84 protein-coding genes and 1 riboswitch (1 of these 85 running past the window's edge) are annotated in these 87,965 nt (G+C 72.1%); of the genes, 61 read left to right on the top strand and 23 right to left on the bottom strand.

The window, feature by feature from the left end; genetic code table 11:
• The 5 genes from BLV39_RS23645 to BLV39_RS23665 form a co-directional block, all read right to left on the bottom strand.
• Positions 1-189, bottom strand: the 5' end (the start) of a protein-coding gene (locus BLV39_RS23645; protein ID WP_176985025.1) for a YbaB/EbfC family nucleoid-associated protein. 594 nt of this gene lie to the left of the window's left edge; the window shows 189 of its 783 coding nt (coding positions 1-189); the start codon lies at positions 187-189; its stop codon lies beyond the left edge, outside the window.
• A gap of 66 nt (positions 190-255) precedes the next feature.
• The gene (locus BLV39_RS23650) at positions 256-1,446 is read right to left on the bottom strand and encodes a VWA domain-containing protein (protein ID WP_090796967.1); all 1,191 of its coding nucleotides are present in this window, start codon (positions 1,444-1,446) and stop codon (positions 256-258) included.
• Positions 1,443-3,842 (bottom strand): DUF5682 family protein, encoded by a 2,400-nt coding sequence (locus BLV39_RS23655; protein WP_090796971.1) that lies wholly within the window; start codon positions 3,840-3,842, stop codon positions 1,443-1,445. The genes BLV39_RS23650 and BLV39_RS23655 overlap by 4 nt, the downstream gene beginning before the upstream one ends.
• A complete protein-coding gene (locus BLV39_RS23660) occupies positions 3,835-4,896 on the bottom strand; it encodes an ATP-binding protein (RefSeq protein ID WP_090796976.1) in 1,062 nt (353 codons plus the stop codon). The genes BLV39_RS23655 and BLV39_RS23660 overlap by 8 nt, the downstream gene beginning before the upstream one ends.
• Positions 4,893-7,895, bottom strand: coding sequence for a DUF5691 domain-containing protein (locus BLV39_RS23665; RefSeq protein WP_090796980.1), 3,003 nt, complete (start codon positions 7,893-7,895; stop codon positions 4,893-4,895). The genes BLV39_RS23660 and BLV39_RS23665 overlap by 4 nt, the downstream gene beginning before the upstream one ends.
• A gap of 164 nt (positions 7,896-8,059) precedes the next feature.
• Between BLV39_RS23665 and aspS the strand changes: the two genes are divergently transcribed.
• Together aspS and BLV39_RS23675 are read left to right on the top strand one after the other, a co-directional pair.
• Positions 8,060-9,865: an aspartate--tRNA ligase gene (aspS, locus tag BLV39_RS23670; RefSeq protein WP_090796984.1), complete on the top strand. Its 1,806-nt coding sequence runs from the start codon at positions 8,060-8,062 to the stop codon at positions 9,863-9,865.
• Positions 9,866-9,887: 22 nt separating this feature from the next.
• Positions 9,888-10,724, top strand: coding sequence for a sugar nucleotide-binding protein (locus tag BLV39_RS23675; RefSeq protein ID WP_090796988.1), 837 nt, complete (start codon positions 9,888-9,890; stop codon positions 10,722-10,724).
• 38 nt (positions 10,725-10,762) lie between these two features.
• On the opposite strand, the gene BLV39_RS23680 is transcribed toward BLV39_RS23675, so the two are convergent.
• On the bottom strand, positions 10,763-11,461 hold the full coding sequence (locus BLV39_RS23680; RefSeq protein WP_090796992.1) for a GNAT family N-acetyltransferase: 699 nt from the start codon (positions 11,459-11,461) through the stop codon (positions 10,763-10,765).
• A 112-nt stretch (positions 11,462-11,573) separates the two neighbouring features.
• Here BLV39_RS23680 and BLV39_RS23685 point away from each other — a divergent pair, with 112 nt between their 5' ends.
• Together BLV39_RS23685 and BLV39_RS23690 are read left to right on the top strand one after the other, a co-directional pair.
• A complete protein-coding gene (locus tag BLV39_RS23685; protein ID WP_090796996.1) occupies positions 11,574-11,795 on the top strand; it encodes a hypothetical protein in 222 nt (73 codons plus the stop codon).
• Between the two features lie 100 nt (positions 11,796-11,895).
• Positions 11,896-13,473, top strand: coding sequence for a replication-associated recombination protein A (locus tag BLV39_RS23690; protein ID WP_090797003.1), 1,578 nt, complete (start codon positions 11,896-11,898; stop codon positions 13,471-13,473).
• A 1,891-nt stretch (positions 13,474-15,364) separates the two neighbouring features.
• Here the strand turns inward: BLV39_RS23690 and BLV39_RS23700 are convergent.
• Positions 15,365-16,615 carry a hypothetical protein gene (locus tag BLV39_RS23700; protein ID WP_090797011.1) on the bottom strand — a complete coding sequence of 417 codons (1,251 nt, stop codon included), beginning with the start codon at positions 16,613-16,615 and terminating at the stop codon, positions 15,365-15,367.
• Positions 16,616-17,896: 1,281 nt separating this feature from the next.
• Here BLV39_RS23700 and BLV39_RS23710 point away from each other — a divergent pair.
• The 9 genes from BLV39_RS23710 to BLV39_RS23750 all read left to right on the top strand — a co-directional run bounded on the left by BLV39_RS23710 (position 17,897) and on the right by BLV39_RS23750 (position 26,814).
• The gene (locus BLV39_RS23710) at positions 17,897-18,718 is read left to right on the top strand and encodes a hypothetical protein (RefSeq protein WP_090797020.1); all 822 of its coding nucleotides are present in this window, start codon (positions 17,897-17,899) and stop codon (positions 18,716-18,718) included.
• A gap of 69 nt (positions 18,719-18,787) precedes the next feature.
• Positions 18,788-19,252, top strand: coding sequence for a DUF948 domain-containing protein (locus tag BLV39_RS23715; RefSeq protein ID WP_090797023.1), 465 nt, complete (start codon positions 18,788-18,790; stop codon positions 19,250-19,252).
• Between the two features lie 28 nt (positions 19,253-19,280).
• The gene (locus tag BLV39_RS23720; RefSeq protein ID WP_090797026.1) at positions 19,281-19,592 is read left to right on the top strand and encodes a hypothetical protein; all 312 of its coding nucleotides are present in this window, start codon (positions 19,281-19,283) and stop codon (positions 19,590-19,592) included.
• A 43-nt stretch (positions 19,593-19,635) separates the two neighbouring features.
• Entirely contained in the window at positions 19,636-22,317 is a 2,682-nt protein-coding gene (alaS, locus tag BLV39_RS23725; RefSeq protein ID WP_090797028.1) for an alanine--tRNA ligase, read from the top strand.
• Positions 22,318-22,321: 4 nt separating this feature from the next.
• On the top strand, positions 22,322-22,780 hold the full coding sequence (gene ruvX, locus BLV39_RS23730) for a Holliday junction resolvase RuvX (protein ID WP_090797756.1): 459 nt from the start codon (positions 22,322-22,324) through the stop codon (positions 22,778-22,780).
• Positions 22,777-23,988: an endolytic transglycosylase MltG gene (mltG, locus tag BLV39_RS23735; protein ID WP_239084123.1), complete on the top strand. Its 1,212-nt coding sequence runs from the start codon at positions 22,777-22,779 to the stop codon at positions 23,986-23,988. The genes ruvX and mltG overlap by 4 nt, the downstream gene beginning before the upstream one ends.
• The gene (locus tag BLV39_RS23740) at positions 23,985-24,794 is read left to right on the top strand and encodes a shikimate dehydrogenase (RefSeq protein ID WP_090797031.1); all 810 of its coding nucleotides are present in this window, start codon (positions 23,985-23,987) and stop codon (positions 24,792-24,794) included. Before mltG ends, BLV39_RS23740 begins: the two co-directional genes overlap by 4 nt.
• Positions 24,795-25,129: 335 nt before the next feature.
• On the top strand, positions 25,130-26,308 hold the full coding sequence (aroC, locus tag BLV39_RS23745; protein WP_090797034.1) for a chorismate synthase: 1,179 nt from the start codon (positions 25,130-25,132) through the stop codon (positions 26,306-26,308).
• A complete protein-coding gene (locus BLV39_RS23750; protein ID WP_090797037.1) occupies positions 26,305-26,814 on the top strand; it encodes a shikimate kinase in 510 nt (169 codons plus the stop codon). Before aroC ends, BLV39_RS23750 begins: the two co-directional genes overlap by 4 nt.
• On the opposite strand, the gene BLV39_RS23755 is transcribed toward BLV39_RS23750, so the two are convergent.
• Complete coding sequence (locus BLV39_RS23755; RefSeq protein ID WP_090797041.1) at positions 26,811-27,494, bottom strand: alpha/beta fold hydrolase; 684 nt, start codon at positions 27,492-27,494, stop codon at positions 26,811-26,813. The two genes, BLV39_RS23750 and BLV39_RS23755, sit on opposite strands and share 4 nt — an antisense overlap.
• 57 nt (positions 27,495-27,551) lie before the next feature.
• Between BLV39_RS23755 and BLV39_RS23760 the strand changes: the two genes are divergently transcribed.
• The 6 genes from BLV39_RS23760 (at position 27,552) to aroB (ending at position 32,369) form a co-directional block, all read left to right on the top strand.
• The gene (locus BLV39_RS23760) at positions 27,552-28,508 is read left to right on the top strand and encodes a helix-turn-helix transcriptional regulator (RefSeq protein WP_090797044.1); all 957 of its coding nucleotides are present in this window, start codon (positions 27,552-27,554) and stop codon (positions 28,506-28,508) included.
• Positions 28,509-28,659: 151 nt separating this feature from the next.
• Entirely contained in the window at positions 28,660-29,601 is a 942-nt protein-coding gene (locus tag BLV39_RS23765) for an AAA family ATPase (RefSeq protein WP_090797047.1), read from the top strand.
• Between the two features lie 32 nt (positions 29,602-29,633).
• Positions 29,634-30,119: a DinB family protein gene (locus tag BLV39_RS23770; RefSeq protein ID WP_090797050.1), complete on the top strand. Its 486-nt coding sequence runs from the start codon at positions 29,634-29,636 to the stop codon at positions 30,117-30,119.
• A 19-nt stretch (positions 30,120-30,138) separates the two neighbouring features.
• Positions 30,139-30,417: a hypothetical protein gene (locus BLV39_RS23775; protein ID WP_143049849.1), complete on the top strand. Its 279-nt coding sequence runs from the start codon at positions 30,139-30,141 to the stop codon at positions 30,415-30,417.
• 61 nt (positions 30,418-30,478) lie between these two features.
• Positions 30,479-31,300 (top strand): hypothetical protein, encoded by an 822-nt coding sequence (locus BLV39_RS23780; RefSeq protein WP_143049850.1) that lies wholly within the window; start codon positions 30,479-30,481, stop codon positions 31,298-31,300.
• Positions 31,293-32,369, top strand: coding sequence for a 3-dehydroquinate synthase (aroB, locus tag BLV39_RS23785; RefSeq protein ID WP_090797060.1), 1,077 nt, complete (start codon positions 31,293-31,295; stop codon positions 32,367-32,369). Before BLV39_RS23780 ends, aroB begins: the two co-directional genes overlap by 8 nt.
• Positions 32,370-32,631: 262 nt before the next feature.
• On the opposite strand, the gene BLV39_RS23790 is transcribed toward aroB, so the two are convergent.
• Both BLV39_RS23790 and mptB read right to left on the bottom strand, forming a co-directional pair.
• Positions 32,632-33,807: a glycosyltransferase 87 family protein gene (locus BLV39_RS23790; protein WP_090797063.1), complete on the bottom strand. Its 1,176-nt coding sequence runs from the start codon at positions 33,805-33,807 to the stop codon at positions 32,632-32,634.
• Positions 33,804-35,249, bottom strand: coding sequence for a polyprenol phosphomannose-dependent alpha 1,6 mannosyltransferase MptB (mptB, locus tag BLV39_RS23795; protein ID WP_176985026.1), 1,446 nt, complete (start codon positions 35,247-35,249; stop codon positions 33,804-33,806). Before mptB ends, BLV39_RS23790 begins: the two co-directional genes overlap by 4 nt.
• A gap of 74 nt (positions 35,250-35,323) precedes the next feature.
• On the opposite strand from mptB, the gene efp reads away from it, so the two are divergent.
• Together efp and nusB are read left to right on the top strand one after the other, a co-directional pair.
• The gene (gene efp / locus BLV39_RS23800) at positions 35,324-35,881 is read left to right on the top strand and encodes an elongation factor P (RefSeq protein WP_090797067.1); all 558 of its coding nucleotides are present in this window, start codon (positions 35,324-35,326) and stop codon (positions 35,879-35,881) included.
• Between the two features lie 23 nt (positions 35,882-35,904).
• Entirely contained in the window at positions 35,905-36,315 is a 411-nt protein-coding gene (gene nusB, locus BLV39_RS23805; protein WP_176985056.1) for a transcription antitermination factor NusB, read from the top strand.
• Between the two features lie 74 nt (positions 36,316-36,389).
• Here nusB and bldD read toward each other — a convergent pair whose 3' ends face one another.
• Positions 36,390-36,878 (bottom strand): transcriptional regulator BldD, encoded by a 489-nt coding sequence (bldD, locus tag BLV39_RS23810; protein ID WP_089255599.1) that lies wholly within the window; start codon positions 36,876-36,878, stop codon positions 36,390-36,392.
• A gap of 282 nt (positions 36,879-37,160) precedes the next feature.
• On the opposite strand from bldD, the gene pyrR reads away from it, so the two are divergent.
• The 17 genes from pyrR to BLV39_RS23895 all read left to right on the top strand — a co-directional run bounded on the left by pyrR (position 37,161) and on the right by BLV39_RS23895 (position 55,634).
• Positions 37,161-37,751, top strand: coding sequence for a bifunctional pyr operon transcriptional regulator/uracil phosphoribosyltransferase PyrR (gene pyrR, locus BLV39_RS23815; protein ID WP_090797073.1), 591 nt, complete (start codon positions 37,161-37,163; stop codon positions 37,749-37,751).
• Positions 37,748-38,668: an aspartate carbamoyltransferase catalytic subunit gene (locus tag BLV39_RS23820; protein WP_090797075.1), complete on the top strand. Its 921-nt coding sequence runs from the start codon at positions 37,748-37,750 to the stop codon at positions 38,666-38,668. The genes pyrR and BLV39_RS23820 overlap by 4 nt, the downstream gene beginning before the upstream one ends.
• Positions 38,665-39,942, top strand: a complete 1,278-nt coding sequence (locus BLV39_RS23825; protein WP_090797078.1) for a dihydroorotase — start codon at positions 38,665-38,667, stop codon at positions 39,940-39,942. Before BLV39_RS23820 ends, BLV39_RS23825 begins: the two co-directional genes overlap by 4 nt.
• On the top strand, positions 39,939-41,057 hold the full coding sequence (gene carA, locus BLV39_RS23830) for a glutamine-hydrolyzing carbamoyl-phosphate synthase small subunit (protein ID WP_090797080.1): 1,119 nt from the start codon (positions 39,939-39,941) through the stop codon (positions 41,055-41,057). The genes BLV39_RS23825 and carA overlap by 4 nt, the downstream gene beginning before the upstream one ends.
• Complete coding sequence (carB, locus tag BLV39_RS23835) at positions 41,050-44,385, top strand: carbamoyl-phosphate synthase large subunit (protein WP_090797083.1); 3,336 nt, start codon at positions 41,050-41,052, stop codon at positions 44,383-44,385. Before carA ends, carB begins: the two co-directional genes overlap by 8 nt.
• Positions 44,375-45,385, top strand: coding sequence for a quinone-dependent dihydroorotate dehydrogenase (locus BLV39_RS23840; protein WP_090797764.1), 1,011 nt, complete (start codon positions 44,375-44,377; stop codon positions 45,383-45,385). The genes carB and BLV39_RS23840 overlap by 11 nt, the downstream gene beginning before the upstream one ends.
• Positions 45,382-46,227, top strand: a complete 846-nt coding sequence (pyrF, locus tag BLV39_RS23845; protein WP_090797086.1) for an orotidine-5'-phosphate decarboxylase — start codon at positions 45,382-45,384, stop codon at positions 46,225-46,227. Before BLV39_RS23840 ends, pyrF begins: the two co-directional genes overlap by 4 nt.
• A gap of 168 nt (positions 46,228-46,395) precedes the next feature.
• Complete coding sequence (gene mihF, locus BLV39_RS23850) at positions 46,396-46,713, top strand: integration host factor, actinobacterial type (protein ID WP_090797089.1); 318 nt, start codon at positions 46,396-46,398, stop codon at positions 46,711-46,713.
• A 25-nt stretch (positions 46,714-46,738) separates the two neighbouring features.
• Positions 46,739-47,266, top strand: coding sequence for a guanylate kinase (locus BLV39_RS23855; protein ID WP_090797091.1), 528 nt, complete (start codon positions 46,739-46,741; stop codon positions 47,264-47,266).
• Between the two features lie 20 nt (positions 47,267-47,286).
• Positions 47,287-47,553 carry a DNA-directed RNA polymerase subunit omega gene (rpoZ, locus tag BLV39_RS23860; RefSeq protein WP_089255590.1) on the top strand — a complete coding sequence of 89 codons (267 nt, stop codon included), beginning with the start codon at positions 47,287-47,289 and terminating at the stop codon, positions 47,551-47,553.
• A 4-nt stretch (positions 47,554-47,557) separates the two neighbouring features.
• Positions 47,558-48,775 carry a bifunctional phosphopantothenoylcysteine decarboxylase/phosphopantothenate--cysteine ligase CoaBC gene (gene coaBC, locus BLV39_RS23865; protein WP_090797094.1) on the top strand — a complete coding sequence of 406 codons (1,218 nt, stop codon included), beginning with the start codon at positions 47,558-47,560 and terminating at the stop codon, positions 48,773-48,775.
• Between the two features lie 72 nt (positions 48,776-48,847).
• On the top strand, positions 48,848-50,044 hold the full coding sequence (metK, locus tag BLV39_RS23870; RefSeq protein WP_090797097.1) for a methionine adenosyltransferase: 1,197 nt from the start codon (positions 48,848-48,850) through the stop codon (positions 50,042-50,044).
• An 86-nt stretch (positions 50,045-50,130) separates the two neighbouring features.
• Positions 50,131-50,367: a hypothetical protein gene (locus BLV39_RS23875; protein ID WP_090797099.1), complete on the top strand. Its 237-nt coding sequence runs from the start codon at positions 50,131-50,133 to the stop codon at positions 50,365-50,367.
• Between the two features lie 63 nt (positions 50,368-50,430).
• Positions 50,431-52,578, top strand: coding sequence for a primosomal protein N' (locus tag BLV39_RS23880; protein WP_239084126.1), 2,148 nt, complete (start codon positions 50,431-50,433; stop codon positions 52,576-52,578).
• Positions 52,579-52,681: 103 nt separating this feature from the next.
• Positions 52,682-53,239: a peptide deformylase gene (gene def, locus BLV39_RS23885; RefSeq protein WP_090797102.1), complete on the top strand. Its 558-nt coding sequence runs from the start codon at positions 52,682-52,684 to the stop codon at positions 53,237-53,239.
• Positions 53,239-54,165, top strand: coding sequence for a methionyl-tRNA formyltransferase (fmt, locus tag BLV39_RS23890; RefSeq protein WP_090797106.1), 927 nt, complete (start codon positions 53,239-53,241; stop codon positions 54,163-54,165). Before def ends, fmt begins: the two co-directional genes overlap by 1 nt.
• The gene (locus tag BLV39_RS23895) at positions 54,120-55,634 is read left to right on the top strand and encodes an RsmB/NOP family class I SAM-dependent RNA methyltransferase (protein WP_090797110.1); all 1,515 of its coding nucleotides are present in this window, start codon (positions 54,120-54,122) and stop codon (positions 55,632-55,634) included. The genes fmt and BLV39_RS23895 overlap by 46 nt, the downstream gene beginning before the upstream one ends.
• Here the strand turns inward: BLV39_RS23895 and BLV39_RS23900 are convergent.
• Entirely contained in the window at positions 55,627-56,511 is an 885-nt protein-coding gene (locus BLV39_RS23900) for a septum formation family protein (RefSeq protein ID WP_090797113.1), read from the bottom strand. The two genes, BLV39_RS23895 and BLV39_RS23900, sit on opposite strands and share 8 nt — an antisense overlap.
• Positions 56,512-56,580: 69 nt before the next feature.
• Here BLV39_RS23900 and rpe point away from each other — a divergent pair, with 69 nt between their 5' ends.
• The 6 genes from rpe (at position 56,581) to ribH (ending at position 62,009) form a co-directional block, all read left to right on the top strand.
• Positions 56,581-57,261 (top strand): ribulose-phosphate 3-epimerase, encoded by a 681-nt coding sequence (gene rpe, locus BLV39_RS23905; protein WP_090797116.1) that lies wholly within the window; start codon positions 56,581-56,583, stop codon positions 57,259-57,261.
• Complete coding sequence (locus tag BLV39_RS23910) at positions 57,258-58,235, top strand: GGDEF domain-containing response regulator (RefSeq protein WP_090797121.1); 978 nt, start codon at positions 57,258-57,260, stop codon at positions 58,233-58,235. Before rpe ends, BLV39_RS23910 begins: the two co-directional genes overlap by 4 nt.
• Before the next feature lie 101 nt (positions 58,236-58,336).
• Positions 58,337-58,512, top strand: a riboswitch (FMN riboswitch).
• A 131-nt stretch (positions 58,513-58,643) separates the two neighbouring features.
• Entirely contained in the window at positions 58,644-59,711 is a 1,068-nt protein-coding gene (ribD, locus tag BLV39_RS23915) for a bifunctional diaminohydroxyphosphoribosylaminopyrimidine deaminase/5-amino-6-(5-phosphoribosylamino)uracil reductase RibD (protein ID WP_090797126.1), read from the top strand.
• A 5-nt stretch (positions 59,712-59,716) separates the two neighbouring features.
• A complete protein-coding gene (locus BLV39_RS23920) occupies positions 59,717-60,313 on the top strand; it encodes a riboflavin synthase (protein WP_090797130.1) in 597 nt (198 codons plus the stop codon).
• Complete coding sequence (locus BLV39_RS23925; protein ID WP_090797133.1) at positions 60,310-61,542, top strand: bifunctional 3,4-dihydroxy-2-butanone-4-phosphate synthase/GTP cyclohydrolase II; 1,233 nt, start codon at positions 60,310-60,312, stop codon at positions 61,540-61,542. The genes BLV39_RS23920 and BLV39_RS23925 overlap by 4 nt, the downstream gene beginning before the upstream one ends.
• Positions 61,542-62,009, top strand: coding sequence for a 6,7-dimethyl-8-ribityllumazine synthase (ribH, locus tag BLV39_RS23930; protein WP_090797136.1), 468 nt, complete (start codon positions 61,542-61,544; stop codon positions 62,007-62,009). Before BLV39_RS23925 ends, ribH begins: the two co-directional genes overlap by 1 nt.
• On the opposite strand, the gene BLV39_RS23935 is transcribed toward ribH, so the two are convergent.
• Both BLV39_RS23935 and BLV39_RS23940 read right to left on the bottom strand, forming a co-directional pair.
• Positions 62,006-63,694 carry an MOSC and FAD-binding oxidoreductase domain-containing protein gene (locus BLV39_RS23935; protein ID WP_090797144.1) on the bottom strand — a complete coding sequence of 563 codons (1,689 nt, stop codon included), beginning with the start codon at positions 63,692-63,694 and terminating at the stop codon, positions 62,006-62,008. The genes ribH and BLV39_RS23935 overlap by 4 nt on opposite strands.
• A gap of 92 nt (positions 63,695-63,786) precedes the next feature.
• Positions 63,787-64,497, bottom strand: coding sequence for an SDR family oxidoreductase (locus BLV39_RS23940; protein WP_090797147.1), 711 nt, complete (start codon positions 64,495-64,497; stop codon positions 63,787-63,789).
• Positions 64,498-64,599: 102 nt separating this feature from the next.
• Here BLV39_RS23940 and BLV39_RS23945 point away from each other — a divergent pair, with 102 nt between their 5' ends.
• Positions 64,600-65,193 carry a CGNR zinc finger domain-containing protein gene (locus BLV39_RS23945; protein WP_204083048.1) on the top strand — a complete coding sequence of 198 codons (594 nt, stop codon included), beginning with the start codon at positions 64,600-64,602 and terminating at the stop codon, positions 65,191-65,193.
• Here BLV39_RS23945 and BLV39_RS23950 read toward each other — a convergent pair.
• On the bottom strand, positions 65,190-67,448 hold the full coding sequence (locus BLV39_RS23950; RefSeq protein ID WP_090797150.1) for a HelD family protein: 2,259 nt from the start codon (positions 67,446-67,448) through the stop codon (positions 65,190-65,192). The genes BLV39_RS23945 and BLV39_RS23950 overlap by 4 nt on opposite strands.
• A gap of 178 nt (positions 67,449-67,626) precedes the next feature.
• On the opposite strand from BLV39_RS23950, the gene BLV39_RS23955 reads away from it, so the two are divergent.
• Both BLV39_RS23955 and BLV39_RS23960 read left to right on the top strand, forming a co-directional pair.
• Complete coding sequence (locus BLV39_RS23955) at positions 67,627-68,115, top strand: pyridoxamine 5'-phosphate oxidase family protein (RefSeq protein WP_090797154.1); 489 nt, start codon at positions 67,627-67,629, stop codon at positions 68,113-68,115.
• Positions 68,116-68,120: 5 nt separating this feature from the next.
• Positions 68,121-68,582, top strand: a complete 462-nt coding sequence (locus BLV39_RS23960; RefSeq protein WP_090797157.1) for a PH domain-containing protein — start codon at positions 68,121-68,123, stop codon at positions 68,580-68,582.
• On the opposite strand, the gene BLV39_RS23965 is transcribed toward BLV39_RS23960, so the two are convergent.
• The 4 genes from BLV39_RS23965 to BLV39_RS23980 form a co-directional block, all read right to left on the bottom strand.
• Positions 68,564-69,103 carry a hypothetical protein gene (locus BLV39_RS23965; RefSeq protein ID WP_143049853.1) on the bottom strand — a complete coding sequence of 180 codons (540 nt, stop codon included), beginning with the start codon at positions 69,101-69,103 and terminating at the stop codon, positions 68,564-68,566. The two genes, BLV39_RS23960 and BLV39_RS23965, sit on opposite strands and share 19 nt — an antisense overlap.
• A 166-nt stretch (positions 69,104-69,269) precedes the next feature.
• Positions 69,270-70,007 (bottom strand): amino acid ABC transporter ATP-binding protein, encoded by a 738-nt coding sequence (locus BLV39_RS23970; RefSeq protein WP_090797164.1) that lies wholly within the window; start codon positions 70,005-70,007, stop codon positions 69,270-69,272.
• The gene (locus BLV39_RS23975) at positions 70,004-70,858 is read right to left on the bottom strand and encodes an amino acid ABC transporter permease (RefSeq protein ID WP_239084121.1); all 855 of its coding nucleotides are present in this window, start codon (positions 70,856-70,858) and stop codon (positions 70,004-70,006) included. The genes BLV39_RS23970 and BLV39_RS23975 overlap by 4 nt, the downstream gene beginning before the upstream one ends.
• Positions 70,855-71,718, bottom strand: a complete 864-nt coding sequence (locus tag BLV39_RS23980; protein WP_090797171.1) for an ABC transporter substrate-binding protein — start codon at positions 71,716-71,718, stop codon at positions 70,855-70,857. Before BLV39_RS23980 ends, BLV39_RS23975 begins: the two co-directional genes overlap by 4 nt.
• A gap of 173 nt (positions 71,719-71,891) precedes the next feature.
• Between BLV39_RS23980 and BLV39_RS23985 the strand changes: the two genes are divergently transcribed.
• From BLV39_RS23985 to BLV39_RS24005, 5 genes are all read left to right on the top strand, one after another.
• A complete protein-coding gene (locus BLV39_RS23985) occupies positions 71,892-72,410 on the top strand; it encodes a SigE family RNA polymerase sigma factor (protein WP_090797175.1) in 519 nt (172 codons plus the stop codon).
• Positions 72,410-73,279 (top strand): GerMN domain-containing protein, encoded by an 870-nt coding sequence (locus tag BLV39_RS23990; RefSeq protein WP_090797179.1) that lies wholly within the window; start codon positions 72,410-72,412, stop codon positions 73,277-73,279. Before BLV39_RS23985 ends, BLV39_RS23990 begins: the two co-directional genes overlap by 1 nt.
• Positions 73,280-73,348: 69 nt before the next feature.
• Entirely contained in the window at positions 73,349-73,612 is a 264-nt protein-coding gene (locus BLV39_RS23995; RefSeq protein WP_090797181.1) for a phosphoribosyl-ATP diphosphatase, read from the top strand.
• 50 nt (positions 73,613-73,662) lie between these two features.
• A complete protein-coding gene (gene hisG / locus BLV39_RS24000; protein ID WP_090797184.1) occupies positions 73,663-74,532 on the top strand; it encodes an ATP phosphoribosyltransferase in 870 nt (289 codons plus the stop codon).
• Positions 74,533-74,543: 11 nt separating this feature from the next.
• Complete coding sequence (locus BLV39_RS24005; protein ID WP_090797187.1) at positions 74,544-75,014, top strand: PH domain-containing protein; 471 nt, start codon at positions 74,544-74,546, stop codon at positions 75,012-75,014.
• On the opposite strand, the gene BLV39_RS24010 is transcribed toward BLV39_RS24005, so the two are convergent.
• Positions 75,011-75,619: a PadR family transcriptional regulator gene (locus BLV39_RS24010; RefSeq protein ID WP_090797192.1), complete on the bottom strand. Its 609-nt coding sequence runs from the start codon at positions 75,617-75,619 to the stop codon at positions 75,011-75,013. The two genes, BLV39_RS24005 and BLV39_RS24010, sit on opposite strands and share 4 nt — an antisense overlap.
• A 76-nt stretch (positions 75,620-75,695) precedes the next feature.
• Between BLV39_RS24010 and BLV39_RS24015 the strand changes: the two genes are divergently transcribed.
• On the top strand, positions 75,696-76,595 hold the full coding sequence (locus BLV39_RS24015) for an alpha/beta fold hydrolase (protein ID WP_090797196.1): 900 nt from the start codon (positions 75,696-75,698) through the stop codon (positions 76,593-76,595).
• Positions 76,596-76,641: 46 nt separating this feature from the next.
• Entirely contained in the window at positions 76,642-78,507 is a 1,866-nt protein-coding gene (locus tag BLV39_RS24020) for a sensor domain-containing diguanylate cyclase (RefSeq protein ID WP_143049854.1), read from the top strand.
• A gap of 3 nt (positions 78,508-78,510) precedes the next feature.
• On the opposite strand, the gene BLV39_RS24025 is transcribed toward BLV39_RS24020, so the two are convergent.
• On the bottom strand, positions 78,511-79,239 hold the full coding sequence (locus BLV39_RS24025; protein ID WP_090797205.1) for a permease-like cell division protein FtsX: 729 nt from the start codon (positions 79,237-79,239) through the stop codon (positions 78,511-78,513).
• 30 nt (positions 79,240-79,269) lie between these two features.
• On the bottom strand, positions 79,270-80,412 hold the full coding sequence (locus BLV39_RS24030; RefSeq protein WP_204083047.1) for an NAD(P)/FAD-dependent oxidoreductase: 1,143 nt from the start codon (positions 80,410-80,412) through the stop codon (positions 79,270-79,272).
• Between the two features lie 339 nt (positions 80,413-80,751).
• Between BLV39_RS24030 and infC the strand changes: the two genes are divergently transcribed.
• From infC to pheT, 6 genes are all read left to right on the top strand, one after another.
• On the top strand, positions 80,752-81,456 hold the full coding sequence (gene infC, locus BLV39_RS24035) for a translation initiation factor IF-3 (protein WP_239084120.1): 705 nt from the start codon (positions 80,752-80,754) through the stop codon (positions 81,454-81,456).
• 21 nt (positions 81,457-81,477) lie between these two features.
• Complete coding sequence (gene rpmI / locus BLV39_RS24040; protein WP_089255971.1) at positions 81,478-81,672, top strand: 50S ribosomal protein L35; 195 nt, start codon at positions 81,478-81,480, stop codon at positions 81,670-81,672.
• Positions 81,673-81,702: 30 nt separating this feature from the next.
• Positions 81,703-82,089: a 50S ribosomal protein L20 gene (rplT, locus tag BLV39_RS24045; RefSeq protein ID WP_089255969.1), complete on the top strand. Its 387-nt coding sequence runs from the start codon at positions 81,703-81,705 to the stop codon at positions 82,087-82,089.
• Positions 82,090-82,151: 62 nt separating this feature from the next.
• Positions 82,152-82,976 carry a TrmH family RNA methyltransferase gene (locus BLV39_RS24050; protein ID WP_090797214.1) on the top strand — a complete coding sequence of 275 codons (825 nt, stop codon included), beginning with the start codon at positions 82,152-82,154 and terminating at the stop codon, positions 82,974-82,976.
• 31 nt (positions 82,977-83,007) lie between these two features.
• Positions 83,008-84,075, top strand: coding sequence for a phenylalanine--tRNA ligase subunit alpha (pheS, locus tag BLV39_RS24055; protein WP_090797219.1), 1,068 nt, complete (start codon positions 83,008-83,010; stop codon positions 84,073-84,075).
• Entirely contained in the window at positions 84,076-86,571 is a 2,496-nt protein-coding gene (gene pheT, locus BLV39_RS24060; RefSeq protein ID WP_090797223.1) for a phenylalanine--tRNA ligase subunit beta, read from the top strand.
• Between the two features lie 15 nt (positions 86,572-86,586).
• Here the strand turns inward: pheT and BLV39_RS24065 are convergent, their stop codons facing one another.
• Entirely contained in the window at positions 86,587-87,276 is a 690-nt protein-coding gene (locus BLV39_RS24065) for a class I SAM-dependent methyltransferase (RefSeq protein WP_090797228.1), read from the bottom strand.
• A 156-nt stretch (positions 87,277-87,432) separates the two neighbouring features.
• Here BLV39_RS24065 and BLV39_RS24070 point away from each other — a divergent pair.
• Positions 87,433-87,965, top strand: a 533-nt coding sequence (locus BLV39_RS24070) for a nucleotide sugar dehydrogenase (RefSeq protein ID WP_483294849.1), incomplete at its 3' end; no start/stop codon positions are given.

Consider the following 87,965-nt stretch of genomic DNA (forward strand, 5'->3'; position numbering starts at 1 on the left):
GTAGCGGTAGGCCGCCCGCCCGAAACCCAGCCCGACGATGGAGTTGCCTGGCCCGGCGGTGACCTCGACGGCACCGTCCGGTGTGGAGACTGTCGCGGTCGCCGCGGTCACTGCCTGCCGGAGCGCGTCGACCGCGTCCTTGAGCTCCGCCGCTGGCATTGGCTTTGGTATCGCGTCGAAGGCGCTCATCAGACCCCCATTTTCCGAGCGCGCCGGTCGGGCGGCCAAAACCCTAGCACCGATGGCGATCATTGTTCAGCTTCCGTGCGCCCGTTGCGCGCCCTCCCGTTCCGCGAAGGCCCGCAGGTCGTGCCGCTGGATCGCGGCGGCCATCAACTCCGGGAACATGTCCGGTGTGCACGCGAAGGCCGGCACACCGAGCGAGCCGAGCGCCGCCGCGTTGTCGTGGTCGTAGCTGGGCGCGCCGTCGTCGGACAATGCCAGCAACGCCACGACCTGCACCCCGGCACCGACCAACTCGGCGACGCGGCGCAGCATCTCGTCGCGTGCGCCACCTTCGTAAAGGTCGCTGACCAGCACGAAGATGGTCTCCCGGGGCCGCGTGACGAGCCGCTGGCTGTAGGCGATGGCGCGGTTGATGTCGGTGCCGCCGCCTAGCTGCGTGCCGAACAGCACGTCGACCGGGTCGCTGAGGTGCTCGGTCAGGTCGACCACCGAGGTGTCGAAGACGACCAGCGAGGTCCGCAGCGTACGCAGGGAGGCGAGGACGGACGCGAACACTCCGGAGTAGACGACCGACGAGGCCATCGACCCGGACTGGTCGACACAGAGGATCACGTCCCGCTGTACGGCGTTGCCGCGCCGCCCGTACCCGATGAGCCGTTCGGGCACGACGGTGCGGTAGGCCGGCTGGTAATGGCGAAGGTTCGCGCGGATGGTGCGGTTCCAGTCGATGTCGCCGTGCCGGGGCCGCTCGATCCGGCTGGCCCGGTTGAGTGCGCCCGTGACCGCCGCCCGCGCCTTCTGGGCGATCCGTTTCTCCAGGTCGTCGACCACCTGGCGGACCACCTGCCGGGCCAGGTCGCGGGTCTTGTCGGGCATCACCGCGTTGAGCGAGAGCAGCGTGCCGACCAGGTGGACGTCGGGCTCGACGGCGGAGAGCATCTCCGGCTCGAGCAGCAGGCGGGTGAGGTTGAGCCGCTCGATCGCGTCGGTCTGCATGACCCGGACGACGCTCTGCGGAAAGTACTCGCGGATGTCGCCGAGCCAGCGCGCCACCCGTGGTGCGGAGGCGCCCAGGCCGGCGCTGCGACGTGTGCCGTCCTTGGGCGCGCCGTTGCCCTCACCGTCCGGACCCCGGTCGTAGAGGGCTGCCATCGCGGCGTCCATGGCGGCGTCGCGCCCGTTCGGCTGGCCCAGCGACTCGTCGGCCGGCTCACCGAGCGCCAGCCGCCATCTCCGGCGCCGTTCTTCGTCAGCGGTCATTCGATCCTCCTTCCCAGGAGGGCACTCAAGGTCGGCAGGGACAGCGCCGCCGTCTCGTGGTCGAGAACCGCGGTGCTGGTGCGGGACTTGCCTTTGCCGCCGGCGACGCGTTCGCCGATGCCGCGGCGCTCGCCGGTCGCGAAGGTGCCGAAGGTGCGCCGGAGCAGGGGGAGCACCTCGGTGAAGGCGTCGGCCGGGATGGCCGCGAGCCAGTCGTCGACCAGGGCCAGCAGGGCGTCGTCGTGCATCAGCAGCAGGCCGCCACCGGCGAGGAACCCTTCCACCCAGGCCGCGCCGGTCGCCGCGGACACGCCCGCGGTCAGGGCGCGACCGAGCCGCAGTCCCGCGTCGCCGGTGGACAGTCGGCCGGCGTCGTGCAGCAGGCGGGTGAGTCGCCCGGCGAGCAGCCCGTGCAGGTCGTCGCGGGTGGTCAGGGCGGTGAGGGTGTCGAGCCATCGGGCGCGCTCGGCATCGTCGCCGAGCAGGGCGACCGCGGTGTGCACGGCGTCGATGTGGTCACGCAGGCCGGCGGCGGCCTCGTCGGACAGGCCCGAGGCGGCCGGCGGCAACGCGGCGTAGACGCGGGCCAGCAGGCCACGAACCACAGCGGCGACGGCGGCGACATCGGAGCGGCGGACGTCGCCGTAGCGGACCGTGCGGGCCAAGGCGGGGATCGCGGCCATCAGGTGGGTCACGTCGGCGTCTTCCGCCGCCCGGGCGTCGAGGGCGCGCAGCACCGCCGGGCGCGCACCCGGCAGGTCGGCGAGCAGGCAGGTCTCGAGCAGTGCGGTCACCTCGGCCAGCGTCGCGGCCTTGGCCGCCGCGGCCTCGACCTGGGTCGTGGCCGCCGCGACCACCGTGGTGCCGTAGCCGCTGGCCTCCACCAGCCGGATCGAGAACTCCGGCTGCCAGCGCAGCGCCCACTCCTCGCGGAAGGTGCCGGTGCTGCCCCGCCGTTCGTCCGGCTCGCCCCAGGGCACGTCGAGGCAGCGGAGCTGGTGCAGCAGGTGGCTCCGCGCGAGGTCGGTGTCCTTGCGCAGGTCGAGGTCGAGCGCCCGGTCGAGCGCCGAGGGCTTCAGGCGCGCGGCCCGCTGGCGGGCCTCCAGGTCGCGGGCGAGCGGAACGGTCGGCACGCCCTCGGGTACCTCGCCGAGCCGCTCACCGACGACCAGCCGGCGCCCGATGAGCTGTAGGCGCAGGTCGTCGCCCTCGCAGAGAACGGCACCGGCGGCGTCGGTGACCTCGGCCAGGCCGGCGAGCGGGCGCCCGCGCATGGTGGCCAGCGCCTCGGCCAACCGGGTCGCCTCGATGACGTGCGCCGGGGAGGTGTCGACACCTTCGTCGCGAAGCACCCCGGCGGCGCCGACGAGCCAGCGCGGCACGACCTCGTCGGTGGTGGTGAACAAGTGGTGGTACCAGCCCGGCGAGTCGACACCGGCGCCGTAGCCCTGCCACGAGGCCAACCGCCCGTAGGTCCACGGCACCCAGGTGAACCGTACTTTCCCGCGTCGCCTGCCACCCTTGAGCAGCGCGGCGTCGTGGGTGGCGGTGAACTTCGCGCTCAGTGCGGGCACGTGCCACGCGCCGCAGACGACGGCGATCTCGTTGTGGGTGCGGCGCACCTGGCGCAGGACGGTGCGCATGTGCGCCTCGCGTACGAGGTCGTAGGGGTCCTCGAGCGCGCCCGCCCGGACTTCCGTCATGGCCTCCTCGATCGCCTCGAAGGCCGGTGCCTGGCGGTGCTCGACCACGTCTTCCCACCAGCGCTCGGGGTCGTCATAGCCCGCGGCGGCGGCCAGCTCACCGATCGGGTCGACCGGGCGCAGCTCCGGCGCGGGCGGACCCGGCATCGGCCCGTCGTCGTCCAGCTCATCAGCGTTGGCGGTGGCCCCGTCGGCGCCGCCTGGATCGACGTTGCCCGCGTCCGGGCGGTCCGCATTGGCGTCCGGGTCGGCCAAGCCCGGCCCCTCGGAGCCTGGTCCGTCTGGGCTCGAGGTTCCTGCGGCGTGCTCGTCCCCGGGCGACCGGTCCATTGTGGGCGGATCGGTGGGCTTATCGGCGTTGGGGGCGGCTTTGCGCGCGGTGAGGCGGTGGGCGAACGGCAGGTCGAAGAAGCGGACCGGGACACCGTTGGCGACTGCCCATTTGATGGCCTGCCACTCGGGGGAGAAGACGGCGAACGGCCAGAAGGCAGCCCGGCGGGGGTTGTCGGCGGCGTAGCCGAGCAGGGCCACCGGCGGCTGCAGGCGGTCGTCGGCCGCCCACGCGATCAGTTCGTCGGCCTCCGGCGGCCCTTCGACCAGCAGGATGTCGGGTCGCTGCTCTTCGAGGGCGCGGAGGACCGCACGGGCGGAGCCGGGCCCGTGGTGGCGGATGCCGTAGTAACGCTCAGGCATCGCGGGCGGCGCGGTAGAAGTCGGCCCAGCCGGGGCGTTCGCGGACCACCGTCTCCAGGTATTCGCGCCACACGACACGGTCGGAGACCGGGTCCTTGATGACGGAGCCGACGATGCCGGACGCCACGTCGCCGGCGCGGAGAACGCCGTCGCCGAAGTGTGCGGCCAGCGCCATGCCGTTGGTGACGACCGAGATCGCCTCGGCGGTCGACATCGTGCCGGTCGGTGACTTGAGCTTGGTGCGGGCATCGTCGGTCTGGCCGCTGCGTAGCTCGCGGAACACCGTGACCACGCGGCGGATCTCGTCGAGCGCGGTCGTGGTCTCGGGCAGGTCGAGGGAGCGGCCGAGCTGTGCGACCCGGCGGGTGACGATGTCGAGCTCTTCGTCGAACGTGGCCGGCACCGGCAGGACGACGGTGTTGAACCGGCGCCGCAGGGCGCTGGACAGCTCGTTGACGCCGCGGTCACGGTCGTTGGCGGTCGCGATCACGTTGAAGCCGCGCTGGGCCTGGACTTCGGTGTTGAGCTCGGGCACCGGCAGCGTCTTCTCGGACAGGATGGTGATCAGCGCGTCCTGGACGTCGGAGGGGACCCGGGTGAGCTCCTCGACGCGGGCGATCGCGCCGGTCTCCATCGCCCGCAGCACGGGGCTCGGCACCAGCGCCGCCGGCGACGGGCCCTCGGCGAGCAGCCGGGCGTAGTTCCAGCCGTAGCGGATCGCCTCCTCGGGAGTGCCGGCGGTGCCCTGGACGAGGAGCGTCGAGTCGCCGGAGATCGCGGCGGCGAGGTGCTCGGACACCCAGGTCTTCGCCGTGCCCGGCACACCGAGCAGGAGCAGCGCGCGGTCGGTGGCCAGGGTGGCGACCGCGACCTCCATCAGCCGGCGGGACCCGACGTACTTCGGCGTGATCTTGCCGCCGTCGCCCAGCAGGTAGGTGACCACCGCCTGCGGCGACAACCGCCAGCCCGGCGGGCGGGAGCGGTCGTCGTCGGCGGCCAACGCGGCCAGCTCTTCCGCGTAGAACTCTTCCGCGTGCGGACGCAGGGCGGTCATTCGAACTCCTCGATCATGTCTTGGCGGAAGCTGAGCACGGCGGCGAGCTGGGCGAGGTAGCGGGCGGAGCGACGACCCTCCGGCAACCCGTCGAGGGACCGGACCAACGTCTCGACCCGGCCGACGAACGAGGTGGGCATGGCCGGCATCGCCAGCCGGCACAGTTCGGAGAGCTGCCAGGCGTTGTCGGGCGCGAGCACGGCCATCGCCCGCAACGCCGCCGAGGCCAGCTCGTCCGACCAGTCGCCGGCGCAGAAGTGCAGCAACCGGATGCCGGCCGCGGTATCCCGCCGCAGGGCGGCGGCCACCCGGCGGCCCCGCTCGCCACCGGGCAACACCTCGAGTAGTGGCCAGGTCAGTCGGTCGCCGAGCCCGTCGCCGGCCGGCTCGGTCGGCGACGCGTCGGCGAGGTCGAGCAGGGCGGCGGCCCACGCCGGGTCGTGCTGGGCAGCGGTGGCCCGGGCCAGCCCCCGGAGCAGGACCGGCTGCCAGCCGTCGGCGACCGGTGACGCGAGCACGCCGCCCGGGTCGCGGCCGGTCAGTGTGGTCCAGAACTCCAACGGCGTCGCCGAGACGATCTCTTCCAGCAGCCAGGCACCGAGGCCCACGCCGCGTGGCGGTGAGGGGTCGACGTCGTCGCGGAGCATCGCCCCGTCGATAGTGGACGGTGCGCTGACCACCAGGGCGCCGTCGGCGAAGCGGACGCTGGCGGCCGTGCGGGTCGCCATCCGCGCGCCCAGCGCGGAGCCCGGCAGCTTGCGTAGCAACTCGGCCGCGATCTGGCGGATCTCGCGCCGGCGGTCGTCGAGCGCGTGCTCGATCAGCGCCTCGTCGCGCAGGTCGAGACCGGTATCGAGCGCCCCGAGCAGCAGCACCCGGTCGTGTGGCGGCTCAGCGTCGAACGTCTCGGTGAGCAGTTCGAGACCCTTGGCCGGGTCGCCGGCGCGCAGAGCGACGAGATAGGCGAGCCGTTCACCGGGCGTGCCGGTCAACCAGTCCTGCGAGTCGGCCGCGGCCGCTTCACCGCCCACGTCGCGGAAGTAGCGCCAGTCGGCCTGCCGCTGCGCCAGCCAGTGGCCGCGCCGCCCGGCGACCGCACCCAGCGCCGGCCGCAGCCCCGTGTCACGCCGGCCGAGGTCGAGCAGCACCGGCAGGGTCTCCGGCGGCGCGAGGAGCTGGCGCTTGCCCGCCTCGACGAGCCACTGGCCGAGAACGGCCCGCTGCGCGGGCCCACCCCAGCCGGTCGTCCCCTCGGTGAGCAGCATGTCGAGCCGCTGGGCGGCGGCCGGCGGCACGACCGGGCGGATCTCGTCGGGCGCCGGAGCGATCGTCGGCCGACCGGCCAGCGGCGTCTCCGCCGCCCGCCGGTAGGTCAGGGTGACCGCGGCCGCTTCGAGCAATGCCCGCGCCGACTCACCCGAGCCGCCCCACGAACCCCCACCGAGGCCGCCCCCGGCGCCGCCGCCGGAGACCTGGCCAGCCGGATCGGCCGTGTCGGCCGCCTCGGCGTGGAGGTTCGCCGGGATCGACAGGGACAGGCGGTGACCGCCGCCGACGTCGAGGCGTTCGGCCGACCAGGGTCGGCGGGCCGTGCCCACCAGCGCGGCCGACAGCAGGTCGGCGGGTAGCTCGGGACCGCCGCCGGCGGCGACGGCACGGGGCTCGCCCGGTGTCGCGGGGACGTGGCGCCCATCGGGCCAGGCGGCGAGCGGGCGGAAGCCGGTGTGGCCGTATTCGCCCGCCACCACGACCGGGCGGGCGCCCGCGGCCGAGATGAGCCACCACGGCTGGTCGTCGTCGGGGTGCAGGGCGACCGCGTCGCCGGCCGGGTCGACCAGTTGGCCGTCGTCGGTGGGGGTGACGTCGGCCAGCAGCATCGGGGTCGACTCGCGCCATGGCTCGGCGGCGACCGCGCGGGCGTGCTCGGCCACCGCGGCGCGGATCGGGACCGCGCCGGACGGGGTGGTGTAGGCGGGGACCGGCTCCCCGTAGCGGGCCTTGACCAGTGCGCGGCGGGGGACGGCGGCGGGATAGAAGCAGAGGCCGGCGTCGACCACAGTGCCGGGCTCGAGGTCGGTCGGCAGGGTCTGGCCGGCGGCCGCGAACGCCAGGACGAGCGCGAACCGCCCGCTCCGCTCGCCGCGTAGCCAGGTGCGTCGGCTCGTCAGCCGGTCGTCGGCGGTGTCGAGGCGGCCCAGCACCTCCCACCGGTCGCGGAGCTCCGGCTCGGCCAGCACGTCGTCGGTGGCCACGGGGTAGCCGACCCGGGTGCGCACGGTGGCCGCGAGGCCCGGTGGCAGCGCCGGGAGCCGGCCGTGGGCGACGATCAGCAGGCGGAGCAGGGCGAGCTCGCCAAGCAGCCGGTCGGCCCAGTTGGTGCCGACGCCGACCACCCAGCCGAGGCGACGGACCGCGCCGGCGACGCCGGGGGCCTGTGCGTCGACCAGCCGGGCGGCCATGGTCTGGAAGGGCCGGTAACCCGCCTGCTCGGCCGCCGCGAGACCCTGCTCGACCTGGTCAGTCAGCCAGCGGTCGAGCTCGACCAGGCCCGCCTCGACCCGGTCGGAGCGCTGTTGGACCCGCCGCGCGGCGGCCGCCGGATCGGCGAGGCCTTCGCCGGCAGCGCGTGGCGCCTTGGCCGCCCTGTCGCCGGCCCGCTGGGCGCGGGCCGCCCGCTCGGCCTGCCACTCGGTCGCCCACTCGGGTGGCGAAACGTCGTCGGGCACCCCGCCGTTGGCCCAGCGCAGCAGCAACCCGAGAGTGTGTTTGCACGGGATCTTGCGGCTCGGGCAGGTGCAGCGGTAGGCCGGACCGGTCACATCGACACAGACCTGGTAGGGCCGTGTCCCTGAACCCCGACACAGACCCCACAACATGTCGTCGAAGCGGCCCTGACCAGCCCAGTGGGCAGCGGTGATCAGACCACGGCCGCTCTTGGCCGCGCCCTGGTCGGGCGCGAGCGAGAGCACCTTGTCGGGAGACCAGCGTTCGACGGACACAGGCAAACCTTAGAACGCATGTACGACGAAATTGGGCGGCCTGTGGATAACCGCAAGACACCAAACCTTATCCACAGGCTGGGGGTGCGGACTTCCGTCACCAACCAGCCCTGCGAGAATCGACCCCGCAACGCCGTACCCCAATGTCGAGGAGAGCGACCGTCGTGATCCGTACCCATGATGCCGGAAGCCTGCGTGCCACGGACGCCGGCAGCGCGGTGACCTTGGCCGGGTGGGTGGCCCGCCGTCGTGATCATGGTGGGGTCATCTTCGTCGACCTCCGTGACGCGTCGGGCGTGGTCCAGGTGGTCTTCCGCGAGGAAGACGCACACCACCTCCGCAACGAATACTGCGTCCGGGTCGAGGGCGCTGTCGCCGCGCGCCCCGCCGGCAACGAGAACCCCGACCTGCCGACCGGCGAGATCGAGGTCAACGCGGCCGTCCTCGAGGTGCTCTCGGAGGCCGCGCCGCTGCCGCTGCCGGTCGACGACAACATCGACGCGGGCGACGACATCCGGCTCCGCCACCGCTATCTCGACCTGCGCCGCAGCGGGCCGTCCAACGCGCTCAAGCTGCGCAGCAAGGCCAACCAGATCGCCCGCCGGGTGCTGCACGACCGCGACTTCAACGAGATCGAGACGCCGACCCTGACGCGGTCGACGCCCGAGGGCGCCCGCGACTTCCTGGTCCCGGTGCGGTTGCAACCCGGCAGTTGGTACGCGCTGCCGCAGTCGCCGCAGTTGTTCAAGCAGCTGCTCATGGTGGCCGGCATGGAGCGCTACTACCAGATCGCACGCTGCTACCGCGACGAGGACTTCCGCGCCGACCGCCAGCCCGAGTTCACCCAGCTCGACATCGAGATGTCGTTCATCACCCAGGACGACGTGATCGACCTCGGCGAGGCCATCGTCGGCGCGCTGTGGGAAGAGCTGGCCGGCCACCGCATCGACCGGCCGATCCCGCGGATCACCTGGCACGACGCGATGGCGCGCTACGGCTCCGACAAGCCCGACCTGCGCTACGGGGTCGAGCTGACCGAGCTGACCGACTACCTGCGCGGCACCGAGTTCCGGGTGTTCGCCGGGGCGATCGACGCGGGCGGCTACGTCGGCGCGGTCGTCATGCCCGGCGGCGCCGCGCAGAGCCGCAAGGAGCTCGACGGCTGGCAGGACTGGGCCAAGGCGCGCGGTGCGCGGGGCCTGGCCTATGTCGTGCTCGACGCCGAGACCGGCGAGGCGCGTGGCCCGGTCGCCAAGAACCTGAGCGCGGGTCACCTCGACGGGCTGGCCGACGCGGTCGGTGCGAAGCCCGGCGACGCCGTCTTCTTCGCGGCGGCCGGCGAGGCGCGCGAGGCGCAGGAGTTGCTCGGCGCCGCCCGCATCGAGATCGCCAAGCGGGCCGGCCTGGCCGACCCCGACGCGTGGGCGTTCTGCTGGGTGACCGACGCGCCGATGTTCGAGAAGGACGACGAGGGCGGCTGGACGGCCGTCCACCACCCGTTCACGTCGCCCAACGCGGAGTGGATGGACCGGTTCGAGGAGGCGCCGGACCGGGCGCTCGCCTACGCCTACGACATCGTCTGCAACGGCAACGAGATCGGCGGCGGTTCCGTCCGTATCCACCGGGGCGACGTGCAGCGGCGGGTGTTCACCCTGCTGGGCATCAGCGACGACGACGCTGCCGACAAGTTCGGCTTCCTGCTCGAAGCCTTCAAGTACGGCCCGCCTCCGCACGGCGGCATCGCGTTCGGCTGGGACCGGGTCTGCATGCTGCTCGCCGGCGCCGACTCGATCCGCGAGGTCATCGCGTTCCCGAAGACGCGTGGTGGCTACGACCCGTTGACCGGTGCGCCGACGCCGATCACCGGACAGCAGCGGCTGGAGGCCGGCGTCGACGCGAAGCCGAAGCCTTCTCCCGCCGCGCACGTCGGCACCGCCGGGGTCGCGGTGCCGGTCGAGCACACGCCATGACGGGGCCGGGGCCGGCGGCGCGATGACGCTGCTGGTCTTCGGCGGGAGCGGCTACCTCGGCGGCGAGGTGTGCCGGCAGGCGCTCGCGGCGGGTTTCGACGTCGCGGCGACCTACCATCGCGGGCCCGGTGCGGTGCCGGGCACGCGATGGCACCGGGTCGACGTGCGCGACCGCACCGCAGTCGACCGGCTCGTCGACGAGGTGCGGCCGCGGGTGGTGGTGACGACCGCCTACGCGTACGCCGAGTGGGCCGTCACCGCGACCGGTGCCGCGCACGCGGCAGCCGCGGCCACCCGGGTCGGCGCACGGCTGGTGCACGTGTCCAGCGACTCCGTCCATGGTGGACGCCCGGAGCCTTACGGCGACGACGTCGACCCGACTCCGGTCTACGCCTACGGCGCGGCCAAGGCGGCGGCCGAGACCGCCGTCCGGCTCGTCGCACCGGAGGCGGCGATCGTCCGCTGCTCGCTGATCATCGGGTCGGACGCCCGGTCGAAACAGGTGTCGCTCTGCCTGGACGCGCTGGCACCGGAGTCCGGCATGCGCCTGTTCAGCGACGAGATCCGCGTCCCGGTCGGAGTCGGCGACTTGGCCGCGGCACTGCTGGAGCTGGCGGAAGGCGACTACGCGGGCGTGCTCAACGTGGCCGGGCCCGAGGCGCTGAGCCGGCTCGAGCTGGGCGAGATCGTCGCCAAGGCACACGGCCTCGACCCGGCGGCCCTGCGCGGCTCGACGATCGCCGAGTCCGGGCTCACCCGCCCCGCGACGGTCGTCCTCGACACGACCCGCGCCAACGAGCTCCTGAAAACCCGGTTCCGCCCGGCCGCGGAGATCCTGGCCGCCGCCGCGAAGCGTTAGGCCGTCCGCCGCCTCGCCATGGTGCGGCCGGCCGGTATCTAGGCCAGGCCGACGGTCGTGCGCGGGATCGAAGACGTGTAGCCGAGTGCCGCGTACATCGTGTTCGCCAGGACGTTGTCGGTCATCACGCCGAGGGCGGCGACGCCGAACTCCGCCACCAGCCGTCGGGTCAGGGCCGCCGTCACCGCCGCGCCCAGTCCCCGCCCACGGGCGTCGGGATGGACCGCGATGGCGGACAGGAAACCGATCCCGCCGCGGCTGCGGTCGGCCGCGCACGCGACGACCTCGGAGCCTTCGCGGATCGCCCACCATGACCGGACCAGCGGATCGCCCGGCCGCGTCATCGTGCTCGGGAACGCGACGTCGAGCAGCGCGGAGATCGCGGCGTCGTCAGCCACGGGCGCCGCACGCTCCTCGCCCACGCGGACGGGTGGCGGCGCCGAGGTCCAACGGAAGTCCCAGTCGTCGCGGAACTCGACCTCGACCGGCAGGGCGCCGCCGACCTGCGGGAGGTGCCACCGTCGTGTGCTGTCGTCGCCGATCAGCGGAATGGCCGCCACCGCCTCCGCGGCGTTTCCGAGGGCGCAGGCCGCGGTGCCGGCGGGCGTGAGCCAGACCACAGTGGATCCGACCCGTACGCCGGTGATGTCGTTGGTGTCGCCCATGAGGAGGCGGGCGTACGGATGGCCGTCCACCGCGGCGAGCACAGCGTCGCGGCCGACGAGGGGTTCAGCCATGCCGGCAACGTAGCCGATCGATCATCGGGATTGCGTTGTGACCCGAGTGGGTATTGACCGGGCCACTACCCGCTCGAACCCCTCGGGCGGAGCCCCTTTCAGGAGGATAGAGATGCTCGCCATCGCCGCGGCCATCGTCTTCGGTTTCGCCTTGCTGCTCGACCTTTTCGACACCGATCTCAATGCGCCTGACCTGTTCAACTGGAACACCCTCGTGCTGATCGGTCTGACGCTGCTCGCCCTGTACTTCGCCGGGGTCGGCAGCGGTCCCCGATCCGGCGCCGGCTCCGGCTCCGGCCGTCGCTTCTACGGTCGCCGCCCCGGTCGAGGCTGACCGCACATCCGGGAGATCATGCGAGGAACCCTCCGCCGCACCAGGGCGCAGGGTTCTTCGCATTTCCGGCACCCAACACCCGGCCGGTACTGTCTTCCTGATGGAGCCCGACGCCCTTTTCACGGTCACTGACGGCGGTGGGGTGCGCACCGCGCCCGCGCACACCGCCGGCGCTGACGGCTTCGCGACGCCGGGTGCCGACGCCCCGCTGCCGGTGCGCATGCGGCCCCAGACGGTCGACGAACTGGTCGGGCAGGGCCATCTGCTCGCGCCCGGTGCGCCGCTGCGCCAACTCGTCACCGGGGCGACACCGCTTTCGGTGATCCTGTGGGGTCCGCCCGGCACCGGAAAGACCACGATCGCGCATCTCGTCGCCCAGGCGAGTGACCGCCGTTTTGTGGCGATGTCGGCGCTCAACGCGGGCGTCAAGGACGTGCGGGCGGTGATCGAGACCGCGCGGCGGCAACGGCGGACCGGTGGGCCGCCGACCGTGTTGTTCATCGACGAGGTGCACCGCTTCTCCAAGACCCAGCAGGACTCGCTGCTCGCGGCCGTCGAGGACCGGACCGTGACGCTGCTGGCGGCTACCACCGAAAATCCGTACTTCTCGGTGATTTCACCGCTTCTGTCCCGGTGTGTGCTGTTGACCCTGCAGCCGCTCGACGAGGCGGCGGTGCGTGGGCTCGTGCGCCGCGCGGTCGCCGACGAGCGCGGCCTCGGCGGCGCGGTCGCCCTCACCGAGCAAGCAGAAGATCACCTGGTACGCCTCGCGTCAGGTGATGTCCGAAAGGCGCTGACCGCGCTCGAGGCGGCCGCCGGGTCGGCGTTGGCCCGCGGCGTCGCGGAGATCGACCTGGAGACCGCCGAGCAGGCCGTCGACGTCGCCGCCGTGCGCTACGACCGGGACGGCGACGAGCACTACGACGTGATCAGCGCGTTCATCAAGAGCATGCGCGGGTCCGATGTGGACGCGTCGCTGCACTACCTGGCGCGGATGTTGGTGGCCGGTGAGGACGCCCGGTTCATCGCCCGGCGGATCGTCATCTTCGCCAGCGAGGACATCGGCATGGCCGACCCGACCGCCCTGTCGGTGGCGACCGCGACCGCGCACGCGGTGGAATACGTCGGGCTGCCCGAGGTGCAGCTCAACCTGGCGCAAGCGGTGATCCACATGGCCACGGCGCCGAAGTCCAACAGTGCGACCACGGCGATCTCCGCCGCGCTGACGGACGTGCGGGCCGGCAAGGGCGGCCGGGTGCCGCAACAACTGCGGGACGCGCACTACCAGGGCGCGCGGGGGCTCGGGCACGGCAAGGGCTACCGGTACCCGCACGACGACCCGCGCGGCGTGCTCACCCAGCAGTACCCGCCGGACGCGTTGGTCGGCGTCAACTACTACGAGCCCGGCGACCACGGCGACGAGCGCGCCGTAGGGATGCGGCTGCCGACGATCCGGCGGATCGTGCGCGGCGAGCGCGGGCGACGGGCGGCTTCTTCAGACCAGAACGGAAGTGCCCCCGCGGGTACGGATGGTGCGGAATCGGTCGCCACCACCGAGGCGCGATTTGGCGGCACCGGGGTCGCGGACGAGCGCCCGATGGGTGACGCTGTGGCGGCGGAAGGCGACGTCCGTCCGGCGGGCGGCGCGGGCGACAACGACGAGGGCGAGGTTGGGTGAACCGGGTTCGCGGGTTTGGTCGCGATCTCGATCCAGCAACACCGCCGGTGTCCCATTGGCGAGGTATGTGGCGACGAATGGCGCCGTCATCGGGCGCCCTGACCAGTGAGGTGGGCGCGTGAGCGACGATCGGCGCGATCAGCCGGCGAAGGGCCGGCGATGGGGCCGAGGCCGCGAAAGCGCCGCCGCGGAGGTCGAGGAGACCCCCGGCGAAGACCTCGGCTGGCTCGACGACCTGCGCACCGCCAAGGAAGAGCGGGCGGACATCGGTCCGGGCGGCGCGGACGCGCCGCCACCGCCGCCTGCTCCGGACGGTGCTGGCTTCCCCGGCCCTGGTGCGCCACAGGCGCCCGGCCCGGGCGTGGTGCCGGGTGGCCGTGGAGCCGGCCCGGGTGGTCCCGGCGCACCGGCGGGCCGGCCCGCCGAGACGGCGCCCGGACCGTTCGGCGCCGAAGGTCCGGGGCGTGGCGCTCCGGGGCGGCCTGGGGAGCCCCCGGCGGGACAGTTCGGTGCCGATGGACCCGGGCGTGGCGCTCCTGGGCGGCCTGGAGAGCCCCCGACGGGACAGTTCGGTTCGGAAGGACCTGGGCGTGGCGCCGCGGGCCGGCCTGGGGAGCCCCCGACCGGAAAGTTCGGAGCTGAAGGTCCTGGGCGTGGCGCTCCGGGGCGGCCTCCGGAGCTTCCGACCGGACAGTTCGGCGCTGAAGGTCCGGGGCGTGGTGCTCGCGGTGGGCGGCCCGTAGAGGCTCCGCCCGGACAGTTCGGCGCCGATGGACCTGGGCGTGGCGCTCCGGGGCGACCCGGTGAGCCCGCACCCGGGCAGTTCGGTGCTGAGGCACCGGGGCGTGGTGCGACTGGGCGGCCTGCGGAGCCTTCGACGGGACAGTTCGGTGCTGAGGGTCCGGGGCGGGGTGCTCGCGGTGGGCGGCCTTCCGAGCCCCCGACCGGACCTTTCGGTGCCGAAGGACCTGGGCGTGGCGTTCCCGGCGGGGGACCGCCGGAGGCCGCGTCAGGGCGTTTCGGTCGTGGTCGGGCTGGCGCTGAGGATGGGCGCGGGCCGGGTGGCGGCCCGGTGCCGGCCGAGGAACAGACGCGTTTTGGCGGCGGACCCGCAGGCGGGCCGCCGGCTCCGCCCGGAGCTCCTGGGATGCCGGGCAACGGGCCTCGCGGCGCCGGTCTGCCGGTGCCTCCAGGCGCCGCGGGCGGGCGTGGCGGAGCTCCGGTGCAGCCCGGTGCCGTGCCCGGTGGACCACCACGAGGCGATGGCGTGCCACCCGGTGGGCCTCCGCGTGGCGACGCTGCGCCGGGTAGGGCACCTCATGCTGACGGCGGGCCGGGTGTCGTGCTGCCCGGCAGGCCGCAGCGGGCCGGAGGCGCGCCAGTGCCGCCCGGCGCCGCGCCTGGCATGCCGCGTGGTGGTGGCGCGCCTGACGGTGCGGGTCAGTTCGGTCCGGCCGGGCGTCCCGGGATGCCACCCGGTCAGGACACCGGGCAGTGGGCCGTTCGCGACCAGCGCGCGGAGGGGACCGGCGGGCTGCCCGCGGCTCCCGTGTCCGCGCCGCGTGGTCGTGGTGGTTCCGCGCGGAGCCGGTTCTCGGCGCCGCCGGATCAGTCGCCGAGCGTGCCGCAGTCCGGCAACGCGCCGCCCATGCCGCCCCCGGCCGGCGGTGAGCCCGGTTGGCGCGGTGGACGCGGTGACACGGGTGCCTACGGGCCGGCGGGCGAGGCGCCCGGTCGGCGTGACACGGAGCCCGGCACCGGATCGGTGCGACCGGGCGCAGATGGCGGCGGTCGGCGGCGTGCGCCCGACTCAGAGGGCGTGGACCCGGCCGCGACCGGCGGACAGACTTCTCAATGGGCGCAGCGAACCCAGCCGGGTCGCCCACCCGAGTCAGGCGCACCCAGCGGCGGGCCGGCCCGCAGCCGCTTCGGCGGCGAGGCGCCGGCGAGCGAGCGCGGGCGGGACGACTCCGGTGGCTGGAACGTGCCCGGTGCCGTGCCGCCTGGGCGGGGCGCTGTGCCGCCGGGCGGACCGACGGCCACGGGCGGCCTGCCGCCGGTGATCACACCCCCGGTCGTGCCGGGCCGTGAGCCCGGGCCGGGGCGTCGTGCGGCGCCCGAGCCCCCGGCCGGTGCGCCGGAGACATTCGGTGGCCGTGGCGGGCGCGGTCGTGGTGTCGCGGGGCCGGACGGTCCCGACGCCGCCGACGGGTCCTTCGCCGGTCGTGGTCGGCCCGGTGGTCCGGGCGCGCCGACCGGCCGCGGCGGTGCCGCAGGCCCGGACGTGCCAGGCGGCATCCAAGGGCAGCGGCCGGACGCCGCAGGCGGTCGCGGGAGACCGGGTGGCCCGCCGGGTCGCGGCGGTGTCCCAGGCGACGTGCCGGCGGGCGACGGCGCTGTCGGGTCCGGCCCGGCAGCCGGCGGACGCGGGCGCGGCGGTGGCCCCGCGGGCCGCGGCGGCGTCCCAGGCCCGGACGAGGGCGGCGCCGGAACTGGGCGGCCCGAGGCCTTTGGCGCTCGTGGCCGGCCCGGTGGTCCAGGCGGGAACGTGCCTGGCCGCGCGGAGACGTTTGGTGGCCGGCCCGGTGGACCGGGTGTGCCGCCGGGTGACGGTGTTGGTGGGCCTGGCCCGGCCGAGTCGTTCGGTGGTCGTGGTCGCCCCGGTGGACCGGGTGTGCCGCCAGGTGACGGCGCTGGTCAGCCCGGCTCGGCCGAGGCGCTCGGTCGTCGTGGCCGGACTGCCGGCCCTGGTGACGGTCCCGGTGCCGCGGGGCCAGGCCGCGCGGAGCCGTTCGGCGGTCGTGGGCGGCCCGGTGGTCCAGGCGCGCCGGGCGGCACTGGTGACGTGCTCGCCGGTGACAGTCTCGCCGGGCCCTCGTTCGATGGTTTCGCACGGCCGAGCGGCCCGGAGACGCCCAGTGGCGACAACGCCCCGGCCGCGCGGCCGGTCAGTGGCGCGCGCAGCCGGTTCCGCGGTGGTGCGGCCGGCGCGGAGCCGCCCGCTGGGCGGCGGGCAGCGCCTGAGGAGGCGTCGGACCCGGCCGCCGGTCCACGCGGCCGGCACGGCACCGCGGCCGACCTCGCCGGGGCGGCGTCGGGTGGTGTCCCGGGCCAGGACGGCGCCGGGCGGGCCAGCCGGCACGGTGCGGCGAACGACGAAGCGCTCAACACCACCGGCGACGTGACCGGCCCGGCTGGTGGGCGGCGCCGGCGGGCCGGCGACACCGACACCGGCTCGCCCGCCGGTGCGCGAGGCAGATTCAACGACGACGGAGACCAGACGCCGGGCGGTGCGCGCGGCCGGTTCGGCGACGGCGCGCGAACGCCCGACGCGACCGGCGGACGGCGGGCCGCCCCGGACAGCTCCCCAGGGGCTCCGGCCGACGGACCGGGTGGCGTCTCCCGCCTGCGGGTGCCGGGCGGGCTAGACAGCACCGGTCGGCCGGGTCCCGCTGACGGGCCTGGCGGCAATCGCCCACCGGACGGCACGGGCGCGGTGCGCCCGCCTCAAGGCCCTGAACAGGGCAACCGGGGCCGCCGAGGGGCACCCGACGGCACCGGCGCGGTGCGTCCACCGCTCGGCCCGGACCAGCCCGGCCCGCGCAGACCTGGTGGACCGGACGGCACGGGCGAGGTGCGTCCGCCGCTGGGACCCGAAGCAGGCGGCCGAGGCCGGCGCGGCCGACCGGACGGCCCCACAGGCCCGGAGGGCCTCCGACCTGACCAGGCCGGCATGCCCGGCAACCGGGGCACGCGCCGCGACGGCCCGGGAGCGCTCGCTCCTGACCAGACCGGCAACCGGGGTGCCCGCCCCGACGGCCCGGACGGCACGGGAGCCGTGCGTCCCCCACTTGGACCAGACCAGGCCGGCATGCCGAACGGCCCCGGCAATCGGGGTGGCCGCCGCGGTGCACCTGACGCCGGTGACGGAACCGGCGCCCTGCGGCCCGGCCCGGATCAGCCCGGCCCTCCCCGCGGTCCGGGCAACGCCCGCCGCGGTGGCCCGGACGCGCCCGGCGCCGCCCGCCCGCCGGTCGGACCGGCCGGACCAGCCGGACCGGTCGGCCCGCCCGGAGCCAACCCCGGCATCCCCGCAGGCCCAGGCGCGCCGAGCGGCCCAGCCGCACGCGGCGCGGTCCGCCCCGGCGCGCGCCCCCCGCACGCCGGCGGCCCCGGCACGCCCGACGCCCCTGGCCCCAACCGCCCACCCGCCGCTCCCCACCAGCCCGGCCCGGACGGCCCAACCTCAGGCCCAGGCGCACCCGGCGCACCCGGCGGACCGGGCGGACCCAACGGACCGGGCGGACCCAACGGACCAGGAGGCCGTCCTGGCCGCGCGGGCGCACCCGGACCCGCCGCCGCCCCGGACGCCCCAGGAATGCGCCCGCCGGCCCCACCAGTCCGGGCCTCCGCCGCAGCGGCCGTGGTCGCCCCACCCGGCGCCCGCCCACCGGCCGCCGCAGGCACGGCCCGCCCACCGGCCCAGGGCGTACCCCCGGGAGACCCGACCGGAGGGATCCGTCGCTCGGCGTCGGTCCCGGTCACCCCGGAGACCAGCCAGCCGATCGAGCCCGAAGGCCAGCCGGAAGGCCCGCGCAAGAGCACCCGCGTGACGCCGGCCCAGCTCAAGGCCCAGTTCCGGGAGCCACGCAACATCCGGCTCGGCGTACTCGCGTTGGGAATCCTGCTCGTCCTGGTAGCTCTGCCGCTCTATTCCTGGTCCAAGGCCGAGTCACGGGACCCCGTCTTCGTCTCGCTGGACAGTCTGGCGGTGCCCGACTGGGCCAACACCAAGCCGATCGACCAGATCGACGGCAACCGTTGGTGTCTGGAGGAGTGCCGGTTCCGGGAGCGGACCACCCACTCGGACAACGCGCCCGAGGAGACCGCCAAGGCGTACCGGGAGGCTCTGGTCGCGAGCGGTTGGCAGACCTGGAAGCCGGCCAAGTGTCCGGAGACGAAGGTCGACGGCAGCTACACCTGCTGGACCAGGGACGAGCTGACCCTTGACCTGTGGGTACGCGCGCCCGCGTGCGGCAACGTGCCGATCGGTGTGGAGCCCGAGCCGGGTGCCAGCCAGGGTGCTCCGGTCGGGCTGAGTCCCGAGGACTGCAAGGGTTCCGACGTGTCCATCAAGGTCCGCAACGCCATCGCGGACGAGCGCACCGGGCCGCAGCCCGACGTCAACCCAGGAGATGTGGGAGAGACGCCTTACGGGCTCCTTCCGACGGCCGCACCGTCGTGAGGTGGTGCGGCGTTACGGACGGTAGGGTCTGCACGTTGGCGCACGGGGTACGTCGTGGAGGAGGTTCGGGTGGACGGTGGAGAAGTCGCGTGGCTCGTTGTGGCCGGCGCGTTCCTGATGCTGGTGCTGGTGCTCGCCGTGCCCATCCTGCGGCTCCGTAAGACGATCGACGCCGCGACCAACGCGATCAACGATCTCAACGATCGCACCGCCCCGATCCTGGCCAACGCCAACACGACGATCGAGGGGGTCAACGTGGCGCTGAGCCAGGTGCACACCTCGCTCGACGGGGTCAACATCCAGCTCGCCAAGATCGACACGATGACCGGGCACGCCCAGAACGTCACCGCGAACGTCGCCAACCTCGCCACTGTGGTCTCGGCCGCCGCGGCAAACCCGCTGGTCAAGGTCGCCGCCTTCGGTTACGGCGTGCGCCGGGCCGCCTCCGCCCGCCGCAACGCGGAAGACGAGCGCGAGGTGCGCACCACGCTCAAGCAGCAGCGCCGCGCGGCCAAGAGGGCCACCACGCGCTGATCATCGCGCCGCGAGGAAGGATGGAACCATGAAGCGGTTGCTCTGGCTGGGCGTCGGCCTCGCGGTGGGCGCCCTGGTCGTGCGCAAGCTGACCCAGAAGGCCAACGAGTTCACCCCGAGCGGCATCGCCGGCTCGGTGAGTCAAAGCGCCGGCGGCCTGGTGGAGTCCGTGCGGGCCTTCGTCGAGGACGTACGCGTCAACATGGCGGAGCGCGAGGAGCAGATCCACGAGGCCTTCGCCAACGGCGTGGCCTTCGACGACCAGTTCGAGGACCTCCGGGGCGACGACCTCGAGGTCCAACTGGAAGAGCCGACCCATCCACGACAGCGTCACAACTGAAACGCCATAACTGAGTAAGCGCCACAACTGAGGAAGGCACCTGATGAAGACGGCGGAGATCAAGCGGCGGTTCCTCGCGCATTTCGAGGCCAACGGTCATGCCGTGGTCCCGAGCGCCCCGCTGCCCGCCATCGACGATCCGAACCTGCTGTTCATCAACGCCGGCATGGTTCAGTTCGTGCCCTATTTCCTGGGTCAGCGCACCCCGCAGTGGGACCGCGCGACGAGCGTGCAGAAGTGCATCCGTACGCCGGACATCGACGAGGTCGGCAAGACCAGTCGGCACGGCACGTTCTTCCAGATGAACGGCAACTTCTCGTTCGGTGACTACTTCAAGGCCGGCGCGATTCCGCTGGCGTGGGACCTGGTCACCAAGCCGGCCAGTGAGGGCGGGTTCGGGCTCGACCCGGAGCGCATCTGGGCGACGGTCTACCTCGACGACGACGAGGCGATCGAGATCTGGAAGCAGACGGGCATCCCGTCGGAGCGCCTGGTTCGCCGGGGCAAGAAGGACAACTACTGGTCGATGGGCATCCCGGGCCCGGCCGGACCGTGTTCGGAGCTCTACTACGACCGCGGCCCCGCCTACGGCCCCGAGGGCGGCCCCGAGGTCGACGAGGACCGGTTCCTCGAGTTCTGGAACCTCGTGTTCATGCAGTACGAGATCACCAACGTGAAGAGCAAGGAAATCTTCGACGTCGTCGGTGAGCTGCCGGCCAAGAACATCGACACCGGCATGGGCCTGGAGCGGATGGCCTCGCTGCTGCAGGGCGTCGACAACCTGTACGAGATCGACGAGGTCAAGCCGATCCTGGACCGGGCGGCCGAGCTGACGGGCAAGCGCTACGGCGTCGGCAGCGGCCACGTCGCCGCCGAGTCCCACCCGGACGACGTGCGGCTGCGGGTGATCGCCGACCACGTGCGCACCGCGCTGATGCTGATCGGCGACGGGGTCACCCCTTCCAACGAGGGCCGGGGGTACGTGCTGCGCCGGATCATGCGCCGCGCGATCCGGTCCATGCGGCTGCTGGGTTGGCAGGAGCGCTCGTTGCCCGAGCTGCTGCCGGTCGCGCGGGACTGCATGGCACCGTCGTACCCGGAGCTCGCCGAGGACTTCGGCCGGATCGCCGACTACGCGTACGCGGAGGAAGAGGCCTTCCTGTCGACGCTGCGTGCCGGCACGACGATCCTTGACACCGCGGTCACCGAGACCAAGCAGGCCGGTGGCACCACGCTCTCCGGCGACCAGGCGTTCCAGCTCCACGACACGTACGGCTTCCCGATCGACCTGACCCTGGAGATCGCGGCCGAGCAGGGCCTGCAGGTCGACGCCGACGGCTTCCGCCGGCTGATGGCCGAGCAGCGCTCCCGGGCCAAGGCCGACGCCCAGGCCCGCAAGACCGGCCACGTCGACCTGTCCGCCTACCGCACGGTGCTCGACGCGGGCGGCCCGGTCGAGTTCACCGGGTACGCCGAGGTCAGCCGCGAGTCGCGGGTCCGAGCGGTGCTCGACGGCGGCGGCCGTGCCGTGGAGGTGGCCGGCGAGGGCGACACCATCGAGCTCGTGCTCGACGTGACGCCGTTCTACGCCGAAGGCGGTGGCCAGCAGCCCGACATGGGCCTGGTCACGGTCGGCAGCGGGCAGGTCGAGGTGTTCGACGTGCAGTCGCCGGTCCCGGGGCTGGTCATCCACCGCGCCAAGGTGGTGCGCGGCGAGGTGCGGGTCGGCGAGGCCGGCTTCGCTGAGATCGACATCACGCGGCGCAAGGCCATCTCGCGGTCGCACACGGCGACGCACCTGGTGCACCAGACGATGCGCAACTTCCTCGGCGAGTCGGCGACCCAGGCGGGCTCGCTCAACGCGCCGGGCCGGCTGCGGTTCGACTTCAACACCCCGGCCGCGGTCCCGCCGAGCGTGCTCAACGACGTCGAGCAGCAGATCAACGAGGTGCTGCTCGGCGACCTGGAGGTGCACGCCTTCATCACCTCGCAAGCCGAGGCGCGGCGGCTGGGCGCCATGGCACTGTTCGGCGAGAAGTACGGCGACGAGGTCCGGGTCGTCGAGGTCGGCGACTACGCCCGCGAGTTGTGCGGTGGCACCCACGTGTCGCGCTCCGGCCAGCTCGGCCTCGTCAAGATCCTTTCAGAAGCGTCGATCGGCTCAGGTGTACGCCGCGTCGAGGCGCTGGTCGGCATCGACGCGTTCCAGCACCTCGCCCGTGAGCACCTGCTGGTGGCCCGCCTGGCCGAGCTTTACCGGGTGCCGGGCGACCAGGTCGCCGAGCGGGTCGCGCAGACGATCAGCCAGCTCCGCGACGCGGAGAAGGAGCTCGAGAAGCTCCGTGGCCAACTCGTGCTCGGCGGCGCGGCGGCGCTGGCGGCCGGGGCGGTCGACATCCGCGGCGTCGCGTTCGTCGGCACCGAGGCGCCCGAGGGTGCCGCTGGCAACGACGTGCGTACGCTCGCGCAGGAGATCCGTGGCAAGATCGATCCGGCGCGGGCCGCGGTCGTCGCGGTGGCAGCCAGGTCCGGAGGCAAGGCCTCGCTCGTCGTGGCGGCTAACGCCGCGGCCAAGGCGCGTGGCCTGTCGGCCGGCGATCTGGTCAAGGGTGCGCTGTCCGGGCGGGGTGGCGGCAACGCCGACCTTGCCCAGGGTGGCGGCGTGCCGGCGTCCGAAGCGGCCAACCTCCTGGCCGCCGTGGAAAAGGCGATTGACGGAGCGTGACGGTCTGAGTGCCTTTCACCGGGGTGTACGACTCGGTGTCGATGTAGGTAACGTGCGTGTCGGGGTCGCGAGGTGCGACCCCGACGGCATTCTCGCTACGCCGCTGGTCACCCTGCGTCGTGACATGGATGCCGGAGACGAAGCTATTCCTGCAGATATCGCCGAACTTGCTCGGCTTGTCGGGGAGCACGCGATCATCGAAGTGGTGGTCGGTCTGCCCGTCACGTTGAGTGGCAAGGACGGACCTGCGGCGGTCGGTGCGAGGGCCTATGCTCACCGGTTGGCGACGGTCATCGATCCGGTGCCCGTTCGGCTGGCGGACGAACGGCTGTCCACAGTCGTCGCGACCCGTAGGCTCGCCGAGCGCGGCGTACGGGGGCGGCGCCAACGTGCGGTAGTCGACCAGGCGGCCGCGGTGGAGATCCTGCAGGGCTGGCTGGACGCACAGCGGAGGCGAACGTGACGATCGACGATCTTGACCTCGCGTTCGAGGACAGGGCCGACAAGGGTCGCCATCGACGCGGCTACAGAGAGCGAGCCGCCGGCAACGGCCAGAAGAAGAAGCGCAAGGGCAGCGGCGGCAAGACCGCGATCGCCTTCTTCATGGCCCTGGTGCTGTTGGGCGGGCTCGGCGCTGGTGCCTGGTACGGCTTCGACCGGGTGCAGAGCTACTTCACCACCCCCGACTACGACGGCAGCGGCACGGCCGAGAAGGTCAACGTCGAGGTGAAGCAGGCGCAGACCGCGACCGACATCGCCAACACGCTGGTCAAGGCCGACGTCGTGAAGAGCGCCAAGGCGTTCGTCGAGGCGGCCGACGCCGACAGCCGCAGCAAGAACATCCAGCCGGGCGTCTACGGGCTCAACAAGCAGATGAGCGCCAAGGCGGCCCTGGCGGTGCTGGTCGACCCGAAGAAGAAGATCGTCAACGGCGTCACCGTGCCCGAGGGCCTGACCATGCTGTCGACCTTCAAGCGGCTGTCCGAGCAGACCAAGATCCCGGTCAAGGACTTCCAGGCCGCCGCCAAGAATGTCGACTCGTTCGACATCCCCGACTTCTGGTTCAAGCGCCAGGACAAGAAGCCCGTCGTCAAGTCGCTCGAGGGCTTCCTCTTCCCTGATACGTACGAGATCCCGCCGAAGCCGAACGCCAAACAGGTCCTCGACATCATGGTCAACCGGTTTCTGACCGTGGTCGGTGACATGAAGTTCACCGAGAAGGTGGAGCAGGACCGGGGGATCTCGCCGTACGAGGCGCTGATCGTCGCGTCGTTGGCGCAGGCGGAAGCCGGAAACAAGGACGACCTCGGGAAGATCGCCCGGGTCGCCTACAACCGCGTGTACGTCAAGGACATGCCGCTCCAGTTCGACGTGACGCTCAACTACGGTCTCGAGATCGCCGGCAAGAAGACCAAGGCGTCCAAGGAAATGACCGACGAGGACTACGCCAACGCGGGCAACAAGTACAACAGCCACTACTACAAGGGCTTGACTCCGACGCCGATCGACAACCCCGGCAAGCAGGCGCTGGAAGGCGCGATGAACCCGCCGGCCGGCGGTTGGCTGTTCTTCGTGGCGATCGACAAGGAAGGTCACTCGGCGTTCGCCGAGACCGACGCCCAGCACGAGGCGAACAAGGACCGGGCGCGCGCGGCCGGGATCATCAATTGACGCGTGCGGCAGTCCTGGGCAGGCCCATCGCCCACTCGCTCTCTCCGGTGATCCATAACGCCGGGTACGCGGCACTGGGCCTGACCGACTGGTCGTACACCGCGATCGAATGTGACGAGGCCGGGCTGCCCGGCCTCGTCGCCGGTCTCGGCCCGGAATGGGCGGGCCTGTCGCTGACCATGCCGCTGAAGGAAGCCGCCCTGAAGGTGGCGACGTCGGTGGCCCCACTGGCCGCCACCGTCGGCGCGGCCAACACCCTGGTCCGCCGGCCCGACGGCTGGTACGCCACGAACACCGACGTAGACGGCATGGCCTCGTTGCTGACTGAGGCGGGCGTCGACGGCGGCGCGCGCTTCACGGTGCTCGGAGCCGGCGGCACGGCCCGCGCGGCACTGGCCGCCGCATCCCGACTGGCGGCTTCGTCGGTCACGGTGGTCGCCCGCCGCCAGTTCGCGATCGAAGAACTCGCGGCCGCCGCGGCCGAGCTGGGCCTGCCCCTGGTGCCGGCCTTGTGGCCAGACGCCCACGCGGCCCTGGAAGCCGACGTGGTCATCTCCACGGTTCCCAAGGGGGTCGCGGACCCGCTCGCGATCAACGCGAACTGGCGCCGAGGGACGATCCTGTTCGACGCTCTCTACGACCCGTGGCCGACGCCGCTGGCCGACTCGGCCGCTCGGGCCGGCTGCCGCATCCTGTCCGGGCTCGACCTGTTGCTGGCCCAGGCGCTGGGCCAGTTCCGCCTCTTCACGGGCGCGGAACCCCCGGTCGAAGCTATGCGCCAGGCGTTGGCCCAGGCCAGGAGCTAGTCCCTGGGGCATTCGGCCGCGCTTCCACACTGGGGCGATGCTTGATCGCGTCAGGCCTCGGCGCCGGGACTCATTCTCGGCCGATAGGCAACGTATTCGCGTCGGGTCGGGCGCTGGCCGTGGTCTGTTTTGGCTGGTTTCTCGCTCACGGTTGGGTCGGGTGGCAGTGTTCGGCCGGTGGCGGTCGCGGTGGCGGTGGCGGTGGCGGTGGCCGGTGGCCGGTGGCCGGATCTGGCTCCTTGATCTGGGTGCGCGGAGCTCGGATTGATTGCCCGGGTTTTGGGACTCGGTGGCCGGATGGTGGGCGGGAATCGGGGTCGTGTCAGACTTGGGCCGTGTTGCGCTGGTTGACCGCAGGTGAATCGCACGGGCCCGCGTTGGTCGCTGTGCTCGAAGGGGTACCGGCCGGGGTCGAGGTGACCACCGCGGAGATCGGCCGGCAGCTCGCCCGCCGGCGGCTCGGCTATGGCCGGGGCGCGCGGATGTCGTTCGAGCAGGACCTTGTCGAGATTCTGGGCGGGGTGCGGCATGGCCTGACGCTTGGCAGCCCGGTGGCCGTCAAGGTCGGCAACTCGGAGTGGCCCAAGTGGGAGACCGTCATGGCGGCCGACCCCGTGGATCCTGAGATCCTTGCCAAGCTCGCCCGCAACGCGCCGTTGACGCGGCCTCGGCCGGGGCACGCTGATCTTGCCGGCATGCAGAAGTACGGGCACACCGATGCTCGTCCGATTCTTGAGCGGGCCAGCGCGCGGGAGACCGCGGCGCGGGTCGCGGTCGGCACCGTCGCGCGGGAGCTGGTGCGGCAGGCGCTTGGCATCGAGATCGTGTCGCACGTCGTGGAGCTCGGCAGCGTCTCCGCCAAGCCCGGGTTGCACCCGCGGCCCGAAGACGCCGAGCGGATCGACGCCGACCCGCTGCGTTGCCTCGACCCCGACGCCAGTGCGCGGATGGTCGCCGAGGTCGACGCGGCCAAGAAGGACGCGGACACGCTGGGGGGCATCGTCGAGGTGCTGGCCTACGGCGTACCGCCGGGGCTCGGCAGCCACGTGCAGTGGGATCGCAAGCTCGACGCCCGGTTGGCCACCGCGCTGATGTCGATTCAGGCGATCAAGGGTGTGGAGATCGGCGACGCCTGGACGCAGGCCCGGTCCCGCGGCTCCCAGGCCCACGACGAGATCATTCCCACCGCCAACGGGGTCCGGCGGGTCACCGACCGGGCCGGTGGCCTGGAAGGTGGCATCACCACCGGTGAGCCGCTGCGGGTCAGGGCCGCGATGAAGCCCATCTCCTCGCTCAACCGGGCACTGTCCACCGTGGACGTCGTGACCGGTGAGGCGGCGACGGCGATCAACCAGCGGTCCGACGTGGCCGCGGTGCCGGCCGCCGCGATCGTGGCCGAGTCGATGGTCGCGCTGGTGTTGGCCGAGGCGGCTACCGAGAAGTTCGGCGGCGACTCGGTCGCGGAGATCCGCCGCAACCTGGCCGGCTACATCGAGAACCTGGTGATCCGGTGACCGGGCAGCCGCGGGCGATCCTGGTCGGCGCGCCCGGCTCGGGCAAGACCAGCACCGGGCAGGCGCTCGCCGAACGGCTCGGTGTGGCCTTCCGTGACACCGATGCCGACATCGCGGCCACGGCCGGCAAGCCGATTCCCGAGATCTTCCTCGACGACGGCGAAGACCATTTCCGCGCCCTGGAGCGAGCCGCCGTCGCTGCCGCGGCGAGCGACTTCGACGGCGTGCTCGCCCTCGGCGGCGGCGCGATCCTGGCCGAGGAGAACCGCGCCGCGCTCGCCGGGCACCAGGTCGTGCACCTGGTGGTGAGCCTCGGCGAGGCGGTCAAGCGGGTCGGGCTCAGCTCTGGGCGCCCGCTGCTGGAGATCAACCCGCGGGCCACCCTCCGGTTCCTGTTGGACCAGCGGATTCCGCTCTACGAGTCGGTCGCGACGATCACGGTCGAGACCGACGGGCGTACGCCGGACGAGGTGGCCGAAGAGATCGCCGCGCTGCTCAAGCCCTAAGCTCCTCGGGCCCTCAGCAGGTCGGCCAGGCGGTCAGGCTCTGACAGCATCGGCCAGTGGCCGGTGGGCAAGCCACGGATCACCACGTCGTCGGCCATGGCGGCGAAGAACGGGTGGCCGGCGGCCCGCATCTCAGCGATCTGCTCCGGCGAGAACGTGCACGCGATCAGCGTCGCGGGTGGGTTGAGCGTCCCGCCGCGGTGCAACGGCTGGGCCACCGACGCGTACGGGTGGGCGGTGGATCGCTTGCGCAGCAGGGCCAGCGCCTCGTCGTCCAGCCCGGCGAGCAGTTCCGGGTCGTCGGCCGGCTCCCACGGGCGGGGCGGCACGGCTTCGGTCGACTCGGGCGGCGGGCCCATGTCGAGCTGGCGCGTCCCGTCCGGCAACGGACCACTGTCCACATAGACCACCCGTGAGACCGGGATCCGGGCGGCGGCCGCCGTCACCGGCAACCCGCCGTAGCTGTGTCCAACCAGGACGACGTTGTCCCGGCCCCGCGCCGCCTCGATGATGTCGGCCACATGCCGCTCCAGGTCGGCGTCCTCGCCCGCCCGCTCGCCGACCCCGGTCAGCGTCACCGCGATGGCCTCGTCACCGGCCTCCCGCAACCGCGCGGCCACGCCGTCCCACACCCAGCCGCCGAGCCACATACCTGGCACCAATACGAAGGTCTCTGTCATGTGGCGAAGCGTAAGGTGGCATCCGGACGTTTTCAGTCCGGATAAGGAGCGTGACGGGTGTCACATCCCGCCTCCCGGGTGCTGGGCATGCTCGAACTGCTGCAGACCCACCATCACCTGACCGGCGCCGACCTCGGTGCCCGGCTCGGCGTCGACGAGCGCACCGTCCGCCGCTACGCCACCACGCTGGCCGACCTCGGCATCCCGGTGGCCGCCGCCCGCGGCCGTTACGGCGGCTACCGGCTGAGCCCGGGCTACAAGCTGCCTCCGCTGATGCTCACCGACGAGGAGGCAGCCGCGGTGGTGCTCGGGTTGATCGCGGCCGAACACCTCGGGCTCACCACCGAGGCGCCCGCGACCGGTCTGGCGTTGGCGAAGATCCGCCGGGTGCTGCCGACGAACCTGGCCGAGCGCCTCGCGGGCGTACAGGAAAGCCTCGGTTTCACCGTCGATCGCCGGGCGACGGCGGCGCGGCCGGCGACCACGACGTTGTTGACGCTAGGCGCCGCCGCCCGGGCCACTCGCCGGGTGAGCCTCACCTACCGGTCGTGGAAGGGCGCCGTCTCGTTGCGCGAGGTCGACCCCTACGGCCTCGTCTTCCACGCCGGCCGCTGGTACGTCACGGGGTTCGATCATCGGCGCGGGGAGATCCGTACCTTCCGGCTCGACCGCATCACCGCCGTGGACCTTGGAGAGGCCACGTTCGTGGTGCCGGACGGGTTCGACGCGGTCGGGCACGTCACCCGTTCGTTGGCCGGAGTGCCGTACACGTGGGAGGTCGAGGTGCTTTTCGAGGCCGATCTCGCCCAGGTACGCCGCCGCGTGCCGGCCACTGTCGCGGAGATCACCGAGACGGGCGACGGCGTACTGCTGAAGACCCGGGCCCAAAGTCTGCCCGGAATGGCGCAAATGTTGGCCGGTCTGGGGTGGCCGTTCCGGATCGTTGGGCCGCCGGAGCTACGGGATGCGGTGCGGGAGCACGCGGAGCGACTGACCGAGCACGCGGCGCGGTGAATCTCCACAGAGGACAGCCTTTACTCGATGGGGTTCGAGCAAACGGGCGATCGGCGGCCCGCGGGACGGGTGTTAAAATCTTTGGAGATTGGCGTAAAGCGGGCGCGTCCGACAATTCGGGCAGGGCTCTCTCATTCGAGGATCGAGGCGCATGGGCAACCAGCGGTCCATCACCGTCAACGGTGACCTGGGAAGTGGCAAGAGCACCGTGTCGGTCGGGTTGGCGGAGCGGCTGCACCTGCGCCGGATCAGCGTCGGAGACCTCTACCGCGAGATGGCCCGCGAGCGCGGGATGACCGCCCTCCAGCTCAACCTGCACGCCGAGCTCGACGACGTGATCGACGGCACGGTCGACCAGATGCAGCGGGAGATCGCCGAGTCGGGCCAGCGGGTCATCATGGACAGCCGCCTGGCCTGGTTCTTCTTCACCAACGGCTTCAAGGTGCACCTGATCACCGACCCGACCGTGGCGGCCCGCCGGGTGCTCGGCCGACCGGCCAACGAGGTGGAGAACTACGCCACTCTCGAAGAGGCCAAGGACCAGCTCCGCAGCCGCAGCGAGAGTGAGCGCCAGCGGTTCCTCACCCGTTACCACGCCGACAAGCACGCGCTGCGTAACTACGACCTGGTCCTGGACACCACCCGGGCCCGGCCCGACGAGGTGGTCGACCTGGCGGTGGCCGCGATCGAGGGCCGGATCGGCGCCGAGACCACGCCGCTGCTCCTGCTCGACCCCGCGCGCATCTACCCGACGGGTGACATCACCGCGCTGCGCGGGATGGACGACATCGAGGCGGCGGCACTGTCCGGACCGGACGCGCTCGAGCCGATCTCGATCGGTTACGCCGACTCGCGTTTCTTCGTCGTCGACGGCCACCGCCGGCTCAGCGCGGCGCTGCGGGCCGGGTTCCGGCTCGTGCCCGGCACTCTGCTGGCGCAGGACAACGACCCGGTGGTCGGCGGGCTGTCGGCCCGAGAGTTCTTCGCGTCGACGGTGACCATGAGCAAGGTGTACGACTGGCAGGAAGCGCACGGCACCGAGCTCGAGATGCCGGCACACGCACTGGGCGATCCGGCGCCGGTCCACTCCTGATTCCTGTCGTACCCGGCCTCTAAGGTCTTGGTATGACTGAGCGTGCCGATCTGCTGGCCTCCCTCCAGCGTCACCGTGGGTTCCTGCTGTTCACCGTTCGTGGGCTGACCGAGGAGAAGGTGCGGCTGACGCCGACCACGAGTGCGCTGTGCCTAGGTGGGCTGCTGCGGCACGTCGCCAACACCGAGCGGAGTTGGTGCGCGTTCGCGGCCGGGGGCGCCGACGGGATGGCGTCCTTGCCACAGGTTGACTGGGCGAGCGCCTTCGCCATGCCGGCGGGCGCGACCCTGGCCGACGTGATCGCCGACTTCGAGGCCGCCGCTGCCGAGACCGACCTGCTGGTCGAGAAGCTCGACCTCGACCAGGCACACGAGCTACCCAAGGCGCCCTGGTTCGAGCCGGGCGTGTCCTGGTCGGTGCGTCGCGTGTTCCTGCACCTGATCGCCGAGATCTCCCAGCACTCCGGGCACGCCGACATCCTCCGCGAGACCATCGACGGCCAGAAGACGATGGGCTGAGCCCCTTTTGGACCGTGAGGTGTTCGCGGCGCGGTTGATCGAGGCGGCCGCGTTTGCCAGGACCTTTGCCCAGGCGCACGTGGTGGAGGACCTGCCGGAGGCGCTGGTCTTCCGGGTGCGGCTCAACCAGTCCTATGACGGCCATCCGCCCCGGCCTGGTGAGGTGCGGTTTCCGGCCGACGGCGGGCTCGACCGGGCGGTCGCGCTGCTGCGGTGCGACGCGGAGACGGTCGTGGCCCAGCTATGGCGCGACGGCCTTGTTCCCGAATGGGTCAGTCAACCTGACCGTCGTCGGTGAGACCGGTGCTGCGACGGTGGTCGAGGTTGTCTGCTGTGGTCGGTTCACCGCTGACGACGCCGTGCTCTACCACGCCGGTGAGGGCTGGCCGCCTTTTCACGTGCTCGGGCCGTCCCATCCGGTGGTGCACGACGGGAGTCCGTACAGCATCCATGATCGCTTCGAATGCTGGGATCGCGTCGATCTCGAGCAGTTGGCGGCTGTCGGCGATCGGGTGCGCTTCCTCACGGTGTGGACACCCGAGCTGGGTGCGGAGTCGTTGCCTCCGCTGACCGGGCTGACGATCCTCGAACATGACGCATTCGCTGATGGGCTGCCGGCATACAGCCGCTTTCCAAAGCTAAGTCACCTGCGTCTGCGGCTCGCGGCGGCGGATGCGTTCCAGGTCGTCGACTCGGGCGATCCGCTGCGGTCGCTGGAGTCGTTGACGATCTCCAACCTGCCCGCGCGCGACTGGGGGCACGCGGCACTGGCCGCGATCGCGCCGGCGGTGACCCGCGTCGAGCTTCATGCCGCGGGGCGGCTTTGGCTCGGCGCCTTCGGTGCGGGGCTTCGTTCGATCACGCTCAGCGGCGACACGATCGACGGCCCGGTCGAGCTGCCGCCCCACCTTGAGCGCCTCAACCTGCGGCTTCGCGAGACCACGGACCGTGACGTCAGCGCGTTACTCGAAGCCGAGATCGACTACCTGACGCTGAGCGGGACCACGGTCACCGAGGCGATCCTGGCCGCGGCGGGGCGGTCCGCGCGGCGACAGGTCGACCTGTTCAGGACCGGGCTCAGCCCGGAGGCGTTGGCGCGTTTCCGCACCGACCACCCGGCGCTCGACGTTTTGCCGTGGGAGGCCCAGTACGACGCGACTATGCTCAGCGCCGATGGATGAGATCACCCACATTCCGGTCGGTGGTGAGCAGGCCTACGACGTAGTCGTCGGGCGCGGGCTCACCGATCAGGTCAGCGCCCTGTTGCCGGGCGCCGACCGCGTCGCCGTGCTCGCGTCGACGGCGCTCTTCGCGCGGGCCGAGGCGGTCGAGGCCGCGCTGTCCGCCGCTGGGCGGCAGGTCACCCGCATCGAGATACCCGACGCGGAGAGCGGCAAGACCGTCGAGACCGCCGCCGAGTGCTGGGACCAGCTCGGCGCAGCCGGGTTCACCCGGTCCGACGCGGTGGTGGCCGTCGGTGGCGGTGCCGCGACCGACCTCGGTGGCTACGTCGCGGCCGCCTGGCTGCGCGGGGTGCGCTGGGTACCCGTGCCGACCTCGCTGCTCGGCATGGTCGACGCCGCGGTGGGCGGCAAGACCGGCATCAACACGGCCGCCGGCAAGAACCTGGTGGGCGCGTTCCACCCGCCGGTCGGCGTGCTGTGCGACCTCGACGCGCTCGACACGCTGCCGGTCAAAGACCTCACCGCCGGCTTGGCCGAGGTGGTCAAGTGCGGCTTCATCGCCGAGCCGGCGATCCTCGACCTGATCGAGCGCGACCCGCAAGCGGCCGCCGACCCGAAGAGCTCAGCGGTCCGAAGCCTGATCGAGTACGCCATCCGGGTGAAGGCTGACGTTGTCGGCGGCGACCTCAAGGAATCCGGCCGGCGCGAGATCCTCAACTACGGGCACACGCTGGCCCACGCGATTGAGAAGGTCGAGTACTACACCTGGCGCCACGGCGACGCGGTCTCCGTCGGGCTGGTCTACGCGGCCGAGCTCAGCCGGCTGGCCGGGCGTCTCGACGCTGCCACCGCCGCACGGCACGGCGAGATCCTGTCGGCGCTCGGGCTGCCGACCCGCTACGCCGCCGGTGCCTGGCCGGACCTGCTCGCCGCCATGCGCGTCGACAAGAAGGCCCGCGGCTCCCGGTTGCGGTTCGTCGTGCTCGACCGGCTGGCCGAGACCGACCTGCTCGAGGGCCCGTCCGACGACCTGCTCGCCGAGGCCTACGCCGCCGTCGCCAACTGAGCTGCCGACTGCGGATCTGACGCCGCCGGCCGAACCCGCGGATCCGACGAGTGCCTGGGCGATGCCGACCAGTTAGGGCATGCCGCCGGAGAAGCCCTTGAGCTTGAGGCCGGCCACGTCCGACCGGCCGATCAGGTGTCGCTGGGGTCGGGCGCGCATTAAGCGTCGACCGTTGTGTCGCTTGAGGCGGCTTGATCGTTGCGCTGCGTTGCCCGCGTCGGTGGGTGAGTTGTGCGTGGCGATTCCGGGGGTCGGGGGCGCGTTACGCGTCGATCGTTGTGCTGCGCGTGCCCGCGTCGATCGTTGTGCCGTCTGGGTCGATGGTTGAGCCGTGCGCGGTGGTGTCGGGGTTTGCGTTGTCGGTGGCCGGCGAAGCGGCCTCGATCGGTAGGAAGGCCAACAACCCCAAGGCGATCCAGACGTAGAGGTTGCCGCCCACGACCGCGGTTAGTGAGCGCTCACTCTCGGACCACAGCCACACCGCGCTAGTGCAGAGCAGCACATAAGCGGCCACCACAAAGGCCCGGCCGAGGCCGCGTTCGGTCCGTTGCCACGCCAGGTACAGCGCCGGTAGCAGCCATACCAGGTGGTGTACCCAGGTCACCGGGCTGATCAGGCAGGTCGCCACCCCGGTCAGGGCGAAACCGGTGACGTGGTCGCCCGCCAACGCGGCTCGGCGCGCTCGGACTATCCACAGTGCACAAACCAAGACCACCGCCAGTGCCCACCACCAGCCCGGTAGGTCCGCCCGGGCCAGCACACCCCGCAGGGACTGGTTCGACACGTAGCCCAGGTCGCCCACCCGGCCCGTGTTCCACAGCGCCTCGGTCCAGAAGGTGCGCGACGCCGCCGGGGCGATCGCCGCCGCCAGCAACACAGCTCCCGCGATCGTGGCTACCGCCACCAGGAACGCCCGCCAGCGGCGGGCCAGCGCCAGGTAGACCACGAACAGGCCGGGAGTGAGCTTGACCGCGGTCGCCAGACCGATGCCGATGCCGGCCCGCGGCCCCCGGCGCAGGTCCCACCAGACCAGCGCCAGCAGCACCAGGTTGACCTGGCCGAAGCTGACCGTGTCGCGGACCGGCGCCAGGAAGACGCAGAGCAGCGCTACCCACAGCCAGGCCCGAAGGCCGGCGCCGACCAGCCACCGGAGAACCAGCCCTCCGGCCACCACGTTGACCGCGATGCTCACCGCGATCGCCGTGTGCCAGGACAGTGGCGCCAGCGGGGTCATCAGCAGCGCCGCGAACGGGGGATAGGTGAACCCGTACACGGTGCCGGGTCGCAGGTAGTCGTAGAGATCCCCGCCGCCGATCCAGTGCTGGACCGCGCCGTAGTAGACGCCCACGTCGAAGAAGCCGCGCCGGCCTGGCACGAGCAGCACCCACAGAAAAGCCAGAACAGCCAGCAACGCGAGGGTGCGGCGGGACGGGGTCATCCGGCCAGCCCCGGAGCCAGGTCGTCCTCCGGTGTGCTGGCGAAGGCCGCCATGACCAGCAGCGCGACCGCCAAGATGCCCCCGGCCAGGGCGAAGCCCAGCGGACCCAGGCCGTGGGGCGCGAAGCCGTCGGGCAGCACCACCAACGCCAGCACGGCGGACGCGGCGGCGGCGAGCCGGCCCGCCCGGCCGAACGGCGCGCTCGCGGCCAGCGGGACGACGGCCCACAGCAGGTACCAGGGCCGCACCGCCGGCCCGAACACCACGACGCCGCCGAGCACCAGTCCCACCCCCTGCACGGGACCGACCGAACGGCGCCGGTGCCAGACCAGCAGCGCGGCAGCCACCGCCGCGCACAGGCCGGCCAGCCGCCAGCCCGTCATCGGTGCCGTGCCCAGCGACGCGTCCAACGCCTCCAGCAAGCCGCTGGTCGCCCGGCCGAGAGCGCTGGTCAGCGACCAGCTATCGGCGGTCACGGGAGTGCGCAGCGCACCCACCCAGCCGAAACCGGTGCCGGCGAGCCAGGTCACACCGACCGCCGTACCCCCGGCGACCAGGACCGTTCCCCCGAGAGCGCGCACCCGGGGCCACCGCCCAGCAGCCGAAGACGCCCAGACCAGGGCGACCGCCGCGAGCCCGACCGCCGCCGGCACCTTGACCAGCGCGGCGAGGGTGACGGCAACGGCGCCGAGCACGGGCCGTCCGCCCACCGCCAAGGCCAGCCCAAAAGCCAGCAGCCCGACCAGCACCGCGTCGTTGTGCGCGCCGCCGACAAGATGCAGCAGGACCAGCGGGTTGAGCACCGCCAGCCACAGCGCGGCCGCGGGCGCGACGCCGAAGCGCCGGGCCAGCGGCGGCAGGGAGAACGCGAGCAACGTCACCCCACCGAGAGCGACCAATCGCATCAGGAGTACGCCGAGCGTCACGTGCCCGCCGACCAGGGTGGCCACCGCGGTGGCCAGGAGCAGGAACGCCGGCCCGTACGGGGTGGCCGTGTGCTGCCAGATCGCCGGCACCTCGGCCGCGAACGGGCCGCCCAGCGCGGCGGGGCCGTCGCGGTAGACGTCGAGCCCGGCCCCGACCATCGCGCCCTGGGCCAGGTAGCTGTAGACGTCGCGGCTGAACACCGGCGGGGCGATCAGCAGCGGTGCGGCCCACATCAGCAGCGTGGCCAGCAGTTCTTCGGCTCGGGGCGGTCGCTGCCGCACCAGCCGACCCAGCCGCCACCAGGCGACCACCAGCAGCACCAGGCCGAAGTAGGCGACGGCGATGCCGGCGGTGAACAGGTCGACTGGAAGATCAGGGCGGGCCAGCGGCCCCTCGGCCGGCCCGGCGCCGGCGCCCACCCCGCCCAGGGCCACGCACATCGTGCCGGCCACACCCCAGGCGCGGCACCGCCCTAGCTGGCCGGCGTCGGGGTTGGCGAGGACCGGCGCGGACACCCGACGAGGATGGCAATCGTTGATGGCCGGTAGACTCGTCTGGTCTGTCCGCCGAGTGAAGATCAAGGCAGGAAATGGCCACCACCAACGACCTGAAGAACGGTCTGGTTCTCAACCTCGACGGCGAGCTCTGGTCCGTCGTTGAGTTCCAGCACGTCAAGCCCGGCAAGGGTGGTGCGTTCGTGCGCACCACGCTCAAGAACGTGCTGTCCGGAAAGGTCGTCGACAAGACCTTCAACGCGGGGACCAAGGTCGACACCGCCACCGTCGACAAGCGCACGATGCAGTACCTGTACGCGGACGGCGAAGACTACGTCTTCATGGATCTGGACACCTACGACCAGATCAACGTCAACGGCGGCACGGTTGGCGAAGCGGCCAACTACCTGCTGCCCGAGGCCGAGGCGATGGTCGCGACCCACGAGGGCGTCCCGCTCTACGTCGAGCTGCCGACCAGCGTCGTGCTCGAGGTCACCTACACCGAGCCCGGCATGCAGGGCGACCGCTCCACCGGCGGCAACAAGCCGGCCACCGTCGAGACCGGCGCGACCGTCCCGGTCCCGCTGTTCATCACCATCGGTGAGAAGATCAAGGTCGACACCCGCGACGGCCGTTACCTCGGCCGCGCCTGATGGCGGAGGGCCCCAAGACCTCGATGCCCGCGCGCCGCAAGGCGCGCAAGCGGGCCCTCGATGTGCTGTTCGAAGCCGACCTGCGGGACCGGCCGCCCACTGACGTGCTCACGGACTACGTCGCGCGGCTGGACCGCCCGTTGCCCGGTCACCTGGACTACGCGATCGGCCTGGTCAACGGTGTCGCCGCGCACCTCGACCGGATCGACGAGCTGATCGCCAGCTACGCCGAGGGTTGGACGATCGACCGGATGCCGGTGGTCGACCGCAACCTGGCGCGGATCGCCGTCTACGAGCTGCTCTACGTCGACGAGATCGACGACGCCGTGGCGATCACCGAGGCCGTCGAGCTCGCCCGGCAGATGTCGACCGACGACAGCCCGCGGTTCCTGAACGGGCTCATCGGGCGAATCGCCGAGTACGCATCGCGCTAAAACTCCCTTTCATCAACAAGGGCCCCTTCCGTCGCTCGTGGCGACGGGAAGGGGCCCTTGTTGTATGAGCGGATCTAGCTGGCGAAGAAGGCGCGGGGGTCTGCGACCAGGACGCCGTGCTCGTTGAGGCGCTCGATCAGGCCCGACGGCGACGAGTCGTAGACGATCGCGAGCGCGCGCAGGTCGTCCGCGCGGATCGAGAGGACCCGGCCGTTGTAGTCGCCGCGCTGCTGCTGGATGGCGCGCGCGTAACGGGCCACGTAGGCGAGCTCCTCCGAGGCCTCGTCGTAGAGGCGCTCGAGGTCGAGCACGATCTTGTTGGTGGGCTCGTGGCGGACACCGCTGCCGTCGGGCAGCAGCTCCGAGACGGGCACCCGGTAGAAGTCAGCGAGCTCGGCGAGGCGGGAGACCGTCACGGCCCGGTCGCCGCGCTCGTAGGAGCCGACGACGACCGCCTTCCAGCGACCGTTCGACTTCTCCTCCACACCTTGCAGGGAGAGGCCCTGCTGCTGGCGGATGGAGCGCAGGCGCGCGCCCAACGACTTGGCGTACTCAGAAGGCATTGACGACTCTCCCAGTGCTGGCACCCGGGGTTCTCCCCAGCTATCGCTACGGAGCGTGACGGTACGGGGAATGAGAGAACTGGTCAAGTGCTCATTACCCATTACTTGGGATAACTGTCGTGTCTTGTCCGAATTTTCCTGCACCATGCATCAACGACTCGCGGCAGTGTTACGCACGGCACGCTGCGCTTACCCGCACGGTCCCCGCTGGTAACGTGATCGACGGTTCGCCGAAGACATCCTTTAACGACCCGTCCCGTGAGGCGGGGAAGGAGGTCCGCCGTGGCCTATCCTCAGGCCGCTTCATCCTCGACGACGTCCGGTTCACCACCGACTGTGAAGGTCATCCTCACAGAAACGGACCTGCAGCGGGTCGTCGACCGCATCGCGCACCAGATCCTCGAGAAGACGGACGGTGCCGACGGCACGGTCCTGCTCGGCATCCCGACCCGCGGCGTTCCACTGGCCCGCCGGCTGGCCAGCCGCATCGCCGCGTTCGAGTCGGTCGATGTCCCGGTGGGTGTGCTCGACGTCACTCTTTACCGCGACGACCTCCGGCTCAAGGCCACCCGCGCGATCGGCCCCACCGACCTGCCGCCCGGTGGCATCGACGGCCGGCGGGTCATCCTCGTCGACGACGTGCTGTTCTCCGGCCGCACTGTGCGGGCCGCGCTCGACGCCCTCTCCGACCTCGGCCGGCCCAGCTCCGTGCAACTCGCCGTGATCGTCGACCGGGGGCACCGCGAGTTGCCGATCCGCGCCGACTACGTCGGCAAGAACATCCCGACCGCGCGCGCCGAGATCGTCAAGGTGGCGCTGGCCGAGATCGACGGCCTGGACGAGGTCAAGCTGCTCGGCGAGGAGACCAAATGATCAAGCATCTGCTGTCGGCCGCCGACCTCGACGCCCAGCACGCCACGCTGGTCCTGGACACCGCCGCGGAGCTGGCCAACGTGTCCAGCCGCGAGGTGAAGAAGCTGCCCACGCTGCGCGGCCGCACCGTGGTCAACCTGTTCTACGAGGACTCGACCCGCACGCGGATCTCCTTCGAGGCCGCGGCCAAGCGGTTGTCGGCCGACGTCATCAACTTCTCCGCCAAGGGCTCCAGCGTCTCCAAGGGCGAGAGCCTCAAGGACACCGCGCTGACCCTGCAGGCGATGGGCGCCGACGCGGTGGTCGTCCGACACCCCGCGTCCGGCGCGCCGCACCGGCTGGCGAGCTGGGTCGACGGCTCGGTGGTCAACGCCGGCGACGGCACCCACGAGCACCCGACCCAGGCGCTGCTCGACGCGTACACGATGCGTTCCCGACTGGGCCGGGTCGCCGGCCTGCACGTGGCGATCGTCGGCGACGTGCTGCACAGCCGGGTCGCCCGGTCGAACGTCCTGCTGCTCACCACGCTGGGTGCCAAGGTCACGGTGATCGGCCCGCCGACCCTGATCCCGGTCGACGTCGGCCCGGCGCTGTCGCCCGACCTGCGCGTCTCCTACGACCTCGACGCGGTGCTGCCGGACGTCGACGTGGTGATGATGCTGCGGGTCCAGCGCGAACGGATGAACGACTCCTTCTTCCCGTCGACGCGCGAGTACGCGCGCCGTTACGGGCTCGACGCGGCCCGCATGCGCCGGCTGCCCGAGCACGCGATCGTCATGCACCCCGGCCCGATGGTCCGCGGCATGGAGATCACTCCGGAGGTGGCCGACTCGGCCCGCTCCACGATCGTCGAACAGGTCGCCAACGGCGTCTCCGTCCGGATGGCCGTCCTCTACCTGCTCCTGGGGGGCAAATGAGCAGCACCACGTACCTCGTCAAGGGCGTCAGCGTCGTCGGCGCCGAGCCGACCGACCTGCTGGTCCGCGACGGTGTGGTCCTCGAGGCCGGCGCGAGCGCCCAAAACGCCCAGGTGATCGACGCCGATGGCCTGGTCGCGCTGCCCGGCCTGGTCGACCTGCACACCCACCTGCGTGAGCCCGGCCGCGAGGACGCCGAGACCGTCGAGTCCGGCTCGCGGGCCGCGGCGCTGGGCGGCTACACCGCCGTCTGCGCGATGGCCAACACCTCGCCGGTCGCCGACACCGCCGGCGTGGTCGAGCAGGTCTGGCGGCTCGGCCGCGAGGCCGGCCTGGTCGACGTGCAGCCGATCGGCGCCGTGACGGTCGGCCTGGCCGGCCAGCACCTCGCCGAGCTCGGCGCGATGGCCACCTCCGCCGCCAAGGTGCGGATCTTCTCCGACGACGGGCACTGCGTCTCCGACCCGCGCCTGATGCGCCGCGCCCTGGAATACGTGAAGGCGTTCGACGGCGTGATCGCCCAGCACGCCGAGGAGCCCCGGCTCACCGAGGGTGCCCAGATGCACGAGGGCGAGATCTCCGCGCGGCTAGGGCTGACCGGCTGGCCGGCGGTCGCCGAAGAGGCGATCATCGCCCGGGACGCGCTGCTCGCGGGCCACGTCGGCGCCCGGCTGCACGTCTGCCACGTGAGCACCGCCGGGTCGGTCGACGTGCTTCGCCAGGCCAAGGCGGCGGGGGTACGGGTGACCGCCGAGGTCACGCCGCACCACCTGCTGCTGACCGACGAGCGGGCCAGCTCGTACGACCCGGTGTTCAAGGTCAACCCGCCGCTGCGCACCCAGAAGGACGTCGCCGCGCTGCGAGCGGCCCTGGCCGAGGGCCTGATCGACATCGTGGCCACCGACCACGCGCCGCACGCGATGGAAGACAAGGAATGCGAGTGGGCGTACGCGCGCCCCGGCATGCTCGGCCTGGAGACAGCGCTGTCCATCGTGCTCGACGTCCTCGGGCCGGACTGGCCGCTGATCGCCGACCGGATGTCGCGGACGCCGGCCCGGATCGCCGGGCTGACCGACCACGGCCACCTGCCCGCGGCCGGCGCACCCGCGACGTTCACCCTGGTCGACCCGGCGGCCCGCTGGCAGGTCGACCCCACGGCGTCGGCATCCCGCTCACGTAACACCCCGTACGCGGGGATGACCCTGCCCGGTCGGGTCGTCGCGACGTTCCTGCGCGGCGAACCGACGGTGCTGGACGGAAAGGCAGTCAAATGAGGCGCCCCGCGCTGCTCGTCCTGGAGGACGGGCGGACGTTTCACGGTGAGTCCTACGGCAGCGTGGGCGAGACCTTCGGCGAGGCGGTGTTCACCACCGCGATGACCGGCTACCAGGAGACGCTGACCGACCCGTCGTACCACCGGCAGGTCGTGGTCCAGACCGCGCCGCACATCGGCAACACCGGCGTCAACGACGAGGACGACGAATCGGCGAAGATCTGGGTCGCCGGGTACGTGGTGCGCGACCCCGCCCGGCTCGCCTCCAACTGGCGACGCACCGGCGATCTGGAGGACCGGCTCGCCGCCGAGGGTGTGGTGGGCATCTCCGGGGTCGACACCCGGGCGCTGACCCGGCACCTGCGTGACCGGGGCGCCATGCGGGTCGGCGTGTCCAGCGTGACCGACGACCCGGCCGCCCTGCTGCGCAAGGTGCAGGAAGCGCCCGAGATGGTCGGCGCCGACCTGTCGGCCCAGGTGACCACCGCGAAGCCGTACACCGTGCAGGCGGTTGGCACGCACGAGTTCACCGTCGCCGCAGTCGACCTGGGCATCAAGCGCAACGTGGCCCGGCGGCTGGCCGCCCGGGGCGTGACCACGCACGTGATGCCGGCCGGCTCGACCATCGACGACCTGCTCGCCACCGGCGCCGACGCGGTGTTCCTCTCGCCCGGACCGGGCGACCCGGCCACCGCCGACGGCCCCGTCGCGCTCGCCCGCGAGGTGATGCGGCGGCAGATTCCGCTGTTCGGCATCTGCTTCGGCTCACAGATCCTCGGCAGGGCGCTCGGCTTCGGCACCTACAAGCTGGCCTTCGGCCACCGGGGCAGCAACCAGCCGGTGCTCGACCGGACGACCGGCAAGGTCGAGGTGACCGCGCACAACCACGGGTTCGCCGTGGACGCGCCGCTCGACGGCACCGTCGCGACCGACTTCGGCGACGTCGCGGTGTCGCACGTCTGCCTCAACGACAACGTGGTGGAGGGTCTGCGGGCGCACGACGTCCCGGCCTTCACCGTCCAGTACCACCCGGAAGCGGCCGCTGGTCCGCACGACGCCGATTACCTCTTTGATCGGTTCCGGGAGCTCATCGCGGGGGAGAGGGTCAGTGCCTAAACGGAGCGACTTGTCGCACGTGCTGGTCATCGGGTCGGGGCCGATCGTGATCGGTCAGGCGTGCGAGTTCGACTACTCGGGGACGCAGGCGTGCCGGGTGCTGCGGGCGGAGGGGCTGCGAGTCAGCCTGGTCAACTCCAACCCGGCCACGATCATGACGGACCCGGAGTTCGCCGACGCCACGTACGTCGAGCCGATCACCCCGGAGTTCCTCGAGCTGGTGATCGCCAAGGAACGGCCGGACGCGATCCTGCCGACCCTGGGTGGCCAGACCGCGCTCAACGCCGCGGTCGCGCTGCACGAGATGGGCATCCTCGAGAAGTACAACGTCGAGCTGATCGGCGCCGACATCGAGGCCATCCAGCGGGGCGAGGACCGGCAGAAGTTCAAGGAGATCGTGGCGCTCGCCGGGGCGGAGACGCCGCGCTCGCGGGTCTGCGACTCGATGGAGTCGGTCCGGTCGGCGGCGGCCGAGCTCGGCCTGCCCGTGGTCGTCCGGCCGTCGTTCACGATGGGCGGCCTCGGCTCCGGCATGGCGCACACGGTCGAGGACCTCGAGCGGATCGCCGGCGCCGGGCTGACCGAGTCGCCGGTGCACTCGGTGCTGATCGAGGAGAGCGTGCTCGGCTGGAAGGAGTACGAGCTCGAGCTGATGCGCGACAAGCACGACAACGTCGTGGTGGTCTGCTCGATCGAGAACATCGACCCGATGGGCGTGCACACCGGTGACAGCGTGACCGTCGCGCCGGCGATGACCCTGACCGACCGGGAGTACCAGACGCTGCGTGACGTGGGCATCGCGGTGCTCCGCGAGGTCGGCGTCGACACCGGCGGCTGCAACATCCAGTTCGCGATCAACCCGGACGACGGCCGGCTCGTGGTCATCGAGATGAACCCGCGGGTGTCGCGGTCGTCGGCGCTGGCCTCGAAGGCGACCGGCTTCCCGATCGCGAAGATCGCGGCCAAGCTGGCCATCGGCTACACGCTCGACGAGATCCCCAACGACATCACCCTTAAGACGCCGGCCGCGTTCGAGCCGGCGCTCGACTACGTGGTGGTGAAGATCCCGAGGTTCGCGTTCGAGAAGTTCCCCGGCGCCGATCCGGAGCTGACGACCACGATGAAGTCGGTCGGCGAGGCGATGAGCCTGGGCCGCAACTTCGCCGAGGCGCTCAACAAGGCGATGCGCTCGATGGAGACCACCGCCGTCGGCTTCTGGACCACGCCCGACCCGGCCGGCGCGACACTGGCGTCCACCCTGGACGAGCTGGGCACGCCGCACGACGGCCGGCTCTACACCGTCGAGCGGGCGTTGCGCATGGGTGCCACGGTGGCCGAGGTCTCGGCCGCGTCCGGTCGGATCGACCCGTGGTTCCTCGACCAGATCGCCGAGCTGGTCGACCTGCGCGCCGAGATCGTCGCGGCGCCGGTGCTCGACCGGCCGCTGTTGCGCCGGGCCAAGCGGGCCGGCCTGTCCGACCGCCAGCTCGCCGCCCTCCGCCCCGAGTTCGCGGGCGAGGACGGGGTGCGCCGCCTGCGGCACAGCCTGGAGCTGCGGCCGGTCTACAAGACCGTCGACACCTGCGCGGCCGAGTTCGAGGCCACGACGCCCTACCACTACTCCTCGTACGAAGAGGAGACCGAGGTGGCGCCCTCGGACCGGCCGAAGGTGCTGATCCTGGGCTCGGGGCCGAACCGGATCGGGCAGGGCATCGAGTTCGACTACTCCTGCGTGCACGCCGTGATGGCCCTGCGGTCCGCCGGGTACGAGACCGTGATGGTCAACTGCAACCCGGAGACCGTGTCGACGGACTACGACACGGCTGACCGGCTCTACTTCGAGCCGCTCACCTTCGAAGACGTGATCGAGGTCGTCAACGCCGAGAACGAGTCCGGTCGCGCGGCCGGTGGGCCGGGCGTCGTGGGCGTCGTGGTGCAGCTCGGCGGGCAGACGCCGCTCGGGCTGGCCCAGCGGCTCAAGGACGCCGGCGTGCCGATCGTCGGCACCACCCCGGAGTCGATCGACCTGGCCGAGGACCGGGGCGCGTTCGGTGCGGTGCTGGCCAAGGCCGGCCTGCGGGCGCCGGCGCACGGCACGGCCACCTCGTACGAGGACGCCAAGGCGATCGCCGACGAGATCGGCTACCCGGTGCTGGTGCGGCCCTCGTACGTACTCGGCGGCCGGGGCATGGAGATCGTCTACGACGACCCGACGCTGTCCGCCTACATCGGCCGGGCCACCCAGATCTCGCCGGCCCACCCGGTGCTGGTCGACCGCTTCCTGGACGACGCGATCGAGATCGACGTGGACGCGCTCTGCGACGCCACCGGCGAGGTCTTCCTCGGCGGCGTGATGGAGCACATCGAGGAGGCCGGCATCCACTCCGGCGACTCGGCCTGCGCGCTGCCGCCGATCACGCTGGCCGCGTCGCACCTGGCCGAGGTCCGCCGCTACACCGAGGAGATCGCCCGCGGTGTCGGGGTGCGCGGCCTGCTCAACGTGCAGTACGCGCTCAAGGACGACACGCTCTACGTGCTCGAGGCCAACCCGCGCGCGTCGCGGACGGTGCCGTTCGTGTCGAAGGCGACCGCGGTGCCGCTGGCCAAGGCAGCCGCCCGGATCATGCTCGGCGCGACGATCGCTGAGCTGCGCGGCGAAGGCTTGCTTCCGCCGACAGGCGACGGGGGAGACCTGCCCGCCGACGGCCCGACCGCGGTCAAGGAGGCGGTGCTGCCGTTCAAGCGGTTCCGCACGCCGGCCGGGCGGGGCGTCGACTCGTTGCTCGGCCCCGAGATGAAGTCGACCGGCGAGGTGATGGGCATCGACCCGGCCTTCGGCAACGCGTACGCGAAGTCGCAGGCCGCCGCGTACGGCTCGCTCCCGACCTCGGGCCGGATCTTCGTCTCGGTCGGCAACCGCGACAAGCGCAGCATGATCTTCCCGATCAAGCGGCTGGCCGACCTGGGCTTCCAGATCGTGGCGACCGAGGGCACCGGCCAGGTGCTGCGCCGGCACGGCATCACCTGCGAGATCATCCGCAAGCACTGGGAAGAGGCGGGTTCCGGGCCGGACGCGGTCACGCTGATCCGCAACGGCGAGGTGGCGCTGGTCGTCAACACGCCGCAGGGCTCGGGCGCCTCGGCGCGCTCGGACGGCTACGAGATCCGCAGCGCGGCGGTCACCGCCGACATCCCGTGCATCACGACGGTGCCGGGCGCGGCCGCCGCGGTGATGGGCATCGAGGCCGTGATCCGCGGCGAGATGACCGTGCGGCCGCTGCAGGACCTGCACCGGGCGCTGCGGGCGGGTGGCGGTCGTGCTGTTTGAGCGGGTCGTCCGCCCCGCCCTGTTCCGGATCGGTGCCGGCGACGCCGAGACCGCGCACGAGTGGACGCTGACGCGGCTGGCGGGCCTCCCGCCGGCCGCGCGGCGGCTGATGGCTCTGCGGTACGCGGTGCGCCGGCCGACCACGGTGTTCGGGGTCGAGTTCCCCAACGCGGTCGGGCTGGCCGCGGGCGTCGACAAGAACGGCGTGGCGCTGGCGGCCTGGCCGGCCCTGGGGTTCGGCTTCGTCGAGGTCGGCACGGTGACCGCCCACGCGCAGCCGGGCAACCCGAAGCCGCGGCTGTTCCGGCTGCGCGGCAGCGACGCGATCGTCAACCGGATGGGCTTCAACAACGAGGGCGCGGCGGCCCTCGCACGGCGCTTGGAAGGGTCCCTTGCGCTGAGGGCCCCGTTAGGGATCTCGCTCGGGAAGTCCAAGGTCACGCCGCTCGAGGACGCGGTCGACGACTACCTCGCGTCCTACAAGCTGTTGCGGGACTACGGCGACTACTTCGCCGTCAACGTGTCCTCGCCCAACACGCCGGGGCTGCGGTCCCTCCAGGATCGGGACTCGATCGACGCGCTGCTGGGCGCGCTGGTGGGGGAGAAGCCGATCCTCGTGAAGATCGCTCCGGACCTGACCGAGGCGGCCATCGCGGAGCTCCTGGAGGTCTGCCTGGCCCGCGGGGCCGCCGGGGTCATCGCCACCAACACCACCCTCGCCCGGGACGGCCTGGTGGCCGCTGACGTGGCCGCCGGGGCCGAGGCCGGCGGGCTCTCCGGTCGTCCCCTCACCGCGAAGGCCCGCGACGTCGTGCGGTTCGTGCACACCGAGACGGGCGGACAAATCCCGGTGATCGGGGTCGGTGGCCTGATGACGGCCGACGATGCGGCGCGGATGTTCGACGCCGGCGCGAGCCTTGTGCAGGTCTACAGCGGGTTCATCTACCACGGGCCGGCGCTGGTCCGGCGGATCGCGTCGTTGAAGAAAGGACAATCGTGACCAAAGCCTTCGGATCACGCCTGTACGAGGCCCTCGCGACCCGCGGCCCGCTGTGTGTAGGCATCGATCCGCATCCAAGTCTGCTGGCGTCCTGGGGGCTGCCGGACGACGCCGACGGGCTGGCCCGATTCTGTGCGACCGTGATCGAGGCGCTCGGCGACCGGGTCGCGGTGGTCAAACCGCAGTCGGCCTTCTTCGAGCGACACGGCTCCCGAGGGGTCGCCGTGCTTGAGTCGGCTATCCGACAGTTGCGGGAAGCCGGCGTACTGGTACTCCTCGATGTGAAGCGCGGCGACATCGGATCGACGGTCGCCGCTTACGCGTCCGCGTATCTCGACCCGACGAGTCCGCTGCGTGCTGACGCGATCACGGCGAGCCCGTACCTCGGCGTCGGATCCTTGGCCCCGATGTTCGACGCGGCGCGCGCGCATGATGGCGGCGTGTTCGTCCTCGCGCTCACCTCGAACCCGGAAGGCGCCGAGGTGCAACGCGCCGTCGGTCCCGGCGGTCGGACTGTCGCTCAGAGCGTGATCGACGAGATTTCCCAGCTCAACGCGGGTACGGAGCCGCTCGGGAGCTTCGGATTGGTGGTTGGAGCGACGATCGGGGATACCGGCCACGATCTCTCCCGCGTCAACGGCCCGATTCTCGCGCCCGGGCTCGGTGCGCAGGGTGCGACCGCTGCCGACCTGCGTACGGTTTTCGGTAATGATCTTGATTGGGTGGTTCCGTCCTACTCGCGGGAGATCCTCGCTCGCGGGCCCTCGGTGTCCGATTTGCGAGCGGCGACGGCCGACGTTCTGGCCCAGTGCCGAGCCGTTTTGGCCCCCCGATCGAGGTGACACGGGGGATCAAGATTTCGTGATCAAGGCGCGCCGACGTTGCCGAAAACCAATCGGGCCGCTAGTTTTCCCGGCGCTGGGAACCACATGCCCCTTTGGTTCACGGCCACCCCACGTTTCACGACCGCGGCGGATTTTCCCGATCGCGGTAGGACCTGAGGAGAACTGGTGCCGCTCCCGTCACTGAGCCCCGAACAGCGCGCGGCAGCGCTGGAAAAGGCAGCGGAGATCCGCAAAGCCCGTGCTGAACTGAAAGAGCAGCTCAAGCAGGGCAAGACCACCCTCGCCGCGGTGCTCGACCGGGCCGAAGGCGACGACGTCGTCGGCAAGCTCAAGGTTTCGGCCGTGCTGCAGGCGATGCCGGGCATCGGCAAGATCCGGGCGACCCAGATCATGGAGAAGCTCAAGATCGCTGACAGCCGCCGGCTGCGCGGTCTGGGCGACCAGCAGCGCAAGGCGCTCCTTGGAGAGTTCGCCGGCAGCTGACCCGGCACCCGGGTAAAAACAAGTTGTGACCACGCATGACGAGGCGCGCCCGGCGGCTCGGCTCACGGTCCTGACCGGTCCTTCGGAAGCCGGTCGGGCAGCCGTGATCCGGCTCGTCCGGGCGCGCTCGCCATGGGTGCGGATGCCCGTCCTGGTCACCACTCGCCGGCGGCGCGACCACGAGGTCGACGGCGTGCACTACACGTTCGTCGACGAGGCCGCGTTCGACCGCATGGTCGACGAGCACGGCCTGCTCGAGTCCGCGGCGATCCGGCACCACCGCTACGGCACCCCCCGCCGCCCGGTGGAGGACTGGCTCGCGGCCGGTGAGCCCGTCCTGCTCTCCATCGACCCGCGCGGCGCCGAGCTCGTGAGCCTGGCATTTCCAGACGCTCGGACGGTGCTCCTGCTGGCACCCACCGATCAGGTGACGGCCGGCGACGGCGTCGCCGGAGCGATCATCAACCACGCCGCCGGGCGCGCTGCCGATGAGCTGGTAGGATTGCTCGGTTCGTCATTCCTGACCCCGGCACGACCGCCGCGCGGCGGTTGAGAACTTTGAGGTTTGTTTTCGTGGGATCCATCGCCACCAACCCTGAAGGCATCACCAACCCGCCGATCGACGAGCTGCTCGAGAAGACCACGTCGAAGTACGCGCTGGTCATCTTCGCGGCCAAGCGCGCCCGCCAGGTCAATGCCTACTACAGCCAGCTCGGCGAGGGCCTTCTCGAATACGTCGGCCCGCTGGTCGAGACCACGCCGCAGGAGAAGCCACTCTCCATCGCGATGCGTGAGATCAACGCCGGCCTGCTCACGGCCGAGCCGACCGACAACCCCTGAGGTCATGACGGCCCGGGTCATCCTCGGCGTCGGCGGCGGCATCGCCGCCTACAAGGCCGCCGAGTTGCTCCGTCTGTTCACCGAGTCGGGGCACCGGGTCCGGGTCGTCCCGACGGCGGCTGCGCTGCGCTTCGTCGGCGCGCCGACCTGGGCCGCGCTGTCGCGTGAGCCGGTCGCCGACGACGTGTGGTCCGACGCGCACGAGGTGCCGCACGTACGCCTCGGCAAGGAAGCCGATCTGGTGGTGGTGGCTCCGGCCACCGCCGACCTGATCGCCAAGACCGCGCACGGTCTGGCCGACGACCTGCTCACCAACACGCTGCTCACGGCGCGCTGCCCGGTCGTGCTGGCGCCCGCGATGCACACCGAGATGTGGGAGCACCCGGCCACCCAGGCCAACGTGGCGCTGCTGCGCTCCCGTGGCGTGCTGGTGATCGAGCCGGCGAGCGGGCGGCTGACCGGCTCCGACACCGGCAAGGGCCGCCTGCCCGACCCCGCCGAGATCTTCGCGTACGCCCGCCGGGTCCTGGTCCGCGGCGCCGACGCACCCCTCGACCTGACCGGACGGCACGTCGTGGTCACGGCCGGCGGCACCCGCGAGCCGCTCGACCCGGTGCGCTTCCTCGGCAACCGCTCGTCCGGCAAGCAGGGCTACGCGTTCGCCCGCACCGCCGCGGCCCGCGGCGCTCGCGTCACCCTCGTCAGTGCCAACCCGACCCTCCCGGCCCCGGCCGGTGTCGACGTCGTCGTGGTGAGCACCACCGAGGAGTTGCGCAAGGCGACCGTCGAGGCGGCCGCCGACGCCGACGCCGTGGTGATGGCCGCCGCGCCCGCCGACTTCCGCCCGGCGGTCTACGCCCCGCAGAAGATCAAGAAGGTGCCGGGCGCCGGTCCGGAGCCGATCGCCCTCGCGCTAAACCCCGACATCGCCGCCGAGCTAGGCGAGCGCAAGCCGGCCGGTCAGGTGCTGGTGGTCTTCGCGGCCGAGACGGTGGACACCGAGGACGCGCTGGCCAACGCGCGACAAAAACTAATTGTTAAGAACGCCGACCTGATCGTCGTCAACCAGGTCGGCACCGATAAAGTCTTCGGGTCCGACGCCAACACCGCGACGGTGCTGGGTGCCGACGGCACGGAGACGGTTTTCCCGCAGCAACCCAAGGAAGACCTCGCCGACGCCGTCTGGGATCTGATAACAACACGCTTGACCAGTACGTCTTAACCAGGGCGCGGCCGCCGGAGGCTTACGGCGCCGCGGAGACCTGGGGCCGGACCCGAGATTTTGAGGAGCACCGTGGCACGTCGCCTGTTCACGTCCGAGTCGGTCACGGAGGGCCACCCGGACAAGATCGCTGACCAGATCAGCGATGGCATCCTCGACGCCCTCCTGGCGCAGGACCCGCGGAGCCGGGTCGCGGTCGAGACCCTGATCACGACCGGCCAGGTCCACGTCGCCGGTGAGGTGACCACCCAGGCCTACGCGGACATCCCGACCATCGTCCGCGAGACGATCCTCGGCATCGGGTACGACTCGTCGAAGAAGGGCTTCGACGGCGCGTCCTGCGGCGTCAGCATCTCGATCGGCTCGCAGTCGCCCGACATCGCGCAGGGCGTCGACACCGCCATCGAGCTCCGCGACGGCGAGAGCGCCGGCGACGCGCTCGACCGCCAGGGCGCCGGCGACCAGGGCATGATGTTCGGCTTCGCGTGCTCCGAGACGCCCGAGCTGATGCCGCTGCCGATCGCGCTGGCCCACCGCCTGGCCCGTCGGCTGTCCGCGGTCCGCAAGGACGGCACGGTTCCCTACCTGCGTCCCGACGGCAAGACCCAGGTCACCATCGAGTACGACGGCCTGCGCCCGGTCCGCCTCGACACCGTCGTGGTCTCGTCGCAGCACGCCGCCGACATCTCGCTCGAGTCGCTGCTCACCCCGGACGTCCGCGAGCACGTGATCGCGCCGGAGCTGGAGAGCCTCGGCCTCGACACCGAGGGCTACCGCCTCCTGGTCAACCCGACCGGCCGCTTCGAGATCGGCGGCCCGATGGGCGACGCGGGCCTGACCGGCCGCAAGATCATCGTTGACACCTACGGCGGCTACGCCCGCCACGGCGGCGGCGCGTTCTCCGGCAAGGACCCGTCCAAGGTCGACCGTTCCGCGGCGTACGCGATGCGCTGGGTCGCCAAGAACGTCGTCGCTGCCGGCCTGGCCGAGCGCTGCGAGGCCCAGGTCGCCTACGCGATCGGCAAGGCCCACCCGGTCAGCCTGTTCGTCGAGACGTTCGGCACGGAGAACGTCCCGGTCGACCGGATCGAGAAGGCCATCGCCGAGGTGTTCGACCTCCGCCCGGCCGCGATCATCCGCGACCTCGACCTGCTGCGCCCGATCTACCAGCAGACCGCCGCGTACGGCCACTTCGGCCGCGAGCTGCCGGACCTGACCTGGGAGAACACCGACCGCGCGGCCGACCTGAAGAACGCCGCCGGCCTCTGAGCCACACGTAACGCACGAAAGCGGGTCCGCTCCGGCGGGCCCGCTTTCGCGTTTGTCGATGCGCACCCGACGGGTATCCCGGTCCCATGCGGACTCGCCCGGACAAGGCCCGCGACATATGGCGTGACGTCGCCCGGTATGCGCTGGCCGCCCTCGTCGGCTGGCCCCTCGCCGCGCTCGTAGGCGTCTGGCTCACCGACGAACCGTTCGACGAGTCGCTCGCGTCGACGTTCCCGATGGTGGTGATCACGGTGCTCTTCCTGGTCGCCGCCGAGCGCGCCACTCGCCGCTTCCTCCCACGGCGGGGGAGGGACGACGACTGAACCCGGCGTCCCGCGCGGTGGAAGGATGGTGCGGTGGCGAACCGGAGCAACCGTGCGGAGCGAGTGCCCGCACCCGAGCTGCCGGTCGCCCGTGTCTGCGTCGACGTGCCGTTGCCGCATCTCGACCGGCTCTTCGACTATCTCGTACCGGCCGAGATCCACGAGACCGCGCGGCCGGGCACCCGGGTCAAGGTCCGCTTCGCCGGCCAGCTCGTCGACGGCTGGCTGATCGAGCGCGCGGCGGAGTCGGCGGTGCCCAAGCTCGCCTACCTGGATCGGCTCGTCTCGGCCGAGCCGGTGCTCACCCCGGAGATCGCGGGGCTCGCCCGAGCGGTGGCCGACCGCTACGCGGGCAGCCTGGCCGACGTCCTGCGCCTGGCCGTCCCGCCCCGGCACGCCCGGGCCGAGCAGGCGGCCGGTGCCGACCGCCCGCCCGCGGCCGGCGCCGACCGCCCGCCCGCGGTCGGAGACGACACTCTCCAGACGGCCGGCGAGGACCGCCGACTCGCGGCCGGCGAGGACCGCCTACTTGCGGCCGGCGAGGACCGCCCGCCCGCAGCCGGTGAGGACCGCCCGCAGGTCGCCGAGGGCGATGACCGCTCGGAGCCGGTGGGCGAGTCGCCTTTGGCCGCCGCAGCGGACGAACCGGCGACCCCCGCGGCGCTTGTCACCGGCACCGGGTGGTCCGAGTACCAGGCCGGCGAGGGGTTCCTGCGGGCGCTGCGGGACGGCAAGAGCCCAAGGGCCGTCTGGTCGGCGCTGCCGGGGGAGGACTGGCCCGCGCGGATCGCCGAGGCCGCCGCCGTCACCCTCGCCGCGGGCAAGGGCGTGGTCGCCGTCGTGCCGGACGCCCGTGACCTCGAACGCCTCGACGCCGCGCTGGCCAAGACGCTCGGCCCCGACCGGCACGTCATCCTGGCCGCCGGCCTCGGCCCGGCCAAGCGCTACCGGGCCTTCCTGGCCGCCAGCCGGGGCCAGGTCAAGGTGGTCGCCGGCACCCGGGCCGCCACCTTCGCCCCGGTCCACGACATCGGCCTGGTGGTGATCTGGGACGACGGTGACGACCTGCACGCCGAGCCCAGGGCCCCGTACCCGCACGCCCGCGAGGTCCTCCTCACCAGGGCGCAACGGGCCGGCGCGGCCGCCCTCGCGGGAGGCTTCAGCCGCACCACCGAGGCACAGCTCCTGCTGGAGACCGGCTGGGCCCGCGAGGTCGTCGCCGACCGGGCCACCCTGCGGCGGCGCATGCCGACGATCACCCCGACCGGCGACGACCCGCAGTTGGCCCGCGACCCCGGCGCCGCCACCGCGCGGCTGCCCAGCCTGGCCTGGGAAGCCGCGAGAGCGGCCCTTAAGGCCGACGCGCCGGTGCTGGTCCAGGTGCCCCGCCGCGGTTACCTGCCGTCGGTCTCGTGCGCCACCTGCCGGGCTCCGGCCCGCTGCACCGCCTGCGCCGGCCCGCTCGCGCTGCGCTCCTCGCACGCGGTGCCGGCCTGCCGCTGGTGCGGCCGCGTGGCCGGCGACCACGTCTGCCCGCACTGCGGCGGGCGAGGGCTGCGTGCCTCGGTCACCGGTGCCCGCCGGACCGCGGAGGAGCTCGGCCGGGCGTTCCCTGACATCCCGGTGCGCACCTCCGGGCGGGACGAGGTGCTGACCGAGGTGCCGGCGACGGCCGCGGTGGTGGTGGCCACGCCCGGCGCCGAGCCGGTCGCCGAGGGCGGCTACGGGGCCGTGGTGCTGCTCGACACCTGGGCGCTGCTCACCCGGGCCGACCTGCGGGCCGGCGAGGAGGCGCTGCGGCGCTGGATGACCGCGGCGGCCCTCGCCAAGCCCAGCGGCCGGGTGGTCGTGGTCGCCGACGGCAGCGTGCCGGTCGTCCAGGCCCTGCTGCGCTGGGACCCGGGCTGGTACGCGGAGCGCGAGCTGTCCGAGCGCCGCGAGCTGCGGTTCCCCCCGGCCGCCCGGATGGCCAGCCTGACCGGTGCCGCGCCGGCGGTGGCCGACCTGCTCGACGCCGCTCATCTGCCGCCGGACGCCGAGCTGCTCGGGCCGGTGCCCGCCGACCAGGGCCAGGAGCGCTATCTGGTCCGTGTCCCCCGTGCGAAAGCCGCCGAGGTGGCCGCCGCGCTGCACGCCGCCACCGGCGTACGCAGCGCCCGCAAGGCACCTGATCCGGTGCGCGTCCAGGTCGATGCCACCGACCTGTTCTGACGTCACATCGGGGGTCCGGGCGGTTCCGGGCAGGGCTCCGTAGACTTGTCGGGATTGCGCCTCGCCCGCCCCCGCGCGAGCGACCCCGAACGAGGAGTTCCACGTGACCGTCCAGCCCATCCGTCTGTTCGGCGACCCGGTGCTGCGCACCCCCGCCGACCAGGTCGTCGACTTCGACGCTGAGCTGCGCAAGCTGGTCGCCGACCTGGTCGAGACCATGCAGGAGCAGTCCGGGGCGGGGCTGGCCGCACCGCAGCTCGGCGTCGGGCTGCGGGTGTTCGCCTTCGACGTCGACGAGGTGGTCGGGCACATCGTCAACCCGACGGTCAGCTTCCCCGACGACGAGGAGCAGGACGGCCCGGAGGGCTGCCTGTCGATCCCGGGGGTCTACGTCGACACCAAGCGCCGCCAGAACGTCGTGGCCACCGGCTTCAACCAGTTCGGCGACCCGATCAAGCTGGTCGGCAGCGGCCTGATGGCGCGCTGCGTGCAGCACGAGACCGACCACCTCGACGGGGTGCTCTTCATCGACCGGCTGGACGCCGCGGCGCGCAAGGACGCGATGAAGGAGATCCGGCAGGCCGAGTGGTACGACGCCGGCGCGCCGCCGGTGATCAAGGCCAACCCGCACAGCGCGTTCGGCCTGGGCGGGGTCCGCTGATGCGCCTGGTCTTCGCCGGCACACCGGCGGTCACGCTGCCCGCTCTCGAGGCCATCGCCGCCTCCGACCACGAGCTGCTGGCCGTGGTCACCCGGCCCGACGCGCCCGCCGGCCGGGGCCGCAACCTGGTCCGCTCGCCCGCCGGGGCCTGGGCCGACGAGCACGGTGTCGAGGTGCTGACGCCGGCCAAGCCGCGTGAGCCCGAGTTCCAGGAGCGGCTGCGCGACCTCGCGCCCGACTGCGTGCCGGTGGTCGCCTACGGCGCCCTGGTGCCGCCGGCGGCGCTGGAGATTCCCCGGCACGGCTGGGTCAACCTGCACTTCTCGCTGCTGCCGGCCTGGCGTGGCGCCGCACCTGTGCAGCACGCGGTGCTGCACGGCGACGAGATCACCGGAGCAAGCGTGTTCGAGCTCGAGGCGGGCCTGGACACCGGTCCGGTCTACGGCACCCTGACCGACGAGATCCGGCCCACCGACACCTCCGGCGACCTGCTCGGCCGGCTGGCCGAGTCCGGCGCCGGGCTGCTGGTCGCCGTGCTCGACGCGATCGAGCAGGGCACGGCCCGGGCCGAGCCGCAGCCCGCCGACGGGGTGAGCCTGGCGCCGAAGCTGAGCGTCGAGGACGCGATGGTCCGGTGGGAGGAGCCGTCGTTCGCGGTCGACCGCAGAATTCGAGCCTGTACGCCGGCGCCAGGCGCCTGGACCACGTTCCGCGAGGACCGGGTCAAGCTGGGCCCGGTCCGGCCCGTCGCCAACGGTCCCGCGCTCAAGCCCGGTGACCTGCTGGTCGACCGCACCGGCGTCCTGGTCGGCACGGCAACCACGCCGGTCGCCCTCGGTGAGGTGCGGGCCGCGGGCAAGCGGGCCATGCCGGCCGCCGACTGGGCGCGCGGCGTCCGGGTCGAGTCCAGCGAGCGTTTCGCGTGAGCGCCCCGGTGCGCGGCCCGGGCGGCCGCGGTGAAGGTGGCGGCGGACGCGGGCGCGACGGCGGGCGCGGCGACGGCGGGCGCGGCCCGGCCAGCCGGGATCGCCGACCGACGGTCGACCCGGCCCGGTTCGCGGCCTACGAGGCGATCGCCGCGGTGCACCGCGACGACGCGTACGCCAACCTGGTCCTGCCGCACATCCTGACCGACCGCGACGTGCGCGGCCGCGACGCGGCGTTCGCCACCGAGCTGACCTACGGCACCCTGCGCGCGCTCGGCACCCTCGACGCGGTGATCGCCCACGCGGCCGGCCGCGAGGTCGACCGGATCGACCCGCCGGCACGCGACGCGCTGCGGCTGGGCGCCTACCAGATTCTCAACATGCGGGTCCCGGCGCACGCCGCGGTCTCGTCCACCGTGGACCTCGTGCGGATCGTCGCGCCGGGCGCCACCGGCTTCGCCAACGCGGTGCTCCGCGAGATCACCACCCGCGACCTCGACACCTGGGTCGAACAGCTCGCGCCGGCGTACGAGACGGACCCGATCGGCAACCTCGCCCTGACCAACAGCCACCCGCAGTGGATCGTGCGGGCGTTCCAGGAGGCGCTCGGTGGCGACCTCGAGGAAACCAGCCGACTGCTGATCGAGGACAACCAGGCAGCGGCCGTCGTGCTCTGCGCCCGGCCCGGCCGGGTCGACGCGGTTGACCTGGCCGAGGAGGTCGGCGGGTCCCCGGGCGCGTTCTCGCCCTACGCCGTCTACCTGTCCGGCGGTGCGCCCGGCGACCTGGCCGCGATTCGCCACGGCCGGGCGCACGTGCAGGACGAGGGCTCGCAACTCGTCGCGGCCGCGCTGGTCGACGCGCCGATCGAGGGCAACGACACCCGTTGGCTCGACCTGTGCGCCGGCCCGGGCGGCAAGGCGGGCCTGCTCGGCGCGCTCGCCGCGCAACGCGGCGCCCAGTTGACCGCGGTCGAGGTGACCGAGCACCGGGCCGAGCTCGTGTCCAAGGCGGTCGCCGGTTTCCCGGTGACCGTGCTGCACACCGACGGCCGCGAGGTCGGCCGCGAGACCGAGCTCCCCGAGCAGGGTTTCGACCGGGTGCTGGTGGACGCGCCGTGCACCGGGCTGGGTGCGCTGCGCCGCCGGCCGGAGGCCCGCTGGCGTCGTCAGCCGAGCGACCTGCCGCCGCTGACCAAGCTGCAGCGGGAGTTGCTGACCGCGGCACTGCGGGCGGTCCGCCCGGGTGGGGTGGTCGGCTACGTGACCTGCTCGCCGCACACCGTCGAGACGCACGTGTCGGTCACCGAGGGCACCCGGCGCTCCGACATCGAGGTCGACTTCGTCGACGCCCGCCCGTTGCTCCCGGCCGGCATGCCAGGCCTGGGCACCGGCCCGACGGTGCAGCTCTGGCCGCACCGGCACGGGACGGACGCGATGTTCCTGGCGGTCCTGAAGCGGACTAGTTGACCGGCATCAGGGAGGTGCCGCCGCCCTTGATGGACCTGGTGTACGTGCGGCCGCTGTCCCAGGAGAAGCACTTCACGCCGCGGTTGCCCTGGTCCCACTCGGCGGCGGTGGGGTAGTAGTAGATCGTGCCGGTGCGGAACGCCAGGTTGTCGTCCTTCGGCAGCTTGGCGTACGCCGCGACGGTGTTCAGGCAGGCCTTGTGGATGGCTTCGCCGTCGTCGATGAACGTCTTGTAAGGCTTGTTCGGTGCCTCGAAGATGCCGACGAACTCGCTGCGGTGCGACTTGGTGCAGGGGATCGCGACCATCTCCTGCACCACCTCCTTGGAGATCTTCGGGGTGAAGCAGCCGTAGTGCAGCCCGCCCGCCTTGGTCAGCGCGCCCTTCAGCGAGGCGGAGCGGTAGGCGGTGCTGGTGTCGTCGAGCGACGTCGTCTCTCCGACGTCGCAGCGGTACCAGCGCGAGCCGCCCTGCCACGCCTCCGGCCCGGGCAGCGCGAGGCTGAGGGTGAGCCGGGCCGTGCGCCAGTCGCCACCGAGGTAGTCGGCCGCCTTCGCGCCGCAGTCGGCGTACGCCGCCTGGTATGGCTTCTCGCCGGGTTTCGGTGGTTTGGCGCCCGCGTCCGTGAACGATCCGACGTGGACCGTCTCGATCATGTGCGGGGAGGCGCAGTCCACCGGCGCGTACGCGGCCAGGTAGCCGGACTCGACCGCGGAGGCGTGGCAGACCTCGGCGTCGGGCACGAACGGCTTGGGTTCGCTCATCGGGCGCCAGTCGTCGCTGATGTCGCCGTCGACCCCGGCCGGGTTGCCGCCGCAACCGGTGAGGGCCAGAGTTGCCACGAGGCCCGCGAGGCCCACTGCCCACCACCGTCGCATGCATCCCTCCACAGGGCCGGGTTGAGGGCAACCCTACGGGGATCGGCCTCAGGTTCGTACACTGGCCCGGTGACCCGACCGTCGCCGATCGTCGCCCCCAGCATCCTCGCCGCTGACTTCGCCCATCTCGCCGACGAGGTCCGTCTGGTCGAGCAAGACGCCGACTGGTTGCACATCGACGTCATGGACAACCATTTCGTGCCCAACCTGACGATCGGGCTGCCGGTGGTGCAGAGCCTCCGCCCGATCACGCAACTGCCGTTCGACGTGCACCTGATGATCGACGAACCGCGCCGCTGGGCACCGGCCTACGCCGACGCCGGCGCGTACAACGTCACCTTCCACGCGGAAGCGTGCGACAACCCGGTGGCGCTGGCCAAGGACCTGCGTTCGGCGGGTGCCAAGGCCGGCCTGGCGATCGACCGGGACACCCCGATCGAGCCCTACCTGGAACTGCTGCCCAGCTTCGACACGCTGCTGGTGATGACCATCAAGGCGGGCTTCGGCGGACAGCGCTTCGTGCCGGAAATGCTCGACAAGGTCCGCCAGGTGCGTGCGGCCCAGCAGAGCGGCCATTTGGAACTGCGCATCGAGGTCGACGGCGGGATCGCCGCCGACACCATCGAGCAGGCGGCCGAGGCGGGGGCCGACGCGTTCGTCGCGGGCACCGCGGTCTACGGCGCTGACGACCCGGCCGAGGCGATCAGACGGCTGCGGGCCCTCGCGGCCGGTGTGGTCGGGCACCGATGAGCGAGCGCAGCGAGGTCAGCCTGGAGACCACCAACAAACTCGGTCTCATCCTGGTCGTCGACGATGACGAAGACATCGCCCGGTTCGTCGGGATCAGCCTCAAACTGCACGGTTTCGACGTCATGCACGCCGCCGACGGGCAGGAGGCGCTCGAGCTGATCGAGCGCGCGCGGCCGGACCTCTGCGTGGTCGACCTGATGATGCCCCGCATCGACGGCGTCGAGCTGACCCGGCGGCTGCGCGCCAACCCGATGACCGCCGCGCTGCCGATCATCATGCTGACCGCCAAGGGGCTGACCGTCGACAAGGTCTACGGGCTGACGAACGGCGCCGACGACTACATCGTCAAGCCGTTCGACACCTCGGAGCTCTGCGCGCGGGTCGAGTCGACGCTGCGCCGCAACCGTGAATATCGCGAGGTCTCGCCGCTGACCGGCCTGCCCGGCAACACCCGGATCGGCCGCGAGATCACCGACCGGGTCCGCAGCGGCACCGACTACGCGGTCGCCTACATCGACATCGACCGGTTCAAGAGCGTCAACGACGTGTACGGCTTCGGCCGGGGCGACGAGTTCATCAGCGCGCTGGCCCGCAGCCTCCACCGGGCGGTGATCGAGGCCGGCCTGCCACCGGCGTTCCTCGGCCACATCGGTGGCGACGACTTCGTGATCGTCTGCGCGCCGCAGCAGGTCCGGCCGCTGTCCGAGAAGGCGGTCCTCGACTACGAGAAGACCACCGACGGGCTCTACGACGAGCGCGACGCCTCCCGCGGCTACGTCGAGGTCCGCGATCGCCGCAACAACATCCAGCGGGCGGCACTGGTCACGCTCTCGATCGGGGTGGCCCTCTCCAGCGGCGACCGCCGGTTCTCCGACCCGCGCGAGATCATCGCGCTGGCCAACGAGATGAAGGGCGTCGCGAAGAGCCAACCGGGCTCGTACGTGGCGGTTGACCGGCGGCTCGCGGCCAGCTGACCGATTTATTCCGCGGTGTCCGTGACCGTCGCCGCGTGTGAGGTAGGTCGCCTGTCGATCGCTGTTCTGCGAATTGCGTGTAAGACTGGAGCCAACCCACCACGCGCTGGCGGGACTCGGTGAAATTCCGAACCGGCGGTGATCCGGGGGCCTGGCCCCTGGTAAGCCCGCGACCCGGTCGAGGAACCTCTCGAACGGTGGACCTGGTGAGAATCCGGGGCCGACGGTTGGGCAGCCCCTATGGCCGCCCAGACAGTCCGGATGGGAGACAGCGCGAGGGCGGATGGCCGCGCCGTTCCCTGGTGCCGCCGTCGGGGCGGCTCTGCGATGCCGTCCCGAGCCGCGCCTTGCCGCACCTCCCGCATCCTGCCCGCGCCGCGTGAACACGGCGAACGGGAAGGAACGGGCATGGCGAGCGGCGGCGTCTCCATCGACGAGGCGATGCGACGCGCGATCGCACTAGGTGCGCGCGGCCTCGGCACCACCAGTCCCAACCCGATCGTGGGTTGTGTGCTGCTCGATGCCGCGGGCGAGGTGGTCGGCGAAGGCTTCCACGCGTACGCCGGCGGACCGCACGCCGAGATCGTCGCGTTGGCGCAGGCGGGCGAGCGGGCCAGAGGTGGCACCGCGATCGTCACCCTGGAGCCCTGCAACCACACCGGCCGCACCGGCCCCTGCACCCGCGCGCTGATCAACGCGGGCGTCTCCAAGGTGGTCGTCGGTGTCGCCGACCCTGACCCGGTCGCCCGGGGCGGCGCCGAGACGCTGCGCGCCGCGGGCGTCGAGGTCGAGATGGGTGTCCGCGAGGACGAGGCCGAGGCCGGCAACATCGCCTGGCTGACCAGCGTGCGCCGGGGCTGGCCCTACGTGACCTGGAAGTACGCGGCCACCCTCGACGGCCGGTCCGCCGCCGCCGACGGCACCAGCATGTGGATCACCTCCGAGGCCGCCCGGACCGACGTGCACGCGCTGCGCTGCGCGAGCGACGCCGTCATGGTCGGCATCGGCACCGTGCTCGCCGACGATCCCCGGCTGACCGCCCGCAACCTGCGCGACGGCTCCCTGGCCATCCGGCAGCCGCTGCGGGTCGTGGTGGACAGCGCCGGGCGTACCCCCGCCGGTGCGAAGGTCCGCGACAACGCCGCCGCGACCTGGGTGGCGACCGCCGCACAGGTCGGCACCGGCCCTGACGGCAAGGTCGACCTGCAGGCGCTGCTCGCGGCGCTGCACGTCCGCGGCGTCCGGTCCGTGCTGCTGGAAGGCGGCCCCAGTTTGGCCGGCGCGTTCCTCGCCGCCGGGCTGGTCGACAAGGTGGTCGGCTACGTCGCTCCGAAGCTGCTCGGCGCCGGTGCGTCGGCGCTCGTCGACGCGGGCGTGTCGACCATCTCCGAGGTCATCGACCTCGATCTCACCGATGTCACGCGGGTCGGCCCTGACCTGCGGTTCACCGCTGTGCCACGCAAGAAGGAGGGCTGACCCGCATGTTCACCGGCATCATCGAGGAGCTCGGCGAAATGGTCGGCTGGACGGCGACCGGCGACGACTCCGGCCTGATCGCCATCCGCGGCAAGACCGTCGTCGACGACCTCAAGCACGGCGACTCGATCTCGGTAAACGGCGTCTGCCTGACCGCCGTCGAGATCTCGGCCGACGGGTTCACGGCCGACGTGATGGGCGAGACGCTGCGGCGTTCGTCCCTCGGCGAGCTGCACCCGGGCGACCCGGTCAACCTGGAACGCGCGGCCCGGCTGGACAGCCGGCTCGGCGGCCACCTGGTGCAGGGGCACGTCGACGGCGTCGCCCGAATCGTCGGGCGGGAGGCCGCCGAGCAGTGGACCACCGTCCGGTTCGAGCTGCCCGCCGCCATCAGCCGCTATGTCGTGGAGAAGGGCTCGATCACCGTCGACGGTGTCTCGTTGACGGTGATGGAGGCGGGTGACGACACGTTCGCGGTCGGGCTGATCCCGACCACGCTGTCGCTCACCACGCTCGGGCACAAGCAGATTGGCGACCTCGTCAACCTCGAGGTCGACGTGATCGCCAAGTATGTCGAACGGCTCCTGGGGGAGAGGTCATGACGCTGTCCACTGTGGAAGAGGCCGTTGCCGCGATCGCGGCCGGCAAGCCGGTCGTGGTCGTCGACGACGAGGATCGCGAGAACGAGGGCGACCTGATCTTCGCCGCCGAGAAGGCGACGCCGGAGCTGCTCGCGTTCACCGTCCGCTACACGTCGGGCTACATCTGCGCGCCGGTGACCGAGGAAGAGGCGGACCGGCTCGAGCTGCCCCCGATGTACCACACCAACCAGGACCGGCGCGGCACCGCGTACACGGTGACGGTCGACGCCCGTGAGGGCGTCAGCACCGGCATCTCGGCAGCGGACCGGGCGCACACGATCCGGCTGCTGGCGTCGCCGGACACCACCCCGGGCGACCTGTCCCGCCCCGGCCACGTCGTTCCGCTGCGGGCCAAGGCCGGCGGGGTGCTGCGCCGGCCCGGCCACACCGAGGCGGCGATCGACCTCGCGGTGCTGGCCGGCCTGCGTCCCGCCGGCGTGCTCTGCGAGCTCGTCAACGACGACGGCACCATGATGCGCCTGCCCGACCTGGAGAGGTTCGCGGCCGAGCACGACCTGGCGGTCATCTCCATCGCCGACCTGATCGCCTACCGGCGGCACCACGAGAAGCAGGTCGAGCGGGTCGTCGAGACACGCCTGCCGACCGATCACGGCGTGTTCACCGCGATCGGCTACCGCGCCGAGCACGACGCGGCGGAGCACGTGGCGATGGTCTTCGGCGACATCGGCGACGGCGACGACGTGCTCGTCCGGGTGCACTCCGAGTGCCTGACCGGCGACGTGTTCGGCTCGCTGCGCTGCGACTGCGGCCCGCAGCTCAACGCGGCGCTGGCCCGCGTGGCGGCCGAGGGCCGCGGCGTGGTGCTCTACATGCGTGGCCACGAGGGTCGCGGCATCGGCCTGCTGCACAAGCTCCAGGCCTACCAGCTCCAGGACATGGGCCGCGACACCGTCGACGCCAACCTCGACCTGGGCCTGCCGGCGGACGCCCGCGACTACGGCACCGGCGCGCAGATCCTCTACGACCTGGGCGTGCGCTCGATGCGCCTGCTGACCAACAACCCGGCCAAGCGAGCTGGCCTGGAGGGCTACGGGCTGACCATCGTCGGCCGCGAGGGCCTGCCGGTGCGCCCGCACCCGGAGAACGTCCGTTACCTGCGGACCAAGCGTGACCGAATGGGACACCTGATCGACGTCCTCGACGACGTCGACCTTGCGGAGGGATTCTGATGGCCGGTTTCGGCGAACCTGACGTGGCCACCGTGGACGCCTCGGGCCTGACGGTCGGCATCGTCGCCGCCCGCTGGCACGGCGAGCTAACCGACCACATGGTCGGTCGGGCGGTGGCGGCGGCCAAGGCCTCGGCGGTCTCCGACGTCGCGGTGGCGCGGGTCGCGGGATCCGTGGAGATCCCGGTGGTCGCGCAGGCACTGGCGAAGAAGTACGACGTGGTGGTCGCCCTCGGCGTGGTCATCCGGGGCTCGACGGCGCACTTCGACTACGTGTGCCAGTCGGTGACCGAGGGGCTGACCCGGGTCGCGCTCGACTCGGGCAAGCCCGTCGCGCATGGCGTGCTCACCGTCAACACGCTGGAGCAGGCGCAGGACCGCGCGGGCCTGCCCGGCTCGGCCGAGGACAAGGGCTACGCCGCGACGCTGGCCGCCCTAGACGCGGCCCTGGCCATCCGGGCCATCTAGAGATCCAGCACGACCTCGCCGCGGGGGCGGGAGCAGCAGATCAGTGTGTTGCCCGGCCCCGCGGGTTCGAGGGGCTCGGGGTCGAAGTCGACGTCACCAGAGAGCAGTGCGGTCTCGCAGGTGTGGCACACGCCGGTGCGGCAGGACCAGCGCGTCGGCACGTCGCACGACTCCGCCAGCTCCAGCAGCGAGCGGCGGTCGTCGGACCACGGGATGGTCAGGCCGCTGCGGGCGAAGGTGACCGCCGGTCCGGTGCCGGGCGGCCCCTCCGGCGGGTGGGGCTGGCGGCGGGTCTTGTCGGTGATGCCGGGGTTGATAGCCGAGCGGGCGGCGAACAGTTCCGTGCGCACCCGGTTCGGCTTCATGCCGTAGTCGACCAGCGCGGTGCTGATGTCGTCCATGAAGGACTCTGGACCGCAGACGTACGCGTCTGCGTCCTTCGGTGGCGCCAGCGAGTCCAGCACCGCCCCGGTCAGCCGGGTCTCCGTCGACCAGAACAGGTGCTCGTGGGCGTTCGGCAGGGCCGCGATCAGGGCACGGGTCTCGTCCGCGAAAGCGGCGTGGCTCGCATCGTGTGCCGTGTGGATCCACCAGATCTGCCGCTGGTCGCGGTCGGCGGCCAGCCGGTGCAGCATCGCGAGCACGGGCGTCACGCCGATGCCGGCCGAGATGAGCAGGATCGGGTCTGTGCCGTCGGCCAGCAGGAACTCGCCGCGGGCGGGTGCCACCTCGACGAGCGCGCCCGGCTTCACGTGGTCACAGATCCAGCGGCTGACCGATCCGTGACCCTCCTGCTTCACGGTGATCCGGTACGCGGCCGGGTCGGAGAGCGAGTACGAGCGCACCGGCACGGGGTCGCCGGCCTCGGGGACCCGCAGCGTCAGATACTGCCCGGGCTGGGCCGGCGGCAGCGGCTGGTCGTCGGTCCCGGCGAGGTAGAACGAGGTGATCGACGCGGTCTCGGGCACGACCCGGTCGACCCGCAGCTTGCGGAAGCCCCGCCAGGCCGGCTCGTGACCCACCGGGATCGGGGCGAGCCCGCCACCGCCGGCCAGCACGTCGTGGAACGAGGCCTGCCAGCCGGGGCTGAGCGCCGGGATGTCGAGGGCGGCGCGGATCCGGTCGTGGTCGGGGTTCGGCAGGTAGAGCAGCGCGTCGACCTCGGCGACGGTGACCTGGTGCGGCCCGACCCGGGTGCGGAGGATCTCGTCGCCCGCGCCGACCTCGCCCTCGGTGATCACCCGCAGGTAGAACCCGGGACGGTGGTGACCGACCAGCAGCGCCGGCAGCCTCGGCTCCTCGAGCCGCATGCCGACCCGGAAGCAGGTGACCCGGGGCTGGGTGACCTCGAACTCGGCGTCGCCGATGCGGTAGCGGTCGCCGATGTGCACCTCGTCGTCGGGCAGCCCGTCGACGGTGAAGTTCTCACCGAACGCGCCGTAGCCACCGAGGTCCTTGGCGAAGACCTTCGACCAGTGTGCGTACGAGTCGGTCTGGTAGACCAGCACGGCCCGTTGCTCGCCGCCGTGCCCGTCCAGGTCGCCCTGGCCGTCGCCGTCGATGTTGAGCCGGCGGACCATCCGGCGCCCCGGCACGGGCGCCTTCCACACTCCGGTGTGGACGGTCCTGCCCTGCCAGTCGACGTCCTTGGGCATTCCGACGTTCACCGACAACAGTGTCGCCATGGTCGTCCCCCCTCTCGCCAACGTAGATCGGAGGCAGCGGGCCGACAACGGGTGTGACCGCCGCCGGGCCGCTCAATTTCTCGCCACGCATGTCACACCAGCCTCTCGCCGCCGTCGATTCCCAACGACACCCCGGTCAGGAAGGTGTTGGTCAGTGCGAAGACGACCGCCCGGGCGACGTCGTCGGCCGTGCCGACCCGGCGGGCCGGGTTGGTGCCGCTCCGGCCGGCGAACAGGGCCGCCTTCTTCTCCGGGCCGAGCGCGTCGTACGCGCCGGTGTCGATCGTGCCCGGCGAGATCGCGTTGACCCGGATCGGTGCGAGCTCCACGGCGAGCGAACGGACGATCGCGTCCACGGCGCCGTTGGTGGCCGCGACGGCCAGCATCCCCGCCGCCGGCTTGACCGACGTCGCGCCGGAGAACAGCAGGAACGAGCCGTCCGCCGGCATCCGGTTGGCGAAGTGCTTGGCCAGCAGGATCGCGCCGACCGCCTTGGTGCGCAGGGACAGCGCCACCACGTCGGGGTCGAGTTGGCCCACCGGCCCCCGCGCCCGCGCCGACGCGGTGGTGACCACGTGGTCGACGGTGCCGAGGCGCTCGGCGAGCCCGGCGACGCTGGACTCGTCGGTCAGGTCGACGGTCTCAGCGGTGATCGCCGGGTCGTCGTAGGCGACGGCGAGCGTGGCGGGATCGCGCCCGGCGACCACGACCGACGCACCGGCCTCCCGCACGGCGTCGGTGGTGGCCCGGGCGATCCCGCCGCCCCGGCCGATGATCAGAACGGTCCGGTCCTTGAGTGTCATGGTCTTGACCCCTCTCTAACGCATAACTCGACGCTAGAAGCATTAGGAAGGTGGGTGCAAGCGGTTCTCGCGATCGTCCCAACTAATGGATAAGCTAGGCGGGTGAGCATCAGTCTGGCCGATGTCCAGGCGGCTGGCTTCCCGATGGGCGGCGAGCCGCTGGTCGCGCTCGACCTGGTCGACACCAAGATGCTCGTGACCGACCCGCCACAGGACCTGATCGCCGACCCGGCCGCGGCGGACGCCTGGTGGCGGCTCCAGTCGCCGCGCCTGCCCGTCGGCCCCGCGCCGGACCTGGCCGCCACCCAGCGGCTGCGCACGGCGATCCGCGACCTGTTCGACGCGCACCTGGAAGGCCGGCGGCCGGACCCGGGCAGCCTCGACGACGTCAACGCCGCGGCCGCCGCGGTCCCGACCAGCCTGCGCCTGACCGCCACGGACGGCGGCTACCGGGAAGAGACCGACTGGCACGCCGAGCGCGGTGGCAACGCGGCCCTGGCCGCCACCGCGCGCGGCGCGATCGAACTGCTCGCCGACGAGCAGCGGCTGGCCCGGCTACGCCGGTGCGCCAACCCCAACTGCTCGATGCTGTTCCTCGCCGAGACCACCCGCCGCCAGTGGTGCACTCCCAACATCTGCGGCAACCGCACCCGAGTCGCCCGCCACTACGCCCGCACCCACCACAAGGACTCCTAGCCGAGCTCCCTCGGGAGCGGTTTCTGGTGCAGGACGACCAGGCTCGCGACCGCGCGGGTCAGGGTCACGTAGAGGCGGGCCAGGCCGCGCGGTTCCGCGGCGACGATGTCGGCGGGCTCCAGGACGATCACGTGGTCGTATTCCAGGCCCTTGACCATGCTGGCCGGCACCACGGCGGCACCGGGGAGGTCGCCGAGGGTCGCGGCCAAGTCGTCGGCGGCGATCACCGCCACCGTCGCGTCTGGCGGCAGCTCCTGGAGAGCTTCGCGTGCGGCCGCGGTGAGGTCGTCCACCCGCCGCACCTCCAAAGAGCCGCCGGGTTGGTAGGAGCGGGTCGGCTCGATGCCGGGTGCCAGCGCGCGGGCCGCGTAGTCCGCGATCGTCTGCGGCACGCGGTAGCCCGTGTGCAGGTCCAGCGTGCGGACCTCGTGCTTGCCGAGCCGGGCGACCAGGTCCGGCCACGAGTCGGCGGCCAGCGGGTGGGTTGCCTGGCCGAGGTCACCGACGATGGTCATCGACGCGTACGCCGCCCGCCGTGCGATCATCCGGGACTCCATCGGCGACAGGTCCTGCGCCTCGTCGACGATCACGTGGAGGTACGGCTCCTCCACCGGCGCGTCGTCGGTCTCGGTGACCGGCAGCGGCTCGGCGAGCACGGGCACGTACCCCTCCTCGCCGTGTGGGTCGAAGCCGTCGGTCCAGCCGACCACCTTGTGGCCCTCGCGCAGGATGACGGCTTCCGCCCACCGCTGCGCCAATCCGGCCGCGTCGTTGTCGATGCCCTTGCCGGCCAGCGCCATCGGGGTCGCCAGGCCCGGCGCGTAGAGCTCCCAGCCCTCCTGGAGCCCACAGCTCAGCACGAAGGTGTCCACCAGCCGCCGGTCGCTGGTGAGCTCGCGTAGCTGCCACTCCGGCTTGGGTGCCCGCGGCGGCGGTGGCGGGTCGCCGAGCAACCCGGTCAGCTCGTCGAGCAGCGGCACGTCGTCGACCGAGAATCCTGACGGGTCGCGGTACGAGGCCGACAGCGTCGAAGCGTCCGGCCCCGCCACCCGCGCCGGATCGGCGAGCCACGACAGCACCGCCGTCGGGGTCAGCGCCGGCCACCACGCGCGCAGGAACCGTTGGAACTCGCCCCGGTCGCCGACCTCGTCGACGAACAGCTCACGGTCGAGATGGTCGGCGTCGACGGTCGACCACAGCTCGTCGAGCAGGACCGCGGCGGCGGTCGGGCGGGCGGAGTTGGGCAGCGTGCCGTCGGCCTCGCAGCGGGCGCGGACCCGGGTGCGGGCGGCCGACAGGTCGTTGGCGCCGATCGTGAGCACCTGGCCGGCGTACACGACGCGCAGCTTGTCCGGTGCTCCCGGCGGTGTCTGCCACATCAGCTCGGTCAGCACCTCGCGCATGCGCTCGCTGCCCTTGATCCGGGCGACCTCGGCGCGGTCGCGACGGGTGGCCGTGACCCCGTCGAACAGCTCGCCGATCGCCCGCAGGTGCACGCTGTCCTCGCCGAGCGACGGGAGCACCCGGCCGATGTAGTCGGTGAACACCGTCGACGGGCCGACCACCAGGATGCGGCCGGCGGTGAACCGGCCGCGGTCGGTGTAGAGCAGGTACGCCGCGCGGTGCAGCGCGACCTGCGTCTTCCCGGTGCCCGGGCCGCCGGTGATCAGCGTGACGCCGCGGGCGGGTGCCCGGATGGCCTCGTCCTGCTCGCGCTGGATGGTGGTGACGATGTCGCGCATGTGCGGGCCGCGGGACCGGCGCAGCGCGGCCAACAGCGCGCCCTCGCCGAGCACCCGCAGGTCACCGGAGGCATCGGGGGACAGCAGGTCGTCGTCGAGGTCGACGACCCGCTCGCCGCGGCAGAAGATGACGCGGCGCCGCACCACGTCCAGCGGGTCGCCGGTGGTCGCGCGGTAGAACGGCGCCGCGGCCGGCGCACGCCAGTCGACCAGCAGCGGCTCGATGCCGTCGCGGACGCCCAACCGTCCGATGTGGTACGTGTCGCCGTCGGTGAAGTCGAGCCGCCCGAACACCAGGCCGTCGGCCTCGGCGTCGAGCTCGTGCATCCGGCTGGCGGCCCGGTGGACGATCGCGTCCCGCTCCACCAGCCCGGTCGCCGACCTGGTCGTGGCCCGCTGGTGCCCCTCACCCTCGAGCGCCCTGGCCTGCTCGCGCAGCACGTCGAGGCGCTGGTAGATCCGATCGACAACCTGCTGCTCAGCGGCGATTTCCTGTGTCCTGACTGCGGGCACGCTGCTCCCCCGGGTATCCGCTCGTAGTGGGTCCCGACGAGCATATGAGCAGGTCAGAGCGTGAAAATCAGCATCCGGGTCGATTCGTAGGGGTTGCGCCGCACGTATAGTTAAAGGGGCAGAGAGAAATACCGGTCGTGCGGGAGCATGAACGCTCCACGACCGAAGGGACGCCCGCATGAGTTCTGAGCTCGACGAGATGGCGCGTCAGATCATCGACGACAACAAATATCTGACGCTCGGCACCATCGGGTCGGACGGGCGGCCGCGGGTCTCGCCGGTCTACTTCACCCACGTCGGCTATCGCGACTTCTACTGGGTGTCCTCGCCGGCGGCGCGGCATTCGGTCAACGTCGCCGAGCGGCCCGACGTCGCCATCGTCGTGTTCGACTCCACCGCCGCGATCGGTCGCGGGCGGGCCGTGTACGTCGACGCGGTGGCGACCCAGGTTCCCGCCGACGAGCTGCCGCGACGGTGTGCCGAGGCGTTCGGTGACACGGCGCCCGGCGTGGTCGCCTTCACGCCCGACGCGCTGTCCGGCGACGCGGAGCTTCGGCTCTACGTGGCCCGGGCGACCGCCCTCGACGTGCACATCCGGGGGAGTGACCCGACGTACGGCGCGCCCAACGGGATCGACTCGCGCCGCGGCGCGCAGCCCTGGGCCTGACGCCCGTGCCGCGCTGGCGCCCGGTCGTCGCCGGCCACGACCGGGGACGCTACGGGTTCGCGGTGGGCTGGTCGGTCGTCGGCCTCGTGCCGGCTGTCGCGCCCGCGCTGACCGGGCGCACGGTGGCGGCGTTGGTCGCCCTCCCGATCGTGCTGCTCTGGCAGGTCGGGCTGTGGCGGACCGTGCTGGTCGGCGTCTACGTCAGCGCGCACGGCATCAAGGTCCGCTCGGTGGCCCGTACCCGCGTCGTGCCCTGGTCCCAGGTCGACCGCGTCTGGACGGGCCAGGCCGACGGCTACGACGCGTGGCAGATCTGGGTGACGACCCGTGAACCGCAGCGCCACATCCCGACGCCGATCTGGCGCCGCGGCTCACAGTCATTCCATCTCAACCGGATCGTCCTGCCGGCGGACCAGTTCAGCGCCGTCCTGGCCGCGCTGGCACCGGGTCAGCTCGGCTCGGTGTAGCAGAGGATGTAGGCCGTTCCGGCGTGCACCTCGTCCGTGGTGTTGGTGAAGGTCGCCTGCCAGCCGAGCAGGCCGCTGCCGCCGGGGCCGACCAGCGGCACGCTGCCCACCACGGCCAGGTCGGGGGAGTCGACCTGGAAGCCACCGCCCGTCGGCACCAGCCCGTCCGGGCACGAGACGCTGACGTTCTGGAACGCGCTGTTCGCCGGGATGTCCTCGGTCTCGCTGAGCACCTGGCTGGGTCCGGTCAGGCCGGCGGGTCCGGGCGGACCCTGCGGGCCGCGGGGACCGCGCGGGCCGCGGACGTTCCAGCGCACGCTCTCCTCGAACGGGCCGCAATCGGGCCGGAACCCGGTCGGGATGCGCACGTCGCCGGTCGCCTTGTTGACGCAGGCGTTGATGACGTGCGCGCCGCCCTCCGGCTCGGCCTGGGCCAGGCTGCCTACGGCCAACAGGGTCGCGGCGGCCAGGCCGGTCACGCTCAGCGCGCGCAGCGCGCGGCGTCGACTAAGAGATTTCACGTCTCTCCTCGATGGAAACCGAAAATGCCTCCTACTTGGAGGGCCAAAACGGTTATATCGCGAAGAAAGTGCACATATCCGGGGTTTCGCCGGACCCGGGCGGGCGCCGGGCGATTGGAAGGGTCCCTTGCAATCGGAAACCGATAACAAGGGACCCTTCCAATCGCTAGGCCGGTGCCAGGCGGCGGAGGAACTGCTGCGTGCGGGGCTCGACCGGGTTGTCGAGCACTTGCTCCGGCGGACCCTGTTCGAGGATCCGGCCGGCGTCCAGGAAGCAGACCCGGTCGGCGACCTGCCGCGCGAACGTCATCTCGTGGGTGGCCAGCACCATCGTCATGCCGTCGGCTTTGAGGTCGCGGATCAGGTCCAGGACCTCGCCGACCAACTCCGGGTCCAGCGCCGACGTCACCTCGTCCAGCAGCAACAACCGGGGTGAGTTGACCAGGGCGCGGACGATCGCGACCCGCTGCTGCTGACCGCCGGAGAGCCGGTCCGGATAGGCGGACGCCTTCTCTGCCAGCCCGATCCGGGCCAGCAGCGCCAGCGCCTGCTCGCGCGCCTCGGCCGGGCGCCGCTTGTGCACCCGCACCGGCGCCAGCGTGATGTTGTCCAACACCGACAGGTGCGGGAACAGGTTGTACGCCTGGAACACGATGCCGATCTTCCGGCGTACCCGGTCGGGGTTGACCCGTGGATCGGTGATGTGCGCACCGTCCAGGTGGATCATGCCGTCGTCGACCTCCTCCAGGAGGTTGACGCAGCGCAGGAGCGTCGACTTGCCCGAGCCGGACGCGCCGATCAGCGCCACCACCTCGTGCTCGGCGACGTCCAGGTCGAGCCCGTCGAGCACGACCGCCTCGCCGAACACCTTGCGGACGCCCTGGCAGGACAGGACGGCGGTCATCGGCCGGCCTGCCGGCGGGCGGCCCGCAGCGTCACCCAGTCGGTGACCGCGATCAGCGGGATGGCGAGCAGCACGAACAGGACCCCCGCGACGATGTACGGCGTGTAGTTGAAGTGCTCGGCGGTGGAGATCTGCGCGGCGCGCACCGCGTCGATCGGCCCCGCCAGCGAGACCAGGCCGACGTCCTTCTGGAGCGCCACCGTGTCGTTGAGCAGCGGCGGCGCCACCCGGCGGACGGCCTGTGGCAGCACCACGTGACGCATCGCCTGGCGGTAGGTCAGGCCGAGCGAGCGGGCCGCCGCGACCTGGCTGGGGTGCACCGACTCGATGCCGGCGCGGAACACCTCGGCGAGGTAGCCCGAGTAGGTGAGCACCAGCGCCGCACCGCCGAGCACCAGCACCGACGGCATGCCCTGCAGGCGCAGCCCGGGCACGCCGAGGGTCAGCACGTAGATCACGATGATCAGCGGCAGGCCGCGGAACGTGTAGGTGTAGCTGGTCGCCAGCGCGCGGACCGGGAAGAAGACCGGGCCACGCAGGGTACGCAGCAGCGCGATCACCAGGCCCAGTGCGAGCGACCCGAGCGCGCAGAAGAACAGCAGCCGGACGTTGAGCCAGAGCCCGCGCAGGATGTCGGGCAGCGCGTCGGCCGCGATCGACGGGTCCAGGAACGACGCGCGGACGCGGTCCCAGCCGGGCGCGCCGGTGACCGCGACGACCAGCAGCACGCCGAGCACCGCGGTCGACGCGGCGGCGACCAGGATCGACCGGATGCTCTGGCGTCGCCGCCAGGCGATCCGGTCGAGCTGGACGGCCGAGAGCGGCGGAGCGCCGTCGACCAGGCGGGTCACGAGAGTTCGGGCGCGCCCGCCGTGTCGGCGAGCCACTTCTTTTCGAGCTCGGCGAGCTGGCCGCCACTGCGGAGCTCGTCGACCGCGTCGCTGACGCACCTGGTCAGCGGCGAGCCCTTGTCGAGCAGCAGGCCGAACGTCTCCGGCGTGCCCACCTGCGGCAACTGGCCGACGATCTTGCCGTCGGTCAGCTCGGCGCCGGTGATGTAGAACGCCGTCGGCAGGTCGACGACGAGGCCGTCGATCTGGCCGTTCTCCAGCGCCTTCTTGGCGTCGTCGTTGGAGTTGTAGACCTGCGGCTGGTTGGTCGGCTTGATCAGCTCGCTGACCGCCTGGAAGCTGGTCGTGCCCACCTGGGCGCCCAGCTTGGCCGACTTCAGCTCGGCCACGGACTTCGCGTTGGCGATCTTCGACGACTTGAGGGCGATGACGGTCTGGCGGACCAGGTAGTACGGCGACGAGAAGTCGACCGCCTGCTGGCGCTCCGGCGTGATCGAGAACTGGTTGACGTCGAAGTCGAACGCCTTCGGGCCGGGCGCGATCGCGTTGTTGAACGTGACCCGGGTCCACGCCACATCGGACTTCGCGAAGCCCAGCTTCTCGGCCACGGCGTACGCGACCGCGGCCTCGAAGCCCTCGCCGGACTCGGGCTTGTTGCCGACCACCCACGGCTCGTACGCCGGGTCGTCGGTGGCGACCGTCAGCTTGCCCGCGGTCTCGGTCCGCAACGAGTCCTTGGTGCAGGACGCGGCGGCCGACCCCGACGGCGTGGCCTCCGGGGTCTCCTCGGGCGCGCAGGCCGCGAGGGTCGTTATCAGGGCGGCCGCGACCGCGACCGCGAGAGGAGTTCGCCTGGACATGGTGGACAGCTTAGAGACGCGTCGGCGTACGTCCATCGAGTTCCCTATCACACCTATCGGGAATTCGGATATATCTCCCATGGCGTACGGTGCCGTTTGCCGGTAAACCGGATGCGTCCGTCGCGCGTCAGGTATCCGTGCGAGCCGACACGGCGCTACGTCCCCGGAGGGGCATGGCCGAGCGACCGTCCATCGAATGGGACGCCGACCAGGCGGTCACCCATCTCTTCGGCGCGCACTACCGGGCGATGGTGCGGCTGGCCAGCCTGCTGCTGCACGAGCGCGGCATCGCCGAGGAGATCGTCCAGGACGCGTACGTCCGGCTGCACGCCCGCTGGCACAAGCTCCGCGACCCCGACAAGGCGCTGGCCTACCTGCGGGTGGCGGTGGTCAACGGCTGCCGGTCGGCGCTGCGGCACCGCCGGGTCGTCGACGCGCACCTGGCCGCCAGCCGCCCGCCGATGGACGTGCCCAGTGCCGAGTCCGGCGCTCTGGACCTGCTCACCCAGGCCGCGGTGGTCGACGCGATTCGCCGGCTGCCGACCCGCCAGCGGGAGGCGATCGTGCTGCGCTACTACGTCGACCTGTCCGAAGCGGAGATCGCCGAGGCGATGGGGGTCAGCCGCGGTGCGGTCAAGAGCCACGCCGCACGGGCGGTCGCCGCCCTGCGCCCGATCCTGGAGCGGCTGTGATGACCCCGGAGGAGACGATCCGGCGGGCGCTGGAGGCCGAGGCGTCCACGGTGGAGGTACGGCCCGACGCGCTGGCCGCGATCCGGGCGCGCACCCGGCGCCGGCGTGCCCGGGGCTGGGTCACGTGGGGCGCGGGCCTGGCCGTGGCCGCGGCGGTCGCCGTCACGATCCTCGTCCTGCCGGACGCGCCGCGCCCGGACCCGCCGCGTCCCGCCGCGCCGACCGCCGCACCTACCCCGACCCCGGCGGCCGGGCCGCTGCTCGCCGTCTACTACGTCGGACCCCGCCGGGACGACGCCCTGGTGCGCGAGTTCCACCGGGTCGCGCCGGGGTCCGACGCCGTGCGCGCCGCGCTCACCCTGATGTTCGGCACGGCGCCCCTGGACCCCGACTACGCGTCGGCGTGGCCGGCCGGCACCACGGTCCGGGGCGTCAGCGTCGCCGGGGAGGTGGTCACCGTCGACCTCGGCGGCGCCACCGCGCCGTCCGCGATCGCCGCGCAACAACTCGTCTGGACGGTGACGGCGGCCAGCGGCCGGCCCGGGGTCCGGATCGGCCCGGACGGCGAGGTGCTGCGGCGGGCGCCCGCGGTCGACACGCTCGCACCGGTCTGGCTGATCAACCCGCAGCAGGGCGAGGTCGTGCGGGGCGGACGGCTCGACGTACATGTGGCGGGCTTCGGATCGACCGCCCGGTTGGAGATCGTTCCCGACGGCGGCGGCGAGTCCATCCGGCAGGACCTGACCCTCCGCGGGGGTAGCCCGGCACAGCGTGAGGCGCAACTCACACTGTCGCTCCCGCCGGGGCGGTACACGGTGACGGTGACCCTTGCCGGGGTCTCCGACGACCACACCGTGGTGGTCGAATAACGGCGACCACACCGTGGAACGGGGCCGGGTCGGTTCGGCGGCGGCGCCGTTGCCTGGTTGGATGACTGCGTGAAGACGTTCGAGGAGCTCTTCGTCGAGCTGTCGGCGAAGGCCGAGGCCCGCACGCCGGGCTCGGACACCGTCGCCGCGCTCGAGCGCGGGGTGCACGCGATCGGCAAGAAGGTCGTCGAGGAGGCGGCCGAGTCGTGGATGGCCGCCGAGCACGAGGGTCCGGAGCGGACCGCCGAGGAGATCTCGCAGCTGCTCTACCAGACCCAGGTGCTGATGCTGGCCAGCGGCCTGAAGTTGGAGGACGTGTACCGACATCTGTGAGCCCCGCTCACGGACCGGCACACCTTTCTTCCGACAGGAGTCTTCCCGAAATGCTGCGTATCGCCGTGCCCAACAAGGGCACCCTCGCGAGTCCCGCCGCCGAGATGCTGCGCGAGGCGGGCTACCGCCAGCGCACCGAACAGCGCGACCTGGTCTGCCGCGACGAGGTCAACGACGTCGAGTTCTTCTACCTGCGCCCGCGTGACATCGCGACCTACGTCGGCTCGGGCGACCTCGACCTCGGCATCACCGGTCGCGACCTGCTGGTCGACGCCGGCAGCCCGGCCGACGAACTGCTCGACCTCGGCTTCGCCGGCGCCAGCTTCCGGTTCGCCGCACACCCGTCCACCATCACCACCGTCGACCAGATCGGCGGCCGCCGGGTGGCCACCTCGTTCCCGGGCGTGGTCAACCGCTACCTCGCCGAGAACGGCATCGCGGCCGACGTGATCCGGCTCGACGGCGCGGTCGAGAACGCCATCCGGCTCGGCGTGGCCGACGTGGTCGCCGACGTCGTGGAGACCGGCGCGACGCTTCGCCAGGCCGGGCTCGCCGTGATCGGCGACCCGATCCTGACCTCGTCGGCGCTGCTGATCGGCCGGGACCCGGCCACCGACGGCCGGCGCGGCGGCGCGGTCGCGGCCTCGGCGGTGGCCCAGCTCGTCCGGCGCCTGCAAGGCGTGCTGGTGGCGCGCCGCTACGTGATGCTCGCCTACGACGTCCGGGCCGACCTGTTGGAGCAGGCGACCATGCTGACGCCGGGCATCGAGTCGCCGACCGTGTCGCCGTTGCACCGCGAGGGTTGGGTGGCCGTACAGGCGATGGTCCTGCGGTCCGACGTCCACAAGATCATGGATGAGCTGTACGACCTGGGCGCCCGCGCCATCCTGGTGACCGGCATCCACAACTGCCGCCTGTAGATTGGGCTCCCATGGATAGCGCAGCGGTCAGCTTCCGCCCGCAGCGGGCGCGCAAGGTCGCGATCGTCGCGGCTGTCGCGGTCGTGGTCGTCTTCACGGCCGTCAGCTTCGGTCTGACCGGCTCGACCGGCGAGGGCAAGGCCGTGTTCCAGCGCGGCGACCAGACCGCGATGATCGGTCTCGGCATCGCGTTCGCCGCCGGCATCCTGCTCTTCCTCCGCCCGCGGGTCGACGCCGACGCCAACGGGATCCGGATCCGCAACGTGATCGGCTCGTACGACCTTCCCTGGGAGGTCGTGCGGGCGATCCGGTTCGACGGCGGCGTCTCGTTCGCGGGCGCGGAACTGCACGACGACGAGCTGATCACGATCGTCGCCCTGCAGTTCGTCGACAAGGAGTACGCGCTGACCGGCGTGCGCTCCCTGCGTGAGCTGCTGGCCGCGCATCAGGCCGCGGCCGCCGCTCCCGCCGAGCCCGCTTAGGCCTCCGCCGCCTTCATCGACGCGTCGGCGAGTGGGGCGAGCTCGGCGTGGCTCCAAGTGAACGAGCCGTCCCGCAGGTCGGCCAGCGTGCCCTCCACCCAGGTCAGCTCGGCCCGCGTCATCGCCCGCGTGTAGTCGTCCTCGATCGCGATGATCCGCGGTAGCGGCGTCTCCAGCTTCGCGTCCTGGTCGGCGAGCCGGCGCGCGAGGTGAGCGCGCCGCTGTTCGAGTAGCTCCGTCGTGGTCTCCGGCGTGAGCATCAGCAGGAACGACAGGGCCGCCGGGAGCTCCGGGAACTCGTTGCGCGGGGTCGAGACGATCTCGGCCAACCACTGCCGGGTGGCCGCCCGCCCCGCGTCGGTGACCTCGTACGTCGTGCGCTCGGGATAGCGCTCGTCGCGGTCGGTGCCGGTCGTGGTGATCAGGCCGGCCTCGTCGAGCCGGTCGATCATCCGGTAGAGGCTGGCGCGCTGGCCGACGTTGACCACCTGGTCCTTGCCCCATTGCTTGATCAACCGCTGGATCGCGTACGGATGCATCGGACCGGTTTCCAGCAGGCTCAGGATCGCGAGCGCCAGCGGGGATCGGCGGAAGGTCGAAGTCACCAACTCAGCGTAGCAGTGAGACCAGTTGCGGAAAGACTAGTTGCGTTGCAACTAGGTTCCGTGCAACTATTCGTCCATGACAGAGATCGAGATGACCACCGGATCGGTTACCTCCGCCGACGGCACCACCATCGGCTACTGGAAGACGGGTCGCGGCCCGGCCGTCGTCCTGCTGCACGGCAGCATGGAGTCGGCCCGCAGCCACACGCTGCTGGCCCGGGCGCTCGCCGACGACTTCACCGTCTACCTCCCGGACCGCCGCGGTCGTGGCCTCTCCGGCCCCCACCGGCCGGACCACGGCATCCGCACCGAGGTCGAAGACCTGGCGGCCGTCGTCGAGGCGGCCGGCGCGCACCTGGTGTTCGGCGTCAGCGCCGGCGGGCTCGTCACCCTGGAGGCGGCGCGCCAGATCCCGGCGATCCAGAAGGTCGCCGTCTACGAGCCGGCGCTGCTGACGGACGGCACCCGGCACACCTCGTGGCTGAGCCGCTTCGACGAGGAGCTGGCCCGCGGGGACGTGGCCGCCGCGATGATCACGAGCATGTTCGGGCTGGACCTCGCGCCGCCCATCTTCAAGGTGTTTCCGCGCCGGCTGCTGGCCGCCCTCACCACCATGCTGATGAACAAGGAAGACCGCGCGGCGGCTCCGGACGCCATCACCATGCGCAAGCTCGCCCCGACGATCCACTACGAGGGCGTGATCCTGGCCGAGCTCGCGGATTCGGTCGACGCGTTCCGCGACCTGCGGGCCGAGGTGCTGTTGATGGGCGGGTCCAAGGGGCTGGCGTTCCTGGAGCCGGCCCGCGACGCGCTGGCCGCACGCCTGCCGCACAGCCGGCGCGTCGAGTTCCCCGGCTTCGACCACGGGGCCTCCAGCGACCCGAGCAACACCAACCAGGACGGCAAGCCCGAAAATGTCGAGCGAATCGCCGGCGAGATCCGGACATTCTTCGCATCGGTCCGCGTACGCCCCTGATGCCGCGCCACGGCCGTGGTGTGATGGGACCTTGGCGGCGGTCCCGGTGAAGCCACGAGGCGGCCCCGCCGGCGCAGTGCTGGCGGAGCCGTGGCTGAGCGCACTCCTGGTCATGTTCGGCGGCGCGACCATCGCGATCCTGGTCGGCCCCGCTCCGGTGATCGCGTCGTGGGTGACCCAGGCGGCGTTCTACGCCGTGTTCGTCGCACTGTCGTGGCGGCTGGCCATGCATGGGACGCGGCCGGACCGGTCGCGCCGGTTCTGGCGGGCGGCCACGGTCAGCGGGGTCCTCTTCTTCGCGGCCGCCGTGCTGCGCACGGTCGACGAGATAGTCGAGCCCGGATTCGACAGCACCGCCTGGACGGTGCCGTCAGCCCTGCTCACCGTTGGCTCGGCCTGGCTGTTGGCGTCGATGCTCACGGGCCTTCCCTACAACGGCGGGGCAGCGCGGCGCGACCTGTGGATCGACGCCGCGACGGTGATGGTGGCGGCCGCGGTCTTCATCTGGACGATCGCCCTGACGGGGGAGAAGAGCGCCGAGGGGCCTGAGCAGCTGGTCTGGACAGCCATCGGCGCGATCATCCTGCTGGTCTCGGCGTTCGCGGTCACGCATCTGCTGATCACCGGGATGGCACCCTTCGCGGTCGCCGCCGGGGTCGTGATCGGCTTCGGCGCCGCCCTGCACGGCCTCGAGCGTGCCCTGAACCCGCAAGTCATGAACGCCGACGACGGGCTGCTGGTGCTGGTGTTGCGGCTGGTGCCGCCCCTGTTCCTGGCCATCGCGCCCGCCGTGGAGCGGTTGGGCCCGGAAACGCTGACCGTGCTGCGCGGCCGGCGGGCACGGGTGCTCGCGCCGATGATCGCGCTGGGCACCACCCAGATCCTGCTGATCGCGCAACTGTCGGACGAGGGCCTGACCGCTCGCAGCTGGGGAACCGCGATGGGCACGGTGGTCATCGCCGGGCTGATCATCGCGCGCCAGGACCTGCTGCTGCTGGAGAACGCCCGCCTGGTCGGCCGCCTGGACCGGACGGTGGACACGGTGGGGCGCAAGGAACGCTGGTTCCGGTCGCTGGTCGAACACGCCTCGGACTGCACGCTCGTGCTCGACCGCCAGGGCGTGATCACCTACGCGACACCGGCCCTGCACCCGATGCTGGGCCGTGACCCGGACGCCGCAGTGGGCCGGACGGTCTCCGAGATGCTGCACCCCGTCCACTCCGCGCGGCTGCACACCCTGCTCGCGCCGTTGCTCGCCGGGTCATCCGCCACGGAGGCGGACGAGATCGAGGCCCGCCGCTCCGACGGCACCGCGGTCTGGCTGAACGTGATCGCGACGGGCCGGCTCGACGACAAGGCGGTCGAGGGCGTCGTGCTCAACGTCCGCGACGTCTCCGACACCGTCACCCTGCGGAACCGGCTCCGGCACGACGCGAGCCACGACCAACTGACCGGGCTGGCCAACCGCGCGCTGTTCAACGAGCGCGCGGAGGCACTGCGCGACGCGGGCACCCGGGCGGTCCTGCTGCTCGACCTGGACCAGTTCAAGGACGTCAACGACCGCCTGGGCCACCTGGCCGGAGACGAGTTGCTGCGGATCGTCGCGCAACGGATCCGGCACAGCGTGCGCCCGGACGACACGGTGGCCCGCCTGGGCGGCGACGAGTTCAGCGTCATCCTGGCCCACACGACCGAGGCCGTCGCCGCGGCGACCGCCCGGCGAATCGTCGACACACTGGCGCGCCCGGTCTCGATCGGCGCGCAGACCGTGCACCCGGCGGCCAGCGTCGGCGTGGCCGTCAGCGCGGACAAGCCCGTGGAGGCCCTCCTCCGTGACGCCGACGCGGCCATGTACGCGGCCAAACGCCGCCACTCGGGCACCGAGGTCTACGAGCCGGGCGCCCGAGACTAGGCCCTAGGCGGTCACGACCTCGGAGGGCACGAACCGCATGGTGCCGAACCCCTCCAGCTTCATCACCGCGCTCAGCGGGGCCATGCTCTCGTCACCGGACTTGACGATGAAGCGGAACGAGGCGGCGATGTCCCGCACCGCCACGCGGTCGAACGCGGTGGTCAGCTCACCCCGGTCGCGGCAGCGGTCGCGCAGCCGGTCGCGGGTCTGCTCGGCGGTCTCGAACGAGAGGTCCTCCACCCGCGGCAGGGCGCGGATCGCCCGCTCGATCGCGGCGCGCTGCTCGGCCGTCGACGTCTCCGCCAACCGCACCACCACACCGATCGTCGCCAGCGTGTCGACGTCGCGGTCGTCCGGGCCGAGGGTCGTGTCCAGAACGCCGTCGAACGTGCCGATCGCCAGCTCAAGAGCCTCCGCGAGCGCCGGCTCTTTGACCTTCGCCGACACGGTCGCGGGAGTGTTGTCGGCGGTCCCTCCCGCCAGCGCCTCCGGGGTGTCCGCCAAGCTCTTCTTCAGGTCCGCGAAGGAGTCCGCCTTGGAGCGGAAGCTGACCTCACCCACGCCGGGGAGAGCGCGGATGTGTTCCTCGACCGGCGAGGGATCCGCGGCCGCGTCGTCCTCGATCATCGCGACCACCCGAACCGGCAACGGGTCGGCCTCGTCACCGGAACAGCTCGACAGGGCCGTCGCGGACAAGGTCAGGGCGACCAGGGTCGCGAGATATCGGCGCACGTCGCTCAGGGTAAAAGTGGCCGTCAATGGCTACGCCGCCTCCAGCGGGAGGGTGCGGCCGTCCGGTGCGGGGCCGGCGACGTCCGGGAAGGAGCCGTCGCCGAACAGGACGCGGGCGGCCGCGGCGAGACCGGCGGGACTGCGCAGCATCGCGACCGCCGCCTCGGCGACCAGCGGCGAGCGGATGCCGGCGAACGCGCGGCGGAGCAACAGCCGGCCGCGGAACCGGGCGCGCAGGGCCGCACCGTCGTACCGGCGCAGCACGCCCTCGTCTCCGGTCCGCAGGAACTCGGCGGTGACGGCGGCGGCGAGGTCGGACATCCGCAGGCACGGGTCCAGGCCGCCGGCGGTCAGCGGTGACACCGCGCCCGCCGCGTCGCCGACGAGCAGCCCGGCCGGGCACGCCAGCCGGCGCAGCACACCGCCCACCGGAATCGGGCCACCGCGCCGCGCGATCGGCCCGGTCGGCGCCCCGCGCCCCGGCGCGTCGGCGGCGAAGTCGTCGAGCAGGTGGCGGAGGCCCGAACGCATCGCGGCCGGATCACCCGCGACGCCGACGTGGGCGTGCCGACCGTCGTCGATCACCCAGCCCAGGTAGCCCGGCGCCACCCGCGGGTCCAGCACGCAGTGGAACACCGGCGCGCTGCCGCCCGCGGCGATCGGGTGGACGAGCTCGGCGCCGACGATGAAGCGCCGGTTGACGTCCAGCCCAAGGTCGCGGGCCACCCGGGAGCGGGCCCCATCAGCACCGATCACGAACCTCGCCGCCGCCGGGTCCGTGCCGGCGAACCGCGCGACGCCCGACCCGGTGCCGACGTAGCGGGTGCCGAGGCGCACCCGCGCGCCGGCCGCTTCGGCCATGCGCCGTGCGTGCGCGTAGACGCCGGCCATGTCGGCCACCCGGTACTCGTCGCGGTCACTGACGAGCCGCACCGGCGCCCGCCGTGACGGCGGATAGATCAGCACCTCGCGGACGCCGGGGCCGAGCAGGTGGTCGGGCAGGTCGAAGTCGTCGAGCGTGCGGCGCACGAAGATGCCCGTCGTACGGATGCCCGCCGACAACGACGTGCGCCGGTCGACCACGAGCACCCGCACCCCACGCAGCGCGAGCCGGCGGGCGGTGTGCAGCCCGGCCAACCCCGCACCCACGACCAGCACGTCAACGGTCTCCACAACCGGGACCGTAGAGTCGGTGGCCGGGCTGGGGCAGGTTCTGCACGCCATCCGCCACGAACCTTCACCAAGCCCCCACGGTCGCGCGGTTTGTGCGCGGAAGTCCGATCTCGATGGGGTCGGTGCCCCTTTTCGCGGGTTCGCGTCCGACCTGGTAGCCTTGTCGTCGTCGACCATGTCGTCCGTGTGTCTTGGCATTCGGATGACGGTGAAGCGGAGCGCCTGCTCCCACCCGCGCCTCGATCTCAGAGAGCCGGGTCCGGTCACCGGAGGTGAGCCCACGTGGCTCCCATCCGGAGTGTGCACGCTTGCGTGCCGACCGGTCGAGCGGGCCCTGGCATGCGCCAGGGCCTTCTGCTTCTCCTCGGTTGGCAAAAGCTGCGACCGCAGCGACAGACATGGCAACGAGGAGGCCTCATCAGCGTCGAACCACGCGTCAACGAGCAGATCCGGGCACGAGAGGTCCGACTGGTCGGTCCTGAAGGCGAGCAGGTGGGCATCGTCCCGCTGGAACGCGCACTTCAGCTGGCGGCGGATGTAGACCTGGACCTGGTCGAGGTTGCGCCCATGGCGCGCCCGCCGGTGTGCAAGCTCATGGACTTCGGCAAGTTCAAGTACGAGAGCGCACTGAAGGCTCGCGAAGCACGGCGTAACCAGCAACAGACGGTCATCAAGGAAATGAAGCTCCGTCCGAAGATCGACCCGCACGACTACGAGACCAAGAAGGGTCACGTGGTGCGGTTCCTCAAGGCCGGAGACAAGGTCAAAGTGACGATCATGTTCCGTGGTCGCGAGCAGAGCCGTCCGGAGCTGGGCTACCGCCTGCTGCGCCGGCTCGAGTCGGAGATCTCGGAACTGGGATATGTCGAAGCCGCTCCTAAGCAGGACGGCCGCAACATGATCATGGTGTTGGCTCCGCACCGGGCCACCAAGGCCGCTGCCGTGGCCGCGAACACCAAGGCGCCGACGCGCGAGCCGCGTCCGGAAGACGCCGAGGTGACACCGGCTGCTACTGCCGGGCCCGCCGGAAATCCCGGCGAGTGACAGGGGAGAAGACGTAACAAGATGCCGAAGATGAAGAGCCACACCGGCACGGGCAAGCGCGTCCGCGTCACCGGGGGCGGCAAGATCGTGCACGAGCCCGCCGGTAAGCGGCACAAGCTCGAGGGCAAGTCCTCGACCCGTACCCGTCGGCTGTCCGGCACCGAAGAGATTTCGAAGGCCGACACCAAGCGCATCAAGAAGCTGCTCGGGCGCTGACGCGCGCCACCGACCGAAGGAGAACATTCGATGGCACGCGTCAAGCGGGCGGTCAACGCCCAGAAGAAGCGCCGCACATTGCTCGAGACCGCGAGTGGTTATCGCGGTCAGCGCTCCCGCCTTTACCGCAAGGCCAAGGAGCAGGTGCTGCACTCGATGCAGTACGCCTACCGCGACCGTCGCGACCGCAAGGGTGACTTCCGCCAGCTGTGGATCACCCGCATCAACGCGGCCGCCCGCGCGAACGGCATGACCTACAACCGGCTGATCCAGGGCCTCAAGCTCTCGGGGATCGAGGTCGACCGCAAGATCCTGGCCGACCTGGCCGTGCACGACGAGGCTGCCTTCGCGGCCATCGTCGAGGTCGCCAAGGCCGCCGTCGCGGCCGAAGGCACCGGGGCGCAGAAGGCCGCCTGAATGACCGCAAGGCGCCTTGGCGCGAAGCGGCAAGACGGCTGAGGACGGGTAGGTAGGCAAGGTTGCCGACGCACCACCAGCGACCCGGGGTTGCTCCGTTCACCGAACGGACGCCCCGGGTCATTGCTGCCCGCCGCCTGCAGCGCCGCCGGGAGCGCGACGAGTCCGGCCTGTTCCTGGCCGAGGGACCGCAGGCCGTCCGTGAGGCGATCGCCGCCGACGCCGTCAAGGAACTCTTCGCGACGGACGAGGCGATCCAGCGCCACCCCGACCTGACCGCGAACGCCACCCTCGTCACCGACAGCGCCGTCGCCGCGCTGGCCGAGACCGTCGCGCCCCAAGGGCTCGTTGCGGTCTGCCACCAGCCGGGCGTACGCCTGGCCGACGCACTCGCCAAAGCGCCGCGGCTGGTCGCCGTGCTGGCCGAGATCCGCGACCCGGGCAACGCCGGCACCATCCTGCGCACCGCCGACGCGGCCGGCGCGCGCGCCGTGGTGTTCGCCGGTGACGCCGTCGACCCGTACAACGGCAAATGTGTCCGGGCCTCAGCGGGCAGCGTGTTCCACACGGACCTGGTCCGCGAGCCCGACGCCGGTCAGGCGGTGGACGCGTTGAAAGACAGCGGCCTGACCGTCCTCGCGGCGACCGGCTACGGCGACACCGACCTCGACGACCTCGCCGACAACGGTGGCCTCGCCCGGCCCACCGCCTGGCTGTTCGGGTCCGAGGCGCACGGTCTGCCGGAGAGCCTGCTGGCCCGCGCCGACCACCGCGTCCGGGTCCCGTTGTACGGCGGCGCGGAGAGCCTCAACCTGGCCGCGGCGGCCGCTGTCTGCCTCTACGCGAGCGCCCGAGCCCTGCGCCGCCCCGCCACCGGCCGCCCGTAGACTTGCGAGGTTGTCCCGCCGAGGGAGTGTCATGTCCTACCGCAACGACCCGTACGACCCCAAGCAGGTCGCCTACCTCGACCCCGCCGCGCTCGACGCCGCGGTCGCCGAGGCTGACAAGGCGTTCGCCGGCGCGGCCGACCCGGACGCCCTGACCCAGCTTCGCCACCTGCACCTCGGCGACAAGGCGCCGATCTCGTTGGCCCGGCGCGAGATCGGTGCGCTGCCGCCGGCCGCGAAGTCCGAGGCCGGCAAGCGGGTCAACGAGGCCCGGCGCCAGATCCAGGACCTGTTCGACGCCCGATCGGCGGCCCTCGCCGCCGAGCAGGAGCAGCGGGTGCTGGCCGAGGAGCGGGTCGACGTCACACTGCCCTGGGACCGCCGCCCGCGGGGCGCCCGGCATCCACTGAGCACGCTGATGGAGCGCATCGGCGACCTGTTCGTCGGCATGGGCTACGAGATCGCCGAAGGTCCCGAAGCCGAGCTCGAGTGGACCAACTTCGACGCGCTCAACATCCCGCCGGACCACCCGGCGCGGGGTTTGATGGACACGTTCCACATCGCACCCGAGGGCAGCGGCCTCGTGCTGCGTACCCACACGAGTCCCGTGCAGGCGCGGGCGATGCTGACCCGCACGCCGCCGATCTACGTGATCGCGCCCGGCCGGGTCTACCGCACCGACGAGCTCGACGCGACCCACACCCCGGTCTTCCACCAGGTGGAGGGTCTGGTCGTCGACCGTGGCATCACGATGGCGCACCTGCGCGGCACGCTCGACCACTTCGCGCGGGCGATGTTCGGGCCGGACGCGCGCACCCGGTTCCGGCCGCACTACTTCCCGTTCACCGAGCCGTCGGCCGAGTTCGACATCTGGTTCCCGGAGCACCGCGACGGTCCACAGTGGGTCGAGTGGGGCGGCTGCGGCATGGTCAACCCGCGGGTGCTGCGCGCCTGCGGCATCGACCCGGACGAGTTCAGCGGATTCGCGTTCGGGATGGGCATCGAACGGTCGCTGATGTTCCGCCACGGGATCAGCGACATGCGCGACATGGTCGAGGGTGACGTGCGCTTCACGCGCGCATTCGGGATGGAGCTCTAGATGCGGGTCGGACTGTCCTGGTTGCGCGAGCACGTCGACCTGCCGGCCGACATCTCCGCCGCGGACCTCGAGCAGGCGCTGGTCGGCCTCGGCATCGAGGTCGACTCCGTCGCGGACCTCCGGGCGAGCGTGACCGGCGGCCTGGTCGTCGGCCGCGTGCTGACCGTCGAGGAGCTGACCGGTTTCAAGAAGCCGATCCGGTTCTGCACGGTCGACGTCGGCGCCGCCAACGGCACCGGGCAGCCGCAGGAGATCGTCTGCGGTGCGTCCAACTTCGCGCCCGGCGACCTGGTCGTGGTGATCCTGCCCGGTGGCGTGCTGCCCGGCGGGTTCGAGATCGGCGCCCGCAAGACGTACGGCCACATGTCGGCCGGCATGATCACCAGCGCCCGCGAGCTGGGGCTCGGTGACGACCACGACGGCATCATCGTGCTCCCGCCGGACACCACCGGCGCACCCGGCGACGACGCCCGGGCCATCGTCGGGCTCGACGACGTGCTGGTCGAGGTCGAGATCACCCCGGACCGGGGGTACGCGATGTCGGTCCGCGGCATCGCCCGCGAGCTCGCGCTCGCCCTGGGCCTGCCGTTCCGCGACCCGGCTCTGGTCCCGTCGCCGCGCGCGACCGCCGAGCCGGCCTACCCCGTCGACGTGCGTGACCCGATCGGTTGCGACCGGTTCGCCGCTCGCGCGGTCCGGGGCGTCGACCCGGCCGCCGCGACGCCCGCGTTCATGGTCCGCCGGCTCACCCAGGCCGGCATCCGCACCATCTCGCTGCCGGTCGACATCACCAACTACCTGATGCTCGAGCTCGGCCAGCCGATGCACGCGTTCGACCTCGACCGGCTGCGCGGCCCGCTCGTGGTGCGCCGGGCGACGCCGGGGGAGAAGCTGACGACGCTCGACGGTGCCAAGCGCACCCTCGACGCCGAGGACATGGTGATCTGCGACGACAGCGGGCCGATCTCGCTGGCCGCGGTGATGGGCGGCGAGACCAGCGAGGTGCACGTCGGCACCACCGACGTGCTCTTCGAGGCGGCGCACTGGGATCCGGTGATGGTCGGCCGCACCGCCCGCCGGCACAAGCTGTTCAGCGAGGCCGCGAAGCGCTGGGAGCGCGGCGTCGACCCGGCGCTGCCGCTGGTCGCGCTCGAACGCGCGGTCGCGCTGCTCACCACGCACGGCGGCGGCACCACCGGCGACGAGATCCTCGACTTCGACGCGGTGCGCCCGCGTACGCCCGTCGACATGGCGGTCGACCTGCCCACCCGGCGGGTCGGCGTGGTCTACGAGCCGGCCCGGGTGGTCGGCCTGCTCGAAGCGGTCGGCTGCACGGTGACCGTCGACGGCGACCGGCTCTCCGCCGTGCCGCCGACCTGGCGCCCCGACCTCACCGACCCGGCCGACCTGGTCGAAGAGGTGGTCCGACTCGACGGCTACGACAAGGTGCCGGGCCGGCTGCCGCTGGCTCCGGCCGGCCGTGGCCTGACCGACACGCAGCGCCGGCGCCGCTCGGTGGCCCGCGCCCTGGCCGAGACCGGCAACGTGGAGGTGCTGTCCTACCCGTTCGTCGGCACCCCGGCGCTCGACGCGCTCGGCATCCCGGACGACGACCCGCGGCGGGCGCTGGTCAGGTTGGCCAACCCGCTCTCCGACGAAGAGCCCTACCTGCGCACGACCCTGCTTCCGCCGCTGCTGGCGACGTTGCGCCGCAACGTCGGCCGGGGCGCCCGCGACCTGTCGCTCTACGAGGTCGGTGTGGTGTTCCAGGCGCACGCGGGCGCCGGCGCGCCGCCCGTCATGAGCGTCGACGAGCGGCCGGCCGACTCCGTGTTCGCCGCCGCCGACGCGGTGGTCCCCGAGCAGCCGTGGCACGTCGCCGTGGTCATGGCCGGCGAGGTCGAGCCGACCGGCTGGTGGGCCGGCGGGCGACCGGCGACCTGGGCCGACGCGGTGCAGGCCGCGCGGACCGTGCTGGACACCGCGGGCATCCCCGAGGAGCGCGTCAGCGTCCGGTCCGCGGCGGTCGCGCCGTGGCACCCGGGGCGCTGCGCGGCGATCGCGGTCGACGACGTGGTGGTCGGCTGGGCCGGCGAGCTGCACCCGAGCGTGGTCCGCGCGTTGGACCTGCCCAAGCGCACCGCTGCCGTGGAGCTCGACCTGGACGCGCTGCCGGCGGCACCCGTGACGCCGGCGCCGCGGGTCTCCGGCTTCCCGCCGGCCCTGATCGACGTGGCGCTGGTGGTCGGCGAGGGCGTGCCGGCGGCCGACGTGCGGCAGGCGATCGTGGCTGGCGCGGGCGATCTGCTGGAGTCGGTGCGGCTCTTCGACGTGTACGCGTCGGAGCAGCTCGGCTCGGGCCGCAAGTCGTTGGCCTACAAGCTGACCTTCCGCGCGCCCGACCGCACGCTGACCGTCGAGGAGGCGGTCGCGGCGCGTGACGCGGCGGTGGCCGAGGCGGCGAACCGGTTCGGCGCGACGCTCCGAGGGGCCTGAGGTGGGGCCCGCCGCTCAGGCGGCGGGCTTCTCCGCGACCACGAACATCTGCTTGCCGAGGAACCGCCACGCCGGGCGCAGCCGGAGGTAGGTGCGCACGAACGAGGGACGCACCTTCACCGGCGAGTCCTTCACCGTGTAGGGCAGGAACCGCGGGATCACCTCGCGCGGCGCGAACCGGGCGAGCTCGAGGCCCTCGACCAGGCTGTGGTGTGTCAGCGGCAGGTGGTGGTCGAAGTAGTCCCAGTAACGCTGGCCGACGAACCGCAGGTTCGGCATCAGCACCAGCAGCCGGCCGCCCGGGCGGAGCACCCGGCGGCACTCCTCGAGGGTGCTCAGCAGCGCGCGCTTGTCGGGCATGTGCTCGAAGAAGTTGGACGTGAACACCACGTCGACGCTGTTGTCGCCGATCGCGGCCATGTCGTCACTCGGCGCGATGACCACCTCGGCGTCGGTGAACTTCTTCGTGTCGGGGTTGAGATCGACGGCGATCTTGCGTTTCGCCCGGATCGCGTTGGTGAACTCGCAGGTTCCGGCGGCCAGGTCGAGCACCGTCTCTTCTGGACCGACATAGCGGTCGAAGAAGCCGCGGCAGAGCGCTTCCCACAGGATCCGCTTGCCCTCTAGCTCAGCGGCGTCGAAGCGGTTGTCGTAGAGCTGGGCCAGCTCATCGCCGGAGAAGTCACGCTCATTAGAAGGCGCCACTCGACAGACCCTAGATGTTTCGACGCGTACGCGTGAAGGTGGGGTCGAAGGATCCAAGCGGGGTTGGCCCGCCCCTCGCGGTCAGCTAGCCTGCGATGGTTGTCGACCCAACGGCGCTGAGCGTGTCGGCGTCCACTGAAATCAGCGGGAGACGAAGTGGCCTCAGCCGATGCGCCGGCGAACACGTTCGACCTAGATGTGTGCATTGTCGGTGGGTGCGGACGGGTCGGCCTTCCGCTGGGCATCGCGCTGGCGTCCCGTGGTCTTTCGGTCGTGCTCTACGACATCAACGCCGCGGCCGTGGATGTGGTCAACTCCGGAACTCTTCCGTTCGCGGAGGAGGACGCCGCCGAGGTGCTGGCGGATGTTGTTGCGGCCGGCCGGCTGCGGGCCACCACCGACCCGGCCAGTGTCGGCTCGGCGGAGAACCTGGTCGTGGTCGTGGGCACCCCGGTCGACGAGCACCTCAACCCTGACCTGGGTGCGGTGCCGCGGGCGCTGGACCGGTGTGCCGAATACCTTCGTGACGGCCAGCTCGTGGTGCTGCGCAGCACGGTCTATCCGGGCGTCACCGCACTGACGGAGAAACTGCTCGCCGGCAAGGGTGTCGCGGTCGACGTGGCGTTCTGCCCCGAGCGGATCGCCGAGGGCAAGGCGATGACCGAGCTCTTCGAGCTTCCGCAGATCGT

It is taken from the genome of Asanoa ishikariensis (genome assembly GCF_900107455.1).
GTDB classification, from domain to species: domain Bacteria; phylum Actinomycetota; class Actinomycetes; order Mycobacteriales; family Micromonosporaceae; genus Asanoa; species Asanoa ishikariensis.

Coding starts and splice junctions, on each gene's coding strand:
- BLV39_RS23650 (WP_090796967.1), bottom strand. CDS start 1,446: ATGACCGCTGACGAAGAACGGCGCCGGAGATGGCGGCTGGCGCTCGGT.
- BLV39_RS23655 (WP_090796971.1), bottom strand. CDS start 3,842: ATGCCTGAGCGTTACTACGGCATCCGCCACCACGGGCCCGGCTCCGCC.
- BLV39_RS23660 (WP_090796976.1), bottom strand. CDS start 4,896: ATGACCGCCCTGCGTCCGCACGCGGAAGAGTTCTACGCGGAAGAGCTG.
- BLV39_RS23675 (WP_090796988.1), top strand. CDS start 9,888: ATGACGCTGCTGGTCTTCGGCGGGAGCGGCTACCTCGGCGGCGAGGTG.
- BLV39_RS23680 (WP_090796992.1), bottom strand. CDS start 11,461: ATGGCTGAACCCCTCGTCGGCCGCGACGCTGTGCTCGCCGCGGTGGAC.
- BLV39_RS23685 (WP_090796996.1), top strand. CDS start 11,574: ATGCTCGCCATCGCCGCGGCCATCGTCTTCGGTTTCGCCTTGCTGCTC.
- BLV39_RS23690 (WP_090797003.1), top strand. CDS start 11,896: ATGGAGCCCGACGCCCTTTTCACGGTCACTGACGGCGGTGGGGTGCGC.
- BLV39_RS23720 (WP_090797026.1), top strand. CDS start 19,281: ATGAAGCGGTTGCTCTGGCTGGGCGTCGGCCTCGCGGTGGGCGCCCTG.
- alaS (WP_090797028.1), top strand. CDS start 19,636: ATGAAGACGGCGGAGATCAAGCGGCGGTTCCTCGCGCATTTCGAGGCC.
- BLV39_RS23755 (WP_090797041.1), bottom strand. CDS start 27,494: ATGACAGAGACCTTCGTATTGGTGCCAGGTATGTGGCTCGGCGGCTGG.
- BLV39_RS23765 (WP_090797047.1), top strand. CDS start 28,660: ATGGGCAACCAGCGGTCCATCACCGTCAACGGTGACCTGGGAAGTGGC.
- BLV39_RS23770 (WP_090797050.1), top strand. CDS start 29,634: ATGACTGAGCGTGCCGATCTGCTGGCCTCCCTCCAGCGTCACCGTGGG.
- aroB (WP_090797060.1), top strand. CDS start 31,293: ATGGATGAGATCACCCACATTCCGGTCGGTGGTGAGCAGGCCTACGAC.
- BLV39_RS23790 (WP_090797063.1), bottom strand. CDS start 33,807: ATGACCCCGTCCCGCCGCACCCTCGCGTTGCTGGCTGTTCTGGCTTTT.
- efp (WP_090797067.1), top strand. CDS start 35,324: ATGGCCACCACCAACGACCTGAAGAACGGTCTGGTTCTCAACCTCGAC.
- nusB (WP_176985056.1), top strand. CDS start 35,905: ATGCCCGCGCGCCGCAAGGCGCGCAAGCGGGCCCTCGATGTGCTGTTC.
- bldD (WP_089255599.1), bottom strand. CDS start 36,878: ATGCCTTCTGAGTACGCCAAGTCGTTGGGCGCGCGCCTGCGCTCCATC.
- BLV39_RS23820 (WP_090797075.1), top strand. CDS start 37,748: ATGATCAAGCATCTGCTGTCGGCCGCCGACCTCGACGCCCAGCACGCC.
- BLV39_RS23825 (WP_090797078.1), top strand. CDS start 38,665: ATGAGCAGCACCACGTACCTCGTCAAGGGCGTCAGCGTCGTCGGCGCC.
- carA (WP_090797080.1), top strand. CDS start 39,939: ATGAGGCGCCCCGCGCTGCTCGTCCTGGAGGACGGGCGGACGTTTCAC.
- coaBC (WP_090797094.1), top strand. CDS start 47,558: ATGACGGCCCGGGTCATCCTCGGCGTCGGCGGCGGCATCGCCGCCTAC.
- BLV39_RS23875 (WP_090797099.1), top strand. CDS start 50,131: ATGCGGACTCGCCCGGACAAGGCCCGCGACATATGGCGTGACGTCGCC.
- fmt (WP_090797106.1), top strand. CDS start 53,239: ATGCGCCTGGTCTTCGCCGGCACACCGGCGGTCACGCTGCCCGCTCTC.
- BLV39_RS23900 (WP_090797113.1), bottom strand. CDS start 56,511: ATGCGACGGTGGTGGGCAGTGGGCCTCGCGGGCCTCGTGGCAACTCTG.
- BLV39_RS23910 (WP_090797121.1), top strand. CDS start 57,258: ATGAGCGAGCGCAGCGAGGTCAGCCTGGAGACCACCAACAAACTCGGT.
- ribD (WP_090797126.1), top strand. CDS start 58,644: ATGGCGAGCGGCGGCGTCTCCATCGACGAGGCGATGCGACGCGCGATC.
- BLV39_RS23920 (WP_090797130.1), top strand. CDS start 59,717: ATGTTCACCGGCATCATCGAGGAGCTCGGCGAAATGGTCGGCTGGACG.
- BLV39_RS23925 (WP_090797133.1), top strand. CDS start 60,310: ATGACGCTGTCCACTGTGGAAGAGGCCGTTGCCGCGATCGCGGCCGGC.
- ribH (WP_090797136.1), top strand. CDS start 61,542: ATGGCCGGTTTCGGCGAACCTGACGTGGCCACCGTGGACGCCTCGGGC.
- BLV39_RS23935 (WP_090797144.1), bottom strand. CDS start 63,694: ATGGCGACACTGTTGTCGGTGAACGTCGGAATGCCCAAGGACGTCGAC.
- BLV39_RS23940 (WP_090797147.1), bottom strand. CDS start 64,497: ATGACACTCAAGGACCGGACCGTTCTGATCATCGGCCGGGGCGGCGGG.
- BLV39_RS23955 (WP_090797154.1), top strand. CDS start 67,627: ATGAGTTCTGAGCTCGACGAGATGGCGCGTCAGATCATCGACGACAAC.
- BLV39_RS23970 (WP_090797164.1), bottom strand. CDS start 70,007: ATGACCGCCGTCCTGTCCTGCCAGGGCGTCCGCAAGGTGTTCGGCGAG.
- BLV39_RS23980 (WP_090797171.1), bottom strand. CDS start 71,718: ATGTCCAGGCGAACTCCTCTCGCGGTCGCGGTCGCGGCCGCCCTGATA.
- BLV39_RS23985 (WP_090797175.1), top strand. CDS start 71,892: ATGGCCGAGCGACCGTCCATCGAATGGGACGCCGACCAGGCGGTCACC.
- BLV39_RS23990 (WP_090797179.1), top strand. CDS start 72,410: ATGACCCCGGAGGAGACGATCCGGCGGGCGCTGGAGGCCGAGGCGTCC.
- hisG (WP_090797184.1), top strand. CDS start 73,663: ATGCTGCGTATCGCCGTGCCCAACAAGGGCACCCTCGCGAGTCCCGCC.
- BLV39_RS24005 (WP_090797187.1), top strand. CDS start 74,544: ATGGATAGCGCAGCGGTCAGCTTCCGCCCGCAGCGGGCGCGCAAGGTC.
- BLV39_RS24015 (WP_090797196.1), top strand. CDS start 75,696: ATGACAGAGATCGAGATGACCACCGGATCGGTTACCTCCGCCGACGGC.
- infC (WP_239084120.1), top strand. CDS start 80,752: ATGCGCCAGGGCCTTCTGCTTCTCCTCGGTTGGCAAAAGCTGCGACCG.
- rpmI (WP_089255971.1), top strand. CDS start 81,478: ATGCCGAAGATGAAGAGCCACACCGGCACGGGCAAGCGCGTCCGCGTC.
- rplT (WP_089255969.1), top strand. CDS start 81,703: ATGGCACGCGTCAAGCGGGCGGTCAACGCCCAGAAGAAGCGCCGCACA.
- pheS (WP_090797219.1), top strand. CDS start 83,008: ATGTCCTACCGCAACGACCCGTACGACCCCAAGCAGGTCGCCTACCTC.
- pheT (WP_090797223.1), top strand. CDS start 84,076: ATGCGGGTCGGACTGTCCTGGTTGCGCGAGCACGTCGACCTGCCGGCC.